At 60.8% G+C, this 115,343-nt stretch carries 93 protein-coding genes (2 of these 93 running past the window's edge); 56 read left to right on the plus strand and 37 right to left on the minus strand.

Annotated features, from left to right (window positions below; all coding sequences use genetic code 11):
* Window positions 1-684, minus strand: the beginning of a protein-coding gene (locus tag DQG19_RS07070; RefSeq protein ID WP_116125539.1) for a TonB-dependent receptor. The gene continues 2,052 nt to the left of window position 1, outside the view; 684 of the gene's 2,736 nt are visible here — the first part of the coding sequence; its start codon is at window positions 682-684; the stop codon falls past the left edge of the window.
* A 537-nt stretch (window positions 685-1,221) separates the two neighbouring features.
* Here DQG19_RS07070 and DQG19_RS07075 point away from each other — a divergent pair.
* Both DQG19_RS07075 and DQG19_RS07080 read left to right on the plus strand, forming a co-directional pair.
* Window positions 1,222-3,057, plus strand: a complete 1,836-nt coding sequence (locus tag DQG19_RS07075; RefSeq protein ID WP_157974374.1) for a sensor histidine kinase — start codon at window positions 1,222-1,224, stop codon at window positions 3,055-3,057.
* Between the two features lie 41 nt (window positions 3,058-3,098).
* On the plus strand, window positions 3,099-3,809 hold the full coding sequence (locus tag DQG19_RS07080; protein ID WP_116125541.1) for a LytR/AlgR family response regulator transcription factor: 711 nt from the start codon (window positions 3,099-3,101) through the stop codon (window positions 3,807-3,809).
* Between the two features lies 1 nt (window position 3,810).
* On the opposite strand, the gene DQG19_RS07085 is transcribed toward DQG19_RS07080, so the two are convergent.
* Window positions 3,811-5,979: an FUSC family protein gene (locus DQG19_RS07085; RefSeq protein ID WP_116125542.1), complete on the minus strand. Its 2,169-nt coding sequence runs from the start codon at window positions 5,977-5,979 to the stop codon at window positions 3,811-3,813.
* Between the two features lie 144 nt (window positions 5,980-6,123).
* On the opposite strand from DQG19_RS07085, the gene DQG19_RS07090 reads away from it, so the two are divergent.
* Genes DQG19_RS07090 through madM form a run of 4 tightly spaced genes read left to right on the plus strand, consistent with a single transcriptional unit; the run spans window position 6,124 to window position 9,325 of the window.
* Window positions 6,124-6,675 (plus strand): DsrE family protein, encoded by a 552-nt coding sequence (locus DQG19_RS07090; protein WP_116125543.1) that lies wholly within the window; start codon window positions 6,124-6,126, stop codon window positions 6,673-6,675.
* Between the two features lie 54 nt (window positions 6,676-6,729).
* Complete coding sequence (locus DQG19_RS07095; RefSeq protein WP_116125544.1) at window positions 6,730-8,208, plus strand: acyl-CoA synthetase; 1,479 nt, start codon at window positions 6,730-6,732, stop codon at window positions 8,206-8,208.
* On the plus strand, window positions 8,205-8,579 hold the full coding sequence (madL, locus tag DQG19_RS07100; protein ID WP_116125545.1) for a malonate transporter subunit MadL: 375 nt from the start codon (window positions 8,205-8,207) through the stop codon (window positions 8,577-8,579). Before DQG19_RS07095 ends, madL begins: the two co-directional genes overlap by 4 nt.
* Window positions 8,576-9,325, plus strand: coding sequence for a malonate transporter subunit MadM (gene madM, locus DQG19_RS07105; RefSeq protein WP_116125546.1), 750 nt, complete (start codon window positions 8,576-8,578; stop codon window positions 9,323-9,325). The genes madL and madM overlap by 4 nt, the downstream gene beginning before the upstream one ends.
* On the opposite strand, the gene DQG19_RS07110 is transcribed toward madM, so the two are convergent.
* From DQG19_RS07110 to DQG19_RS07120, 3 genes are all read right to left on the minus strand, one after another.
* On the minus strand, window positions 9,326-10,399 hold the full coding sequence (locus tag DQG19_RS07110; RefSeq protein WP_116125547.1) for a phosphotransferase enzyme family protein: 1,074 nt from the start codon (window positions 10,397-10,399) through the stop codon (window positions 9,326-9,328).
* Between the two features lie 9 nt (window positions 10,400-10,408).
* On the minus strand, window positions 10,409-11,572 hold the full coding sequence (bshA, locus tag DQG19_RS07115; protein ID WP_116125548.1) for an N-acetyl-alpha-D-glucosaminyl L-malate synthase BshA: 1,164 nt from the start codon (window positions 11,570-11,572) through the stop codon (window positions 10,409-10,411).
* A gap of 90 nt (window positions 11,573-11,662) precedes the next feature.
* Window positions 11,663-12,268 carry a hypothetical protein gene (locus DQG19_RS07120; protein ID WP_116125549.1) on the minus strand — a complete coding sequence of 202 codons (606 nt, stop codon included), beginning with the start codon at window positions 12,266-12,268 and terminating at the stop codon, window positions 11,663-11,665.
* 60 nt (window positions 12,269-12,328) lie between these two features.
* On the opposite strand from DQG19_RS07120, the gene DQG19_RS07125 reads away from it, so the two are divergent.
* Window positions 12,329-13,654, plus strand: a complete 1,326-nt coding sequence (locus DQG19_RS07125) for a leucyl aminopeptidase family protein (RefSeq protein ID WP_116125550.1) — start codon at window positions 12,329-12,331, stop codon at window positions 13,652-13,654.
* Between the two features lie 6 nt (window positions 13,655-13,660).
* Here DQG19_RS07125 and DQG19_RS07130 read toward each other — a convergent pair whose 3' ends face one another.
* Window positions 13,661-17,197 carry an alpha-L-rhamnosidase gene (locus DQG19_RS07130; protein WP_116125551.1) on the minus strand — a complete coding sequence of 1,179 codons (3,537 nt, stop codon included), beginning with the start codon at window positions 17,195-17,197 and terminating at the stop codon, window positions 13,661-13,663.
* Window positions 17,198-17,456: 259 nt separating this feature from the next.
* Here DQG19_RS07130 and DQG19_RS07135 point away from each other — a divergent pair, with 259 nt between their 5' ends.
* The 8 genes from DQG19_RS07135 (at window position 17,457) to DQG19_RS07170 (ending at window position 24,706) form a co-directional block, all read left to right on the plus strand.
* The gene (locus tag DQG19_RS07135) at window positions 17,457-17,843 is read left to right on the plus strand and encodes a hypothetical protein (protein ID WP_116125552.1); all 387 of its coding nucleotides are present in this window, start codon (window positions 17,457-17,459) and stop codon (window positions 17,841-17,843) included.
* A 90-nt stretch (window positions 17,844-17,933) separates the two neighbouring features.
* A complete protein-coding gene (locus DQG19_RS07140) occupies window positions 17,934-20,312 on the plus strand; it encodes a TonB-dependent receptor (protein ID WP_116125553.1) in 2,379 nt (792 codons plus the stop codon).
* Entirely contained in the window at window positions 20,309-21,196 is an 888-nt protein-coding gene (locus DQG19_RS07145; protein WP_116125554.1) for a DUF4249 family protein, read from the plus strand. The genes DQG19_RS07140 and DQG19_RS07145 overlap by 4 nt, the downstream gene beginning before the upstream one ends.
* An 89-nt stretch (window positions 21,197-21,285) precedes the next feature.
* On the plus strand, window positions 21,286-21,870 hold the full coding sequence (locus DQG19_RS07150; RefSeq protein ID WP_232826454.1) for an RNA polymerase sigma factor: 585 nt from the start codon (window positions 21,286-21,288) through the stop codon (window positions 21,868-21,870).
* Between the two features lie 5 nt (window positions 21,871-21,875).
* Window positions 21,876-22,163 carry a hypothetical protein gene (locus tag DQG19_RS07155; protein WP_116125556.1) on the plus strand — a complete coding sequence of 96 codons (288 nt, stop codon included), beginning with the start codon at window positions 21,876-21,878 and terminating at the stop codon, window positions 22,161-22,163.
* An 8-nt stretch (window positions 22,164-22,171) separates the two neighbouring features.
* Entirely contained in the window at window positions 22,172-23,020 is an 849-nt protein-coding gene (locus DQG19_RS07160) for a mechanosensitive ion channel family protein (RefSeq protein ID WP_116125557.1), read from the plus strand.
* 59 nt (window positions 23,021-23,079) lie between these two features.
* On the plus strand, window positions 23,080-24,096 hold the full coding sequence (locus DQG19_RS07165; RefSeq protein ID WP_116125558.1) for a DUF3078 domain-containing protein: 1,017 nt from the start codon (window positions 23,080-23,082) through the stop codon (window positions 24,094-24,096).
* Window positions 24,097-24,100: 4 nt separating this feature from the next.
* Window positions 24,101-24,706 carry a uracil-DNA glycosylase family protein gene (locus DQG19_RS07170; RefSeq protein ID WP_116125559.1) on the plus strand — a complete coding sequence of 202 codons (606 nt, stop codon included), beginning with the start codon at window positions 24,101-24,103 and terminating at the stop codon, window positions 24,704-24,706.
* Here DQG19_RS07170 and DQG19_RS07175 read toward each other — a convergent pair.
* Together DQG19_RS07175 and DQG19_RS07180 are read right to left on the minus strand one after the other, a co-directional pair.
* The gene (locus DQG19_RS07175; RefSeq protein WP_116125560.1) at window positions 24,703-25,395 is read right to left on the minus strand and encodes an SDR family NAD(P)-dependent oxidoreductase; all 693 of its coding nucleotides are present in this window, start codon (window positions 25,393-25,395) and stop codon (window positions 24,703-24,705) included. The genes DQG19_RS07170 and DQG19_RS07175 overlap by 4 nt on opposite strands.
* A gap of 81 nt (window positions 25,396-25,476) precedes the next feature.
* Window positions 25,477-25,749, minus strand: coding sequence for an HU family DNA-binding protein (locus DQG19_RS07180; RefSeq protein WP_116125561.1), 273 nt, complete (start codon window positions 25,747-25,749; stop codon window positions 25,477-25,479).
* A gap of 125 nt (window positions 25,750-25,874) precedes the next feature.
* Here DQG19_RS07180 and DQG19_RS20825 point away from each other — a divergent pair, with 125 nt between their 5' ends.
* Window positions 25,875-26,042 (plus strand): hypothetical protein, encoded by a 168-nt coding sequence (locus tag DQG19_RS20825; RefSeq protein ID WP_157974375.1) that lies wholly within the window; start codon window positions 25,875-25,877, stop codon window positions 26,040-26,042.
* On the opposite strand, the gene DQG19_RS07185 is transcribed toward DQG19_RS20825, so the two are convergent.
* From DQG19_RS07185 to DQG19_RS07200, 4 genes are read right to left on the minus strand one after another with little or no spacing between them, the layout of a single operon-like run.
* The gene (locus DQG19_RS07185) at window positions 26,039-27,028 is read right to left on the minus strand and encodes a glycosyltransferase family 2 protein (protein WP_116125562.1); all 990 of its coding nucleotides are present in this window, start codon (window positions 27,026-27,028) and stop codon (window positions 26,039-26,041) included. The genes DQG19_RS20825 and DQG19_RS07185 overlap by 4 nt on opposite strands.
* Window positions 27,029-27,086: 58 nt before the next feature.
* On the minus strand, window positions 27,087-28,616 hold the full coding sequence (locus DQG19_RS07190; protein WP_116125563.1) for a hypothetical protein: 1,530 nt from the start codon (window positions 28,614-28,616) through the stop codon (window positions 27,087-27,089).
* Between the two features lie 10 nt (window positions 28,617-28,626).
* The gene (locus DQG19_RS07195) at window positions 28,627-29,736 is read right to left on the minus strand and encodes a DUF4249 family protein (protein ID WP_116125564.1); all 1,110 of its coding nucleotides are present in this window, start codon (window positions 29,734-29,736) and stop codon (window positions 28,627-28,629) included.
* A complete protein-coding gene (locus DQG19_RS07200) occupies window positions 29,733-32,435 on the minus strand; it encodes a TonB-dependent receptor (RefSeq protein WP_157974376.1) in 2,703 nt (900 codons plus the stop codon). Before DQG19_RS07200 ends, DQG19_RS07195 begins: the two co-directional genes overlap by 4 nt.
* Before the next feature lie 181 nt (window positions 32,436-32,616).
* Here DQG19_RS07200 and DQG19_RS07205 point away from each other — a divergent pair, with 181 nt between their 5' ends.
* The gene (locus DQG19_RS07205; protein ID WP_116125566.1) at window positions 32,617-34,767 is read left to right on the plus strand and encodes a carboxy terminal-processing peptidase; all 2,151 of its coding nucleotides are present in this window, start codon (window positions 32,617-32,619) and stop codon (window positions 34,765-34,767) included.
* A gap of 69 nt (window positions 34,768-34,836) precedes the next feature.
* Here DQG19_RS07205 and hisS read toward each other — a convergent pair whose 3' ends face one another.
* Both hisS and DQG19_RS07215 read right to left on the minus strand, forming a co-directional pair.
* The gene (hisS, locus tag DQG19_RS07210) at window positions 34,837-36,186 is read right to left on the minus strand and encodes a histidine--tRNA ligase (protein WP_116125567.1); all 1,350 of its coding nucleotides are present in this window, start codon (window positions 36,184-36,186) and stop codon (window positions 34,837-34,839) included.
* 61 nt (window positions 36,187-36,247) lie between these two features.
* The gene (locus DQG19_RS07215) at window positions 36,248-37,399 is read right to left on the minus strand and encodes a tetratricopeptide repeat protein (RefSeq protein ID WP_116125568.1); all 1,152 of its coding nucleotides are present in this window, start codon (window positions 37,397-37,399) and stop codon (window positions 36,248-36,250) included.
* 75 nt (window positions 37,400-37,474) lie between these two features.
* Here DQG19_RS07215 and DQG19_RS07220 point away from each other — a divergent pair, with 75 nt between their 5' ends.
* The 4 genes from DQG19_RS07220 to DQG19_RS07235 all read left to right on the plus strand — a co-directional run bounded on the left by DQG19_RS07220 (window position 37,475) and on the right by DQG19_RS07235 (window position 40,496).
* The gene (locus DQG19_RS07220; protein ID WP_116125569.1) at window positions 37,475-37,666 is read left to right on the plus strand and encodes a CsbD family protein; all 192 of its coding nucleotides are present in this window, start codon (window positions 37,475-37,477) and stop codon (window positions 37,664-37,666) included.
* Between the two features lie 265 nt (window positions 37,667-37,931).
* A complete protein-coding gene (locus tag DQG19_RS07225) occupies window positions 37,932-38,795 on the plus strand; it encodes a transketolase (RefSeq protein WP_116125570.1) in 864 nt (287 codons plus the stop codon).
* A gap of 65 nt (window positions 38,796-38,860) precedes the next feature.
* Window positions 38,861-39,820: a transketolase family protein gene (locus DQG19_RS07230; protein WP_116125571.1), complete on the plus strand. Its 960-nt coding sequence runs from the start codon at window positions 38,861-38,863 to the stop codon at window positions 39,818-39,820.
* 88 nt (window positions 39,821-39,908) lie between these two features.
* The gene (locus DQG19_RS07235) at window positions 39,909-40,496 is read left to right on the plus strand and encodes a GNAT family N-acetyltransferase (RefSeq protein WP_116125572.1); all 588 of its coding nucleotides are present in this window, start codon (window positions 39,909-39,911) and stop codon (window positions 40,494-40,496) included.
* Here the strand turns inward: DQG19_RS07235 and DQG19_RS07240 are convergent.
* Complete coding sequence (locus DQG19_RS07240; RefSeq protein WP_116125573.1) at window positions 40,493-40,975, minus strand: hypothetical protein; 483 nt, start codon at window positions 40,973-40,975, stop codon at window positions 40,493-40,495. The two genes, DQG19_RS07235 and DQG19_RS07240, sit on opposite strands and share 4 nt — an antisense overlap.
* 133 nt (window positions 40,976-41,108) lie before the next feature.
* Here DQG19_RS07240 and DQG19_RS07245 point away from each other — a divergent pair, with 133 nt between their 5' ends.
* From DQG19_RS07245 to DQG19_RS07265, 4 genes are all read left to right on the plus strand, one after another.
* Window positions 41,109-41,981 (plus strand): pirin family protein, encoded by an 873-nt coding sequence (locus tag DQG19_RS07245; protein WP_116125574.1) that lies wholly within the window; start codon window positions 41,109-41,111, stop codon window positions 41,979-41,981.
* 477 nt (window positions 41,982-42,458) lie between these two features.
* The gene (locus DQG19_RS07250; RefSeq protein ID WP_116125575.1) at window positions 42,459-43,265 is read left to right on the plus strand and encodes a ParA family protein; all 807 of its coding nucleotides are present in this window, start codon (window positions 42,459-42,461) and stop codon (window positions 43,263-43,265) included.
* A 6-nt stretch (window positions 43,266-43,271) separates the two neighbouring features.
* Window positions 43,272-43,712 (plus strand): hypothetical protein, encoded by a 441-nt coding sequence (locus DQG19_RS07255; RefSeq protein WP_116125576.1) that lies wholly within the window; start codon window positions 43,272-43,274, stop codon window positions 43,710-43,712.
* 731 nt (window positions 43,713-44,443) lie between these two features.
* Window positions 44,444-48,043: a hypothetical protein gene (locus DQG19_RS07265; RefSeq protein ID WP_116125578.1), complete on the plus strand. Its 3,600-nt coding sequence runs from the start codon at window positions 44,444-44,446 to the stop codon at window positions 48,041-48,043.
* A gap of 228 nt (window positions 48,044-48,271) precedes the next feature.
* Here the strand turns inward: DQG19_RS07265 and queA are convergent, their stop codons facing one another.
* Window positions 48,272-49,336, minus strand: a complete 1,065-nt coding sequence (queA, locus tag DQG19_RS07270) for a tRNA preQ1(34) S-adenosylmethionine ribosyltransferase-isomerase QueA (RefSeq protein WP_116125579.1) — start codon at window positions 49,334-49,336, stop codon at window positions 48,272-48,274.
* Window positions 49,337-49,546: 210 nt separating this feature from the next.
* On the opposite strand from queA, the gene DQG19_RS07275 reads away from it, so the two are divergent.
* A complete protein-coding gene (locus DQG19_RS07275; RefSeq protein ID WP_116125580.1) occupies window positions 49,547-50,797 on the plus strand; it encodes an ABC transporter permease in 1,251 nt (416 codons plus the stop codon).
* Between the two features lie 4 nt (window positions 50,798-50,801).
* Here DQG19_RS07275 and DQG19_RS21465 read toward each other — a convergent pair whose 3' ends face one another.
* Entirely contained in the window at window positions 50,802-51,632 is an 831-nt protein-coding gene (locus DQG19_RS21465) for a septal ring lytic transglycosylase RlpA family protein (RefSeq protein ID WP_116125581.1), read from the minus strand.
* 189 nt (window positions 51,633-51,821) lie between these two features.
* Between DQG19_RS21465 and DQG19_RS07285 the strand changes: the two genes are divergently transcribed.
* From DQG19_RS07285 to DQG19_RS07305, 5 genes are all read left to right on the plus strand, one after another.
* On the plus strand, window positions 51,822-52,382 hold the full coding sequence (locus tag DQG19_RS07285; RefSeq protein WP_157974377.1) for an RNA polymerase sigma factor: 561 nt from the start codon (window positions 51,822-51,824) through the stop codon (window positions 52,380-52,382).
* Window positions 52,383-52,391: 9 nt separating this feature from the next.
* Window positions 52,392-53,171 carry a tetratricopeptide repeat protein gene (locus tag DQG19_RS07290; RefSeq protein ID WP_116125583.1) on the plus strand — a complete coding sequence of 260 codons (780 nt, stop codon included), beginning with the start codon at window positions 52,392-52,394 and terminating at the stop codon, window positions 53,169-53,171.
* Window positions 53,172-53,175: 4 nt separating this feature from the next.
* Complete coding sequence (gene folB / locus DQG19_RS07295; protein WP_116125584.1) at window positions 53,176-53,655, plus strand: dihydroneopterin aldolase; 480 nt, start codon at window positions 53,176-53,178, stop codon at window positions 53,653-53,655.
* Between the two features lie 76 nt (window positions 53,656-53,731).
* Window positions 53,732-54,451 (plus strand): DUF4197 domain-containing protein, encoded by a 720-nt coding sequence (locus tag DQG19_RS07300; RefSeq protein WP_116125585.1) that lies wholly within the window; start codon window positions 53,732-53,734, stop codon window positions 54,449-54,451.
* A 20-nt stretch (window positions 54,452-54,471) separates the two neighbouring features.
* Complete coding sequence (locus DQG19_RS07305) at window positions 54,472-55,365, plus strand: neutral zinc metallopeptidase (RefSeq protein WP_116125586.1); 894 nt, start codon at window positions 54,472-54,474, stop codon at window positions 55,363-55,365.
* A 3-nt stretch (window positions 55,366-55,368) separates the two neighbouring features.
* On the opposite strand, the gene dusB is transcribed toward DQG19_RS07305, so the two are convergent.
* Complete coding sequence (dusB, locus tag DQG19_RS07310) at window positions 55,369-56,358, minus strand: tRNA dihydrouridine synthase DusB (RefSeq protein ID WP_116125587.1); 990 nt, start codon at window positions 56,356-56,358, stop codon at window positions 55,369-55,371.
* Window positions 56,359-56,718: 360 nt separating this feature from the next.
* On the opposite strand from dusB, the gene DQG19_RS07315 reads away from it, so the two are divergent.
* The 4 genes from DQG19_RS07315 (at window position 56,719) to DQG19_RS07330 (ending at window position 61,974) form a co-directional block, all read left to right on the plus strand.
* Window positions 56,719-57,807, plus strand: a complete 1,089-nt coding sequence (locus tag DQG19_RS07315; RefSeq protein ID WP_116125588.1) for an L-dopachrome tautomerase-related protein — start codon at window positions 56,719-56,721, stop codon at window positions 57,805-57,807.
* An 82-nt stretch (window positions 57,808-57,889) separates the two neighbouring features.
* A complete protein-coding gene (locus DQG19_RS07320; RefSeq protein ID WP_116125589.1) occupies window positions 57,890-58,648 on the plus strand; it encodes an enoyl-CoA hydratase/isomerase family protein in 759 nt (252 codons plus the stop codon).
* The gene (locus DQG19_RS07325) at window positions 58,645-59,337 is read left to right on the plus strand and encodes a Sir2 family NAD-dependent protein deacetylase (protein ID WP_116125590.1); all 693 of its coding nucleotides are present in this window, start codon (window positions 58,645-58,647) and stop codon (window positions 59,335-59,337) included. The genes DQG19_RS07320 and DQG19_RS07325 overlap by 4 nt, the downstream gene beginning before the upstream one ends.
* A 93-nt stretch (window positions 59,338-59,430) precedes the next feature.
* Complete coding sequence (locus DQG19_RS07330) at window positions 59,431-61,974, plus strand: TonB-dependent receptor plug domain-containing protein (protein WP_116125591.1); 2,544 nt, start codon at window positions 59,431-59,433, stop codon at window positions 61,972-61,974.
* 430 nt (window positions 61,975-62,404) lie between these two features.
* Here DQG19_RS07330 and DQG19_RS07335 read toward each other — a convergent pair whose 3' ends face one another.
* Together DQG19_RS07335 and DQG19_RS07340 are read right to left on the minus strand one after the other, a co-directional pair.
* Window positions 62,405-63,634 carry an MFS transporter gene (locus DQG19_RS07335; RefSeq protein WP_116125592.1) on the minus strand — a complete coding sequence of 410 codons (1,230 nt, stop codon included), beginning with the start codon at window positions 63,632-63,634 and terminating at the stop codon, window positions 62,405-62,407.
* A gap of 99 nt (window positions 63,635-63,733) precedes the next feature.
* Entirely contained in the window at window positions 63,734-65,419 is a 1,686-nt protein-coding gene (locus DQG19_RS07340) for a M3 family oligoendopeptidase (RefSeq protein WP_116125593.1), read from the minus strand.
* Between the two features lie 387 nt (window positions 65,420-65,806).
* Between DQG19_RS07340 and rpoN the strand changes: the two genes are divergently transcribed.
* The 4 genes from rpoN to DQG19_RS07360 all read left to right on the plus strand — a co-directional run bounded on the left by rpoN (window position 65,807) and on the right by DQG19_RS07360 (window position 69,371).
* Window positions 65,807-67,306: an RNA polymerase factor sigma-54 gene (rpoN, locus tag DQG19_RS07345; protein WP_116125594.1), complete on the plus strand. Its 1,500-nt coding sequence runs from the start codon at window positions 65,807-65,809 to the stop codon at window positions 67,304-67,306.
* Between the two features lie 59 nt (window positions 67,307-67,365).
* The gene (locus DQG19_RS07350; RefSeq protein WP_116125645.1) at window positions 67,366-67,653 is read left to right on the plus strand and encodes a GNAT family N-acetyltransferase; all 288 of its coding nucleotides are present in this window, start codon (window positions 67,366-67,368) and stop codon (window positions 67,651-67,653) included.
* 3 nt (window positions 67,654-67,656) lie between these two features.
* Window positions 67,657-68,754: a glycosyltransferase gene (locus DQG19_RS07355; protein WP_116125595.1), complete on the plus strand. Its 1,098-nt coding sequence runs from the start codon at window positions 67,657-67,659 to the stop codon at window positions 68,752-68,754.
* A 74-nt stretch (window positions 68,755-68,828) separates the two neighbouring features.
* On the plus strand, window positions 68,829-69,371 hold the full coding sequence (locus DQG19_RS07360; protein ID WP_116125596.1) for a PepSY-associated TM helix domain-containing protein: 543 nt from the start codon (window positions 68,829-68,831) through the stop codon (window positions 69,369-69,371).
* Window positions 69,372-69,402: 31 nt separating this feature from the next.
* Here DQG19_RS07360 and DQG19_RS07365 read toward each other — a convergent pair whose 3' ends face one another.
* The 3 genes from DQG19_RS07365 to DQG19_RS07375 all read right to left on the minus strand — a co-directional run bounded on the left by DQG19_RS07365 (window position 69,403) and on the right by DQG19_RS07375 (window position 73,801).
* A complete protein-coding gene (locus DQG19_RS07365; RefSeq protein WP_116125597.1) occupies window positions 69,403-71,934 on the minus strand; it encodes a glycoside hydrolase family 9 protein in 2,532 nt (843 codons plus the stop codon).
* A gap of 159 nt (window positions 71,935-72,093) precedes the next feature.
* Window positions 72,094-72,858 (minus strand): hypothetical protein, encoded by a 765-nt coding sequence (locus DQG19_RS07370; protein WP_157974378.1) that lies wholly within the window; start codon window positions 72,856-72,858, stop codon window positions 72,094-72,096.
* Window positions 72,859-72,958: 100 nt separating this feature from the next.
* Complete coding sequence (locus DQG19_RS07375) at window positions 72,959-73,801, minus strand: phospholipase D family protein (protein ID WP_116125599.1); 843 nt, start codon at window positions 73,799-73,801, stop codon at window positions 72,959-72,961.
* Window positions 73,802-74,196: 395 nt separating this feature from the next.
* Here DQG19_RS07375 and DQG19_RS07380 point away from each other — a divergent pair, with 395 nt between their 5' ends.
* Window positions 74,197-75,279, plus strand: a complete 1,083-nt coding sequence (locus DQG19_RS07380) for a leishmanolysin-related zinc metalloendopeptidase (protein WP_116125600.1) — start codon at window positions 74,197-74,199, stop codon at window positions 75,277-75,279.
* 120 nt (window positions 75,280-75,399) lie between these two features.
* Here the strand turns inward: DQG19_RS07380 and DQG19_RS07385 are convergent, their stop codons facing one another.
* From DQG19_RS07385 to DQG19_RS07395, 3 genes are all read right to left on the minus strand, one after another.
* Window positions 75,400-76,881, minus strand: a complete 1,482-nt coding sequence (locus DQG19_RS07385; protein WP_116125601.1) for a M56 family metallopeptidase — start codon at window positions 76,879-76,881, stop codon at window positions 75,400-75,402.
* A complete protein-coding gene (locus DQG19_RS07390) occupies window positions 76,874-77,260 on the minus strand; it encodes a BlaI/MecI/CopY family transcriptional regulator (RefSeq protein ID WP_116125602.1) in 387 nt (128 codons plus the stop codon). Before DQG19_RS07390 ends, DQG19_RS07385 begins: the two co-directional genes overlap by 8 nt.
* A 181-nt stretch (window positions 77,261-77,441) precedes the next feature.
* Window positions 77,442-78,875, minus strand: a complete 1,434-nt coding sequence (locus DQG19_RS07395) for a sulfatase-like hydrolase/transferase (RefSeq protein WP_116125603.1) — start codon at window positions 78,873-78,875, stop codon at window positions 77,442-77,444.
* Between the two features lie 717 nt (window positions 78,876-79,592).
* On the opposite strand from DQG19_RS07395, the gene DQG19_RS07400 reads away from it, so the two are divergent.
* Window positions 79,593-81,677 (plus strand): hypothetical protein, encoded by a 2,085-nt coding sequence (locus DQG19_RS07400; protein WP_116125604.1) that lies wholly within the window; start codon window positions 79,593-79,595, stop codon window positions 81,675-81,677.
* Between the two features lie 933 nt (window positions 81,678-82,610).
* On the opposite strand, the gene DQG19_RS07405 is transcribed toward DQG19_RS07400, so the two are convergent.
* Together DQG19_RS07405 and DQG19_RS07410 are read right to left on the minus strand one after the other, a co-directional pair.
* On the minus strand, window positions 82,611-83,051 hold the full coding sequence (locus DQG19_RS07405) for an acyltransferase (protein WP_116125605.1): 441 nt from the start codon (window positions 83,049-83,051) through the stop codon (window positions 82,611-82,613).
* 609 nt (window positions 83,052-83,660) lie between these two features.
* Complete coding sequence (locus DQG19_RS07410) at window positions 83,661-84,068, minus strand: Rrf2 family transcriptional regulator (protein WP_116125606.1); 408 nt, start codon at window positions 84,066-84,068, stop codon at window positions 83,661-83,663.
* Window positions 84,069-84,326: 258 nt separating this feature from the next.
* On the opposite strand from DQG19_RS07410, the gene DQG19_RS07415 reads away from it, so the two are divergent.
* Window positions 84,327-84,749, plus strand: coding sequence for a DUF983 domain-containing protein (locus DQG19_RS07415; protein WP_116125607.1), 423 nt, complete (start codon window positions 84,327-84,329; stop codon window positions 84,747-84,749).
* 180 nt (window positions 84,750-84,929) lie between these two features.
* Here DQG19_RS07415 and DQG19_RS07420 read toward each other — a convergent pair whose 3' ends face one another.
* Window positions 84,930-85,844, minus strand: coding sequence for a helix-turn-helix domain-containing protein (locus tag DQG19_RS07420; protein WP_116125608.1), 915 nt, complete (start codon window positions 85,842-85,844; stop codon window positions 84,930-84,932).
* 240 nt (window positions 85,845-86,084) lie between these two features.
* On the minus strand, window positions 86,085-86,531 hold the full coding sequence (locus DQG19_RS07430) for a VOC family protein (protein ID WP_116125610.1): 447 nt from the start codon (window positions 86,529-86,531) through the stop codon (window positions 86,085-86,087).
* A gap of 747 nt (window positions 86,532-87,278) precedes the next feature.
* On the opposite strand from DQG19_RS07430, the gene DQG19_RS07435 reads away from it, so the two are divergent.
* Window positions 87,279-87,686, plus strand: a complete 408-nt coding sequence (locus DQG19_RS07435; RefSeq protein WP_116125611.1) for a tautomerase family protein — start codon at window positions 87,279-87,281, stop codon at window positions 87,684-87,686.
* 221 nt (window positions 87,687-87,907) lie between these two features.
* On the opposite strand, the gene DQG19_RS07440 is transcribed toward DQG19_RS07435, so the two are convergent.
* From DQG19_RS07440 to DQG19_RS07455, 4 genes are all read right to left on the minus strand, one after another.
* Window positions 87,908-88,333: an rRNA adenine methyltransferase gene (locus DQG19_RS07440; RefSeq protein WP_116125612.1), complete on the minus strand. Its 426-nt coding sequence runs from the start codon at window positions 88,331-88,333 to the stop codon at window positions 87,908-87,910.
* 144 nt (window positions 88,334-88,477) lie between these two features.
* On the minus strand, window positions 88,478-88,939 hold the full coding sequence (locus DQG19_RS21615; protein ID WP_116125613.1) for a hypothetical protein: 462 nt from the start codon (window positions 88,937-88,939) through the stop codon (window positions 88,478-88,480).
* A 242-nt stretch (window positions 88,940-89,181) separates the two neighbouring features.
* Window positions 89,182-90,165 (minus strand): RimK family alpha-L-glutamate ligase, encoded by a 984-nt coding sequence (locus tag DQG19_RS07450; RefSeq protein ID WP_116125614.1) that lies wholly within the window; start codon window positions 90,163-90,165, stop codon window positions 89,182-89,184.
* Between the two features lie 847 nt (window positions 90,166-91,012).
* Window positions 91,013-91,567 carry a thioredoxin family protein gene (locus tag DQG19_RS07455; protein WP_116125615.1) on the minus strand — a complete coding sequence of 185 codons (555 nt, stop codon included), beginning with the start codon at window positions 91,565-91,567 and terminating at the stop codon, window positions 91,013-91,015.
* A gap of 501 nt (window positions 91,568-92,068) precedes the next feature.
* Here DQG19_RS07455 and DQG19_RS07460 point away from each other — a divergent pair.
* Window positions 92,069-92,800: a hypothetical protein gene (locus DQG19_RS07460; RefSeq protein WP_116125616.1), complete on the plus strand. Its 732-nt coding sequence runs from the start codon at window positions 92,069-92,071 to the stop codon at window positions 92,798-92,800.
* A 44-nt stretch (window positions 92,801-92,844) separates the two neighbouring features.
* On the plus strand, window positions 92,845-96,501 hold the full coding sequence (locus DQG19_RS07465; RefSeq protein ID WP_157974379.1) for a T9SS type A sorting domain-containing protein: 3,657 nt from the start codon (window positions 92,845-92,847) through the stop codon (window positions 96,499-96,501).
* 715 nt (window positions 96,502-97,216) lie between these two features.
* Here DQG19_RS07465 and DQG19_RS07470 read toward each other — a convergent pair.
* A complete protein-coding gene (locus tag DQG19_RS07470) occupies window positions 97,217-97,660 on the minus strand; it encodes a hypothetical protein (RefSeq protein WP_157974380.1) in 444 nt (147 codons plus the stop codon).
* 392 nt (window positions 97,661-98,052) lie between these two features.
* Here DQG19_RS07470 and DQG19_RS07475 point away from each other — a divergent pair, with 392 nt between their 5' ends.
* From DQG19_RS07475 to DQG19_RS07500, 6 genes are read left to right on the plus strand one after another with little or no spacing between them, the layout of a single operon-like run.
* On the plus strand, window positions 98,053-98,793 hold the full coding sequence (locus DQG19_RS07475; RefSeq protein WP_116125619.1) for a restriction endonuclease subunit S: 741 nt from the start codon (window positions 98,053-98,055) through the stop codon (window positions 98,791-98,793).
* A gap of 12 nt (window positions 98,794-98,805) precedes the next feature.
* The gene (locus DQG19_RS07480) at window positions 98,806-100,299 is read left to right on the plus strand and encodes a type I restriction-modification system subunit M (RefSeq protein WP_116125620.1); all 1,494 of its coding nucleotides are present in this window, start codon (window positions 98,806-98,808) and stop codon (window positions 100,297-100,299) included.
* A 54-nt stretch (window positions 100,300-100,353) separates the two neighbouring features.
* Complete coding sequence (locus DQG19_RS07485; RefSeq protein WP_116125621.1) at window positions 100,354-101,520, plus strand: Shedu immune nuclease family protein; 1,167 nt, start codon at window positions 100,354-100,356, stop codon at window positions 101,518-101,520.
* Window positions 101,521-101,557: 37 nt separating this feature from the next.
* Window positions 101,558-102,862: a restriction endonuclease subunit S gene (locus DQG19_RS07490; RefSeq protein WP_116125622.1), complete on the plus strand. Its 1,305-nt coding sequence runs from the start codon at window positions 101,558-101,560 to the stop codon at window positions 102,860-102,862.
* The gene (locus tag DQG19_RS07495; protein ID WP_116125623.1) at window positions 102,859-106,065 is read left to right on the plus strand and encodes a type I restriction endonuclease subunit R; all 3,207 of its coding nucleotides are present in this window, start codon (window positions 102,859-102,861) and stop codon (window positions 106,063-106,065) included. The genes DQG19_RS07490 and DQG19_RS07495 overlap by 4 nt, the downstream gene beginning before the upstream one ends.
* Complete coding sequence (locus tag DQG19_RS07500; RefSeq protein WP_116125624.1) at window positions 106,058-106,771, plus strand: M48 family metallopeptidase; 714 nt, start codon at window positions 106,058-106,060, stop codon at window positions 106,769-106,771. Before DQG19_RS07495 ends, DQG19_RS07500 begins: the two co-directional genes overlap by 8 nt.
* Window positions 106,772-106,967: 196 nt before the next feature.
* Here DQG19_RS07500 and DQG19_RS07505 read toward each other — a convergent pair whose 3' ends face one another.
* A complete protein-coding gene (locus DQG19_RS07505; RefSeq protein ID WP_116125625.1) occupies window positions 106,968-107,966 on the minus strand; it encodes a hypothetical protein in 999 nt (332 codons plus the stop codon).
* Between the two features lie 8 nt (window positions 107,967-107,974).
* Window positions 107,975-110,668, minus strand: a complete 2,694-nt coding sequence (locus tag DQG19_RS07510) for a hypothetical protein (protein WP_157974381.1) — start codon at window positions 110,666-110,668, stop codon at window positions 107,975-107,977.
* A 1,091-nt stretch (window positions 110,669-111,759) separates the two neighbouring features.
* On the opposite strand from DQG19_RS07510, the gene DQG19_RS07520 reads away from it, so the two are divergent.
* From DQG19_RS07520 to DQG19_RS07540, 5 genes are all read left to right on the plus strand, one after another.
* A complete protein-coding gene (locus DQG19_RS07520; RefSeq protein WP_116125628.1) occupies window positions 111,760-112,743 on the plus strand; it encodes a TRAP transporter substrate-binding protein in 984 nt (327 codons plus the stop codon).
* Window positions 112,740-113,207 carry a TRAP transporter small permease gene (locus DQG19_RS07525; RefSeq protein WP_116125629.1) on the plus strand — a complete coding sequence of 156 codons (468 nt, stop codon included), beginning with the start codon at window positions 112,740-112,742 and terminating at the stop codon, window positions 113,205-113,207. The genes DQG19_RS07520 and DQG19_RS07525 overlap by 4 nt, the downstream gene beginning before the upstream one ends.
* Window positions 113,204-114,478, plus strand: coding sequence for a TRAP transporter large permease (locus tag DQG19_RS07530; RefSeq protein WP_116125630.1), 1,275 nt, complete (start codon window positions 113,204-113,206; stop codon window positions 114,476-114,478). Before DQG19_RS07525 ends, DQG19_RS07530 begins: the two co-directional genes overlap by 4 nt.
* A 107-nt stretch (window positions 114,479-114,585) precedes the next feature.
* A complete protein-coding gene (locus DQG19_RS07535; protein WP_116125646.1) occupies window positions 114,586-115,020 on the plus strand; it encodes a pyridoxamine 5'-phosphate oxidase family protein in 435 nt (144 codons plus the stop codon).
* A gap of 190 nt (window positions 115,021-115,210) precedes the next feature.
* On the plus strand, window positions 115,211-115,343 hold the 5' end (the start) of the coding sequence (locus DQG19_RS07540) for an acetyl-CoA carboxylase biotin carboxylase subunit family protein (RefSeq protein ID WP_116125631.1). 1,067 nt of this gene lie beyond the right edge of the window; only the first 133 of its 1,200 coding nucleotides appear in the window; it begins with the start codon at window positions 115,211-115,213; its stop codon lies beyond the right edge, outside the window.

Below are 115,343 nucleotides of genomic sequence, written 5' to 3' on the forward strand. Positions count from 1 at the left end.
TACCAGGTTGACGGAGCCGCCGATCGCGTCGGCGTCCATGTCCGGGGTGAGGGCCTTGGTCACCTCCACGGCCTGCACCATGTCGGAGGGGATCAGGTCCAGCTGCACAGAGCGGACCTCCGCCTCGGCCGAGGGCACCCGCTCCCCGTTGATGGTCACGGCGTTCAGTTGCGGGGCGGTACCGCGGATGTTGGCGAAGCGGGCCTCGCCCTGGTCGTACTGTACGTTGATGCCGCTGACCCGCTTGAGGGCGTCGCCAATGTTCTGGTCCGGAAAGCGACCGATCTGGTCGGCGGCGATCACGTTGGTGATGTTGACCGCCGCGCGTTGCTGGTTGATTGCGCGGGCCTGCCCCCGCAGCTGGCTGATGACGGCCACCTCGGCCAGCTGTACCCCCGGGCGGAGTACGATATCCAGGGTAGCGGTCCGGCCGCGCTCCAGCGTCACGGTACGAAATGCGGGCGTAAAACCTATATAGGTTACGCTCAGTTCGTGCTCGCCAACGGGCAGGTTGACCGGGCTGAAGTAGCCGTCCTGGTCGGTGACGCCGATGCCGTCGCCGTCCAGGTAAAGGGTAGCGCCGGGCAGCGGCAAATTGGAATCGTCAAGTACGCGGCCCGACAGCGTCTGGGCGCGGACGCAGGTGCAGAGCAACAGGAAAAAGAGAGTAAGCGTTGGCTTCATACGTGCGGGGTCAATGATTCCCGCAAAGGTTTCCCACAGCTATAAAGTGGGGGTTAGCCGCGTGCAAATTGAAGGTAAAGAATGGGGAACGCTAGGTTAACTTCTCCCCGCGGAGCCGCCGGGCCGCATTCAGAACAATTATGGCCAGACTCAGAACATTAGGGGTTGGGCGCTCCCGGGCACCCGGGGATTCCAGTATGTTTGTTTCATACAGGAAAGGACACTACAAAAGTCAAGTATTGCTCTTTTACCACATGATATTCCGTAGGTTTTAAGTTATCCGAGCTATTTTAACGTGCTTGCCGCCGCTGGCGGCCCTTCTCCCCCCGTTGGGGAGAAGGATTTCCCCTCCGCCCAGGCTGCTTCCGCGGTCCGGGCGGAATACTTTCGGGCCCAATCGCCCGATGTACGTGGACTTTATGCTGTAGCCGCAACGTCTCTCAGTAATCCCCAAACGGTACAGCAGCATCTGGGCTGCTGGATACACAGGTATCCAGCGCCCCTTTCTATTTTTACGCTTTCATACCTCCTCCGGTCGTGCGCTGCCCCTCTGTTATTCCATTGTTGCTTCTGGCTTTTCTGGCGCGCCCGCTGACCGGTCAGCCTGAATTTCGCGCCCGGCAGCTTGACCGGGCCCAGGCCCTCATTGCTTCGGACGATACCGACCAGGCACTGCACCTGCTGGATAGCCTCGACGCCGACATTCCGACCGGGGATGCTACCGTCGCTTCCTTTCAGCGGCGGCTGCGGCTCACCCGGGCCCGGGCCCTCATTCGCGCCCGCCTCGATCCGGCGGCTACCGAGATCCTCATCCACCTGATCGACGCCGCCCGCTCGGCCGACGACGGAGCGGTACTCGCCGAGGCCACCCTCCAGCTCGCCTTCCTCTACCAGCGGCAGAACATCGCCCCGCGTACTATGGAATTGCTGACCCGGGCCGACTCGGTCGTCCGCCGGTACGACCTCGGTTCCCTCCGTCCCGAGCTCTACAACCGCCTGGCGGGCTACTACCGGCAATTTGGTTCCCCCGCAGAGATCCTCCCCTGGGCCCACCGGGCCCAAACCGTCGCCGCGGAGCTTCACGATTCCCAGCAGGAGGCGCTTGCCCACGTGAACCTGAGCGTCGGCTACCGCGAAACCGATCCCCGGCGGAGCGAGTACCACGTGAGCGAAGCCGCCCGCTACTACCGCAACACCGGAAGCCTGCGCGACTACTTCGCCATGACGCTGGTGCTCGCCGGACAGAAGGTGGAGGCCGGAGAGTGGACGGAGGCGCTGGCGGCCAGCGACTCGTCGCTGCTGTACGTCGATCGCGTGATCGAGGAGGACAGCACCTACCTCCACCGTGTCTACGAGCTGCGGGCGCAGATCATGCATCACCTCGACCGGCCCGACTCCGCCTGGTACTACCTCAACCTGGCGCACCGGGCCGAGCTCGATCACCTGCTTCGCATGGACCGGCAGAACCTCCTGGCCATCCAGACCGCCTACGAGAGCGAGAAGCAGGCCCTCCGCATCGCCGAGCAGGCCAAGACCATTACCTACCAGCGCGGACGACAGCAGCGGCAGGCGGTCATCTTCGCCCTCGTCATCGCCGTGCTTATCCTTACCTACTTCTATACTTCCCGCGTACTGCGGTCGCGCAACGCCCGCGAAGACCGCCGGCGCATGGAGCGGCACAACGAGCAGCTCTCCGAATCGCTGGACCAGCAGAAAATGCTCCAGGGCGAAATTCACCACCGCGTCAAGAACAACCTGCAGATCATCGTCGGCCTCCTGCAGATGCAGTTGCGCAAGATCGACGACCCCTTCGCGCGGTCCAACCTGGAAGACATGGCCAACCGGATCTACAGCATGGCAGCCGTACACGAGATCCTCTACCAGCAGGGCCGCAGTAGCGAGATCGACTTTCGGGCCTACGCCGAGAAGATCTGCCGCCACTTCGAACTGCTTTCGGACCTGCCGCGGGCCTGTTCCTTCGACCTTTCGCTCGACGGGTACTGGTTCAACCTGGAAACGGCCATCCCCCTGGGCACCATGTTCAACGAGTTGCTGACCAACAGCTTCAAGTACGGAGTTGCCGGCGACCGACCGCTACGGATCAGCGTCAGCCTCCGGGAGCACGAGGGGATGCTGCTGCTCGAATACCAGGACAACGGTCCCGGCTGGTCCGAGGACGCGCTGGCCGGCCGGAGCAGCGGGCTCGGGAGTTACCTCCTTAAGGGTATGAGCCGGCAGCTGCGGGGCCGCGTAGAAACAGCGAACGCGAACGGGGCCGTCACCCGGATCTGGTTTCGTCGCAAGAACGAACATAAGACCGCCGAACCCAACATGGAGATTTCCCGTTTCGTGCCCACTACCTTATCGTCCTGACCGCCGGCCCCCGCCGCCGGCCACTGCCCCCCACCCTTTCCATGAATTATGCCGCCCCGGCCCCCGGCCCTCGTATCCTGATCGTTGAGGATGAATTTATCATTTCCGACACCATCGCCGAACTGCTCCGTGACAACGGGTATCGGGTCGCGGGAGAAGCTATCTCCTACGAAGAGGCCGTAAAACTGTACGAGGAGGAAACGCCCGACCTGGCCCTGCTCGATATCCGGCTGAGTGGCGCCCGAACCGGTATCGATGTCGCCCGCTACCTGGCCGCCCGGCCCGATCCCATTCCCTTCGTGTTTCTGACTTCCCAGGTTGACGATGCGCATATCGGCCTGGCCCGGGACACCTTTCCCGCCGGTTACCTCAGCAAGCCGATCCAGACCACCAGCCTGCTGGCTACCATTGCCGTTGCCCTGCACAATCACCAGGGCCAACGGCGGGAAGAAACCGTCAGCCTGCGCGCCGGCCAGGCTACGCACCTGCTCCCCGTGGCGACCATCCGGCACCTACAGGCCGACCACGTATACGTCCGCGTAACCTTGACCGATCAAAAGCCGCTGGTACTGCGTAGGTCCCTCGGCGAACTGGTCAAAGAAATAGACAACCCTAACATCGTACAGACGCACCGCAGCCACGCCGTCAACCTGCAGCACGTCACCCGCTACGACAACCGGTCCGTCTATGTGGACGGCGCCAGCATTCCCGTCAGCGACACGTACCGGGAGTCCGTCATGGCCCGCCTCTGAGCTAGTGTTTCGCGTAGGCGTCTACCGTGCCGGATAGTTCCGAGACCAGACCGCTGAGGTACGTATATTCCTCGAGGAAGAGCCGCTTCTGCTGGAGTTGCTCCACCGGCACCTCCACCACCGGGGCGCTGCGGAAGTAGGCCAGCGCGTCCGCCGTATCGATGGCTGCGCGCGATTCACCCGTACCGGTCAGCCGGTCGTGACCGTCCAGCAACCGGTCCGCGAGGTCACGGACAAGAATGGAAAAGGGTTCCCGCGCCAGACTCACGGCGTGGTATTGCAGGTACGTGCCGAGGTAGGCGATCGCGGATAGTACCTGGTGGTTCTGGACTACCACCCGCTTCAGGAGGTCGCGTACGGGCGGTGCCATTCCCGGTTCCTTGAGGGTACGCCCGTAGCTGGCGTCGAGTTCTCCCAGGCGCACGAAGGCGTCACGCCGCGCGATCCGGTACGCCAGGTCGTCCTCCCGCTGGTTGACGTAGTTGGACTCCTCGCGCAGGTAGGTGCTGCTTCCCTCCAGGGCCTTGGCTACCAACCCGCGGATCGACCGCCCCTCCCAGGCCGGCCACAGGAGGCGGCTGGCGGCAAAGGCCAGGCCGGCGCCGATCACCGTATCGATGACGCGGTACCCGATCACCGTGTAGGCATCGGGGTGCAGCAGCGCATAGGTGAATACCAGGTTGAGGGTAACGAAGAAGGCCGCGAGCCGGTAGTCGCGGTCGAGGAAGATAAACACGAAGGGCATGGCCGAGGCCCCGAGGATGGCGTACACCACGTGGTTGTCGGTCAGCGTTACGACGCCCGCAGCGACCAGGGCACCGGCTACGGTACCGACCGTCCGCTGTACCGACCGCTCCTTGCTCTGCACGTAGGTGGGCCTTAGGATCACGACGGCCGTCAGCAGGATCCAGTAGGCATTATGTACCCCCAGGGCCTGCCCGAGGAAGTACCCCAGCAGGACCACCACCGACAGGCGGACGCAGTGCCGGAAGACGGCCGAATCCGGGCTCAGGTTCTCACGCAGGGCCGCGACGTTGAGCGGCGCGGGCGGCCGCAGGCGCCGCTTCGCCTCCCGGGAAAACAGGGGATGCCCGACCGGCTCGCGGCTGTCCGCCAGGGCCTCAATGGACCTGATTTTGGTCAGCTGCTTCTCTACGTTATCGTACAGGATATACGCGCAGTGGATTTCCCCGGCCCGCAGCTCGGGGGCGGCGGCGCGCAGGTGCCGGTGGACGTTGGCCAGGCGCTCCTGCAGGGCCTCCGGCGTAGCGGAGCGGAAGTGGCGTGACTTACGGGCTACGTCGCGCAGCGCCCCGGCGGCATCGGTCAGGATCGCGGCAAGTGCATGCGTGGTATCCGCCACCCCGGCGGCCCGGGCTTCCGGACGGACGGGGACGGCGGCCCCGAGCTCGACCAGGTCGACCAGCTCCAGGTAGAGGACTCCCTCCCGGGACTGCCGGCCCATATTGTCCCGCCCCGGGTACTGCCCCAGGAAATAGTCGGTAAGGACCTTACGGATCTCGTTGATCTCGTTGTGCGTACGGATGAGTTCGGGCCAGAGGTCATCGGGTCGATCCGCGGTCACCTGCCGTGCCTTGAGCTGCAGGTAGTCGGCGGTCAGGCGCAGGCCCCGGTTGAGCAGGCCCAGCCGGTAGCGGCGGTAGCGGTAGGGATGCACCGCCACGTTGAGGAGAATGAACCAGGCCCCACCCAGAAAGACGAAGCCTCCGCTCTGAACGATGGCCCAGCCGGTTTTGGGAAAAGCATAGGCGAGCACCAGCGCGAGGAGTCCGCTAAAGGATACCAAGCTGGCGCGTTTCCCCAGTACCGACACGTAGGAGGTAAGGAATACGAGCACCGGCAGTACCACCAGATTGGCAGCCCCCAGCGTCAGCGAGTACTGGATAATTATCAGGTTAGACACCGCCAGCAGGAGGCCGATCACCATATTCTTCAGGTGATCCGCCTTGTTGCCCGGCAGGTCACAGATAGATACCAGGAAGATGCCTACCGCGCAACTGACGCCCGTGGGCAGGTCGGCGAGGTAGCCGCAGGCGACCAGAACGGAGATGATGGATACCACGATGAGCAGGCCCCGGGTAAAACCGTAGTCCTGCACGAAGCCCAGCCAGCGCCGCCGTGTCGGTATCCAGTTCCAGTCTCGGGCCATACTCCATCCTTGGGGTGAGGTAGTAATACCCGTCAGGCGCGGAAAGGCTCACCCGGCACCGTCATATCTCTACCGTTGCGTGGGTGCCGTACCTTTGGATCTTACGCCGGGAGCAGTACTCGGTGTGCAAACGACTATCCCGCCATGCGCCGACTCTTTTTCCTGCTGTACTTCGTCGCTGGGCCCCTACTCCACGCCTCGTGGGCACCCGCGCTCGCCGCCCAGGTCCGGGAGACCCCCGTGGTGCCCTATGGGGGCATCTACCGGATCCCCGAAGCCACGGTGACTCCCGATCCCGACCTGGAGTACCGGCTGGTCGTAGACGTGATGACCGGATCTTCCGCCCCCGATTCCCTGGGGATGGGCCTGTATAACGTGGCCCGCATGCTCAACCTCTTTTCCGTAGGGGGGATACCAGCCAAGCGTCTCGACGTGGTGCTGGCCATCCACGGCGAAGCCACGGTGGGCATCATGGACAATGCGCACTACCGCGAACGATTCGGCGTCGACAATCCCAACCTGCCGCTGATCCGATCGCTGAAGTCCGCCGGGGTAAAACTGACGGTATGCGGCCAGTCTCTGCTGGGCCGCGGCGTACCGATCGAAAGCATCACCCCGGAGGTGGAAATCGCCACCTCGATGCTCACGACGGTGGCGATGTACGAAATGCGGGGGTACGGACTGCTGCGTTTCTAGGCGGAACACCCTATTTTACGCCCCCCCACCCCACAGGCCTTCAATCAATTTACCTTGTCCGAACTCATTGCGCGCGCGTCCCGGTTCGCGGACCGCACCGCCATCGTTAGCGACGATCGCTCCTACACCTACGCCGAGCTGGACCGCCGTTCCCGGCAGGTAGCCACCGACCTGCTGGACGGGCGGGCCGATCTCGGTGAGGCACGCGTGGCCTTCCTGCTGCCGCCCGGCTTCGCCTACGTGGCCGTGCAGTGGGGCATCTGGCGGGCCGGCGGGGTGGCCGTACCCCTGTGCGAGAAACACCCGCCGCCCTCCCTGCAGTACGTGATCGAAGATACCGACGCAGTTGCGGTGATCTACGCCAGCACCTTCCGCAAACTCCTGGAACCGCTGTTTTACCTGCCCGATACCAGTTTCCGGCCGCTGCGTTCCCTGCGGACCATGGAGGGCGCGCTGCCGACGGTGGAGGCGGGCCGGCGGGCCATGATCCTGTACACCAGCGGCACGACGGGCCGCCCCAAGGGGGTGGTCACCACCCACGCCAACCTGTCCGCCCAGATCCGGACCCTGGTGGCCGCCTGGCAATGGTCCGCGGACGACCGCATCCTCAACATTCTGCCGCTGCACCACGTGCACGGCATCGTCAACGTTCTCTGCTGCGCGCTGTGGAGCGGAGCCTGCTGCGAATTCCTGGCACCGTTCGATGCGCAACGGGTATTCGCACGTTTCCGGTCGGGGGAGCTCACAGTATTCATGGCGGTACCCACGATCTATTACAAGCTGATCGGGTACTACCGCGAGCTGCCGGCCGCCGAGCAGGAAGCGACCTCAGCCGCACTGCGGGATTTCCGGCTCATGGTATCGGGGTCCGCCGCCCTGCCGGTATCGACCTTGGAAACCTGGCGCGAGATCAGCGGCCACACGCTCCTGGAGCGCTACGGCATGACGGAAATGGGAATGGCCGTGAGTAACCCCTACGCCGACGAGCGGCGCCCCGGCCACATCGGGCAGCCGCTTCCCGGCGTGGACCTGCGCCTCGTCGACGAGGAAGGGGAGACCGTAGCCGACGGACAGCCCGGAGAGATACAGGTACGGGGCGATAACGTGTTCCTGGAATACTGGGACCGGCCCGATGCTACCGCCGCGGCCTTCACCGAAGACGGGTGGTTCCGCACGGGCGATATCGCCGCCCTCGAAGAAGGCTACTACCGCATCCTGGGCCGCAATTCGGTGGACATCATCAAGTCGGGCGGCTACAAGATATCCGCCCTCGAGATCGAGGAGGTCCTCCGCACTCATCCCGCCATCCGCGAATGCGGTGTCGTCGGCCTGCCCGATCCGGAGTGGGGCGAGGTGATCGGGGCCTGCATGATCGTAGAGGGTACGCCGCCGGACCCGGACGCGCTGACGGACTGGCTGCGCGAGCGTCTGCCGGGGTACAAGCTGCCGCGCCGGTTCATCTTCCGTGACGAATTGCCCCGCAACGTGATGGGCAAGGTGACCAAGCAAGAGCTGAAGGAGCACTTCGCATGACGATCTACGGCGTAGCCCTCCTCGCCCTGTGCTTCCTCATCGGCAAGGTTTCCGGCACGCTGCTGGGGGCGGCGATCGGTATCGACGGCGACGTGGGCGGGGTGGGCTTTGCGATGCTCCTGCTCATCGTGGTCAACGCCTGGCTCCAGCGGCGGGGCTGGCTGGACGAACGTACGACCGGGGGCATCCTCTTCTGGAGCAGTATGTACATCCCCATCATCGTGGCCATGGCCAGCGTACAGAACGCCCGGGCCGCCCTTTCCGGTGGCTGGCTGGCCCTCGTGGCCGGGATCGCCGTAACGGTGGGCGGGCTGGCACTGGTCTCCCTCCTGGCGCGGATCGGCAAACCGGACCAACCGCCCGCCCCATGATCGAGCGCATCACGGACGTACTGATCGGCAACGGCCTGCTCTTCGCCTTCCTCTTTGTGGGCCTTATGATGCTGGTGTCCTTCTGGGTGGCCCGCCGCCTGCTGGGGGGCCTGATCCCCGGCGTGGCACTCGCTATCCTGCTGGGACTCGGCCTGGCCTTCACCGGGGGGCGGAAGGGGATCGCGGACTACCCCCTCTTCGCGGGCATGGCATTGCTGGGGGGCTCGATGCTGCGCGACTTCGCCGTCGTGGCTACGGCGATGGGGGCCGACCTCGACAAGATCCGGCACGCGGGACCGGCCGGCGCCCTGGCCCTGCTGCTGGGGGTGACGCTGAGTTTCTTCGCGGGGGCCGCCCTGGCCCTGGGCATGGGCTACTCCGACCCGGTCAGCCTGGCGACGATCGGAGCCGGGGCGTGCACCTACATCGTGGGCCCCGTCACCGGTACGGCCCTGGGGGCTTCCTCCGAGGTACTGGCGATCAGTATCGCCACGGGAGTAGTCAAGACCCTGGCTACGACCATTCTGACCCCTTTGCTGGCGCGGCGCATTGGGTTGAACGACCCGCACAGCGCCCTCGTATTCGGCGGGCTGATCGGTACCACGAGCGGCGTAGCGGCGGGCCTCGCCGCCACGGATCCCGAACTGGTCCCCTACGGCGCCCTGACGGCCACCTTCTACACCGGGCTGGGCTGCCTGCTGTGCCCCTCGTTGCTGTACCTCGCGGTGCTGGGCCTCACGGGGTGATCACTGCCGCACGATAGCGTCGAGTTCGGGCAGGCGGGTCAGGAATTCCTCCGCCAGCCGCAGCTGGTTGCGGGCGCGCAGGAGGTTGTGCTCCGGCGACCGCACCTTGTAGTAGACATCACCCGCCAAAAAGTCCGTGAGGAAGCGTACCCCCATAATGTAAGCCATATACGCCCCCGAGAGGCCGAGGAAATCCAGCTCGGCAGGCGAAAGGACGTCGCGGGTCACCTCCAGGTAGCCGGCGGCGAACGCCCGGAACTTTTCCAGATCGACGGTGACTCGATCCAGGTCAGGCTCGTCCTCCCGGGCCGTGGCCGCTCCGGACCGGACGCCGTCGCCGAAGTCGAAGTGGACCGCGCCGGGCATGACGGTGTCCAGATCGACCACGCATTTCCCCCATCCCGCGGGCGTGAGCAGGACGTTGCTGAACTTGGCGTCGTTGTGGGTGACCCGGCGGCGGATGCGTCCCGCCCGGTAGGCGGTATCCAGCGTCAGCAGGCGGTCGGCCATCCCCTCCGCCCGGCGCAGAGCGTCCGCCGCCGCGGCCACCCGTCCCCGCGCCGGCGCGGCGCGGGCTGCCGCCAACTGCCGGAGACGCAGGGCAAGATCGTGGAAGCCCGGGATCACCGGAGTGAGGAGGTCGGCCGGAAAGTCGTCCAGGAACCGCAGAAAGTAGCCGTAGGCCCGGGCACCCGCATAGGCCCGTTCCGGACTGTCTACCAGCTCGTAGGCGTGGAGGCCGTCCAGGAATTCAAATACCCGGAAGTACTCTCCGCCCACATGGCAATAGGGACGACCTTCGTGGGTCAGGTTGACCGTCAGGGTTGTCTGCGTACCGGCGGGCGGCGGGGCGGCGGCAATGCGCCGGCGCAGGTGGTCGGTGACCCGGCGGATATTCTCCATCAACCCGTCCACGTCGGGAAATACGTGGTGGTTGATGCACTGCAGCAGGTAATCGGGCGCGCCGGGGTCGCTGTTGCGCAGCCGGTAGGTATCGTTGATGTGGCCCGCCCCGTACGGTTCGGCCCGGACGATCGTTCCGCGCAGATCGAATTGCCGGATGATGTGCTCCACGGCAGTGGCCTAGCGGTCGAGAACCTGCTCCTCGGGTACCGCCTGGCTGTGTTCCAGCACTTTCTGGTAGAAGGCCTCGTACCGGGGGATGATGTTATTGATGTCGAAGCGCTCGGCCTGTTCCAGCGCAGCGGCGCGGAAGCGTTGGAGGGTTTCCTCGCTTTCGAAGATCTTCAGTACGTCCTCGGCCATCTTGTCGACCATGCCGACGCCGGAGGTGTAGCCGGTGACGCCGTCGATGTTGACCTCCGGGATTCCTCCCACGTCACTCGATACGACGGGTACCTGGCAGGCCATCGCCTCGAGGGCGGCAAGGCCAAAGCTCTCGCTGGCGGAGGGTAGCAGAAAGACGTCGGCAACCGCGAGCAATTCCTCCACCGCGTCCTGCTTACCCAGGAAGCGGATGTCCTTAGTGAGGCCGAGGCGGCGGCTCAGGTCCTCGCACTTGTTGCGCTCCGGGCCGTCGCCAATGAGCAGCAGCTTGCTCGGGGTCTGGTCGTTGATGATCTTGAAGATGTAAATCACGTCGTCGACCCGCTTGACGGGCCGGAAATTGGATACGTGGATCAGAATGCGCTCCCCGTGGGGCGCGATGGCCCGCTTGAAGTGCTCCTTGTTGTCGCGCTTAAAGCGGGCAAAGTCGATAAAATTGTAGATCACCTCGATGGGGCGGCTAACCTCGAAGTTGTCGAGGGTAGACTGCTTGAGGGCATCGGAAACGGCGGTGACGCCGTCCGACTTGTTGATCGCGAAGGTGATCGTCGGAGCGAAGGCCGGATTGGAGCCCACCAGCGTAATGTCCGTACCGTGCAGGGTGGTCACAAAGGGGACGTAGCGGCCGCGGCTCATCAGGATCTTACGCGCCATGTAGGCAACGGCCGCGTGGGGGACGGCGTAGTGGACGTGCAGCAGGTCGAGGGAGTAATTCTCAACCACATCGACGAGCTTGGAGGCCAGGGAGGTTTCGTAGGGGGCAAACTCGAAGAGGGGGTAGTCAGCTCCGCTGTCCACCTCGTGGTAGAAGACGTTCTCGTGGAAGAACCCCAGCCGCGCCGGCCGCCGGTACGTGATGAAGTGAATCTCGTGCCCCCGCCGTGCCAGTCCCAGGCCGAGCTCGGTGGCCAGCACGCCGCTGCCGCCGTAGGTGGGATAACAGACAACGCCGATCTTCATAGGGGTACGTTTACGGAGGGTGGTACGGAAGTCTATGTCAAATGCCCGCGGAGGATAAATAGTTTGCTTGCGCACCTGCGGCCGGCTACGCTAGTCGGCCTTCGCCCGGCGGCGGCGGTAGACCTCCCGCCAGGCCGGTCCGGCATATTCGGCTTTCGGATAGCAGTTGCCTTTCATGAATTGGAGAAGCAAGGCGGAAAAGTAGCGGACGTCGCCGTACCCCGAAGTAAGCAAAGCGATACCCCCGTTCCGCTCGGCCAGTTCGTAGGCGGACAGGTACCGCTCCCCGTCGAATTCGATGACGTTCGCGAAGGGGAAGCCATTCTCGTCCGTCCACCCGTCGGCCACCCGCCGCAAGCTGTCGGGAAAGACGACGCCGAAGGTCGCGGGGCCATTTTCGGTAAGCCGGAGGTAGGGTATGCCGGTACGCATGTCGTAGAGCACCGCCACCTGCTCCAACCGGATAAAGCGCCACAACTGCTCTCCCGTACCGTCCTCCTGCAGGGCGAAGTCCAGGTTGCCCCTGAGGTAGTCCGTCCCGGATATTCGGCGGGCCGCTATCTCCGCTACGATGCTGTCGGCCGGAGCGGGGGGTACCGGGTCGGCGGGTGGGCTGCCGGTCGCGGTATCAAGAGCTTCCTGCGGGCCACAGGCCAGCAGGCCGAGCAGGCCACAGCAGATGATGACTTGTTTCATCCCGCTAAAACATCGGTTAGGGCGATTTGTATTGGGTAGCAGTCCCGTTAACCAATCCGCATGACCGAGATCACCCTACTCTCCCCCAAAGACAACCGCTACGAAAAAACTATCGAGCCCGGCACCTACCTACGCACCCTCGAACCGGCCGGCTACCTGGTCCGCCTGCCCAAGGACGGCAAGCCCGCAACGGCACGCACCCTGGGACACAAACTCAGTCACGCCGAACGAAAGCAACTCACCGCCGATGTGAAGATCACGGCGGAGGGGGTAGACGAACCGTTAGCCGCCGCCTTCGTCGGCGGACTTAAGCTCGGTGCTTACTCGGCCGGACAGCGGAAGGGGGACTACGAAGTACACCCTCTGACGGACGGGCAGATCGAATGGGACGGCGACGCCGCCACCGAACTTACCCTCTCCGACGTGCAGAACCGCATCCGCGCACTCGTCGATGCCCCCGCCAACAAGAAGCGCGCCCAGGACCTGGCCACCTTCGCCCGGCAGAGTGGGGAAACCTACGGCTACGACGTAAAGGTGCTCGACAAGCAGGCCTGTCTGGACGAGGGACTGCACGCCCTGCTGGCCGTCAATCGCGGCAGCGAGGACCCCGCCGTACTGATCGTCATGGAGTACCGGGGCGCGCCCGACAACAAAGACGTCACCGCCATCATCGGCAAGGGCGTCACCTTCGATACCGGCGGCGTAAGCATCAAGGGCAGCCAGAACCTGCACCTGATGAAGAGCGACATGGGTGGCGCCGCCGCTACCATGGGCGCGGTCGAGGCCGCGGCCCGGCTTAATCTGCCCGTGAACCTGGTCGGTATCGTACCCGCCACCGACAACAGCGTCGACGCGCTGAGCATCAAGCCGAGCGACGTGATCGAGAGCCACGCCGGCAAGACGATCGAGATCATCGATACCGACGCCGAGGGTCGCCTGATCATGGCCGACGGACTCAGCTATGCCGTAAAGTATTTCTCCCCCACCACCCTCATCGACGTGGCTACCCTCACCGGCTCCGCGGTACGCACCTTCGGCTACGTGTGCGCGGCCACCCTTAGCAAGAATGAAGAACTGGTGGAGGCCTTCCGCGCCGCCGGGGAAGCCAGCGGCGAACGCGTCTGGCCGCTGCCGCCCTGGGACGATTTTGCCAAGGGACTCGAGAGCGACGTGGCCGACGTCAAGAACTTCAGCGGTACACCCCTCCACGGCGCCACCGATGCCTTCAAGTTCCTGGAAAACTTCACCCACGACCACAAGCGCTACATCCACTTCGATATTGCCGGGGTGGCCCTGAAGCAGGGTCCCTACGCCAAGGACCGTCAGGCCACCGGCTTCGGGGTGCGGCTGTTCGTCGAGTGGCTGGGCCGGCAGGCGAGCGCGTAGGTCCGTTTACTGGCCGGCCCGGAAGGTGTACGTGCCGGAGGAGAGATTCACGATGGCCCTCCCATCCCTGTATTCCGTTACCGGAGCATCCCCACTGACCGCCTTAGCGGACGACGCCGGCAGCTCCAGCCGGGCGGAAGTATTGGCGGGTACGGTGACGGTGTACGTAAGGTTTTTCCCTTCCACTTTCCAGGCGGCCCTGATCCGGCCATAGGGCGAATCGTAGTAGCCCGAGGCCTCCGTCAGCTGCCCGGAAGGGTCCGGCTCCGGGCGCAGTACGAAGGACTTAAAGCCCGGCGCGCCCCGCTGGATGCCCAGCGAGTGGGCGATCATCCACTGCCCCACCGCGCCGAAGCTGTAGTGGTTGAAGCTGTTCATGCTGTTATTATTGCCGAAGCCGTCCTCGATGGTGTAGGAGTTGAGCCGTTCCCAGATGCTGGTCGCTCCCTGGGTCACCGGGTAAAGCCAGCTTGGGTACTTCTCCTGCAACAGGAGGCGGTAGGCCACGTCGGAGTAGCCGTGGTCCGACAGCGCCTTACTGATCCAAGCCGTACCGATGAAGCCGGTCATGAGGGAATAGGGGGGCCGTACCACTCCACCGTCGTCCTCCTTTCCACTTTTCACCAGTTCCGCCAACCGGGCCGCCAGCGTATCGGCGGTCGCGCCGGTCACCGCGCCCAGCGCCACGGGCAGGGCGTAGGAAACCTGGGTGCCGATGTAGTCGGGTCCGGCGTCGGCCAGCTGGTCGTATCCCGACCGCATCGTCCGTCCGGTAGTGGGTTCGAGGTAGGTGGCCGCGAAGTGCCGGCGCCGGTCGGCGAGCTGGGCCGCGTAGGCTTCCGCCGCATCGGTGTGCCCCAGCACCCGCGCCACCGCCTCCATAATTTGCAGGTCGAAAATGTAGTAGGATTCCCACAGCAGGGTGTTGTCGTTCTGGTTGCCCTCGGGGCTGAGCCAGTCGCCCAGTACGCCGGCGGTCATCACACCCGTCTTCTCGTCGATACCCCCGCGCAGGAAATCCATATACGCCCGCATGGCTGGGTAGTGCTCGCGCAGCAGGCTCGTATCTCCGTACTGCTGCCAGCTTTCCCAGGCCACGGTGAGTCCGGCGCTGCCCCAGAGGATGCCCCCGAAGCCGTCGGCGGCCGGGGCCACGTCGGCGAAGTGGCCGTCGGCGTACTGGGTGTTGCGCATCGCCAGCAGGTGGCGGCGGAAGAACTGGTCGGCGTCGCTGAAGTACGTGGCCGTGCGCGCGAAGACCGACAGGTCGCCCGACCAGCCCATCCGCTCGTTGCGCTGCGGGCAGTCGGTCGGGATACTCAGAAAGTTGCCGTACTGCGAGCGGACGATGTTGTGGAAGAGCTGATTGACGTGATCGTTAGACGTCGTGTAGTCGGCCGCCACTTCGTGCACCGAACTGATCACCAACCCCTTCACGGCCTCCGGAGGCAGGGCCGCTTCAATGCCCGTGATCTCCAGGTAGCGGTAGCCGTGGAAGGTGAAGCGCGGCTGGTAGACGTTCTCCCCCGCCCGGGCTATGTAGTGGTCGTGCGCCAGGGCCGCCCGCAGGTTCTCGATCATGATCATGCCCACCTTGTCGCCGTATTCCGGCAGGTCGGGGTAGAGGACCTCGGCGTAGCGCAGCCAGATATTTTGCCCTGCTTCCAGTCCTCCGAAGTCGATGCGTGGTACGCCCACCATATTGGTGCCCATATCGTACACGAAGACGCCGGGACGCACCTCCTCCACCGACCGGGCGGTCAGTTCCTGCACGACGCGGGCGTTGTCGCCGATCTGCCCAATCAATTCCGTCCGGGAATAGTCGACCGGTCGGCCACTGTTCTCCCCGAGGTAGGCCGTCCCCTCCAGGGGAACCACCTCCGCGGGCGTCCAGCCGGCGGCGGCATAACCGGCGGTCAACCAGCCCGCCACGGTGGCTTCGCGTTCCGCATCGTAGACCTCCCCCTGAAAAAAGCTGCCGTAGCGGACGGGGCCTTCGTCGTAGTAGCTCCAGCTGTCGTCGGTGGTTACGATGGTCGTCGTTCCGTCGGCGTAAGTGATTTCGAGGAGGGCCAGCAGCGACTGCCGGTCGCCGAAGTAGTTCCAGTTGAGGCCCGAAAACGACGAGTTGCCGCTCCACCACCCCTCGCCGAGCCAGGCCCCCAGGGCGTTCTCGCCGCTCCGGATCCGGTCGGTCACGTCGTACGTTTGGTAGAGCTGGGTCCGGTCGTACTGCGTCAGGCCGGGATTGAAGTAGTCCTCCCCCACCCGTTCGCCGTTCAGGTACACTTCGTAGACGCCCCGGGCGGTCACGTACAGCCGCGCGCGGTCGATCCCTCCCGTGCCGGCGCTGAATTCCTTACGCAGCATCGGCATGGCCTTCCGGCTCGGATCGGCCAGTACAAAGGTGCCGGCGTTACCCCCGGAGACCCGGTAGCCCTCCCCCATCCAGTCCACGTCGTCGGTACCGGCGAAGAGCGCACCGTCCGCCCACCAGATGGCATTGGCGGGCGCGCGGAAGTGGCTCACGGTCAACCCGGAGAAGGTGGCCGACTGCCCCGCCGGCACGTGGAAACCGATGTCCGCCAGCATGGGATAGCCGATCACGTCACTGGTGCCGATTGGGTTCAGCGCATGACCGCCACGGCCCCAGCCCCCGTTGTAGTACCGCTCGTGGTCGGTACCGATCTCGACCCCGTCGATCCGTATGCGGGTGTTACCGAAGACGCTGGCGATTTCAACCTGGTGGGGGGCGTAAAGGCCACCGCCCGCGATCACCGAATCGGGGATCGGCAGGGTGAGCAGCGGCCGGTCGGCCCGGTCGTCGGGGGCGTAGCCTACCCGGTACACGTGCAACGCCGGCCGGGAGCCCGAAACGTCGTACTCCAGCCGCAGGTAACTGCTGTCGGGGGCGTTCTCCAGCCCATACAGGTTCATGTATCGGTCCAGCAGGCGCACGTCGTTGCCGCCCCACAGGAAGGAGGCGCGCTGGCTGCCCGTGGCCCGGTCCAGTTGCAGGGTGTACGCCACCCGGAAGACCGACAGGTAGTTGCTCTGCAGCGGTAGGTCGTCATCGCCCCCGCCAATCCATTCCGCCCCGCCCCAGGCACGCTCCGAGGGGTCGAGCAGGCCCGTTTCGAACCAGGAAGCGCCGCGCAGCTCCTCCCCCCCGTTGCCATAGGCCGTTACTTCCCAGCGGTAGCGGGTCTTGGGGGCCAGACGGGTGCCGGCGTAGGGAATGCCCAGCGCCGTACCGCCGGGTACGCGACCGGAGTTCCAGACGGTCTTGCCCCCGGGATCGGTCACGGTGATGCGGTAGGCCTCCTGTTGCAGTCCGCGCGCGCCCTCCGGCTGCACCAGCTGCCACGCGAAGCGGGGGGCATTCACGTCGATGCCAAGGGGAGTGGTGGTGTACTCCACTTCCAGCCCGGTCACCTCCTGGGCCACCAGCCGCGACCAGAAGCCGAACAGCAGCAACAGGAAGAGGATGAACAGCAACGAACTGGCGTGCGATCGCGGGCGGGGGGGCAAGTTGGTGGGCATGATCGGTAGTGTCTGAAAGCATTCTACTCCCGCATGATACGTCGGCAAGGCGGGACGGGCAAACCCGCAACCGACGATTCGTTTCCTGACCGCTTCCCCCCGCACCCGCGTCCGCGCCCCGGTATCGCTACCGGTCGGCGGGGCCGCAGGTGCCCCGTCGACCCCCTCACCCGAGCCCCCGGGAAGGCCCAAAAAAAGAAATTCCCGCAAAAAAGGAACAAATTGTTTAAAAATAGACTTTGATAGAAAAGCAAACGCCATGAAAGTCAACGTCCAGGAAAAACCCCGCCTCCAGAACGGTCGCCACGTAGTGACCATCACCGAAATTTCCGAGGGAAAGAGCGAATACAAGGGCATTCCCTTCTTCGCCGCCCGCATGGAAACCGACGAGGGCTTCGTCGAGCAGCGCTTCTACGACAGCGAGCCCAGCCAGCCCATCCTCGCCGAGCTGATGCGCGCCGTGGAAATGGAGGGCGAGACCCTCGACACCGAAAAGCTGGTCGGCAAGCAGCTGAGCGTGGAGGTCCACGAGCGCAGCTACCCCGACCCCGACACCGGCCAGGAAAAGACCATCACCGAGGCCGGCCACTTCCAGCAGGTCGGCGAGGCCGATACCAGTGAGCAGCCGAAGGGCAAGCAGAAATAGGTCCGCCCTCCGTCGAAAGACGGCGGACGCCGGTCGGAATAGTGCGAAGTGGGTTAACCCTTCGCACTATTCTTCGTTAATGCAGGAGCTATGAAGCACCCCCTACTCGCCTGCCTGTTATTCGTTTTTTCCTTACCGCTGCTGGCGCAGGAAAATGTCACTTTGAGCGGCTACGTCCGCGACGCCTCCGACGGAGAAACCCTCATCGGGGCCACCGTCTCCCTGCAGGGGACCGGCAAGGGTACCGTCACCAACGATTACGGCTTCTATTCCCTCACTGTCGCGCCGGGCGACTACACCGTGGTCGTCAGCTACCTGGGCTACAAGAACCAGCGAACGCAGGTGGAACTGTACGGCAACCTGACGCGTGACTTCGCCCTCGGCGAGGCGGGCAGCGTACTCGAGGAGGTGGTGGTGACGGCCATCCAGGAAGACGACAACGTGAGCGACGTACAGATGAGCGTGGAGCGGCTCGACATGGGCACCATCGAGAAGCTGCCCAGCCTGCTCGGGGAGGTCGACGTCATCCGCAGCATCCAGCTGTTGCCCGGCGTCACGACCGTGGGGGAGGGCGCGGCCGGCTTCAACGTACGGGGCGGCAGCATTGACCAAAACCTGGTGATCCTGGACGAAGCGCCCGTTTTCAACAGCAGCCACCTGTTCGGCTTCTTTTCGGTCTTCAACCCGGACGCCGTGAAGGGTGTCAAACTTTACAAGGGGGGCATCCCCGCCCGCTACGGTGGCCGCCTCTCCTCGATCCTCGACGTGCGCATGAAGGAGGGCAACAACCAGCAGTTCGAGATGCAGGGGGGCATCGGCACCATCTTCAGCCGGCTGAGCGTGGAGGCCCCGCTGGTGAAGGACAAATCCTCCTTTCTCCTGGCCGGCCGCCGCAGCTACATCGATGTGCTGGCCGCGCCCTTTCTCGACGACAACCTCTCCGGTACCCGCCTCAACTTCTACGACCTGACGCTGAAGACCAACTACCGCTTCAGCGACAAGGATCAGGTCTTTCTGTCGGGCTACCTCGGCCGCGACGTATTCAGTCCCGGCGACGCCGCCGGCTTCAGCTGGGGTAACGCTACGGGCACCCTGCGCTGGAACCACCTCTTCTCCGATAAGCTCTTCTCCAACCTGACCGTCTACTACAGCGACTACGACTACGCGATCGACTTCGGCGACGAGCCGGATCAGGACGCCTTCAACTGGGACGCCAGCATCGTAAATACCAGCATCAAGCCGGAATTCTCCTACTTCATCAACCCCGATAACGTACTCCGCTTCGGCGGACAGGCCATCTACTACCGCTTCGAGCCGGCCAACGCCATCGCCGTCAGCGGCGGGGAAGAGATCGACATCAGCCTCAGTCGGCAGTGGGCGCTGGAGTCCAGCGTATTCCTCGAGAACGAAGTGACGCTGTTCGACCGCCTGAAGCTCAACTACGGCCTGCGCCTCAGCCACTTCGCCTACCTGGGCGGGCGCAACCTCTACGAATTCGGCGCGGCACCCCGCCCGGGCCTGGCCCGCCCGCTCACCGGCATCGAGGCCACCGAGCGCAACGAGGTGATCGACGACTGGCTCTACCTTGAACCCCGTGCCGCGGCCCAGTACAGCCTGGGCGGCAGCCGCTCCCTCAAGCTCAGCTACCAGCGTACGGTGCAGTACATCCACCTGCTCAGCAATACGACGGCCTCCATCCCCCTCGATATCTGGACGCCCAGCACCAACAACATCGAGCCCCAGCTGGCCGACCAGGTGGCGCTCGGCTACTTCCAGAACCTGCGCGACAACACTTACGAGCTCAGCCTGGAGACTTACTACAAGGACTTCCGGAACCTCATCGACTACATCGACGGCGCCGACCTCATCCTCAACGAGTTCGTGGAGGGGCAGATCCTGGCCGGCGACGGCCGCGCCTACGGACTGGAGGTGCAACTCAAGAAAACGAAGGGACGCGCCTCCGGCTGGCTCAGCTACACCCTGGCGCGCTCGGAGCGGCTGGTGCCCGGCATCAACAACGATGCGTGGTATCCCACCCGCTTCGACCAGACGCACAACTTCAACCTGACGGCCTTCTACGAACTGTCGGACCGCGTGAGCCTGAGCGGCACCTTCGTCTACAATACCGGCACCCCCACCACTCTGCCCAACAGCGGCTACTACCAGCTGGGCTACTACGTGCCCTACAACGCCGGTGACGCACGTAACAATTTCCGCATCCCGGACTACCACCGGCTCGACGTCAGCCTGACCCTCGACCCTAAAAAGGAAAAGGCCGACCGCCGCTGGCGGGGGCAGTGGATCTTCGGGGTGTACAACCTGTACGCCCGCCGCAATCCGTTCACCATCTACGCCGATCAGGTGGAAGGGCGCACCCTGCCCGGGCAGGCCATCAATACGGAGGCCATCAAGCTCTCTGTGGTGGGCAGCATCATCCCCTCGGTTTCCTACAACTTCACCTTCAAATGATCCGCTCCCTCTGTTTGCTGCTGCTGGCCGTCTGCCTGTGGAACTGTGAGGACACCGTCCTCCTGGATACCGACTTCGACGAGCCGGAACTCGTCGTCGATGCCTGGCTCACTAACCGCTCCGAACCGCAAACCATCCGGCTCACGGAAACCCAGTCCTACTACGCCAACCGGCAGCCGACGACCGTCGACAATGCCGAAGTGACGGTCTGCCGCATTTCCCCCGACCAGCGGTGCTTCACCTTCGAGCGGCAGGACAGCGGCCGCTACGTCTGGACGCCCGCCCCCGGAGATTCGCTCGGTACGGTCGGTGACGCCTTCGTCCTCGGCATCGAGCACGCCGGCCTGCAGTACGGCAGCCAGACCGCCATCAGGCGGGTACCGGAGATCGACTCCATCGCCGTCCGCTTCGAGGAGGAGCAGCTCGGCCTCGACGCGGGACTGTACGCCCAGTTGTACGCCCGCGATTTCGTGGGTACCGGGGATGCCTACCTCATCCGCACCACCATCAACGACACCCTGCTCAACCGGCCGGGCGAGCTGTCGCTGGTCTACGACGCCACCTTCGACGTGGGCAGTGCGGCCGACGGCATCGTATTCATTTTTCCCATCCGGTTCAGCATCAACAAGACGGACGACGACGGCGGTGTGGTTGCCCTGCAGCCCGGCGACGATATCCAGGTTGACCTCTGGTCGCTGAGCCCCCAGGCCTTCTTCTTCCTCAGCGTAGCCCGCGACCAGATCCAGAACGGCTCGAACGGCATTTTCCAGATCCCGGTGGCTAATTCTCCGGGCAACGTGCTTCGGTTGGATACGGAGAAGCCGGTGCCCGGCGTCTTCAACGTAGCCGCCGTCAGCCGCCGGGCGCGCACGGTCACGGAGTAGCGCGGACGCCCCGTTTGTGACGGCGGCAGTACTTTACCGTCTCACCCTGGACCGACCGTCAAACCGGCCGCCCTGTAGCTCTTTTTGCCATGACCGCCCCGCCTTACGGATGCGACTCGACAATGGAGGATATGGACATCGTGCAAGCGTACCGCGCCCACCAGCACGCTACCTGCTTCCAGATCCTGTACGACCGGTACGCAGGAAAGGTATACAGCAAGGCCCTGACGATGCTCCACAAGCAAAGCGAGGCCGAAGACGCTACCCAGGAGATCTTCACCAAGGTATTCCTGAGTCTCGGCCGGTTTGAGGGGCAGTCGAAGTTTTCCACCTGGGTCTATTCCATAACGTACAACCTGTGCATCGACAAGATCCGCAAGAGCAAGCGCAACCGCGACCTCTTCGCCACCGAACTCGACGACCCGCCCGACAAGGCGGAAGAAGTGCCCGACGAGGCGCTGCTCACGATGCAGGTCCACGAACTGCGGTACGTCCTCAGCCAGCTGACGGAGGGCGAGCGTACCCTGCTACTGATGAAGTACAAGGACGGCGTGAAGGTCAAAGCCATCGCCGACCTGCTGGGCAAAAACGAGTCGGCCGTTAAAATGCAGCTCAAACGCATCAAGGAAAAGGCCAAACGCATTCACGATAAACGCTTCGCTTCCCTAACTTAAGCCCCATGAACAGCTTCCTCGCGCTACGGGACCAGGACCTGGACGCCTTCACCGGCGAGCGCCGGCGGGCCGTGCGTAGCCGCGTGGAGCGCAACCTGCGCACGGCGGAATTCATCGGCAGCCTCGTGGAACTTTTCGGCCCGGTGGTGGGCAACACCCTCTCCGTGCTCGGCGGCGGCCAGGCTGCCTACGACGGCGAGCCCGTCCTGCGCACCCTCACGCAGGTAGACGACGATGATCCCTTTGGCAGTCCGCCCGCCGGTCCGACCGGTCCCGGTGAAATCGTTCGTTAATTAGCGGTATGGATTCAGCCCTCGAAATGCTCCGCCTGCAGATTTACCAGATGCTCACGATCATCCCCTCCCTGATCGTCGCCATCGTACTGCTCCTCATCGGGTACATCGCCGCGAAGGTGCTCTACCAGGTAGTCCGGCGATTAGTCGCGGCCGCAGGCCTGGATCGCCTTTCCGAACGCCTGCGGAGGACAGAACCCTTTCGCGGTACCCAGTGGAGCATCGTGCCCAGCCGGCTGCTCGCCGGTTTCGTGTATTACTTCGTGCTGATCGTCTTCACCATGGCGGCCGTACATGCCCTCGGCATGGATATGCTCTCGGCCCTTATCGCGGAACTCGTCGCTTACCTGCCCCACGCGATCGCTGCCCTGCTCATCCTGCTCGGCGGGCTCTTCCTGGCGGACTTCGTTCGGCGTATCGTAGTAGCTACCTGCCGCTCGCTCGGCATCACCGCGGAAAACCTGATCGGCAACGCCGTCTTCTACTTCATCCTGCTTAATATCATCCTCATCGCCCTGCGGCAGGCGGAGTTGCAGACCGAGTTCATGGAGAACAACGTGAGCATTTTGCTGGCGGGGCTCGCGGGTGCCTTTGCCATCGGGTACGGGCTGGCCTCCCGGCACATCATGAGTAACATCCTGGCCAGTTTCTACAACCGCAACCAGATCCGCGTGGGCGACGAGATCAGCATCGCCGGCAAGCGCGGAGAAGTAGTACAGCTCAACAACCTCAGCATTACCCTGCGGTCCGAGGACTCCGAATTCACGGTGCCCTTCAGTAAGCTCAGCAGCGAAGGCTTTGAAATGCACAGTCGCCGCGCCAGCGGCCCCGCCCTCCCGCCCCACCTGGGTAGGTAGCCGGAGGGGAGTGCGTATTATTGCCCCGCCGCGCCCGCCGGCCCCCCAATCGCACGCGTATGAAGTCCGTACCCTACCTGTTATTCTTTTTTTTCCTGACCACCGCCCTGTCCGCCCAGCAGGAAAAGAAGGAGATCCCCGAAGGCTGGCGCTTTGGCGCGGGCATCGGATTCGACATCACCCAGCTCCTGCAGATCAACCCCAAGCAGGGGGCCGGACAGAACCGCCTGGGCTTCGGCAGTGCCATAAACAGCTTCGCCAAGTACCGGCGGGGGCGACGCGACTGGGATAATACCCTGCTCTGGCAGTTCGGCCTCCAGCGGCTCGGCGCGGGCGTCATCGCGAACAACTTCGACAGGCCGATCCCCTTCCAGAAAACGGTAGACGAGCTGCGCCTGGGTAGCAAATACGGCTACCGCATCCGCGAGGGCGGCGAGCTTTACTATTCGGTCAATGCCACCTTTTTGAGTCAGTTCTTTCCGACGTACCAGTTCCCCGACATCTATTCCGGCAACTTCATCGCCGACTTTCCCGATACCGGCCGCAGCCCCCTGTCCAAGTTTCTCGCTCCCGCCACCGCTACTCTCGCCGTAGGTTTCGACTACCAGCCAAACGATAACGTCAGCCTGTTCCTTTCCCCGGTGAGCTCGAAGTTCATCATCGTGGCGAGCGACAGCATTGCCAGTCGCGGCGTACACGGTAATCCGGTAAGCGGCCAGCCCAACGACCTGGGGATCTACCCGGAATTCAAGAACGTGGACGCCCAGATCGGTGCCTCCTTCCAGGCGGCGTACGCCAACTCCTTCCTTACCGACGACCGCATCACCCTCACCTCCAAGCTCGGGCTGTACTCCAACTACCTCCGTAACCCCCAGAATGTAGACGTCGACTGGCAGAACAGCATCGCCTTCACGATCACCGAGAACCTGCAGCTCACCCTGTTCGCCAACCTTTTCTACGACGACGATATCCTGGTAAGAATAACCGACTACAACGCCCCGAACGGTACCGCCGGACTGGGCAAGCGCGTGAGCTTCACCGAGCAGTTGCTGATTACCTACGCACGGACTTTCTGAGCGGATGGCCGAACGCTTCACTCCCGCCTACGACCACCCCCTGCTCGACCGGGCCCGGGCCTGTACCGTCTGCGCCGCCCACCTCCCCCTGGGTCCCAACCCGATCTTTCGCATTCATCCCGACTGCCGGATCGCCCTCATCAGCCAGGCACCGGGCAGGCTGGCTCACCAGTCCAGCGTGGCCTGGGACGATCCCAGCGGCCGGCGCCTGCGCGACTGGCTGGGAGTCACCGAATCCGAGTTCTACGATTCCACCACCTTTGCCGTACTCCCGATCGGCCTCTGCTATCCGGGCAAGGGCAAGGGGGGCGACCTGCCCCCACGCCCCGAGTGCGCTCCGCTCTGGCAGCAGCCCCTCCTGGAATTGATGCCCAATCTGGAACTGAAGATTTTGATCGGCGCCTATTCCCAGGCCCACTACCTCGGGGCCCGGCGGGGAAAGAACCTTACACAGACCGTGAGGCAGTACCAGGATTACCTGCCGGAGTACTTCCCCATCCCCCACCCGAGCCCCCGCAACGGGATCTACCTGCGGCGTAACCCCTGGTTCGAGGAAGACAACATTCCCCACCTGCAGGCGCTGGTGGCCGATATCCGGCAGGGCGACTAGATCGACCCGAGGCCGCCGTCCATCCCGATAACCTGCCCGGTCACGAAGGCCGCGCGGTCGCTCAGCAGGAAGGTGGCCATGGCAGCTACCTCCTCCGGGGTGCCCACCCGCTGCAGGGGGTGCCGCTTTGCGGATGCCTCACGCTTGTCGTCGCTGCTGAGCAGCTTCTCGGCGAGGGGCGTATCCGTGAGCGAGGGGGCAATAGCGTTGACCCGCACGGCTGGTGCGTACTCGGCCGCGAGGCTTCGCGTCAGGCCTTCCACCCCTCCCTTAGCCGCGGCTACGGCGGCGTGGAAGGGCATTCCGCGCTGTACGGCCACCGTCGAAAAGAGCACCACCGAGGCCGTCGCCGCGCTGCGCTTCAGCGCCCGCTCGGCCGCCTGCAGACAGCGTACCGCCCCCACCACGTTGAGCTCGAAGGCGGTGCGGAAGGCCTCCGGCTTGAGGCTGCGGAAGGAACGCAGATCGATGTTGCCGGGGCAGTAGACCAGTCCGTCCAGGGTATCCGGCACGGCAGCCCCGAGGTCGGCGGCATCGTCGGTGACGTCCAGGGCGGTGAAGGTGACGGAAGCCGGGAGATCACGGGAGGAACGCGCCCAAACGTGTACCTGGTGGTCTTCGGTCAGGAGTTGGGTGACGAGGGCGCGGCCGATGCCGGAGGAGCCGCCGATGATGAGGTAGGTTGCCATAGGTGGGGGATTAAAATACGTCGACCCGACTGGCGGGGCCGGTCGGGTCGACGAGTAAAGCCGTGTCTTCCGGGAAAAACCCTAGTTGACCGACTCGCTGAGTTTTTTGCCAGGCTTGAACTTGACGACGTTCTTAGCGGCGATCTGAATGGTCTCGTTGGTGCGGGGGTTGCGACCCTCACGTGCCGGCCGGTTGTTGACCGAAAACGTACCGAAACCTACCAGGCTGACGCTATCCTCGCTCTTGAGCGCGTCTTCAATGCTGGCGAGGGTGGCGCTCAGGGCGCTTTCGGCTTGATCTTTGGTGAGTCCGGATTTGTCGGCGATGGCCGATACGAGTTCTCCTTTATTCATTGGAATGGGAATTTGGAATGTTAAAAAACGGCAACCCGGAGTCGCCGCCTGAATTTGGGTTCGTTAGGTAAATTAGGGCACGCATCGAGCGTGGCACCTTCGTTCCTAGTTAGCGGTACAAACGTATGAAAAAGCTCAGTGTTTATCCTGTTTTCCTTATTTTACTAGGGTTTGCGCTGCTTTTTTCCAGCGCCTGCAGCCGAAAATCCGGCTGTGGCGTCCTCGACAAGACCACCCAGACCAAAAAGGCGAAGCGCCTGGCCGGCAAGCGCGACCTCTTTGGCAACCGCTAGCGGGCCTGCCGCTCGGCCCTGACGGCCCCCTCCAGGGGCGTGGCGGCTACCGGCTCCCCTGACCGCGTTATCTCCCGGATCCGGTACGGACGCTTGCCCTGGCTTTCGTAATAGGTACGCATCAGCACCTCCACCACGATGCCCACCGTGATCAGCTGCACGCCCGCCAGGATAAGCATGGCGCCGAGGATCAGCAGGGGCTTGCCCCAGATGTCCTGCCCCAGCAGCTTCAGCAGCAGCAAGTACAGGTTGATGAGTGCTCCCGCCGCGAATAGCGCGAGTCCCGCCTGGGCAAACAGGTGCATGGGTTTGCGCAGGTATTTCTTGAGAAAGACCATCAGCAGCAGGTCGCTGACCACCTTGAAGGTGCGCCCGATCCCGTACTTGCTCTCACCGAACCGCCGCGCGTGGTGCTTCACCGGTACCTGCGTGATCCGCGCCCCATCCAGGCTGGCCAGTACGGAGATGAAGCGGTGCAGCTCACCGTAAATCCCTAACTCCTTGGCGGTATCCGCCCGGAATACCTTGAGGGCGCATCCGTAGTCGCGCAGGTGTACCCCGCTCAGGTTCCGGATGATCCAGTTGGCGATGCGGCTGGGCAGCTTGCGGTTTACGCGACCGTCCTGCCGGTTCACCCGCTCGCCCACCACTACGTCCCAGCCGCGGTCGCGCACCAGCTCGAGCATGGCCGGCAGGTCGGAGGGGTCGTTCTGCAGGTCGCCGTCCATCGTGGCGATGTACCGGCCGCGCGCCACGTCGATGCCCGCCATCAGGGCCAGGCTTTGTCCATAGTTCTGGCGCAGCTCCACGACTACCAGGCGCGGGTCCGGCAGGGACTGCAGAAGCTGGACGGATCCATCGGTACTCCCGTCGTCCACGTATACGATCTCGTACTCCATCCCGCGCAGGGCAGCGTGGAGCTGACCGATGAGCGGCTCGATGTTCTCGCGTTCATTAAGGATGGTAACTACGACGGATAGCTGCACGACGGGGACGTTGGCCGCACAAGGTACGATACCGGCGGCGCAGCCACCCCACTGCGGGTTACCGGCTGGTGGCCAGGGTGACGCCGAGCAAACCGCGGCGTACGCGACCGGCCGCGTCCCGGTGGGTGACGACTACGCGGTAGTTCCCCGCGTCATCCGTCGGCGGAAGGTCGATGACCATCCGCCCGCCGCCCGTGGTGCCGGTCTGCCAGAGCAGCAGCGGAGACAGGCGCGGCCGACCGTCCGCCGGTGCCGGGAAGGGCTGGGCAGTTTGTAAGCCCTGCAGGGTCAGCAGGTTTGCCGCGTCGTCGGCCGGCAGGTCGGTCACCGGCCGGATACGGTCGATCTGCACCACGCCCTGGCTACCCAGGGCCGGGAACAGCTCGCGCAGGTTGCGGTTACCGTAGTAGAAGGCCACGCGCTCCACCGTGGCGGGCGATAGCTTGGCCACGTAGTTGGCATCGCGCGTCAGGCGACCGTCCACGATGAACAACGGCGTCTCGGTGAAGAACCGCTGGGAGGGGGCGTTGTACAGCCGAGCCTCGTAGCCATCGCGGCGGTCGCGGTACCGCAGTTCGCCCGCTACTTCCCGAAAGAAGGTATACAGGTCCGGGAACGCCTTGTAGTTCTGCACGTCGTAGGCCTTGCTCGCCGTCAGGTCGCGCCGTTCCACGGGGGGCGGCAGCGCTTCCAGCGGCGTCTCTACGGTCTGGTACAGCTGGTAGATCTTGCGGCGGCGGTTGCTGAGGTCCAGATAGGCAAGTACTTCTTCCGTGAGGGGGGGCGACTCGTCCAGCGCGGGCAGCTCCGCCGCGTTCATCCGGGGCCGTGGCTGCTGGTCGGTAATGCTGATCACCTGTACCTCCCGCTCTCCCCGAAAATCTGGTAATTCCAGCAGGTAGCGGCCCTCGGCGTCCGACTTGCTGAAGTACGTCGCGAAGGTCGTATTGTCGAATACCGGCAGCAGACCTACCCGGACCGGAGCACCGCCTTCCGCCTCCGTCAGCACCCCTCCGTAAAAGAGCGTATCGACGTAGCCCTGCGCGCCCGTCACCGCCTCGCTCGCCAGCGTCGGATCATCTCCGCACACCGAGGCGTTATAGACCGCCACGCTGTAGGCTCCCGCCGGTGCGTCGGCTACGACGATTTGTCCACCGGTCAGTTCCAGGCCCAGGTCCCCGGTTGCCTCGTCCGCCCCGCCCCTGCGCGCCGCCGCCGCCTCCGCGGAGCGATCGGCCACGCTGTATACGGCGTGGCGGTACTGGCCGAGATCGGCCACCCCACCGTCGGCGGTCAGTGTCGTAAAGCCCAGTCGGTAATAGCCCGTCGGCAGGTCGTAGCCCCAGCGGTAGTGTCCGCTCACCGTACCGGCTTCGGCGCGGAGGAAAAAGTAGTCCCGCTCCCGCCCGTCGGGCCCGAATACCCCTACGCGCACCGTCGCCGGAGCCGGGGCGGGCAGGTACAGGCTGAACCAGGCCACTTCACCGCTGGCGTGGTAGGGCCGGTCGAGGTGCAGGGTCGACGCGCCGGTCTGGGCGGCCAGGGACGAGAGGGTAAGCAGCACCAGCAGGGGCAGGAAGAAGCGCATGGTAACGGGATTAGTAGGCCCAGAAGGTCGGTTGGTCGAGGCTCGCACCGAAGTACCGAAGGCAGTCGTCGCAAACGGTGGGCGGCGGCGGCGGGTTCATGGACTGGGGTAGCGGGCAGTAGTAGTTGGGACTGTCTGCCTCGGCCCGGGAAATCCCGACCCGGGCCGGGCGGGTGTTCGCCGTGTAAAAGAAGCCGAAAACGTTGGAGGTATTACCGTTCACGTCGATGACGTTCCCCACCACCGGACCCGGCGGGCTACCGAAAATGCTCTCTTCCTGGTCGGCGATCTGCTCGATCTGCTCGAAGTAGGTGAAGGCCTCCCGGCTGATGGCCAGCTGATTGGCGGTCGTGTAGTTACCCTCCGCGTAGGCGAAGTTCTTCGGGACCGTCAGCAGGGGATAGCCCGCGACCGACCCGCCCGCCACGTCGCGACCGTCCAGCAGCAGTACCTGGTTGTTGGCCCGCAGCTGATTGACGTAGCAGGTCGTGGAGATAAAGGAGGGCTGTCCGCTTTCGCTGCGGCTGTCGGTCAGTGCGAAATCCACCTCGATCTCGTACCGCAGTTGTGCGGGGCTCCCGTCGGCGTTAGAAGTTGGGGTGCTCAGTTCATACTGTACCGAGGGTATGACGACGGGCGTACCGGCCGGCGTCAGCCCGTCGACGTCCACGAAGGAGTACGTAAGTTCGGTAGGGGTCAGCGCTTCCTGCAGCACGTCGAATTCGGAAGCGTAAGCCTCGTCCGCCCCCTCCTCGATCAGTACCCGGTAACCGAGCCCTGGCCGGATGGCCATGTCGGGATTATTTAGCCCGATGGGTGACCGGTAGGCGCCGTCGCGGTAGGGCAGCGCCAGCTTCTGCCCCTCCGAGTTCTCCAGCGTCACGCGGGCGGTGACCACCCGCTCGGGCAGGTTGGAGCTGAACTGGAACAACCGCTCCAGGTTGATCTCCACGTTGGCATCGTCCGCGGTCACGAGCAACCGCCCGCGCAGCACGATGCCCTCGGGCAGGTCGTCGGCCTGTTTCAGGTCGATCTCGTCCACGCAGCCGAACAGCAGGAACGCCAGCAGCAGCAGGGCGGGCACGCGGGTGCAGCGTAAGTCGAATAGGGCGGGGCTCATCGGGTTTCAATATTGAGGGTGATGGCGGGGAAGACCGTACCGAGTACGGCCAGCCGGTTGGCTACGTTGGTTTGGTCGGGCGTCTGGGTATAGTACACGGAGAAGGCATTCTTGCGGGCGTAGACGTTATAGATCGACACGGTCCAGCTGGTCTGCAGCGTCTGCTTCTCGTTGTAGCTTTTGCCGAGGGTATAGGCCAGGTCCAGGCGGTGGTAGTCCGGGATCCGTACGCTGTTGCGGTCCGAATACACCGGCACGAGCAGTCCGTTGTCCACCCGGTAGTTGCCCACGGGGGCGGTGATGGGCCGGCCGGTGCCGTAGGTGAAGTTGGCCGTCAGGGTGTTCCGCTGGTTTGGGTTCCAGTTGAGGGTCAAAACCAGGTTGTGGGGCTTGTCGAAGTTGGAGGGATAGTAATTCCCGGCGTTGATGCCCGGCACGCGGCGCTCGGTGCGCGAGAGGGTGTAGCTCACCAGGCCGTTGATCTGCCCCACTTTCTTCTTGCCGCTGAGTTCGAGTCCGTACGCCCGGCCCTCACCGACGCGGATCTCCGTCTCCAGCTGAGGGTTGACGGTCACGTCGGCGAAGTCGCGGTAGTCCCACAGTTGATCGATCTCGCGGGCGTAGAGTTCCGCCCCCAGCTCCACGTTGTTATTATCGAGGTTGAGGAAGTAGCCCAGCGAGACGTTGTGCGAGAGGAAGGGCGGGATGTAGCCCGTGCTGAGCTGAAACTGGGAGTTCGGCGTCGGCGAGGCGCTGAGGTAGATCTGGTTGAGGTACTGCACCGTCCGCGAGTAACCCGCCCGCAGCGACCCCGTACGGCCGACGCGGTAGCGGGCGCTTAGGCGGGGCTGCAGGTGGCTGTAGTCCGCAATCGTTTCGCCCTCCCCGTACTCCACCGTGCCGGTTTCGTTGCCGAGGCGGGGGATGCCGTCCGTGTATTCGGTGACCGTCTGCGCACCCAGGAAGCGGTAGTTGGTGTAGCGCAGCCCCGCCCGGAATCCGAACCGCTCGGACACCCGCACATCGGCCTCGGCGAAGGCGCTGCTCTCAACGCCGGTTTCGTCGGACAGGGAGCGGGTCTGCACCACCGACTCCTCCCCCTGCGGCGTGCGCTCGCCGGGATTGACCACGTAACGGTCGATCTCCAGGCCGCCGGACAGCTGCACGTCATCCGATACCGCGTAGGTCAGGTGGGGCTTCACGATCAGGTAATTGACGCCGGTAGCCAGCACTTCTCCCGTCAGGGCACCGAGGTCGGTCTGTTCGCTGTCGTACTGGCTGTACGCTACCCCGATCCGCCCGTAAAAGCGATCGCTGAAGATGTGGTTGTACTCCCCCTGCCCGAGCAGCGTCCGGTAGCGGAAGCCGAAGGTATTGTTGTAGGTGAAGCGGTCCTCGGAGCCGTAGCCGGACAGGGAAAGGGTCCCCGCCTCCCCGATGCGCTGCGTCAGGCGGAGGTTACCGTCCACGAAGAAGGCGGAACTGTTCTTCACGTTGTCCTGGTTCGACAGGCCGAGTACCCAGCCGGTATAGCTGCTCCGCACCCCGGCGATGAAGCTGCTCTTGTTCTTGGCCAGCGGGCCCTCCAGCATCACCCGCCCCGTCACGGGCCCGATACCCGCCTTTACGCGCAAGTGGTCGAAGTTGCCGTCCCGCTGTTGCACGTCCAGGACCGAGGCCAGCCGCCCCCCGAAGCGGGCCGGCATGTTGGCCTTGTACAGGTCGACGCTCTTGAGCAGGTCGGCATTATAGGTGGAGAAGAAGCCGAGCGCGTGGCTGGAATTGAGCAGTACGCCGTAGTCCTGCAGCAGCAAGTTCTGGTCGATCTCGCCGCCCCGGACGTTGAATCCGGTCGCCCCCTCCCCGATGGTACTGACACCGGGATTGAGCAGGAGCGCCTTGACCACGTCGGTCTCTCCCATAAAGGTGGGGAGCTTCTCCAGCTGCCCCAGGTCGAGGCGCTGCACGCCGGCCTGTACGCGCCCTACGTTGACGTCGGCCGCCTGCTCGGTGACCACGACCTGCTGCAGGTCGGTGGCGGCGGCGTCAAGATTGATGTCGTAGGTACCGCTGCCGTTGAGCCGTATGTCCCGTTCCTGCCGGCCGTACCCTACGTAGCCGATCAGGAGGCGGTAGGCGCCTGGGGGCAGGTCGAGGGCGTAGTGCCCTTCGGCGTCGGTGGTGGTCGCGGTGGGGTTGTCCTCTACCTGGATGGTCGCACCGATGATGGGGTCCGCGCCGTCGGTGACCGTCCCGGTAAGGCGGGCCGCGCCGTCGGCGCCGAGGGTTTCAAAGCTGCCCACCGTCGCCGGCCCGCGGTCGGCCTCCGCGGCCTGCTCGGCGTCGATCTGCTCGGCCACCGCTGCATAGTAAGCGGCGTCGAATTCCGTACCGATCACCGTCTTCGGCCCGACAACGTATACATCTCGGTAGGGGACGAACGACAGATCGGTCCCCTCCAGCACGGCTTCCAGCGCCTCGCGGGGCGTCGCGTCGCTGAGGGAAAGCGATACGGTGCCCTCCGGCAACTGCTCCGCCTGCCAGAAGATGCGCACCCCGGCGGCGGTTTCGATCCGGCGGAACGCCTCGGCCCGCGAGAGGGGTCCGCTTTCCAGGCGAATGCCGGCGTCGGGGCTTTGTGCCGACAGGGGTCCCCCCAGAAACGCGATCAAAGAGAACAAATACAGCGAATATTTCATTTCCATCGGACGTTGGGGTGTCGTAAGACTTTACCCAATAAACGGAGAATTAATGTGGTGTTAAACCACCTCCCCCCGGGCCGGACGTTCAACCAGCGGCTTCCGCCAAACATTACTATAACTACCGTGGGGTCCCTCCGACAATTGAGAGGCTTATCCGGCGGTTTTTAAAAGAAAACCTATGAAAACGAGAGGCCCACTTCTTTTTTCCGCCCTGCTGCTGGTCTTCGCGCTACTTGCCGCTACCCTGCCGACCGACCGCGTCGACGTGCCGCCCGGCGATGCGCCCTCCGTCATTCTCCGCACCATGCTGGCCAACCTGGAAAACTACCATTACCAGCCGGTGGACATCGACGATGACTTCTCCGAGCGGGTGTACGACGAGTACCTGAATGACGTGGACGGAGCCCGGCTCTTCTTCACGCAGGAAGATATCGATGCGTTCTCCCAGTACCGCCATGCCATCGACGACCAGAGCAAGGCCGGTGAATTCACCTTTTACGACCTCGTTCAGGATCGCTGGATGGCCTCCCTCGATAAGACCCAGAAATGGTACGAGGAGATCCTTGCCCAGCCCTTCGACCTGGAAGCCCCCGGCACCTTCACCGACCGCGACGAAACGAGCCCCTGGCCCGCCGACGATGCCGAGCTGAAGCAGTACTGGCACGACTACATGAAGCGCGACGTTGTGCGCCAGCTGGCCGACAAGCGCGAGGAGATCGCCCAGGACACGACCGGTGAGGAGTTTCCCAGCCTCGACTCCCTGGAAACCGAATTCCGCGCCGACATCCTCGAGCGCTACCAGGACTGGTTCAAGCGCATGCGCGACATGAAGCCCAGCATCAAGCGCGGGCAGTACCTCAATTCGATGACCGCCGTTTTCGATCCCCACACCAGCTACTTCCGCCCGAAGGACAAGGAATCCTTCGACATCCAGTTCAGCGGTCGTCTGGAAGGCATCGGTGCCACCCTGCAAACCGATGACGAGTACACCAAGGTTACCTCCATCGTGGTCGGCGGACCGGCCTGGAAGGGCAAGGAACTCAAGGAAGGCGACGTAATCATGGGCGTCAAGCAGACTAAGGAAGAAATGGTCGACATCAAAGGAATGCCCCTCGAGGACGTAGTAGACAAGATCCGCGGTAAAAAAGGCACCGTCGTTAACCTGAAGGTGCGCAAGCCCGACGGGACCATCCAGAACGTCGCCATCGAACGCGACGTGATCATCATCGACGAGACCTACGCCAAGTCACTCATCATCGACGACGAGGAAGGCCAGGAAAAGATCGGCTACATCAACCTGCCCAGTTTCTACGCCGACTTCGAGAACGCCGACGGCAATGGCCGCTTCAGCGCGAAGGACGTCGAGCAGGAAATTCAGAAACTCAAGGAGCAAAACGTCGACGGTATCATCCTCGACCTCCGCAACAACGGTGGTGGATCGCTCCGCGACGTAGTCGACATGACCGGCTTCTTCATTCCCGAAGGCCCCGTCGTTCAGGTTGCCGGCCGCGGCTCCAATAAGGAAGTACTGAAGGACAAGGACCGCCGCGTCCAGTACGACGGCCCGCTGGTAGTCCTTGTCAACCAGTACTCCGCCTCCGCCAGCGAAATTCTCGCCGCCGCCCTCCAGGATTACGGCCGCGCCGTGATCGTGGGCAGTAACTCTACCTTCGGTAAGGGAACGGTACAGCGCTTCATCGACATGGACCGCACCATTGCCGGCCACAACGACGTGAAGCCGCTCGGAACCGTCAAGCTGACCATGCAGAAGTTCTACCGCATCAACGGTGGTTCCACCCAGCTGCGTGGCGTAGTGCCCGACGTGATCCTGCCCGACAGCCGCTCGCTGCTCGAAACCGGCGAGAAAGAACAGCATTCACCCCTCGCCTGGACGGAAATTGACCCCGCCGACTACAGCCAGGACGTATACCGGATCCGCCACATGGACTCGCTGCAGGCGCGCAGTGCCCGCCGCGTAGCCGCCAGTCCGACCTTCACCCGCATCGAGCAGAACGCCCAGCGCGTCAAGCGGCAACGGGACCGTGACAGCTACCCGCTCGCCCTCACCGAGTTCGAGACGCTGCAGCAGGCCGCCCGCACCGAGGCCGAGATGTACGAGGACCTCTTTGACGACGTGGTCAACCCCGGCGTCCTTAATCTGGAGGTCGATCTCGAACCCATCCTGGCCGACGAAAGCAAGTCCGCCCGCAACGACGACTTCAAGCAGAGCGTCAGCAAGGACGTCTATATTCGCGAAGCCGTCAACATCGTGGAGGACATGATCCGCCTCGAAGGAACCGGCGCCGAGAAAGTGGGATACCAGGAGTAGGTTAGCTTGTAGCAAATAGCATTTAGCTAGAAGGGGGTAGTCGCCATCAGTGCGGCTACCCCCTTCTAGCTACAAGCTACCCGCTTCAAGCTCACGAAGCGAACGAGTCGTCTGCTCCCCCGTAGCCATCTCCTTCACCGAGTACTGCATGCTGGCGGCTTCCCGCGAACCGATGATCACGACCCGGGGCGCGTTGCGCTGGTCGGCGTACTTCATCATTTTGCCCAGCTTGGCGGCTTCGGGGTACAGATCGGCGTTGCGGCCGGCCCGCCGGAGCTTGCCGAGGAGCTCAAAGCCGTGGATGAGGCTTTCGTCGTCGAGGCACAGCAGCAGGTAGTCCAGGTCCTTGCTGGCATCCTCCGGGAAGAGTTCCAGTTCTTCCAGCACGTCGTAAATACGTTCCGCCCCGAAGCTGACCCCTACGCCCGACAGGTCGCGCCCGCCGAAGATGCCCGTGAGGTCGGCGTAGCGTCCCCCACCGGCGATGCTGCCCATGCGGATATCCGGGTGCGCGTCGGTATCGACCGCCACTTCGTAGATACAGCCGGTGTAGTAGTCCAGCCCGCGGGCCAGGGTGACGTCGAACTCAAGCCGGTTGGTGAGGCCCCCTACCCGGTCGAAGACCGCCTGCAGTTCGGCAATGCCCCGGCGGCCTACCTCGCTGTCGGCGAGGAGGGGGGCCACCTTTTCCAGGCTCGTGACGCCCAGGAACTGCTTGATCGTGTCTACGGCTGCGGGATCTACCCCCCGGTCCAGCAACTCCTTTTCCACACCGGCTTCCCCGATCTTGTCGAGTTTGTCGATGGCAATGGTAATGTCCATCATGCGGTCGGCGTGACCGGCGATCTCGGCCAGACCGGCCAGGATCTTGCGGTTGTTCAGGCGGATGACGGTCTTCAGTCCCAGCGTAGCGAACACCTCGTCGAGCAGCTGCGTAAGCTCGGCTTCGTACAACAGGGAGTCGGAGCCGACCACGTCCGCGTCGCACTGGTAGAACTCGTTGTAGCGCCCCTTCTGCGGCCGGTCGGCCCGCCAGACCGGCGCGATGGCGTACCGCTTGAAGGGGAAGGCCAGGTCGTTCTGGTGCATCACCACGTAGCGGGCAAAGGGTACGGTAAGGTCGTAGCGCAATCCCCGCTTCGAGATCTGCGGCAGCACGGCGTCGCTCTGCTGGTCGGCGAGTTGTTGCGGGTCGGCCTTGCGCAGGAAGTCGCCGTTGTTGAGCACCTTGAAGAGCAGCCGGTCGCCTTCCTCCCCGTACTTGCCGGTGAGGGTACTGAGGTTCTCCATCACCGGCGTCTCGATGGGCTGGAAGCCGTAGCGGCGAAAGTGCCGGCGGATGACGTCAAAAATGTAGTCGCGCCGCCGCACTTCGTGGGGCAGAAAATCGCGGGTGCCTTTGGGGATGGACGGTTTCATGACCGCGAAGGTAGGGAAGTACGCAGTCTACGGGGAGCAACGGAAGCACGCCGGTACCCGGCTACAGGGCCCCGAGCAGTTCCCGGGCCCGGTCGGCGTAGGGATGATCCGCCTCCCCGGCAATGCCGCGCAGCAGGCCCGTGGCCCGCGCCCGGTCGCCGGCGGCAAGGAGCGCCAGCGCCCGGTACCAGGCGGCCGGGGCGGCGTAGGGGCCCGGATCCTCTACCCGCGCCAGCCATTCCCGCGCCCGGGTCGGATCCCCGAGCTCTAGGGCGGTGACGCCCAGGTAGAGGGGCGCGGCGGGGTAGGCATCGGCGGTGGGCAGCAACTCGTCGTAGGCGGTGCGGTAGTCGCCGCGGTCGTAGTAGTACAGGATGCGCTCCAGATCACGCTCCTCGCTGGTGGCGGGTGGTGTGGTCTCAAAAACATTCGGGTACGGATCGAAGAAATCGGCGTACAGCCCCTCCGGCGCCGCGTTGGCGTAGAAGGTATCGTACAACAGGTACAGCAGGACGCCCGTGAGCAGGCCCGCCACCACGATCGCCGGCGTCGGCAGGCCCAGCGTCCGGCGGCGACGGCGCGGGGATAGGCGCACATCAGCCGTTTCCGGCGCGGGCGCGGGTGCGGGGTCCTCTTCTTGCTCTGGCTCTTCCCGGCCTAGTGTTTCCATCAGATCCTGGCGGCCGGCCACCCGCAGGGCCGGGCGGTAAAGCAGCGCGCCGCCCGGTACGCTGGCCTCGAGGTCGTAGCGGCAGGCGTCGATCTGGTCGCTCAGCTCGTCGATCTCCCCCTCCCGGTCGAGGGCCCGGGCGATTGCGCCGGCCTCCATCTGGTGGTAGTCGGCCAGCAGCAGCAGGTCGCGGCAGTCGGCGTCCGCCTTCAGAGCCGCCAGAAGCTGCTGGCCGCGCGCGTCGAGGTGTACCGGCTCCGGCAGGTAGGCCAGGGGCTCGTCGCCGAGAGGAAATTCCTCGGCCACCGCATCGGCGGTCCCGCCGAAGTACCGTTCCGCTACCGTGGTAAGGTAGGGGTAGACGTCGCCCGCATAGGGCCGCTCCTCGCGGAGCCGCGCCTCGTACCAGCCGATCAGGGCCCGCCGGTAATTGAGCAGGGTATTGGCTTCGGGGTACCCCCGCTCTTCGGCCCAGTCGAGGTAATCGGACAGGTAGGTGCCGTAATGTTGCCGCAGCTCAGCCAGCAGTCGACCGTCTTGCATAAGGGAGGAGATTGCACGGGTTCGAACACCGCCGGGGCTGCTCCCGTTTGCACTGATACACCAAATCCAAGTATCATGAGTGCACAGGGAGATAAAATTCGCGGCGACTGGAACCAAGTTAAGGGCAAGGCCAAGCAAGAATACGGCCAGCTCACCGACGACGACCTGAAATACCAGGAAGGCAAGCACGACGAGTTCGTGGGCAACCTTCAGAAGAAGCTGGGCAAGACCAAGGATGAAGTGAAGAGCTGGATCGACAGCCTGTAGGCCCCCGGCTCCAGTCAGCCCATCAAGAAAAGCCGTCCGAACCGCCCTTCGGACGTGCTGCGTAGGCGGACCCTAACCGGTCCGCCTATTTCATTTTCCAATCCCCCCCGCACCCGCGCTCCGCCGCCCCACCCCACCGGGAAATCGGAAAACCGGACCAATGCGCGCCACCCCCGGGAAACAAAACCCGGGTCGATGCCTTACAACTACTTAAATTCGCGGCTTCCCCGCCGGCCCCGGCACCGCACAAAATCACACCCACTTTATGGCAGACATTAAAGAACTGAAGAAAATCGCCCAGCAGGTACGCCGCGACATCATCCGCGAAGTATACGGTTGTCAGAGCGGCCACCCCGGTGGTGCCCTGGGTAACGCCGACCTCCTCGTCGCCCTCTACTTCGAGGTAATGAAGCACGACCCCTCCTTCAACATGGAGGCCGAGGGGGAAGACGCCTTCTTCCTCTCCAACGGGCACATCTCGCCCGTCTTCTACAGCGTACTCGCACGCTCCGGCTACTTCCCCGTGGAGGAGCTCAAGACCTTCCGCGCCATCGATAGCCGCCTGCAGGGTCACCCCACCACCCACGAGGGACTACCCGGCGTACGCGTGGCCTCCGGCTCCCTGGGACAGGGCGTCAGCGTAGCCTGCGGCATGGCCCTGGCCAAGAAAATGAGCGGCGACGACCGCACGGTCTTCGTACTCACCGGCGACGGCGAGCAGCAGGAAGGACAGATCTGGGAAGCCGCCCTCTTCGCCCCCGACAAGAAGCTCGACAACCTCGTGCTCATCGTGGACGATAACGGACAACAGATCGACGGATCCACCAAGGACGTGATGTACATGGGCTCCTTCGCCGACAAGTACAAGGCCTTCGGCTGGGACGTGATGAAGATGAACGGCAACGATATGGAGGAAGTGGTCACCACCCTCAAGAAGTGCCAGACCAAACGCAACGGACAGCCTACCTGCATCGTGATGCAGACCGAAATGGGTATGGGCGTAGACTTCATGATGGGCTCCCACCACTGGCACGGCAAAGCCCCCAGTAAGGAGCAGGCCATCGACGCCCTTGGCCAGCTGGAGGAAACCCTAGGCGACTTCCCCGCCGAAGAGGAACTCGTACCCTAGCCCGCCCCGGCACCCCGGCCCGTCAGCGGCCCATTTTCATCAATCAACCAAGAATATTCTAGCGTATGCTAACCCTCGATAAACTGAAATCCACCGGCAAGAAAGCCACCCGTGACGGCTTCGGCGCCGGCCTAAAGGCCGCCGGCGACGCCAACGATAAGGTGGTCATGCTTACCGCCGACCTGCGCGGCTCCATGAAATCGGAAGACTTCATCACCACCTACCCCGACCGCTTCATCCAGTGTGGCATCTCCGAAGCCAACATGATGGGCGTAGCCGCAGGCCTGGCCACCGCGGGCAAGATCCCGATGACGACCACCTTCGCCAACTTCAGCACCGGCCGCGTCTACGACCAGATCCGCCAGTCCATCGCCTACAGCGACAAGAACGTCAAGATCTGCGCCAGCCACGCCGGCCTGACCCTCGGAGAAGACGGTGCCACCCACCAGATCCTGGAAGACATCGGCATGATGCGCATGCTCCCCGGCATGACCGTCATCAACCCCTGCGACTACAACCAGACCAAGGCCGCCGTACAGGCCATCGCGGAGTACGAAGGCCCGGTTTACCTGCGCTTCGGCCGGCCGAGCTGGCCCATCTTCATCCCCGAGGATACCAAATTCGAGATCGGCAAGGCCCTGCAACTCAGCGAGGGAACCGACGTGACGATCTTCGCTACCGGACACCTGGTCTGGAAAGCCGTCGAGGCCGCCCGCCAGCTGGAGGAGGAAGGCATCAGCGTCGAACTGATCAACATTCACACGATCAAGCCCCTCGACGAGGAGGCCGTCATCGCCAGTGCCAAGAAGACCGGCGCGGTAGTGACCTGTGAGGAGCACAACATGTACGGCGGACTTGGCAGTGCCATCGCCGAATGCCTCAGCAAGCACCAGCCGACCCGGCAGGAGTTCGTGGCTACGAAGGACACCTTCGGTGAATCCGGCGAAGCCGAAGAGCTGCTCGAGAAGTACGGCCTCGGCACCAAGGACGTGGTCGCTGCCGCCAAGCGACTGCTCGGTAAGTAGACCTACCCGGTCGTGACCGACGAAAAGGATTGGAGGGGCCTCGCGCCGCTTCAATCCTTTTTTATTTTACACCACCAACTCAGAAATCATGCCCGACAAACCACTGAAGGTCACCCTGGCCAATAAAGATTACCAACTTAAGCAGATCCTCGAACTGCAACAGGCCAACGTACTCGAGCACGTCGACGCGGACACCGCAAGCTCCCAGGGTTTCGTAACGGCAACCCACGACCTGCCCCTGCTCAAGAAAATGACGGCCGCAGCCTCCTCCGTGGTTGCCCAGCGGGACCGTAAGGTGCTAGGCTACTGTCTGGCTATGACGCGCGATTTCTCCCGTGACGTGGCCGTCCTCACCGCCCTCATCGCCCGGCAGGACAACCTCAAGCACCGCGGCAAGCCCCTCGGAGAGAGCGGCTACCTGATCATGGGGCAACTCTGCGTGGCCAAGGAAGCCCGCGGACAAAAGCTGGCCGACCGGATGTACAAGTACCTGCGCGGCTGCTACCACCCCCGCTTCCCCTACTGCGTAACGGCCATCGACGAGCGAAATACCCGCTCGCTGCACGTCCACCGACGCATCGGTTTCGAGGAGCTGGACCGCTTCAGCAGCCCGGACGGCCGCAACTGGGTGCTCGTGATCTGGAACTGGCGCGACGGGTTGGAGGAGTACGCCTAGCGGACCGCATCGCCGGTCGGAGCCGCGGCGAGTTCCGCCCCCTCGACGTAGGGCACCCCGGGGAGCAGGTTGATCGCGTCGGCCTGGGGCACGTGGAGGTGTACGTAGAAGTCACTGTTCAGATCCACGACGATCATCTGGTGGCCCAAGTAAACGACCTTGGCCCGATCGATGGTCTGGGGAAACTCGATGTCGCCAACCGCGTCGAAGCTGAACGTACGCTCGTACTTGCGGTGGTCGAAGGTAAAGGTCAGGCTCTCCGTACCATCCGCCTCCTCGTGCACCTCTACATCCCGTACCTCACCCACGGCGGCAAAGCCCCGGTCGGCTACCGTAGCCGCGGCGGGGAGCCCCTCGTTGTATTCCTCAACCAGGGTTTCCGCGTCGACGCCGGTGACGGGCAAGTCGTCGTCTTCGCAGGAGGCCAGGAGGAGACAGGCGCCCAGCAGGGCGGGAAGGTACAGGGGGGGAAAGCGCATCGTTGGTTGTGTTGGTAGTGTTCGACGTGAAAGCTCCCGGAAACTACGGCTTTATCGCCGATTTGTCAAGGGCTGTCCCCAGGCAACCGCGGGCGGGTACGGGTGTTACTGATGTAGATACAATAATTCAGTCATGCGCCACCGCACCGTTGCCCGCGTTCTTCCCGCACACGCCCTGAATATGGGTGCCTTCGCGGTCCACCAGCCCCTCCCCACCCAGCGGGTGGACCAGATCGATCCCTTTCTCCTGTTGCACCACTTCGGTCCCTTCCCGGTGGAGGCCGGCGGGCGCGACCCCCTGGACCTTGGGCCCCACCCGCACCGCGGCTTCGAGCCGGTGACCTTCCTGTACCAGGGGGGAATGCGCCACCGCGACAGCCGGGGCAATACGGGGCACCTCCGGGCCGGCGACGTGCAGTGGATGACGGCCGGCATGGGCATCATCCACAGCGAACGGGCCAGTAGAGAATTTATGGAGACGGGGGGAACGATGGAGGGTATCCAGTTGTGGGTGAACCTGAGCCCCGCCAACAAGATGGTCCAGCCCCGCTACCAGGACCTGAAGGCGGCTTCCATCCCAACGGTCGAGCTGCCCGGGGGAGGCGTACTCCGCCTCGTGGCGGGAGCGTACGGCGGGGTCGCGGGTGCGGCGCAGACCCACGAATCCGTACTTGCCTGGCAACTGGAGCTGCCGGCCGGGGTTGCCACGGACCTTGCTATCCCCAAAACCTATAACGCTGCCGCCTACCTGCTGGACGGCGGGGTAGCCACCCAATCGGGGCTGCCGCAGGACGCCCGTACCCTGCTTGAGTTCCGCCACGACGGCGATACCATCCACCTGGAAAACACCGGGGGCGAAGCCGCCCGCGTGCTCGTCCTGGGCGGCCAGCCCATCGGCGCCCCGGTCGTGAGCCACGGCCCCTACGTCATGAACAACCAGACGGAGATCATGCAGGCGATGCGGGACTACGGGATGGGAAAGATGGGCTTCTACGTAGAGGAGTGAGCTTGGGGGAGCGGCCCAGGTATTCGTCGCTGCGCGATTTAGGAAGGTTAACCACTGAGGCTTCGCTTCACAGAGGTGACACAGCCTAGAGAAGGGGTGTACGGGTGGGCCGTTGGCCCGCCAATAATCTGCGCAATCCTATTGTTCTGCGGGAAGTTGCCGGAGGCAGCAGCGAAGCTACTCTGTGCACATCTGTGCCGGAGCGCAGCGAGAGCTGTGCTAGCCCACCAAAAGTTTTGGGTTAAATATCAGACACCCAATGCTGTCAAAGGATGATACCGCTCCGCCTGCTAGAACCCACGGACCAGCCTGTCCAGAGCAAGCGAAGCGAGTATGCCCAGAGCGTATCCACCTCCGGGTTCCCGCAAAACCCGGCACCCGCGCCCCGCCGCCCACCAACCCGAACTCCGACAACCCGTAACCCGACCATCAACCCAACAACTTTCCGTACCTTGCGGCCCACACCAAGCACCTTGCATGGCAACTGTATTAAGCTTACTGAACCACAAAGGCGGCGTCGGAAAAACCACCAGCGCCATCAACATCGGAGCCGGACTAGTCGAATTAGGAAAACGGGTACTGCTCGTGGACCTCGATCCGCAGGCTAACCTGAGCCTGAGCCTTGGTATCCCCCGCCAGCCGGTCACCATCTACGAGAGTATGATGGGCGAGTCGGACCTGGTCCCCTTCGAGATCAAGCCGAACTTCCACGTGATCACCTCCAGCCTCGACCTATCGAGCGCCGAGATGGAACTCGTGAACGAGGCCGGCCGGGAGTTCATCCTGCGCGAGCTCTTCGCCAACGTTGACGAGGACTACGACTTCATCATCATCGATTGCCCGCCGAGCCTTGGCCTGCTCACGCTTAACGCGCTGACCAGCAGCCAGCAGGTGATCATCCCGCTACAGACCGAGTTCCTCGCCATGCAGGGACTGGCCAAGATCAAGCAGGTCATTCAGAAGGTGAAGCTGCGCCTCAACAAGGAACTGCACATCAGCGGCGTACTTGCCACCATGTACGACCAGCGCAAAGTGCTGAACCGCGACGTAGTGGAAACGATAAAAAAGTACTTCGGCCCGCTGCTCTTCGAAACTTACATTCGGGATAACGTTTCTCTTGCGGAGGCCCCGGCCAACCGGCAGGACATTTTTACCTACAGCCGGTCGAGCCACGGCGCCAAGGATTACCTCAAAGTTTGTAAGGAAATCCTCGCACGGACGGAGAACCCCATCCAGAACCGCCCGCGCAAACAAGACCAACCCGCCACGACCCCCGTCAAGTAACCAGCAATGGCCAAGAAACGCTTCACCGACGACCTATCCGGACTCTTCGAGGACCCTTACCTCGCGGATACCGACACCGCCGACCACGAGGAAGCGGTAGAGGTCAGCGTGCCCGTGCGGACCAAGAAGGCCAAGAAGAAGATCTCCAGCAAGAACTTCACGCAGAACCTCGACGTCTTCCTGAGCGACGATCAGCGCGCCGCCGCCGGCCGCTCCACCCCCGCCGGCCAGCCCCGCCGCCGTACCGGTCTTGACTACCTGATCCGCAGCACCGTCGAGGACGAGGACCGCCAGGCCGCTACCGAGCCGCCTAAGCCGGATACCAAGCGCGTGACCCTGATCTTCAACAAGGACCACCTTCTTACCCTCAAGGAAGAAGCCAAGGAGCGCAAGATGTACCTCAAAGATGTCGTACAGGAAATGGTCGCGCAGTACTTGGAGAAGTAGATCATTGTTTGATCACACGCCCGGTGAAGGCGTGATCCTCCTCCGCCACCCGCAAGTGGTACACCCCCGCGGGCAAGCCGTCCAGATCGACTTCTGAGGCACTTCGTAGTTCCCGCAGCAACCTCCCACCGGCGTCGCAGCGTGCTACCCGGTCGCACGTCCGCCCCAGGAAACTTTCCCGGAGGTAGGGTTGGGATACAGTACCGCAGACCTTTCCTCCGGATCAGCCACCGCAACCAACGCATCGAGTGCGCGCCGCCCGATGTACACCTGGTCGACCGGACGGACGTGAGGGGCTGCTGTCGCGTACGGCGGTCACGCAGGGAAGGTAAACCACTGCGCCCCGTATTGCGGCCGCTCCCCGGCCGCTCCCCGGCCGGGGGGGGAAGCACCAGCGGCGTAGCCGATTTGGTCAGGTCGGAGGACAGGTATCCCACGGTAGCCGCAGTCCGGACGGGGAAGGTGATCCGCCAGCCGGGTGTGTTGGTTGTCGTAGGCGTACCGGGTTTCTATTCCACCAGACTGGGCGGGCAACCGGGCGGCAGCAAACAGAAACAGGCAAAGCAGCGGGGGCAAGGGATTAAGGTTGGACATCGTTGGGGGGCTTGGTGAAGGTTACTCTACCGAGGATGCGCCTTAATCAGATATTACATACCTGACCGACAAACAATTCTTAACATATTGGTAGGGCGGACCGTTAGTTTTGGGATCACATCAGGTAACTTCCGTTCATGCGTATAGGTCTGACCCTTCTTTTATCGTCGCTACTGTTGGCCGGCCTGTCGGCCCAGACTTCCCGCGTGGAGTTCGGCAAGAACCGTGTGCAATACCACAAGGACTTCGACGAGTGGGAGAAATACGAATCCGACAACTTCATCACCTACTGGTACGGTAACAACCAGGGGGTCGGTCAGGCCGTCGTGCAGCTGGCGGAGTACGATTTCGCCTACATCCAGAAGATGCTGGAAAGCCGGATGAATGAGAAGGTGCAGCTGATCACCTACCGCGACATCACGGACGTCAAGCAAAGCAATATCGGCAGCGAGGAAGTCTTTGAGCTGACGGGTAACCAGTCGCTCAACGCCAACACCAGCTACATCTCCGGTACCGAGGCCAAGTTCCTCGGCAACAAGGCCTTCGTCTACTTCAACGGCGACCACGCCGACCTGCGCCGCCAGGTACGCGAGGCTATGGCCAGCGTCTACATCGAGCAGTTGCTCTACGGATCCACCGTGCAGGAGGTGGTACAGAATGCGGTACTGCTCAACCTGCCGACCTGGTTCAAGCCGGGACTAGTCGCCTACCTGGGTCAGGACTGGAGCAGCGAGCTCGACGATCAGCTCCGCGACCTGCTGGCCACCGGCGAGTACGAGGACTTCAACGACCTGGCGGCGGATTACCCGCGGCTGGCCGGCCACTCGTTCTGGTACTACATCGCCGAGAACCTCGGCAAGCCCACCGTCTCCAACCTGCTCTACCTCACCCGGATCAACCGGTCCGTGGAGAACGGATTCCTCTACGTTCTCGGCAGCAACTACGAGACCGTATTGTTCAACTGGGAGGAGTTCTACCGCAACCGGTACAACGAAGACAGCCGGGGGCGCAGCCTGCCGACGGAGGGCCTGTTGCCGGTCAAGAACAAGAAACACTTGCCGATTACCCAGCTGAAGGTGAGCCCCGACGGGCAGAAGATCGCCTACGTGCTCAATGAGATCGGCAAGTACCGGGTCTACCTACAGGACGTGACCACCGGCGACCGCGAGCTCCTCCTGAAGGGCGGACAGCGCAATCTGCTGCAGGCCACGGACTACAACTATCCGATCATTGACTTTTCGCCCACCAACCAGGAGGTGGCCATCCTGTATGAGTTCCGCGACCAGCCCAAGTTGCTGCTGTACGACCTCAACACCGGAAAGTCGACCACCGATATTCTCGGCATCCGCCTCGACCGGGTACTCAGCATGAAGTACTACGATCCGGCCAACTTCCTCATCTCGGCGATGGCCGACGGCTTCAGCGACATCTACACCTACTACCCCGCTTCCCGGCAGGCGGTGAAGATCACGAACGACTTCTGGGATGACCTGGATGCCGTACCGGTAAACGTCCGCGGGCGGCGCGGCGTCGTCTTCGCCAGCAACCGGCCGGACACCTCCCTCCTGCCCCAGACCCTCGATACCCTGTTGCCGATCGGTCACTACGACCTTTTCTATTACGACCTGGAAAATAAGCCGGGAGAGCTGGTCCGCGTCACCGATACCCCACTTGCCGACGAGCGTTCTCCCGCCCCTATCGACGATGAGCACTTTGCCTTCCTTAGCGACGCCAATGGTATCTACAACCGGTACCAGGCCCACCTGGAGGAGTACCTCGACCACTATGAGCAGACGATCTACCTGAACGACGGTACGGAGATCGTCCTGCACGGGGACTCCACCCTCGAATCGCTCGATACCATGTTGATCGATTCGATCTCGCTTTATCCGGTGTTTAAGGAGCGGGCAGTGACCGAAGCCACTACCAACTTCAACACCAACATTATGATGCTCGACGGCAGCAGCAAGTTGCCCGTAGGTGTGGAAAGCTATCTGGTGGAGGGAGAGACCTTCGTTCGCCGCTTTACCTTCGACACCACCCGCACGGTCAACCTGACGCCTACGGCCTACCGCCGGCGCAGCTACCAGGCCGCCGGACAGGTAGTACCGCGGTTCACGAATACCGCCACGCTCTCGCCCGACCGCGTGATGCGGCCGAACCGGATCAACCCCTCCATCGAGAACGACGATTCGGGGCTACTCTTCCAGACGCGTTTTCAGGATACCATACCGCCGCCGCCCGTTGAGGAGGCCCCGGCCGGAGACATCCTCTCCGACCCACCTTCCGACGTGACCACTATAGCTCCCCCGCCCGCGTCCGACTCCACCGGTAGCCGCCCCCCCCTGACCGTGGTCGGAGGCGATCGCCCGCCGCGGCGTCCGGACCGTACCGCCGCAGGACCCAGCATTTTCCGTGGCGAGCGGCCGGTGCCCCAACTCAACCGCATTTACCGCTTCCGCCCGGGGCGGGTGACCTCGTACCGGACCACCTTCCGGGTCAACTACGTGAAGACCACGGTCGATAACGAGCCGCTGTTCAACGGAATGAACGTCTTTGCTGCCAACCCGGACGGCTACACCCAGCAGCCGGTCGGTATCCTGGTGAAGGGCAACGTCCTCGACCTGCTCGAAAATTACAGCATCACGGGGGGTATCCGCGTTCCCACGAGTTTCAACGGGACGGAGTACTTCCTGACCGGCTCGGACCTGAAGCACCGTCTCGACCGCATCTACACCATCTACCGCCGGAACCGGCGCACCCAAGAGGGCAACTACCCGAACTCCGCCTTCATCAACGGGGCACGGCTCGTGGAGGAGAATACCCTTATGGCCCAGTACGGCGTGCGCTACCCCCTGGATATCTTCCGCAGCCTGCGCGCCACCGCCACGATCCGGCGTGACCGGGTACAAACCCTATCCACGGAACTCGCGGCCCTGCGCACCGAACCGCTCAGCACGGAACGGGTAGGTCTCCGCCTGGAGTACGTGTTTGACAACACCATCAACCTGGGCACTAACCTGCGCATGGGTACCCGCTACAAGGTTTACGGCGACGTGTTCAAGAGTTTCAACATCAGCTTCGACGACGGCGTCGACGGTCAGTTCGAGCCCGGTTTCCTGGGAATCATCGGTGTCGATGCCCGCCACTACGAGCGTATACTCAAGCGCAGCGTCCTGGCCTTCCGGCTGGCCGCGGCCACCAACTTCGGGCAGCAGAAGATCCTCTATTACCTCGGCGGGGCCGACAATAGTGTGATCAACAACTTCAACAATGGCATCCCCACGCCGCAGACCGGGGAGTTCGTGTTCCAGGACCTGGCCAATCCCCTCCGCGGTTTCGACATCAACATCCGCAACGGTGGCACCTACACCCTGGCCAATGCCGAGTTACGGGTCCCCGTATTCAACTACCTGTTCGGCAACCTGCGCTCGGCCTTCCTCCGCGATTTCCAGTTGGTCGGCTTCTTCGACGCCGGTACGGCCTGGGCCGGCAAGGACCCCTTCGACGAGGACAACCCCGTCAACATCACCGAATATCCCGACCGCAACGCCTCCGGCTACAGTCCCGTCCGCGTCCGCGTTCGCCGCTTCCGCGAACCTATCGTCTACGGCTACGGCGGCGGGGTGCGCACTACCCTCTTTGGCTACTTCATCCGCGCCGATTACGGCTGGGGTGTGGAAACCGGAAATCGGCAGTCGGGTAAGCTGCACGTTTCGCTGGGAATGGATTTTTAGAGGGCTACGCCGGTAGAGGCGCTCCGCGCGGTAGAGGCTTCGCCGGAAGAGGCGCTCCGCGCGGTAGAGGGTTTCGCCGATTGTGGGTAAATTTCTCTACCGCGAGCAAAGCGAGCCGCTACCGCGAGCAGAGCGAGTCTCTAATGCGAATAAAGCGAGTCTTTACCGCAAGCGCAGCAAGTCTCTATCGCGAGCAAAGCGAGCTTCTACCACGAACGCAGCGATCTTCTAGATAATCAGCATGGCATCCCCGTAAGCGAAGAACTTGTACTTCTCCTTCTGCGCCTGCGCGTACGCCTCCAGGATGAGGTCGATGCCGCCAAAGGCACAGGTGGTGATGAAGAGACTGCTCTTGGGCAGGTGGAAGTTGGTGAGCAGGTGGTCGGGGATGTGGAAGTCGTAGGGGGGGAAGATGAACTTGTTGGTCCAGCCTTCATTGGTGGCCAGCAGCCGCTCGGCGCTGACGCTGTTCTCCACGGCCCGGAGGGTGGTGGTCCCCACGGCACAGACTAGGCCGCCGTCCTTCTTGGTGGCGTTGACGGTATCCACGGCGGGCTGCTCGATCCGGAAGTACTCGGCGTCCATCTTGTGCTTGGAGAGGTCCTCGACCTCGATGTCGCGGAAGGTACCCAAGCCCAGGTGCAGGGTGACTTCGGCCTTCTTGATGCCGGCCAGCTCCATGCGCATGAGCGTCTCGCGGCTGAAGTGCAGGCCGGCGGTGGGGGCGGCTACGGCACCTACTTCCTTGGCGAAGACGGTCTGGTACCGCTCGGCGTCGCGGCTGTCGGCTTCCCGCTCGAGCAGCTTGGGTAGTGGGGTGTTGCCCAGTCCGTGCAGCTCCTTGGTGAACTCATCGTTGGGACCGTCGTAGAGGAAACGGATCGTGCGGCCCCGGCTGGTGGTATTGTCTACCACCTCGGCTACGAGGCGGTTATTGCCGCGCTTGTCGTTGAAGTACAGCTTATTGCCGACGCGAATTTTGCGGGCGGGGTCCACCAGCACGTCCCAGAGGCGGGCCTGGGTGTTGAGTTCGCGCAGCAGGAAAACCTCGATGCGTGCCTGGGTCTTCTCCTTGAGGCCGTACAGCCGCGCCGGAAAGACCTTGGTATTGTTAAAGACCAGGCTGTCGCCCTCGTTGTAGTAATCGAGGAGGTCGGTGAACTGCTTGTGCTCGATTTCGCCGGTGGCCCGGTTTACCACCATCAGGCGGCTATCGTCGCGCCGCTTGCTTGGGGTACGGGCGATAAGTTTGTCGTTCAGTTCAAATTTGAATTGCGAAAGCTTGGTCCTCATCCCTTTATCGTGTATTTTTTGGTTGTCTACCTGCGTATCAAACAGCGCGCGAAGGTAAGTGTTTCCTGCCAAGTGGTGCGGCGGTTACTCCTGGCTGCCGGCAATCCCAACCGGAACGGGTGCGTCCATCCGATATTCTGCGCTTTTCGTCTATCCCCCGGCACCCGCGGCCCCGCCCCGCCCTACTTTAGCGGTTCAACGCAAATCTCTATGGTCCTCTCCAAGGTTCTGGCGGAAAGCCTGCGGCAGGCATGGCAGCAACTGACCGGCAATAAGCTGCGCACCTTCCTCTCCCTGCTCGGTATCTCCATCGGCATCTTCTGTATCATCGGGGTACTGTCGGCCGTGCAGTCGCTGCAGGACAACGTATCCGGCAGCCTCTCCAAGCTGGGCGACGACGTGGTGTACGTCGATAAGTGGCCCTGGCGCGACAACAGCGACGACTGGTGGGAGTACGTGCAGCGCCCCTACCCCGACCACGATGACTACGAGTCCCTGACCGAAAACCTCGCCACCGCCCGCACCATTGCCTACTGGACCGTACCCGGGCAGCGCACCCTGAAGTGGAACGGCAAGGCCGTTGAAGGCGGCTACGAGATCGCCTCCACCTTCGAGATCAACCAGATCTTCAACATGGAGATCGCCGCGGGGCGCTATTGGTCCATCGCGGAGTACCGCACCGGTTCCGACAAGATCATCATCGGCAATACCCTCGTAGAGGAGCTGTTCGGCGGCGTTAACCCCGTCGGCAAAACCGTGAAGATGCAGGGCCGGAAGTACGAGGTGATCGGTACGCTGGCCCCTTCTGCCAAGGACCTGATCAACTTCATGAATTTTGACGACGCCATCTTCGTCGGCTACCCCAACGCCGCCCGCTACATGAATATGGGCAACCGGAGTGAGTACGGCGGCACGGTAGCCGTGAAGGCCCGCCCGGGCATCGAGATCGCGCAGCTGCAGGACGACGTCCGGGGCATCATGCGCTCCGCCCGCCGGCTGCGGCCGCGGGAGGTGGACAACTTCGCCCTCAACGAACTCAGCATGACCACCGAGGCCCTCGGCAACATCTTCGGGGTGCTCAACATCATCGGGTTGGTCATCGGCGGGTTCTCCATTATCGTGGGAGCCATCAGCGTAGCCAATATCATGTTCGTCAGCGTCAAGGAGCGCACCAGCCTCATCGGCGTAAAGAAGGCCCTGGGCGCCCGGCAGTACATCATCCTGCTCGAGTTCCTGACCGAATCCGTCATCCTGTGCGTCTTCGGGGGGCTGATCGGACTGGTGATGGTACTGGGTATCACCACCATCCTCAACCAATTTTTGCCGGCCTTTCAGATCACCCTAAGCCTGGTGTACGCACTAGCGGGCGTAGTGATCTCCGCCGTCGTTGGCATCCTGGCGGGGCTCATCCCGGCCCTGCTGGCGGCGCGGATGGATCCGGTGGAAGCCATGCGCAGCTGATCGTTTACTGCACGCGGCGCACGGCGGCATCGGCGTATCCGGCGCGGCGCACGCGGTCGCGGAGGTTGCGGGCCTCGTCCTGGAAGTAATAGTGACCGGTGTAGACGCGAAATACCTTGCCCGCGGGTTCGGACCAGGCGTCTGGGAAGCCCTTGTCCTTGAGTGCCTGCACGAGGGTGGCGGCATTGTTTTCCTTACCGAAGGCACCTACCTGCACGCCGTACAGCAGCGCGTCGTCGGCAAAGATGCGGCGGCCCGGAGCGACCCCTTTCGCGGTCAGGGCGGGGGCGGCCGGCGCGGGTGCCACGGTCGCGGGGGGAGCGGGGGCGGCGGGTTGGGCGGCCGGCGGCGGGGTCACGGCCACGGTGGTCACGGTGGGGGGCACGGGGCCGTTCTTGGCGTCCGCTTTCCGCTTGCGTTCGGCGCGGGACCAGGCGCCGCGGTTGCAGGTGGGTCCGTCGTCGCCGATCTCGATGACGCGCAGTTTCACCTTTGCGGTGCCGGTGCGGAGCAGGCCGATCTTGCGGCCGGCGGCCCCGCTGAGGTCGATGATGCGGTCGGGATGGTGGGGCCCGCAATCATTGACCCGCACCCGTACGGTCTTCCCGCTAGCCACGTTGGTGACCTGCAGGAGGGTATTGTAGGGATATTCCTTACTGGCGGCCGTCAGGGCATTTTTGTTGTAGGTTTCTCCGGTACTGGTGGGCTTATCGTGGAAGCGGTCGGCGTAGTAGCTGGCCAGTCCCTCGGAAGACTGGGCGGACAGCCCCGCCGCAAAAAAGAGAAAAAGTCCGGCGACCAAAAGGGGCCGGAATCGCGTGTCGATGTAGTGCATGTATGTACAGTTGTGGCTATGAATGTAAGCAATTTTGCCCTCCCGGCCGGCAACCGCGCAAATAACTGGTCGTTGCCGTAACAGAACACCCCCGCGGAGAATAGAGGGTAAAGACCCACGCCGTGGGAAAACGCTAACAAAACCACTACATTTGACAACGACGACCTATTGACCACGCAACGGTACCGAATGCAGACCCAGACGGAGGATAATGCGCTCTTCGAAGCGATTAAGGGGGGCAGGCACGAGCTGATCGACCAGCTGTACCTGCACCACCGCGACGCCTTCGTGACCTACGCGCAGCGCCAGCTGTACGCGACCGGGGAAGATGCGGCCGATTGCTTTCAGGACGCGGTGATCGCCTTTTACAAAAACATCGTGAGCGGCCGGCTTACGGAGCTTACCTGCTCCATACGCACCTACCTGTTCAGCATCGGCAAGCGCCTCGTGTACCGCCGCAACCAGAAGCGGCAGCGCGAGCGCCCCACCGACCACGAGGAGGGCGTGCAGCCCGCCGACGAGCTGGACTGGAGCCTGATCGACCGCTTCGACCGGGAGCACGACCACCGCCGCCTGCAGACCGCGATGGAACAGCTGGGCTCACCCTGCCGGGAGATCCTCACGCTGTACTATTACCACCACTATCCGATCGAAAGCATCGCCGACGCCGTCGGACTGCCGTCGGCCGGAGCCACGCGGGTCAAGAAAATGCGTTGTTTGAACGCGCTGAAGCAGCTAGTCAAACCCTGAACCCCAACCATGCCCAACGAAGAACAGCAAGACCGGATCGACGCCTACCTGAGCGGCCGGCTCGCCGATCCCTCCGCCTTTGAGCGCGAGCTGGAGGCCGATCCACAACTACGATCCGAAATGGAAGCTACCCGCCTGGCCCTGCAGGCCGTCGAAGTGACCGAGCATTTTAACCTGAAGGACCGCCTGCGCAAGCTGGAGGCCGGCCTGGCCCCTCCGCAAGCCACCCCGGAACCGGCCGCGGCCCCGGAGGCACCGAGCGCCCGGGTCGTGCCCCTTAATCCCCGCAGCCGGTCGCGCCGCTGGCTTCCCTACGCCGCCGCCGCGCTGCTGCTCTTCCTGGCCGGCTACTTTTTCCTGCGGCCGGTGCCCGACGTACCGGCAGCCTACGCCTTCAGCGACGTGGCCCCCATGGACAACATCGCGTACAGCGTCACGAAGAGCGGAACCGGCGACCCCCGCGCCGCCGCCTACGCCGCCTACGAGTCCGGCGATTACGCCGCCGCGGCCCGCGCCTTCGAGGCCCTGCCGGAGGAGCAGGAAACGGATCGGTTCTACCTCGCCCAGAGCCTCTACGGCCAGGGCCGCTACGCGGAAGCCGCCGAACGGTTCGCCGAGTTGTCGATGATCGCCGGCTTCAAGCTGGCCGACGAGGCCGAATACTACCAGGCCGTGTCCGAACTGAACGCCGGCCGCCCCGCCGACGGGACCGCCATGCTACGCCGCATCGCCAACCTGCCCGACCACGCGATGCAGGCCGACGCGGCCCGCCTCCTCGAAAACCGCTGACCGCATGACCGCCAGGATCGGCCTCGAAGACGTGCGCTTCCACGCCCCGCACGGGTTCTTCGAAGAGGAGCACCTCATGGGCAACGAATTCAGCATCGACGTGGAAGTCGACGCCCAGGTAGCCGACGCCGCTACCGAAGACGACCTCGGAGGCACCGTCAATTACGCGACCATCTACTACCTGCTGCAGGCCGAGATGAAAAAGCCTACCCAGTTGCTGGAGGCCCTGGCGTACCGCATGGGCAGCCGCATCCTCAACCAGTTCGATACGGTGACGGCGGTGCGCCTCAAGCTGCGCAAGCTGAGCCCGCCCCTCGGCGGGCGCGTGGGAGCCGCCTACGTGGAGGTGAGCCTCGGCGGGCCGGGCGGCGCTCCGGGGCTACCCGGAGCGGGCGGCCAACAAACCTTCGAGGATCCGGAGGAGGATTTCGACGACGAGGATTTCGGGCCGGGCAACTTCGACCTCAGCGGTTTTAACTTCTGAGCGAACCCTTAACTCGGCGGCGGCAAACCAATGGTCACTCATTCGGCTTATAGAGAGGCCTCACCAACGTATACTTATGCAGCGCCTCCTGTTTTTACTCTTTCCCCTGCTTTTTGCGGGGTGTACCAGCCAGCAAATCAACCAGACCCTTAATACCGTCCTCAACGGCGGCCTGACCAGCGCCGACATCGGCAACGGCCTGAAGGAAGCCCTACGCATCGGTGCCCGCGAGGGGGCCGAGGAACTGGCGCGGCCGGGCGGTTACTTCGACGACCTGACCTACCGCATCCTGCTGCCCGAGGAGGTACGTAAGGTGACGGACCGGCTGCAGAACGTGCCCGGCTTCAGTAACATCGAAGAGGTAATTTTGAAAAAGATCAACCAGGGCGCAGAGGATGCGGCCACGAAGGCTGCCCCCATCTTTGTCGATGCCATCCGGCAGATGACCATCCAGGATGCCGTCGGCATTCTCCGGGGATCGGACGACGCGGCGACCCAGTACCTTGTCACCAATACCTCCCAGGCGCTCACCGCCGAGTTCGCTCCGGTAATCAACGCCAGCCTCGACAAGTACGATGCCAACAAGCTCTGGAACGACGCGGCCACGGCCTACAACAACTTCCCCCTGACCCGCCAGAAAGTGAACACCGACCTGGGCGCCTACGTCACCGAACGCGCCCTGGAGGGACTATTCCTGAAGGTGGCCCTGAAGGAAAAAGACATCCGGGAGAACGTTTCGGCGCGGACCACCGATCTGCTGCGCCGGGTATTCGCGCAACAGGACAATCTCAACTAGCACTACACAAGCCAACAACTATGAAAATTCAGGGTAGAAGAAAAAGCAGCAACGTCGAGGACCGTCGCGGACAGGGTGGCGGCGGCATGATGGGCGGCGTCGGCAAGGCCGGCGGCTTCGGCATCGGCACCGTCGTCATCATGATCATCGTATTCCTCCTCGGCGGCAACCCCCTCGAGTACGTCGGCATCGGCGGCGGGGGCGGCGGTGCACCGGTGCAGACCGACACGCCCCGCTCCGAAGGCGGCGTCGCTACGAGCGAAACCAATGCCGATATCGTGCAGGTGACCCTGGCCGAAACCGAAACCACCTGGAACAACCTGTTCCCCGAACTCTATAATGCACAGTACCGAGAGCCCGTGCTGGTGCTGTTCGACAACCAGGTGCGCTCCGCCTGCGGCTCCGCCGGTTCGGCCACCGGTCCGTTCTACTGTCCCGCCGACCAGAAGGTGTACATCGACCTGTCGTTCGCCGATCAGCTGCGCCAGCGCTTCGGGGCGCCCGGCGACTTCGCCCTCGCGTACGTCATCGCCCACGAAGTAGGCCACCACGTGCAGAACCAACTCGGCTACAGCCAGCAGGTGAGTCAGGCCCGTAACCGCATGAGTGAGGAGGACGCCAACGCCATGTCGGTGCGCCTCGAGCTGCAGGCTGACTACCTGGCCGGCGTCTGGGCCCACTACGCCGACCGCAACGCCGGCATCCTCGAATCGGGCGATATCGAGGAGGCCATCGGGGCCGCGACGGCCATCGGCGACGACCGGCTGCAGCGGGAAAGTCAGGGGTACGTAGTACCGGAAAGCTTCACCCACGGCACCTCCGAGCAACGGGTACGGGCCTTCACGAACGGATACGAAACGGGCGACGCCAGCAAGGGAGCGCTGGATAAGTACTTCTCGGCGCGTAGCCTGTAGCCATCAGGCATTCACCTCGCCGTACACTTCACGGATCTCGTCCAGCGTGGCATGGAGTACCGCGGGATCGAACTCGCTGACCAGCGTTTTGCGGTACTGCTTGATGTGCGGCAGCCCGCGGAAGTAGTTCGTGTAGTGCCGGCGCATCTCCAATACGCCCAGGGTGTCCCCCTTCCAGTCCAGGCTCCGCTCCAGATGCTCCCGGGCCGCGGCTACGCGCTCCTCCACTGTAGGCGGGGCCAGTAGCTGGCCGGTGGCGAAGTAGTGCTTGATCTCCCGGAAGATCCAAGGGTAACCGATGGCGGCGCGGCCGATCATGATACCGTCCACGCCGTAGCGGTCGCGGTAGGCGGCGGCCTTTTCCGGGCTGTCGATGTCGCCGTTGCCGAAAATAGGAATGTTGATGCGGGGGTTATCCTTGATCTTGCCGATGAGCGACCAGTCGGCCTCGCCCTTGTACATCTGCTTGCGGGTGCGGCCGTGGATGCTGAGGGCCTTAATGCCCACGTCCTGCAGCCGTTCGGCGACTTCCTCGATGTACTTACTGTTGTCGTCCCAGCCGAGGCGGGTCTTCACGGTCACGGGCAGGTCGGTCCGGTCGACGATCGCCTTGGTCAGTTCCACCATTTTGGGAATATCCTGCAGGATACCGGCACCGGCCCCCTTACAAACCACCTTCTTCACGGGGCAGCCGAAGTTGATGTCGAGCACCTCGGGCCGGGCCTCCTGTACGATATCCGCGGCCTGCACCATGCTCTCCAGGTTAGCACCGAATATCTGGATGCCGACGGGTCGCTCGTAGTCGTAAATGTCAAGCTTCTCCACGCTCTTGGTGGCGTCGCGGATCAGGCCCTCCACACTGATGAACTCCGTATACATCATGTCACAGCCCTGCGCCTTGCAGAGCGCGCGGAAGGGTGGATCGCTCACGTCTTCCATGGGGGCGAGTAACAGGGGAAATTCCCCGAGTTGGATGTCGGCGATCTTGACCAAGTGGTTCTTGCGGTTGGGGCAGGTAAAATTACAACTTGCGGAGGCTAAAGGTTGCTCGGCGGTCGTCGCGCTCCGCACATCGGATGTGTCGCACATCCGATGTGCGGAGCGCGACCTGCCTGCGGGACCCGCCGGTGACAGGCTGTCAGCAGGCCTCACCCGGACCACTACCCCATTCGCAGATTCATAATTCGCTGAATCCCAAATCATAGCTCCCGAAATTCGTGCCCGACCCTCAGTTTATGCGACCATCGTATCCCCCTAATCTGACAAACGGACAGCCGACCACATCCGATGTGCGGGCAGGTACGGGCCGGAACCCGCAGGGCTCCTTATCCGTTGGATAAATAAATTGCCTCCTTGAATACCCGCCCAGCTCCTGCGTACGCCTGCCTGATCGCCCTGCTCACTCTGCTCCTGTCTTCCTGCGGACCCGCCCCTACCGATACCGGCGACGTCACGCAACCCGACGCTCCCCAGGCCGATGCCCGGCCGGAACTCGTGGCGGAAATCGAAGGAGTACAGGTCACCGGCGTCACTGTGACGGACCAGGGGCGCATCTTTGCCACCTTCCCCCGGTGGCGGAAAGGCGTACCCTACACCCTCGCCGAGATCGTGAACGGGGAACCTCGCCCCTACCCCAGTGCCGAGATCAACGCCTGGGACGTAGGCCAGGACCCCGGCGGGCAATTCGTCAACGTCCAGAGCGCCGTCGCCGTCGGCAACATCCTCTACGTAGCTGATACCCGCAACCCCCTGATGGAGGGCCTCGTTACCCCGCCCCGGCTGCACCTGTACGACCTGAACACCAACCAACTGATGCGCACCTACGAGATCGCGGCGGAGGCGACGGTACCGGCCACCTACGTGAATGACCTGCGCGTCGACCGCACCCGGGACCTGGTATACTTCACCGATTCCGGCGAGGGCGCCATCCTGGTCCTCGACCTCGACACCGGCGAGAGCTGGCGGATGCTCGACGGTCACCCCTCGGTACAGGCCACCCTCGACAGCCTCGTCATCGACGGCGAAGCCTGGAAGCGCAAGATCCCCTCCGACGGTATCGCCATCGACCCGGCCAACGAACGACTGCTCTACCACGCACTTTCCGGCTACACCCTCTACGCGATCCCCCTCGACGTACTGGCCGACCGCGAGTCCCCCAACGCGGGCGATGCCGTCGAGACCGTCGCCACCACCCCAGCCTGCGATGGCATGTGGCGCAGCGGCGGCCGCACCCTGATGGCCGACCTGGAGGAGCAATCCGTCGTCAGCGTTACCGACGATGGAGCGATTACGACCCTCGCCCAAGGTGAGGAGGTCGGCTGGGCCGACACTTTCACGGAGTACGACGGCTATCTCTACTTCACCAATTCCAAACTGCCCCAGGCGGGCGACGACGTGAGCGGCATGACCTTCCCTATCTGGCGGCTGCCGCTCGGCGAATGAGCCGCCCCCGCCCCCTACATCGGATGTTCGGGACATCCGATGTGGGGAGTTGACGACACCCGAAAAAGATTAATTTCACCCCATGAACCAGACCGGCAGCATCACCACCGACCTGCGCGCGGGCTTCGCGCGCATCATCTTCAGCCACCCCGCCCACAACAGCCTGCCGTCACACCTGCTGGCCGAGCTCGTCCGCCATATCGACGCCGCGGGAGAGAACGACGCCATCCGCGCCATCCTGCTGCGCAGCGAGGGGGAGGGCAGCTTCTGCGCCGGGGCCAACCTGGACGAACTGCTGGCCCTCCAGGAGGAGGACGCCGCCCGCGATTTCTTTATGGGCTTTGCCAACGTGATCCTGGCCATGCGGCGCTGCCCCAAGCCCGTCGTGGTTGCCGTACAGGGCAAGGCCATCGGCGGGGGCGTGGGCCTGGCCGCGGCGGCCGACTATACCCTGGGCTGCCGCGCGGCGGAAGTAAGGCTCAGCGAGCTGGCCATCGCCATCGGCCCCTTTGTCATCCTGCCGGCCCTGACCCGCAAGATGGGCGTGGCCGCCGCCAGCGAGCTCTGCCTGGACACCGAGTGGCACGACGCCAAGTGGGCCCGCGAGAAAAGCCTGTACCAGCGGATATTTGCCGGACCGGAAGAACTCTTCCGGGAGGCGCGCCTCGTCATGCGCCGGCTGGCGACCTACAGCCCCGCCGCCGCCCGCGAACTGAAGCAGAGCCTCTGGGCCGGCACCGACCACTGGCCCGAACTGCTCGCCGAACGGGCCAGCGTAACCGGACGGCTCGTGCTGCAACCCGATGCCAAAGCGGCGCTGGCGAAATTCAAGAGTAAGTGAAGCACGTCGTCGTACTCTCCGGCGCGGGCATCAGCGCCGAGTCCGGCCTGAAAACCTTCCGCGACGCCAACGGCCTCTGGGAGGAGCACCGCGTAGAGGACGTCGCCACCCCCGAGGCCTTCGCCCGTGACCCCGAGCTGGTCATGCGCTTCTACAACCTGCGCCGTGCCCAGTTGCTCAGTGCCACGCCCAACGATGGCCACCGGCTGATCGGCGAGCTGGAACGAACGTACCGCGTCACCGTCATCACCCAGAACGTCGACGACCTGCACGAGCGGGGCGGCTCCACCAACGTCATCCACCTCCACGGGGAACTCACCAAGGTGCGGCCGGTCAGCGGCGGCAGCCCGCGCGCCTGGAATGGTGACCTGGCAATCGGCGACCTCGACAAGCGGGGCGTTCAGCTGCGGCCCCACATCGTGTGGTTCGGCGAACAGGTACCCATGATCGAGCACGCGGCCCGCGAGACGGCCACCGCCGACGCCGTGATCGTAGTGGGCAGCTCCCTGCAGGTATACCCGGCCGCAGGCCTGATCGAGCTGGCGCCCGCCGATGCGCCGGTCATCTATATCGACCCCGCCCCCGACGGCAACTACGAGTTACGCAGCCGCAAGCACCTCCATATCCTCGAGATGGGCGGTAGCGCCGGTATGCGCGAGGCTACGCGGCTCCTCCGCGAGCTCCTGTAAGCGAGCCGCCGGCACCGGCGCGGACGCGGGTGCCGGGCCCGTGGGTACCAAGGCCTGTACTTTTGGCGTTCGCTTTTCTTTACCCCGGTTACTATGCGTCTGACACCCACGCTCGTTGTTCTTCTGGTATTGCTCTGCACCTGCGTTCGCGCCCAGGTCGAAACGGCCACGGTGACGGGAAAAGTGACCGACCTGGTCACCGATATGCCCGTGGACTTTACTACGGTCTACGTCCGTGGCGCCACCAGCGCCGCCGAGACCAGCGAGACGGGGCGGTACGTCGCCACGGTGCCCGCCGGGGAAGCCTTCATTCTGGTCTTCAGCCGCATCGGCTACCGGGAGACCGAGGTACCCGTCGCCGAGCTGCCGGCCGGTACCCGCAAGCAGATCGACGTGGCCCTGGCCCCCGTGGAGAGCGACCTGGAGGTCATCGTGCGCGAAAGCAAGATCGAGGAGGGTGGTATGGTGCGCGAGGACCCGGCCCAGCTGCGGCTGCTGCCCTCCGTGACCGGCAACCTGGAGAACCTACTCCCCAGCATCGCCCTGGGCGTCAGTAGCGGCGCCGGCGGCGAGCTCACCAGCCAGTACAACGTGCGCGGCGGCAACTACGACGAAAACCTGGTGTACGTCAACGACTTCGAGATCTACCGCCCGCAGCTTATCCGGCAAGGACAGCAGGAGGGCCTCACCTTCGCCAACCCCAAGCTGATGCGCAGCCTGAGCTTCAGCTCGGGGGGCTTCGAGGCACGCTACGGCGACAAGCTCTCCTCGGTACTCGACATTAAGTACAAGCGGCCCGACAGCACCCGCGCCTCGCTGGAGGCCAGCCTCCTCGGCGGCGGGGCCCACCTGGAGGGCAGCAAGCGGCTGGGCCGCAGCTCCTACCAGCGCCTGCGCTACCTCGTGGGTGCCCGCTACAAGACGACCCGCTACCTGCTCGGCTCCCTGGAAACGACCGGCGAGTACCTGCCCAACTTCTTCGATATCCAGGCCTACGTGACCTACGACTTCAGCCGCACCCTGCAACTGGGCCTGCTGGGCAACTACAACCAGAGCGTCTACAACTTCAGTCCGGTACGCCGGGAAACCGCCTTCGGGGGCTTCTTCGAGACCCTGCAGCTGGTGAGCGTATTCGACGGGGCGGAGCAGGACGACTTCCTGACCCAGATGGGCGGCCTGTCGCTCACCTACATCCCCGAGCGGACGGCGAACCCGCTTTTCCTCAAGTTCCTGACCTCGGCCTTCCGCAGCGATGAGAACGAGGGCATCAGTATCGGCGGCCGCTACGTACTGGGCGAGCTCGACACCGACCTGGGCTCTGACAACTTCGGGGAGATCACCCGCACCGTAGGCACCGGTACCCAGCAGGAGTACGTGCGCAACTTCCTGGATATCCAGGTCTACAACGCCGAACTGCGCGGCGGCCTGGAGATCAACGGCGGCGACGCGACCACCACCCGCGCCCACTTCCTGCAGTGGAGCGTGAAGGCCCAGCACGAGCGGGTCAACGACTACATTCACGAGTGGGAGCGGCTTGACTCGGCCGGCTACAGCCTACCCTTCGACGAGGACGGCGTGCGGCTCTTCAGCACCCTGGATACCGAGAACGAGCTCATCAGCAACCGCTTCAGCGCCTTCTTCCAAGATACCTACACCTGGCGGGAGGAGGACCGCGCCGACATCCGACTCAGCGCCGGGGTGCGGGCGGTGGCCTGGGACCTGAACAACAACGTCGACGTGAGCCCGCGCGCCCAGCTGCTCTACAAGCCCCTGGGCGGCTCGGCCGACATCACCTACAAGCTGGCCGGCGGGCTCTACGTACAGCAGCCGTTCTACCGTGAGATGCGTGCCCCCGACGGCACCGTCAACACCGACCTGCGCAGCCAGAAATCGCTGCACTTCGTGGGCGGCATCACGAGCGACTTTTACTACGGAAAGCGGAACCCCAAGAAATTCCGCCTCATCACCGAGGCCTACTACAAGTCGCTGTGGGACCTGGTGAGCTACGAGATCGAGAACGTGCGTATCCAGTACTCGGGCCTCAACGACGCCAGCGGCTACGTGGCGGGCCTCGACTTCCGCCTCAACGGCGAGTTCGTGCCGGGGGCCGACAGCTGGCTGAACCTGAGCCTGCTGCGGGCCCGCGAACGGCTGCTCGGCGTCGAGCACCGCGAGGTGATCGGCCGCGGTGAGGACGGCGAGGTGATCGACGAGGTGAAGGAGTACGTGCCACGCCCCACCGATCAGCTGTTTCAGCTGTCGCTCTTCTTCCAAGATTACCTCCGCAATAACCCCAACTTCCGCACCCACGTCAACCTGACGGTCGGCGGCGGCCTCCCCTTCGGCATCCAGGGCAACAACACGGTCTACCGCAATACCCTGCGCTTCGACACCTACCACCGCATCGACATCGGCTTCAGCCTGCGCCTCTTTGACGAGGCTACCTCCCGCAACCGGGCGACCTCACCGCTGCGCTTCACCCGCTCCACCTACCTCAGCCTGGAGGTCTACAATATGATGAACGTCAGCAATCAGGCCGGAAACACCTGGATCAAGACCATCTTCCAGCAGCAATATGCCGTGCCCAACCGACTGACGGGGCGGCGGGTAAATCTGCGGTTGTTGGTGGAGATTTAGGAGGTTGTTGCTTTGTTGGGTTGGTGAGTTGTTGCGTTTCTCGCGGGTCTTCAGCCCCTTGCTTTGCTCGGTCAATTCGGGTGGAGCCCCCGGCTTGATCTGTCGATTCGGGTTGAGGGCCTCCGGCCCGATTCCCCGCCGGTAACCGCACGAAACCGCGTAGCCACAGGAAACTCGTACCTCTTCGCGCCACCTGTATTCCTCGTTACCGTATTGCCTCCCCGGGTTGAGGGCCTCCGGCCCGATTCTTTTCCCGACAACCATACGAGCTTGCGTCATACACATCCTTGCATTGCCCCTAGCTTCGCTCGGGTGTGCATCGGGCCGGAGGCCCTCTACCCGGCCCACCCGAGCGAAGCGAGGGGTAGGCGAAGCGCGGGCAACGCAGTAATTGAGTAACGCAGCAATTCAGCAATCCCCCCCTCCCCCACTACAACCGACCCTCCCGCGGAAAAGCCACCAGAAAAAACACCGCAGCCGCCACCCCCACGCAGCCCGGCACCAGCCAGATGGACCACCAGTCGTGGGTACCGTCGGGGAGCAGGTGAGCGCTGACGGTCGCCCCGGCGATCCAGCTGCCGAGGAAGGCACCGATGCCAAGATTGGCGAAGGAGATCAGGCCCTGAGCGGTATTGCGGAGGTACTTGGGTACGCGGTTGTTGACGTATATCTGGGCGGCGATGATGATCCAGGCAAAGGCTACTCCCTGCACCACGATACCCGCGTAGAGGAGCCACTCGTTGTCCCCGGGACGCCCGAGGCCGAAAGCGAAGTAGCGCAGTCCCCAGGCCATCAGTCCCCAGAAAATGATGCTCCGGAAGCGGAAGCGGCGAAAGATGAAGGGCATGGCCAGCACCACCCCGATCTCGAACAGCTGTCCCAGGGCCATCTTGGCGGCCGCGGCCGGCCAGCCGACCTCGTTGAGGAAGGGGTTCAGGAAGCTGTAGTAGAAGGACGAAGGAATACAACTCGCCAGCAGGGCGATGAGCAGCACGATCATGCCCCGTTCCCGGACGATGCCGCGCACCTCCTCCCCCCGCAGCGTAGTCCAGTTGAAACCGGGCTCGGGCGGTGTATGCGGCAGCAGCAGGGAGTAGGCGGCCAGCAGCAGGCCGGTAAGGCCGCCGGCGAGGATCGGCAGTGGGGAGTTTTCCACGTTAAAGACGCTCAGCGCGACCCCCACCAGCATGAAGGACACCGTGCCCCACACCCGGATCAGCGGGTACTGCTGCGCCGGTCGCTCCAGGTGGTAGAAGCACATCGCCGCCGCCAGGCTGAAGGTGGGTATAAAGCACAGGTTAAACAGCAGCATCCACCCGTAAAACCACGGAAAGCTGACCGTGAAGTAGCAGGCAATGAGCGCGCTCCCCCCCACCGTATTGAGTACCCCCATGAGGCGCTCGGAGGGGTAGCTGCGGTCGGCGAGATAACCCATCAGGGGCGGGGCCACCGTAGCCGCGATGGCGTTGGTGGCGTAGATCATTCCTACCTGCAGCCCCGTAAAGTGCAGGCTCTCGAGCAGGTAGGTACCCAGGTTGATCAACCAGCTGGCCCAGACCGCAAACTGCAGGAAGAGCAGCCCGGAAAGGCGAGTGCGCAGAAACGAAGTGGGTGGGGCGGCGGGGGTGATGGTCGGAGGGGATTTATCTGGGTGGTGCATTGCTGCGTTGCTGCGTTGCGTGCAGGACCTGCGGGCCAACGCAGCAATTCACCAATTCAGCAATCCACCAATTCACAATTCACCAAAACAACTCAGTCCTCAGCCAAAAAGGCGCTCCCCTACCCGATCGGCGATCTTCTTCACGACGCCGTCCTCGAAGGGATTTTCCAGGCCGGCCAGCTTGACGAGCTCCAGGAAGGACTGCGAGCCGCCGGCTTTGCACAGCTTGACGTAGTCGGCCCAGGCGGAGGCGTGGTCCTTCTCGTCCTTGAGCAGGAACTGGAAGGCACAGATCTGCGCCAGGCAGTAGTCGATGTAGTAGAACGGGACGCTGAAGATGTGGCCCTGGCTCTGCCAGAAGGTGCCCGCCTGCAGGTGATCGTTGTCGGAGTAGTCGAGGTGCGGCAGGTAGGCGGCCTCCATCCGCTTCCAGATGGCGTTGCGGCCGGCGTTATCGAGGTCGGGGTTCTCGTAGACGTGGTGCTGGAACTCGTCGACCGCGCAGCCGTACGGCAGGAAGCGGAAGGCCCCCGCCAGGTGACTGTAGTAGTACTTCTCGGTATCGGCCCCGAAGAAGCCCTCCATCCAGGGGTAGGTGAAGAACTCCATGCTCATCGAGTGGATCTCGGCGGCGTCGAAGGTGGGCCAGTTATACTCCATCGGCCGTTGGTCACGGCTGCTGTAGACCTGGAAGGCGTGGCCAAACTCGTGGGTGAGCACGTCGATGTCGTGGCTGGTGCCGTTGAAGTTGCTGAAGATGTATGGTGCCTGGTGCTCGTTGACGAAGGTGCAGTAGCCGCCGGGTGCCTTGCCATCCTTGGCTTCGAGGTCCATGAGCTTGCGGTCCTGGAGGACGCGGAAGAAATCGCCGGTCTCCTGGCTGAGCTCCTGGTACATGCGGTCGGCGTGGGCCACGATCTCCGCCGGACTGCCCGTGGGCTTGGGGTTGCCGTCGGGAAAGCGGAAGGACAGGTCGTAGTAGTGGAGACGCTCCACACCGATGCGTTCGCGCTGCCGCTCGTACAGGCGCTGGGCCACGGGTACGATGTACTCCCGGACCTGCCGGCGGAAGTTGGCCACCTCCTCGGGTCCGTAGTCGGTCCGGTTCATGTTGGCATAGCCGAGGCCGACGTAGTTATCGTAGTCGAGCTTGTGCGCCATGGTAGTTCGCAGTTTCACCATTTCGGCGTAGATGTCCTCCAGTCGCTGGCGGTTGTCGGCGAACCAGTTCCACTTGGCGGTGCTGGCCTCCTTGCGCTTCTCGCGGTCGGCCACCTGCTCCAGCGGCGTGATGCTGGAGAGGTTGTACGTCTTGCCGTCCACCTCGATCTCGGCACCGCCGCGCAGCTGGGTGAATTCGCTGCTGAGCTTGTTGACTTCCTGCAGTTCGGCCAGGATCTCCGGGCGGAAAGTATTGATACTGAGAGTGGCCGAGTCGAACAGCTGCTGCCCGAAGTGGGCCTCCAACGCCGCGCGGTGCGGATTGTCCAGCAGGACCCGGTAGTAGTCTACCCGCCACTGCTCGGTGCGCGGCAGGTGGTTGTCGAACCAGTCCTTCTCCTCCCGGTAGAATTCGTCCTTGGTATTGATGCTGTAGCGGATATAGCCAATGTTGTAGGCGGTAGCTACACTGGCGCGGATGGCGTCAATCTGCTCTACGGCAGCCACGGCGTCGTTGACGGTCTCGGCGGTCTTGAGTTCCTCGAGGACCTGGTTAAAGGCGGTTTCGAGGCGGTCCAGATCGGGGCGCTGGTATTCGAATTCGGGGAAGGTTAGTTGCGACATGCCATGTAGACAACTGGTAGGGCTAGTAGGTTTGGGGGTAGGTTACTGCATAAACGGGGCAGGGGGCTACGGATCCAACGTATTGGCCCGGCGGCCATATGGCAAGGGCGGAAACGCAGGTGCGGGGTTCGGACCGAACCGAAACCGGCCCCTGGTTGCTGTCCGGACGGGGACAGTCCCGCGCAGGCTAATTCATATCGGTGACGTAGCGGCTCTGATTCCTGGGTGGTGTTCCTATATTGCCCGGCCGCCACTCCCGTTTCCCCGGGTCCGTACGGTTCCGGAAGCGGCACCGCACCCGCGCGCCGCCGCCCGAACGTCGCCGGGGAAGGAAATCCCGTCCGCCCTGAACTGAACACTTACCTTCCCGCGTTTCGTTTTTCTACTATGCTAGGCCAGTCGCTCAAACAGTCGCAGCTCCAGAAGCTCAGCCCCCGGCAGATTCAGCTCATGCAGCTGATGCAGCTCCCGCTGTACGAGCTCGAGCAGCGGGTCAAGGAGGAGCTGGAGCGCAACCCCACCCTGGAAGAGGCCGTGCCCGAGCCCGACGGGCTGCCCGACCGCGACGCCCAGGAGCTGGACCAGGCCGAGGGCGGCGACGACCCCTTCGAAATGGAGGAACTCTTCCAGCAGTATGTCGACGACGACCCCACCAACTACCAGCAGAACGGCAACAGCGACGATACCTACGACGCCCCGGGCAGCTACACCGCCGACGAGAATTCCTTCTTCGAGTACCTGGAGGGCCAGCTCGCCAATCTCGAATTCGATACCGCCCTGGACCGCACCATCGCCCTGCAGATCATCGGCAACCTCGACGACGACGGCTACCTGCAGCGGCTGCCCAGCGCCATCGCCGACGACCTGCTGATCAACTACGACCTGGAGGTGGACACCCGCCGCATCAAGCAGGTGCTGCGCACGGTACAGTCGCTCGAGCCCCCCGGCCTGGCCGCCCGCAACCTCCGCGAGTGCCTGCTGCTGCAACTAAACCACAAGGTCGACACCGGCGACGAGCTCGACGACCACCAGTTCGCCGACCTCATCCTGGCGCAGACTATCATCCGCGACCACTTCGAGCTGTTCAGCAAGAAGCACTACGACAAGCTGCGCGACAAGCTCGAGGTCGACGAGGACGAGCTCCGCGATGCCCTCGGCGAGATCCTCAAGCTCAACCCCAAGCCCGCCAGCGGCCTGAGCGGGCGGGCCGGCGGGCGCGCGGCCCGGGTGGTGGTGCCCGACTTCCTGGTTACCGTCGACGACGGCGAGCTCAAGCTGAGCCTGACCGCCCGCAACGCCCCCGACCTGAAGATCAACGACTATTACCAGGAACAGCTGGCCGAGTACCGCCGCAAGCAGAAGGAATCCGGAAAGCTCACCACCGCCCAGAAGCAGGCCGCCGGCTTTATCCGGCAGAATATCGACTCCGCCCACTGGTTCATCGAGGCCATCCAGCAGCGGCAGCAGACGCTCTACAGCGTGATGCACGCCATCGTGCGCTACCAGGAAGCCTTCTTCCGCACCGGAGACCTGAAAATGCTGCGGCCGATGATCCTGAAGGACATCGCCGGTCCCACCGAGCTCGATATCAGTACCGTGAGCCGGGTGGTGAACTCGAAATTCGTACAGACCGACTTCGGCACCTACTCCCTGCGCGACTTCTTCAGCGAAGGCATGACCAACGAGGAGGGCGAGGAAGTGAGCACCACCCAGGTCAAGAAAGTACTCGGCGAGATCATCGCCGGAGAGAACAAGCGTAAGCCCCTCAACGACAGCAAACTGCAACGCGCCCTGAAAGATGCCGGCTACGAGATCGCCCGCCGCACCGTAGCCAAGTACCGCGAGCAGCTCGGCCTGCCGGTGGCCCGCCTGCGCAAGGAATTATGAGGGAACATCTGTGCGTGCGCGACGTACTATTGCACTCCGCAAAACGCAAGCCTATGTCCATGTCCAGCGACACCGTAGTCAATAATGAGGCCAAGAACCAGTTCGAGATCGAATCCGGCAGCCAGAAATCCAAACTGCAGTACCGCCTGACCGGCGACGGCCGGATCGACCTCGTCCACACCGAAGTCCCCGAAGACCTTACCGGACAGGGCCTCGGCAGCTCGCTCGTCGTGGCGGCCCTCAAGTACGCCCGCGACAATGACCTCCAGGCCATCCCCTCCTGCCCCTTCGTGGCCAGCTATGTGGAGCGTCACCCGGAGTGGAACGACGTGGTCACCGAGCCCTAGCCCATGCTGCTACTCCTGCTGGTTGCCACGGCCGTCCAGCTCCTCGTCTGGGGGTTCATTTTTCTCCCCGCCCTCAGCGGCTCCGTGTCCGGCGCCCCCCATGAGCGGCCGGTATCGATCGTCGTCTGCTTTCGCAACGAGGCCGCGCGCATCGTCGACTGCCTCACGGCCCTCCTAGCACAGGAGCACGCGGAACTCGAGATCATCGCCGTCGACGACCACTCTGATGACGAAACGGCCGACTTGATCCAGCAACTGGCGGCGGACCACCCGCAGCTGCGTATGGTGCGCCCCGACTTTTCCCGCCCGGGTAAGAAGGACGCCCTGAGCACCGGCATCGCCGCGGCCCGTCATCCCCTGTTGCTACTCACCGACGCCGACTGCCGGCCCGTGGGCACCGACTGGGTCACCCGCATGACCGCCCCCCTGGCGGCGGAGACGGCCGATACGGTCCTCGGCTGCTCCCCCTACCGCCGCACGCCGGGGGTGCTCAACTTCTGGCAGCGCTTCGAGGCCACGCAGACGGTACTGCAGTACCAGGGCCTGGCTCGGCTGGGCCTACCGTACATGGGGGTGGGCCGCAACTTGGCGTACACCAGGGAGTTCTTCACCGCCGCCGACGGCTTCACGGAGCACCTCAGCCTGCCGGGCGGCGACGACGACCTGCTGATCAACCGCCACGCCACCCCTACCCGCACCGCCCGCGCGACGCAACCCGGCAGCTGGACCGTCTCAGAGCCGTCCGTGAGCTGGGAAAATTACATCTATCGCAAGGTGCGTCACCAGTCGGTAGGCTTCCACTACCGGCGGCGGCACCAGCTGCTGCTGAGTGCGATCGCTCTCAGCCACGGCCTGTTCTACCTGGGGGGCCTAGTACTGTTGCTCACCCCGGTCTGGTCGTGGGCCCTGGCGCTGTACGGCCTGCGGGCCGTGCTGGTGGTGGCTACCTACGTGCGGGCCCCCGTCGCCGACTTCCTGGGCGGGGCCGCGGGTGCGGGGAAGGTGGGACGGATTCCGGCGCTGCTGGTTGCCGATGCCCTGTATTCCTTCTACTATTTGTTCCTGCTCTTCGCCACCTTTTCCGACCGGCGCAGCTGGTAGGCCGCCACACCGACACCGATGGCCCGGTGGGCTGCCCTATCTTCCGCCCCCGTTACCCAGCAAGTACATTCTCTATGGCAGCGAAGTCCCGCCGCAAGCGGCAGGCTAAGGTTCTACGGCAGACCCGGAGCATCCACCGGTGGACGGGCCTGGCCCTGTTCCTCTTCTTCTTCGTGATCGGCGTGACCAGCGTGCTGCTGGGCTGGAAAAAGGACAGCGAGTGGATCATGCCCTCCACCGCCCGCGGCAGCAGTACCGAGCTGGCCGAGTGGCTGCCCACCCCCGAGCTGGTCACGCGCGCGCAGACCGCCCTGGTCGATTCCCTGGGGCCCGCATACGACCCAGCCATCGATCGCCTGGATTTCCGCCCCGACAAGGGCGCCATCAAGTTTCTCTTCAAGGACCACTACGGCGAGGTACAACTCGACGGCGCTACGGGAGAGGTGCTCAGCGTCGGTATCCGCCGCTCGGACTTCATCGAGCAGATCCACGACGGCAGTATTGTCAGCGACGGGGCGAAGCTGGTCTACTCCACGGTCATGGGCCTGGCCACGATCGTGTTTACGGTGAGCGGGTTCTGGCTCTGGTACGGCCCCAAGCGGATGCGGCGGGGGTGAGCGATCCGCCGCATCCGGCGGGCGATCGGTACTACTTGACCGTATTCTTGAAGGCCGTACCGAAGATCAGGTAGTTGGTATTGCCACCGATGGTGCCCTCGTTCTGCCCCCAGAGGAAGGGCCAGTCGTCGTAGTTCTCGAAGTGGTCGGGCTGGCGGAAGAGCAGGCCGGGGGCCACGTTACCGGGAATGAAGCTGAAGTCGGCGCGGTTGTTACCGTAGAAGACGTTCTTGGGCCGCGTGGCGCCCAGGGTCGCTACCAGCGAGTAGTTGTGGTAGGGGTGGTTACCGAAAAGCCAGTCGGTGACTTTGAAGGCGTGATCCTTAGCGATGATCTCGGGGAAGTACTTGTTGGCGAAGCAGAGCGTAGTACCGAAGCTTACGATTTGTCCGCTTCCGGCCCAGTTGCCCAGGCCGATAGGTACGCCGTAGGGGTTATCCTCCTCCAGGCCCATCACGTACTCCCGGTATTCCTCGACGTAGGGGCGCAGTTTTTCCTTATAGGCCGCATCCATGTGGGGGATAGCATCCAGAGCGGTCAGGAGGTTCCAGCTGACGTTGCGGTCGAGCGCCGGCCAGAGCAGTTCCGCGAACTTGTCGGCGTACTGCTGCTCGCCGGTGGTGATGTACAATTGCAGGTTCGAGGAAACGTCCGCGGATCCCCAGCGCCGTTCGTTACTGTCCTCGGGCATCTCGGCAAGCAGCTCGGTGGCTTCGGAAAGCAGCCGTTTCGACTGCTTCAGCGCGCGCGCCGAGAGGTCGTCGTTGTAGCCCTTCAGTGCGCGGCTAGCCGCGGCCAGGGTGGTTGCCGCACGCATGTCGCGTCCGGGGCTCCGGCTGGTGAAGGCCCACATATCATCCTTCACGCCGCTGGATTTACCGTCCGCGGCGACTTCGTAGGGGCCCAGCTCCGGGTTGTAGGGCAGGCCGTCGGTGATCGAGGCCGCGTCGCCGAGGTGGTGATAGTTGTCGAGAACGGAGTTGGTGAGCGTCAGCGCCATATGGCCGAGGATCTCGGCCTGGGCCACCAGGTTCAGGGTACCGTGCTCGAGGTACTGCAGTACGTCGGGCTTGCCGTCCGGGCGGTGCAGGTCGACGTAGCGCTGCTCCTCGTCTACGAAGGTCTGGTCGCGGGTGGGCTCGAAGTATTCCCAGGCCTGTACGAAGTTCTGCACTACGCCCAGGTTGGAGCCGGTCTCGATGTCGAAGTCGCCGGCGTCGAAGAAGCCGCCGACGTTCAGACCGGGAATGGTTTCCAGCGGCTCGTAATCCGTATCCGTGGTGGGGCCCTGCGCGTGGATATCGAAGTGGTCCGTATTGGGGGGCGCTTGCTTGTACCCTTCCTTGAACGGCTCGCCGTGCCAGACGCGGTAGGCCTCGTTCACGAACATGTGGTTCATGTGGATGGGTATCCAGACGTCGCTGGTGGCATCGGTGATCTGGTCGTAGACGTCTTCCCCGATGAGGAAGTTATTCGTAGCGACGTCGCCGTACTTGATGTAGTAAATGCCGGGAGTGGTAACCGCGCTGAAGTCGAACTTCACGTAATTGTACTTGAAGTAATCGCCCCACGCTTCCACGTCACCGCTGAAGGCTTCGGTCTCGGTACCGTCCTCGCCGATGCGGTAGAGAGAGGCCTGGGCGAGCGGTTCGCTGGCCTTATCCAGCTCGATGACCGACACCTTGGGCTGGCCGGGGAGGTAGCCCACCTGCGACAGTCCGATGTTGGGTTCGCGCACCCAGCCGTCGATGGCGTTGGGCTCGACCGTCCAGGTCAGTACCTTGCCGGTCTTGCCCGCCGGGAGGAGGCTGCGCACGACGAACCAGCCGTTCTGGGCCAGGATCCGGCCGTCAAAGAGCATGAGGTCGGCGTCTTCGGAGGTGATCTTCACCAGGCGTTCGGGGTCGTCGGGAGCCATCAGGAGGCTGCGGCCCGTTTCGAGCGGCAGCGGGTCGATGAAGGAATCGGTGCCGCGGTCATCCGAGGTGACGTACCCCTTGAATTGCTTGGGCTTCTCGCTGTTGGGCCGCGTGCGGGTGTTACCGACGACGTAGCGGGGGAAGCGGTTCAGGCGACCGTCCATGAGGTATACCTTGTTCCAGTACTTCGAGGGTAGGAATTCCAGGTTGAATCCGGCGTCGCCCTCGAGTTCGGCGGGAAGGGGCTCGTCGAGGTAGACGGCAATCTCGACTCCCCGACCCTTCGGGGTGACCACCACGCGCGAATCGAAGTCGTAGTCCGCGTAGCGCAGGGTAGCCTCAATAGTGCCGGCCACCGAATCTACCGTGCGGGTCGGGATATCGGGGACCAGGTCCCACTGCTCCGGCGTATTGGAAAGCCGTACCGCCCCGCCCTGGGCGGTGCGTACGCCGTGGTGGATGATCTCGATCCCGGCGTTCTTCTCGTCATTGAAGCCCCCGGTGAAGAGATTGCTGTAGACGAGGACGTTGACGCCTTGGGTCTCGAAGTACTCCAGCTCGTTCAGCTCAAGTTCCTGCCCGAAGAGTTGCATCGGAGAAGCGAGCAGCAGCAGGGCAACGGGTAGTAGGGAAAAGGATTTCATGGATTCGACTTATGTGGTAGAAGCAGCTTGTGCGTTCAGAAAGGGCCGGTAAGTTACGCAATGGATTGCGTAAGTTTTTATATATGTCCCCTTTTCCTTCGTGCCGGGAAAGCGGGGATGGATTTCGAGGACGCCGGTAAAGAAAAGAGGAAGGACCTATTACAGATCGAAGCAGCTAACGAAACTAGGGGCATCGCCTTCCTTCCCGTAGTAGAATACGGCGAGATAAACCTCCGTGGCGGTAGGTATGGAATCCCACTTCCACCGGTACGCCTTGCCTGAAGCCCGGATTCCACGCCGGATGGCCCGGTCGAGTTTGCGGTTGGCAAAGCGCTTCAGTCCCGTAACCTTTCGGATGTTGAGGTCTTCGTCCACGCGGATCCTGAAAAGCGCAAAATCCTGCTCCGGATTGGCGTAGCCCCTTAGTTGGTCCGCGTCGTCGGTATAACCGATGCCGAGGCCGTAAGTATTCGTCGGTTCGATGTCGTTGGCCCTGAGGTAGCGAAGGAAGCCGATAACGCGGCTGACGCCCGCGTAGTGATTTCTGTTGGCCCGGGTGGCACCCGCCCACTTTGTCCGGGTGATTTCCTCATTGCCCGAGCAGTAGGAAAAGGACAGCTTCCCCTGGAAAGTCTGGGCGAACAGCAGCCACTGGCTGCCCGTGCGGGGCAGGAAGGCGCAGGAACTGTTCAGCTGGCTGTGCAGCAGTATCTCCGTCCGGGGTGTCCCCTTGTACAGCTCCTCGATCCGGATCTTGACACGGTGATAGCCGTCGAGCGTGTCCACCGGCCGGGTATCCAGAATGGTGACCGCCGCGATGAACCCACTGCTCTCCACCCGGTCTACTATCAGGTCCGTAACACATGAGCACCCCCGGGCAAACGACACGTAGCTGAGCGCCAGCAAGATGAGTAGTGTCCGCACGGTGGCAGGGTTTACTAAGTGAAGCGTACGGTGTTCCCCGGGATTCGCTCATATTACCGGGCGAAGCCTTGAGCAATCCGGTCAATATACGTCCCGCCCCTCAGTCGAGTATCGGATGGCGGTAGGAGGTTCTGCCGTGCGATTCCCGACCGGTCCGGTGGCAGTACCGTTCGGGGTAGTCCTCGTTCTGAAACTGTAACCAGGTGTAGTAGGCATCGGAAGACAGCGGCCGGCGGGGATTAAAGGTGATGACGGCTCCGGTGCGGATACAGTAGCCTTCATCGCCGTTCCCGCCCCGCGTATGGTTGCTGTAGGTCCGGTTCCTTCCTCCGGAAGAACTGTAGTTGGATGCAGCGGGTGCCGCCTGGTAGGGCCAGTCGTCCTTTTGGTAGTACTTGTCCAGCTCATCGTGGGTCACCAGCGGCTCGGAATATTTCTTCCTGAGTCCGCCGAAGGAGGTGACCACCTGCGGTTCCCGCTTGTAAATCAGGTCGGCGTCGGTATACACCTGCTCGAAGTACCCGTACGCATGCTGGTCGGTGGTGCTGTTGCCCAGCAACAACTTGGGCTTAAAGAGTACTCCGGCCTCGATGTTATGGTTCATGGAATACTCATAGAGATTCATCGATGTCAGTATCGAAGCATTCTCGCTGGCGTAAAACTTGGCGTGCAGCCGGGACTCGTGGCGAATTTCTACGTCCGGGAATCCCTGCAAGAACCGGACGGTCTCGTAGGACAGGCTCTTGCTGATCTGATCGTCGTTCTTACCGCAGAGGATGCGGAGCTTGAGGTCGTTGCGGGTAGCGTGGGTCTTTAGGGCGTCCACGACCCGGGGGTGGAACTTAATAAATGGAGACACCAGCAGAATGATCTTTCTGGCATCGCGGATCAGGCTGATCACCTCCATATTCAACTCTTCGCCCTGGATAAATTTGCTGGACACCTTACTCGGTTTTGGTTTGGCAGGTCAAATTACCGTAAGGAGCAACGCCCGTTTGTATTTCCGAAGTGCTTATTAACCGGGACTTAACCCGTGGCGATACGCGCTATCTCCGGCCGGGTCATTGGCCGCGACCGGCCCGCCATGAGGCTCCTTGGTGACTGGTGGGCGTGTAGTGCAGGCGCGCACGTAAATACGGCATGAAAAGAGACTAACGGAAGAATTTGGGGTAAACATCGCGCAAAAGACACAACCCTCATTAGCTATATTGAGCCGACCCGGCATTAGGTTGTCGCAACAACCGTAGTTACATTGTCTGCCGTCCGGTCGCCCCCCGGGGCCCCGATCGCGGCAAGCTTTCTAAAACCAACCCATCTACCTAAACTCAACACAACACCATGCCAACCAAAAGCTTACCCTTTTTCACCCCCCGCCTCCGGGCACGTGCCTTCCGGGCACTGGGCGCCGCCCTTCTCTTCCCCCTGTTGTTCACGGCCTGTACGGAAGATACCGAGGATATCGCTCTCCCCCAGGAGGCAGCCCTCCCCCAAATGATCCAGCTTGCTCCCGCCCCCAGCGAGTGGGTGACCCTGCAGGGAACGGAAGGGACCGACTTTGACGACCTCGAAAAGGCCAAGCGCGCCACCACCGCGCCGGGTGTCGACCGGGGCCGCTTCAACATCACCCTCAAGTACATCGTACCCACTACGGATGAGCAAAAAGCCGTCTTCGAGGGTGCCGCGGCCCGCTGGGAGCGCATCATCATCAAGGACGTGCCTTCCTTCACGGGTACCATTCCCTCGGCCTTCACCGGCTTCCCCCCCGCCATTAACGGCACCATCGACGACATCGTCATCGAGGTAGCCCTGGCGCCCATCGACGGCCCCGGCGGCACCCTGGGTCAGGCGGGTCCCCGCTTCGTGCGCACCAGCGACAACCTGACCCTCTCGGGCGTGATGTTCTTTGACGTAGCCGACCTCGACTTCCTCGACGAGATCGGTCTCTTCGAAGAAGTCATCGTACACGAAATGGGCCACGTCCTGGGCGTCGGTACCCTTTGGGACTTCGGCGGCCGCAACCTGCGCCGTGCCGAAGACACCAATCCCTACTTCGCCGGCAAGCAGGCCAACGTATTCTGGAACGCCGAAGGCGGCACCTACGAGCTACCCGTAGAAAACTCGGGCGGTCCCGGTACGGCCCTGAGCCACTGGCGCGAATCCGTCCTCCGCAACGAGCTGATGACCGGCTTCCTTAACCTGGGCGAAAACCCGCTGAGCCGCATTACCGCCGGTTCCATGCGTGACCTGGGCTACGGCGCCGCCATGGTTGGCGAACAGTACGACCTGCCCGACGGCGCCATGGGCGTCAACATCGACGGCGACGACGACGGCATGGACGACGAAGCCAACGGCAACGCCGGAATCGATATCGCCGCCCGCGAGATCACCCTGCTGCCCATCGGTTCGGTAACGACCAAGTAACCGACGCACCGGATACGGGGCCTCACGGCCCCGCCGTTGCTACCTGAAAAACCCCCGCACGGACTTGCTCCGTGTGGGGGTTTTCCTTTCGGTCGGGGAGACTGCGCCGCCTTATCCGGTTTACTGCTGCTTGGTGGTGATTAGGATCACGCCCTCCTTTGCGGTGTCGTAGCCCAGTTCGGCTATTTTGGACTTGTCCTTTACCACGTTCACCGCCTCGATCTGACTGGGTTTCAGCGTCAGGCCCTCCGGATCGACGACCTTGCCGTCGACGACCAGGATCACGTCGCCGGATAGGTTGGGAAAGAGCAGGTCTTCGCTACCTGCCCCGGAGCCGCCGCCGCGGGCCTCCTTCTGCTGCTTCGTCAACTCAACGGTGAAGTCCCGGTCCTTCACGTTGTCGAAGACGATCTCTTTGGACACGTAGCCCACGTAGTTGACGGACAGCGTCATTTCCCCCTCCCCGCTCCAGTCGAGCCGGAACGCTCCGTCGATGTCGGTGATGGTGCCGGTGTTGGTGCCCTTGACCATGATGGCCGTACCGATGAGCGGCTCCCCGGTGGCCGCGTCGACGACCTTGCCCGTAATGATGGCGTCGGGGCCCAGGTCAATCGGGGGGGCCAGCGTACCGAAGACTAGCAGGGCAAATAGCGGCAGCGAAAGCAGGGGGGCAAAGAGGTAGCCGTCGCGGCGGGAAGTCGCAGCGGCCGGGGCAAAGAGGCGATGCACCCGGTGCGAGAAAGAGGAACGTTCGGTGGCGGACACGGTAAAGGGAATTTTAGGGTGAAGGGAATAGGTCGCCACGCGCAGTAGCGCACGGGCGTAGGTCTTGCGGCCGGAGGGACCGGCGGCGAGGTCATCGCAGGCAAACTCCCGTTCGCGGTCCAGGCTCCGGCAGAGCCAGTGGACCCCGGGGTGGTAGAAGAAGAGCGTAGCTACGTACTGCTGCAGGGCCTGCCAGAGCGGGTCCCGGCGGCGCAGGTGGGCCAGTTCGTGCCGCAGAATGGCGTCGACCTCGGCCGGGGACAGCTCGTTGACCAACGCCAGCGGAAAGAGGATCATGGGACGCCATATGCCCACGGTCAGGACCTCCCCCACCCGGGCCGACAGCCGCCACTCGGCCCAGGAACCGGGAGCCAGGGTCTGGCGCAGGGAAAAGTAATCTGTCCGCCGCCCGGGTTCGGGCAGTAGGGAGCCCCGCCGCAGGGCGGCCATGCGGTGGTAGGCCCATCCGGTACGGCCACCGGCCAGTAACAGCCCGCAGAGGTAGGCAACGGCCAGCATGGGTAACCCCTGGGTCCACCCCTCCCTCACGGATCTGCCTTCCGCGCTCGGCCCCGCCGAGAGGGTAAACGGCTCCATCCCGACCGAGGTATCCGGCAGGGCCGCGGAGGCAGCTGGCATACCTAGCCAAACGAGCAGCAAGAATACCAGCGGCAGCGCAGCCAGTACGACCAGCAGCACCGTATGTCGCCGGGCGGGGTCTGTGAAGGCCCGGGCGGTGAGTTGGGCGATAGCGGCGAGCAATCCGAATATCCAGACGGAGTGCAGTAAGGCGTACCCCAGGGCCGTCAGCAGGGGGTGCCCGATCAGGTCACTCATCTTCTTCTTTTTGTGCGTCCAGCCAGCGCTGGAGCTCGTTCAGTTCGTCCGGGGAGGGCCGGTCGGTACCCAACGCCTTCAGGGCGAGCCGCACGGCCGATCCGTCGGACACCTTATCGGACAGCCGCCGAATCAGTTCGGCCTCGACCTCGGCCCGCGTACCCACGGCCCGGTAGTGGTGCTGCAGGCCCTCGCGCTGTCGTTTTACCAGTCCCTTCTTGTGCATGCGCTGCAGCTGCGTCAGTACGGTGGTGTAGCTGACCTCCCGCTCGTGGGTGCACATCCACTGGCGTACGTCGTGGACGGAGGCACCGGGCTCCTCCCACAGGGCCTGCAGGATGCGTAGTTCGGCGTCAGAGGGAAGCGGAAGCGTGGACATACGCTAAATATATACTACATGTGTAGTATTTGCAACTTTCCACGTGCTTTTCTGCTCGTCACGCGATAAAAACAGACCCTGTATTGCCCGCTCCCGAAGACCGGTAGTGCGTATTTCAGGCGCGGACGCAGGTGCGAAGCCAATCAGCAAAATCCGGTCCGTCCCGGCTCGCGGCCGACCCTCAATCCTCGGACAGCACCGGCATGGAAGCGTACCACTCCACGACCTCCTGCACCATATCCTCCACTACTTCCGGCCGTTCGGAGGCCAGGTCGTGTTCCTCTCCGACATCGGTTTCCAGATTGTACAGTTCCGGGCGGCCGCCGTCGTAATCGCAGAGCAGTTTCCACTGGTCCTGCCGCATGGCGAGGTCGGGCAGGTTATCGATGCCGTAGTAGTTCTTGCGATCGGGCGGACGGCTCCAGAAGATCGGGGCGGACCGGGATGCGGTCCGCTTCCCCAGCAGGGTCGCGAGCAGGTCCTCGCCGTCGGTTATGTCCCCGCGAGCGGATACGCCGGTGAAGTCGAGCAGGGAGGGTTTCAGGTCGATGGCCGAGAAGACGGACTCCCGGTTGCGGGTGCCGACCGCAGCGGGGTCAAGGAAGCCCGGGCCCCAGACGATCAGCGGTGAGCGGATGCCCCCTTCGTAGAGGTGGGTTTTATACCCCCTTAGCGGCCCCGCCTGTCCGGCACCGAGTTCCGGGCCGTTGTCGGAGCAGAAAACGATGAGGGTGTTATCGCGCAGTTGCTCGTTGGACCGTACGTAATCAAACAGTTGCCCGAATTGCTGGTCCATGGCCTCCAGTACCGCCAGGTAGAGCCCGCGCTTGCCGGCCTCCTTCGCCAGTCCGTAATCCTCGTAGGGCGGCCAGAAGGGACTGTGTACGTCGTCGGGCCAGACGTTGACGTAGAAGGGCTGCTCCGCCTCTGTGGCCGTCTCGATGAAGGCCAATGCACTATCGATAAATCCGGAGGTGATGGTGGACCGCTGCATCCAGGTGACCGGCCCGCCGAGGATCTCGGCGTCTTCCCAGATGCGGCCCACTTCGCCCGTTTCGTCCTTCGTCAGGGGCAGGAGCTTGGGGCCCATCCCTTCGAAGTTGGTCAGCGAGGCATCGAATCCGTACGCCGCGATGGGCGGAGCATCGTTCACGTCGCGCTGTCCACCCATGTGCCACTTTCCGAAGTGGCCGGTCGCGTAGCCCGCGGTCTGCAGGTCCCGCGCCAGCATGGGGGCTTCCAGGTTCAGCCAGTTGGCCATGCCCCGATTTGCGTTCGATTCCCGGCGCTCGAGGAAGGAAGTGATGTTCCACCGTTGGGGGTAGGTACCCGTCGAGAGGGCTACCCGCGACGGCGAGCAGATCGGCGAGTTGACGTAAAACTGCTCGAACAGCAGCCCCTCGGACGCCAGCCGGTCGATGTTCGGCGTCTCGGCATCTACGTTGCCGAAGGAGGAAAGATCGGCCCACCCCATATCGTCGATGAATACCATGATGACGTTGGGTCGTCTGGCCGTTGCGCCGGAGTCGCGCGGCGGAGAAGCGCAGGCTACCAGGAGGGTAAGCAACAGGACTAATGTGCCGGCCTTTGGAAGCGGGAAATGGAGTGGGTGCATCAGGTCAGTGAATTGACTCGTCAATATACCCTATCCCGATTATAGCCTTAATTGCCGCAACTACCCTGCCCTCCCCGCCGCCTGCCGGGTAGAAATGCCACGCGTAGGACCTGGAGGCTTCTAACACCTGGTATTCGTGCGTGACCCTCAGCAGTACTATGACCGCTAGCTAATTAGACGATATACCCTTTGGAAGCCCACATAGGCTACAATAGAGATGCAGGCGATCACAATTAGTCCCAGGGTGAATTCAGGAAACGCTGCCCACAGATAAAATTCACCCGCCCACTGGCCTTTAAGGAGTGCAGAAGCGAAGCAGGCGGCGATAATATTTATTTTTACTATTACGGCTATAGTCTGGGAGGTTGTTTTCGTCATACTTGCGGATTTGCGATATCCAGCTAACTACTTTGCTATTGAATGGTAATGGCTTTGTGCTGGCTTATACTTTGAATATAGGTCATTATCCGGATGTATTTCACTGTAGTTGTTACCTACCAAGTGCTCTATTGCTCTCTTTGATCCGGACCATATATCCGGGCGGCGGAGCGCAGGTGCCGGGTAAACCCGGTGGGCAGGAGCGCTTTGGTACGCCCCCCTGCACCTGCGTCCCCGCCAATTAAAGGTCCATATTCCCGCAAATGACTTAATTTGCTACGCTATCGATTGCGTCATTCCTATCATTTCCCGGCCTCCTCCGGCCCTTAGTTTCCGATCATGTACCAGACCACCTTCCTCGTCCGCCGGTTGCCGGCCCTGTTGCTTTGTTTGCTCATTCTGCCGTCGCTCGCTGCCCAAAAGGTGGCCGACGAAACGGCCATGGTAACGACCGACTTCAACAACCCCGGCTACGGCAATCCCTACCTGCCGCTGTGGGAGCACCTCCCCGACGGTGAGCCGCGGGTGTTTGAGGATCCGGACAATCCGGGGAAGTACCGCATCTACATCATCGGCTCCCACGACGTGCGGGTGAACGGATACTGCGGTCCGGACATCCGGGCGTGGTCGGCACCGGTGGAGGACCTGTCCCACTGGCGCGACGAGGGCTCCATCTTCACCTACTTGGTGGAGGGCGACTGGGACGTGATGTTCGCCCCCGACCTGGTGGCGGTGGAGGAAGCCGACGGCAAGAAGGCGTACTACCTCTACCCCCACAGCCGCGGGCGCGGACGGGAGGCGATGGTGGCGAAGGGCGACCGTCCGGACGGCCCCTTTACGATCCTCAACCTGAACGAGGACGGCACCCGGGCCGTGGCGGGCAGCACGATGGGCTTCGACCCGGCGGTCTACATCGACTACGATGCGGACGGCGAAAGCACCGCGGCGGGCTACCGGGCCTTCGGCTACTGGGGCTTCCAGCGATCGCAGGCGGGGGAGCTGGACCCGGAGACCATGTACTCGCTGAAGCCCGGGACGGAGGTCATCGACCGCTTCATCCCCTCGAGCCGTCGCTACGGGGAGGTACGGGACCCGGACGCGGATTACCCCCACGTCTACCCCGGCGAGGACCTGGGGGCCTTCAACTTCTTCGAGGCGGCCTCCATCCGGAAGATCGGCAATAAATACGTGTGGGTGTACAGCGGCTACTCGGGACCGGACTACGGCCTGAGCAGCACCAACTCCGCCCTGCGCTACGCCTACGGCGACTCGCCGCTCGGCCCCTGGAAAAGCGGCGGCGTGCTCGTCGACTCGCGGGCGGTGGTACCCGACGCGGACGGCAGCAGTCTGCGGACGACCTATGCCGGCCACAACACCCACGGCAGCATCGAGAAGATCAACGACCAGTGGTACGCCTTCTACCACCGCGCGCCACGGGGCTTCGGCAACGCCCGGCAACCTATGGTCGCTCCCGTGACCGTGAGCTGGGACGAGGTTCCCGTCTCCGAAGGTGGCAAGGTCATCATCCGCGCCTACGATCCCTACGCGGCCGACAGTACCTGGACGGCCGCCGACAGTCAGGGCAATACCTACACCGGTGCCGAGGTGACCTCGGAGGGCTTCCAGATCTACGGCCTGGACCCCTACCGCTACTACTCGGCGGGCTACGCCTGCTACCTTTCCGACCTCGGCATCCAGCAAGATTCCTGGGACATTTGGGACAACAGCATGCCGATCACGGGCGTGACGGACAGCACGGTCATCGGCTATAAGTACTTTGGTTTCGGTGGGCTCGATGAGGCGAAGAAGGGCCTCACCCCCTTCGCCGGAACCGCCCCCGGCAACGAAACCTACCTGGATCTTTTCCTTACCCCCACCACTGACGCGGCCTTCGAGGTACAGGTCTGGCTGGACGGCCCCACCACCGGTGCCCCCTGGAATGGCCAGCAGATCGGCACGATCAGCGTCCCCGCCGGAGTCGATTCAGAAGCGGCCCGCTTCTCGGTCGACGTATCCGATGCCGTGGATACCCTCGACGGCAAGCACGCCCTCTTCCTGATCGCTGACGGTGGCGGTAGCGATACTACTAAGTTGTTTGACCTGCTAGGGCTGGGCTTTAGTTCCGCCGAAAAACAGATTGAGCGTCCGGTTCCGCCGACGATCAGCATCACCGTGAACGGGCAGGCGATCGACCTGCCGCCCTACCCCGTCCGCTCTACGGATGAGAATGGGTTGGTGAATCTGGACCTTTATGAGGCTACTTATACCCCTGAATCCGGTAAGGCCACCTTGGACGCGTCCTCGGGCGACCCTGCGGTGCAGGTGGAGGTCACGCAGCCGGATGGGACTACTGGTGTGGGGATGGTGCGCTTTGATTATGGGGGCGTGGTGAAGCGGTATCGGGTGGTGCCGGTGGTGGAGTAGGTTTTCCCAGGACTCAGCGCGGTGGGTTCATCCTTTAGCACCCGCATGATAGGTTTCTCACAGATCGCCTACGGCGACACAGATCTCGCTGCGCTCCCACGCAGATTAGCTTCGCTGCTGCCTTCGGCGGTTCTCCCGCAGGATATTTGGATTCCTCTAATTATTGGCGGGCCGGTGGCCCACCCGCGCACCACTGCCCGCCTCTGTGGCACCTCTGTGAAACCCTCCGTGTAGCGAAGCCTCTGTGGTTAACCCTTTACTGCCCGCTTGACAGGTTTCTCACAGATCGCCTGCGGCGACACAGATCTCGCTGCACTCCCGCACAGATTAGCACAGATTTTCCAGCAGGACATTTAGATTCCTCTGATTATCGGCAGGCCGCCGGCCCACCCCCGCATCGCACCGCCCAGCTCTGTGGTACCTCTGTGAAGCTCTCCGTGTAGCGAAGCCTTTGTGGTCAACCCATTACCGCCCCCGTGACAGGTTTCTCACAGATCGCCTGCGGCGACACAGATCTCGCTGCACTCCCGCACAGATTAGCACAGATTTCCCGCAGGACATTTAGATTCCTCTGATTATCGGCAGGCCGCCGGCCCACCCCCGCATCGCACCGCCCAGCTCTGTGGTACCTCTGTGAAGCTCTCCGTGTAGCGAAGCCTTTGTGGTCAACCCATTACCGCCCCCGTGACAGGTTTCTCACAGATCGCCTGCGGCGACACAGATCTCGCTGCGCTCCCGCACAGATTAGCACAGATTTCCCAGCAGGACATCTGGATTCCTCTGATTATCGGCGGGCCGCTGGCCCACCCGCGCATCGCACCGCCCGCCTCTGTGGCACCTCTGTGAAGCGAAGCCTCTGTGATTAACCCTAAGTCGCGCAACGACGACATTGACCATAGAACTGCGCTCTGCTGATCGCGGGGCAGGTTTTATCTACCCTAGCAGCCAGCGGGTCATATAAAGGGTGATCAGGAAGCAAATGCCGATCACGCTGAGGTTGGCGAGTGCACGGATGAGCCAGCGCTGGTTGGCGTGATTTTGTCTGAATAGCTTGCTGGCCAGGGTCGCGAGTCCCATTAGCAGGAACCAGCCCGTGAAGAAGAAGGAGGTGAAGCCGCGGAAGAGGACCGTGACCGCGTCGTGGATCAGCCCGCAGCACACGAAGGTCAGTACCAGGGCTACGGCCACCGGCAGGAATCGCTTGAGCGGCTTGAAGACAAAGCGGCCGAGGGAGTAGCCGAAGATGGGGTTCCAGTAGGTCCAGAAGTGCGCGAAACTGGGGGCGCCCAGGGAGCGGTGGAGGTTGTTTCGAAGCGATCCCGCTTGCCCCATGGCTACGCCGTTCTTTCGTTGGATGTAGTCTCGGAGGGTCATCGTACTCGGGGAAGTTTTGGGGGTAAGGTAGCTGGTAGTGGGGTCACCATCAGAAAACGACATTTTGCGCGGACGCCTTGCACGCTGGTTCGCATTCGCATAGATCAGCTTGCCTACCTGTCGCCGTTGACGCCTCCCCGATATAGGTAAGGCAGAGAGGCGCGTGTGGAAAGGATAGTCCAGGAAGCACTACTCCCTCCTGAACACACAAGGCACCGAGCTGTAAATCAAGGGCGTACCCCGTTTTCCACACCCCCTAACAGGCTGTGGAAAACCTGCGGGTGGCGGACTATGCAGGTGGCGCGCCGGTCCCTGTCCGAAGGCTGTTTCCCTCAGGGGGCACCCATCACTGACCTTGCAGCTTCCCTCCGCCGTATTCCATGGTCGGTCTGATCCTGCAGGATTTCTTCCTCCTGATCGTAGTAGTTGATCGACGGCAGTTCCCGCATCGGGATGTCGTGCAATTTATCTGTAATACTACCAGGTTAGCTCTCCCACTCCCGCGGGCATGCAGATCGGATGACAGCAGGAATGCAATCCGTTACGGAATGGACGCGCTACCGACGTCGACTCACAGAGATAGGTTTGGCACCCGGGTCGGGCAAGAGATCAGTCGAACTTCCGGCCGAAAACCTCGAGGGTAAGTTGTCCGAGTTCGGCCAGCAGGACCTCGTCCGCCCGGTGGTAGAGGTCACCGAGGTGGTCATTGATTTGTTTGCCGACGGGACAGTCCGGATTCGGATCGTTAGTCCGACCGAGCACCGGACGTTCACTGACGATCCGATATACGTCCGACAAGTAGATCTGCACCGCGGGCTTCCCCAGGGCGTAGCCTCCTCCCCTACCCTCCTTGCTGCTTACCAGACCATGGTCACCCAGATTCTTGAGTTCCTTACGTACCACCGCCGGGTTGACGTTCACGCTGCCAGCCATGTAGTCGGACGACAGCAACTCCCCCTCCTTCACGTGCAGTAGGGTCAGCAGATGTAGCGCTGTGGCGAAGCGTCCATTGGGCATGCTGGATGAGAATTCTTGGTTGGAGAGGACATGAGGGAACGGGGCGGTGGACCGGGGCAGCTAAACTCGGCGTAATACGCAAACCGGATCAACTAATTACTGTAACAAAGGTTATTACAGAATAGTTCCCGGACGTCCGTGCCCCTTGGCCCGGGCCGATGGCGGTGGACAGTTACTGCCCTCCGACGAAAGTCTTTCAACGCCCATTACTGGACCCTGCCGCCCCCGCGGCGGGATACGTCCACAAAATCCTAAAGCATGGCTTCCACCATCGCCAACATCTTTGCCCTGCGGTGTCCTACCTGCCACCACGGGGAGCTATTTCCCACCGGCTCGCTCTCCTTTGATCGTCCGTTCGAGCAATACAAGCACTGTCCGGCCTGTGGCCAGAATTACTTCCCCGAACCGGGCTTCTACTACGGGTCGATGTTCATCTCCTACATCGGCTCGGGATTTGCCTGTCTGGGGATCGTGATGTTCCTGCGGTGGGTACTGGGTTGGTCGATGGTCGCCTCGTTTGCCACCCTCCTCGCGATTGTTGCGATCTGCTTTGTCTGGTGGTTCCGGTTCGCCCGTTCGATCTGGATTCATATGGTTTGCCGGTACAAGCCCGAAGTGGCTGCTGCCGTCGAAGCGGGTACGCTGCAGGTAGCTCCTCCCGGGACGTCCAATCGGAGCTAGCGGCTGCGGCTTGAGCGGGAGGCTACCCAGCCCACACTGTTTACGTTGGTAGTTTGGGCCCAACCAATTTATGCGCGGCAGAAGCATCACTTTCCGGGCTGGTGGTTTGTTGCGAGTATCTGCCGGCTATAGCTAATATTCAGCCGGCGCTATACCTGCACGGTGCCAGTGGTAGCGTTGTCAGTTAAAGGACTTTCTAAAGTCCAGAGGAGTAGTGTTGGTCACTTTCTTGAATAACTTACTGAAGGACTGCGGATGCTCGAAACCCAAATCGTAAGCAATCTCACTGATGGATTGATTGGAGATCGATAGCTTCCGCTTGGCCTCGCTGATCAACTTATCGTGAATGTGTTGCTGTGTGCTTTTACCCGTTAGCGATTTCAGCACGGTACTCAGGTAATTCGGGGAGATATTCAGCGATTCGGAGATGACTTGCACGGAAGGAAGACCTTTGTTGACCGTCCCTTCGCCCTTAAAGTAGTTGTTCAGCGTATTCTCCAGCGCCTCCAAGATTCTATGGTTGACAATTTTACGGGTGACGAATTGCCGCTGGTAAAACCGTTCGGCGTAGTTCAGCAAGGTCTCAATCTGGGAGACGATGATGCTTTGGCTGAATCTGTCAATATTATTATGGCATTCCTGTCGAATGTTTTCAATGAGGCCGTTGATCACCCTTTCCTCTTTATCCGAGAGGAATAGCGCTTCGTTTACGGCGTAGTTGAAAAATTCGTACCGCTGTATCGCCTTGGATAAGGCAGTCTTCCAGAAGAAATCCGGATGGACGAGCAGCAACCAGCCCTGCTGCTTGATAAGCTCGTCCCTGGAATGCTCGATTCTGAAGACCTGATTGGGCGCGATGAAGTACATCAGGCCTTCATCGAAGTCGTATTCGCTCTGCCCGTAACCGAACTTGCCGTTGAAGTCCCGTTTCAGGGATATAGAGTAGTAGTCCAGCACCATATTGATCGGTTCGCTGTAGTGCTTGATATCCTGAACGTCGACCACACTGATCAAAGGATGTTCCGGTGGCGGCAGACTTCTGGAGCGGTGGAATTCGCTGATCTTCCTGTAATGATTGATAGTTTGCTTTGCCATTATTCGCCGGTTTAACTTATGAGCCAGTTGCGAAATTTCCCCTGTAGCACACCTAACAGAAGTACCATTAGAGGAACCAAAATAATCGTTGAGATCAGCGTCCTAAGCAGCTGATCGAGCCCCGAGAGATAAGGACCTAGCAGGAAGGAGATGATATTCAGCAAAGGATAAATACAGGTCCAGCTCAACACCATCATCTTCCACTTCTTTGGAGTCTTTTCCTGCATAACTTTCTTGGTTTTACGGCCGGAGTGCTTCCGCGAATTCAATCGTATTACCGAAGGGATCGCTGATGAACGCTACCCGCTTTCCGATGACGGGCACCTCAAAGCTTCTGTCGATTTTGATGTTCCGAAGCTTCAAGGCAGCCATGGTTTCCTCCAGGTTGGCCACGCTGAAACAGACGTGATCGTAGCCCTCGTTCACTTTTGAAGATGATACCTCACTGCCTGTGACCCCCAGCACTTCCAGGAGGAAGTCATTATCACCGGGGGGCGCAATCAATGCTAATTGCATTTCTCCGGCGGTAAATGCTTTGACCATCCTGAAGTCCAGCTTATCCTGGTACCAGGCGATAAGGCCTTCAAAATGGGTTGTCCGTATGGCCACGTGCCACCCCTTGACATCTTGGAACACGCTGCTTTCATCGCGTTCGGGATAGTCTAGGGTTGAAATTAAATTGTTCATGGTTTAGGTTTTTGGGGTTTGTGGCAAGCTTTGGCAGAGTCCGTCGTGTAATATTTCAGTCTTGCCCTTCTTAGATCACGCCCGTTCTTATCGCAGTCTTTGCCAGGGGTGTTCTTGGGCTGATTGAGGCGCTGGTCGCTGCCACATCGACGCTGCCATAAAATCACAGGAGCAAAATTAGGATCGCCAGCAAAGGCGGGGGTAGCCGTATCTACGCATGACGTATCCGATTCTATTTAGCGGCCGCCCTTTGCAGTTAATTCCACTCCTCTCCCAGCCCGATAAAGAGGTTACGGGCAGTAGCTGGGTCAGTCCTACCAAAAGGCTTGCAGACGTTCTTCTATCGCCTTTTTCTCTCAGGGCCGTGATTTCACCTTTTCAGCATCGGTGTCCAAGAGCCAGTTAGATCACGGGAACGCTACTTCACCCACAAAGCCTAGATGTGAGTAGGTAGGTCACCTATCGTACCTCACCAACCTTGCCTGGCACAGCCACGGGTTGACCAGTGAAACTTCCAGGGAGTCAGCTGCATATCCAACCCGAACCTGACCCTGCCCGGCCAGCGCAACGGATTGTCACTCACGTTTACGGCTGGCCGGCAATCGGCAAGGCTTCAACTAGATATTACGTTTCCTCAACTATTTAATGAAGGGTAAAGAACATCCTTACTGATTCGATAATTATTCGGGGCACAGGCTTTTCCAGCAACCCGAAATCTCTACTCTACCAACTAAAACCGAGCCGATCATGCCCCTTATCAGAATTGACCTCAACGAAGGCAGAACCGATGAAGAACTCAAAGCCATCATGGACACCGTCCAGGACTGTTCCGTGGAAACCTTAGGCGTACCCGAGCGGGACCGCTACCAAATCGTCACCGAGCACAAACCGGGACGAATGATTCTCCTCGATACGGGGTTGGGCTTCGAGCGCAGCGACAAAGCCATCGTGATCCAGGTATTCACGAGTCCCCGGGCGACCATCAACAAGACGAAATTCTACGAAATGCTGTCCCAAAAACTGGAGGCAAACTGTGGTCTGGCCCGAAAGGATCTGCTGGTGTCGGTAATGACCAATACCGATGTGGACTGGAGCTTTGGCTTTGGTGAGACGCAGTACCTTTCTGGGCAACTGCCTAAGGATGAGGAATCTTGATAAATAATCAATATGCATTTTGATGCTCTTGGAAACCTGCGGTTTCCAAGAGCATCAGTCTTTATAGCCATCACAGGACTGATCAAGTTACCCCTTAGACTTTCAGGAGAAAGAAAGGTCCATTCTCGTTTCTATAGCGCCTAAAACTCTCCTTTTACTGAACTATGGTATAGGGGAGAGTCCAACCTCTACGGGTGGTATCCGCTATGGACGATCCGAAATTACCTCTCTACCCGTTTAAGCCCACTCACTACTCCGTTCCGGACCAAGGTACCGTATTCGTCATCCGGCAGCGAATCGAAATGCTCCATTGCCCGGGTGTAATTCAGACGGGCCCGTTCCCGATCGCCCAGGTCTTCGTAACCTTTGCCCACGTTCAGGTACAGCGAGGGCAGTACGCTGCGCGTAGCATCCCCTTTTATCCTTAGGGCATGGTTCAGGGCCGTGGTGTCCCAGTGGAGTTTATCTTCGATCGTCGCCTGATTCCGGGCCACGTAATGGGCGGCCGTGAATTTTTCGAGATCGGTCCGGGCCATAGCCCATGCTTCCCGCAACAGCGCCGCTGCCTGTTGCTTCTCCCCCACTCCTTCCAGCTCCATGCCCTGGGCGCAGCGCTTTACGACTTCGTTTTCCGGGTCAAATTGCATGAGTTTCCTGGTTCTACGTATCGGTCACTAATTAGGCCAGCCACCCTACCGAGTCACGTAAGTGCTTTCCTTAACTGTACAATCTCAAAGAGTCACCCAGCATAAGCGTATATCCCCAATTCCGCCCGGTTATGCCTGGTGGCGTTAGGGACAATATTTGCCTAAGATTTTATCGATCCGTGCTTTGTTATACTGCTGCAACAAGACCGGATAACCGTTCAGTAGTACGTTCAGCACTATTCCCAGGAGGAGGAATACCCCGTTTGTGTACTTGACATACACAAGTGTCAATATAAGTTGCGCACTTACTAACCCGATCAAATGGCCTAGTTCCGCGTCCGTCATCTTTTTCCTTAGTTCCCGTACTTCCCGACAGTTTCCCCCATTAACTGCTAGCGACGTATTGATTTTTCCATACACCGTCTTGGTAACAATTTCCTTGAACAGATGCACCCCCAAGTAGGTATTCAGTTCATCACTCTTGATCAGTCGCAAGTTGGAAAGTGAAGCGGCGGAAAGGTTCGTTATATGTAGATAGCGGGTGACTATAGCTCCTATCGCCCAGGAACTGAAGATGATCGAGGCTAGGTGGATTAGAGAATTCATTTTTTGTTACTGACTACGGCCGTCACGGTACTTTTGACCAATCGCCCAGGTCTCCCATGTTGGCTTGACCAAAACTACTTCCGATAGAGAATGCCGTGGCATACTTTATGCAATACTCCCTCTGGATCCGCGAGGGCGGCCGTAACTGTATTTTTTTGCCCACGGCTCCCGGCCTTCTACAAGGGCTTGACCTAAACCTGCTCCCGCTATAAAATATCTTGACACATTTTCTTCAATACTCCCTAGACAACCCCACACCCCGCTTTTTGAGTAACCCTATGTTCTTCTATTGACTGAATGAGGAATTGAGAGAAAGAATTAGTAAGATCATATCCAGTCAGTGCTTCTCCAAAAAGAAATTGACCCTGAGTATTGATTTCAAGCCATACCAGGTCGCCATCACTATTGTATTTTAAATCCATGATACCCATTCTTAAGTCTAATTTGCACAATATTTGATAAAGCTTTCGCTCCCATTCATCTTCTAATCTATATTCCTTGAATGGAACCGACAAATCCCTACGCCAATCCAACCTATTCGCTTCTATAAGTATCGGGTGAATGTTTCTACCAAAGCAATTTACTCTTAAGTGGGTATTGCCATCAATGACCTCTTGATACATAGCCGGACAAAGTAAAATTGCTTCTTCTGCCGCCCTTAGATCAGTCGACGATAGCTTTAGTGTAACAAGTGGGCGTAGGCTTGTCCCAAGTAGCTTTTTAACTATGACCTCCCCGCCCAACTTATCACAAAATTCAATTACAGCATTGAAATCCTGAGAGATAAGGGTTTTCGGTACGCGAAATCCCACATCCTTAGCAACGTTGAGGTGATAAAGTTTATTACCGCCGTACAAATCAGTATGCGGCTTATTGACCCATACGCCTTTAAACTTGTCTAATATTATACCTAGTAGAGATGACTTCCACTCATTTGTAACTATCTCCTTGCTTATATCGTCGTTCACCCGATCAGTTTCCAACTGAGGTTGATTAACCCTTCTCCACCATATCAAATCTAACTCTTCGACATTAAACCATTCACCTTCGTATGACCTTAATAAGGCCTTATTGTCGCAATCATTCCTCCAAATAATACCTCCGTGAGTCACCGTAGCATTAGTAGCAACAAAATGACACTTCACTCCGTGGACCTTCCGGAGATTATCCATAATGGCATAAGCATGGATATCCAGCTCTAACGAAAAAATCGCTATCGTAAACATGGCATAAGCGAATGCAGTGCAGTACCCGACTGTTTGAGTATACAGCTAGAAATAACACCGTGTGAAAACTTGAATCTTAATCGATGAGATCCTAATTACAAAGAAGTCCAGACAGTATAACTGCCTGGACTTCTGATTAACATTAGTCCTGATCGCAGTCGTTCGAAGGAGATCCGGATTCGCAGCAGGTTCCAGAATTCGCAAGAATGTCATTTGCGATCTCTTTGCCTACAATGCCTTTCATTCCTACTCTTTCAATGAGCATTGACTCCCACTTTCTTAGGTCCTCCGGGTCTTCCAGAACGGTAAACATTTGTGGTTGAAAGTGAAATACTACTGGAGTAGTGTACTTAGAATGAAATTTGCTCGACGCAACAGCCTCCGCATTGAATTGCATTTCGCGTTCTCTCTTTTTTGAATACTCGCTCATAGCTGAATGGGTTGAAGTGAACGCTCTGGTGCTTGCACACCTGACGGCCACCTAGGTGATGAATTAAATTTTCCTACGAACAGAATCATATTATACTTAAAGCGCGTAAATGATTATCTATTCGTAAACTGTCTTACCTAATTTACAGCATAGCGGATTTAAAGTCAAGTAAAAGAATGCGAAAGTTAAAATTTCACTATATATAGGTATGCTTCCGCTTTAAATGTAATATTGAACAAAAAAACATATAACAAGTTAAAAGCGCGTATACCTGCAATGTACAGTTGGATTTGCCTAAATTGAGATAACCATCCCACACAGCCGCCGCCGTTCACCCTAGCACCTTTCGGTTTAGGGTCACAGCGGTCAGAAATGCCAACCTGGCCGGTACGCGTTTTGGGGGTGGGCTCACCCCCCCTACCTCCACTTAATCCCACACCCAGCACTAGGGTACTGCTTCTCCGGACTGGGCTCCCCCTTCAGCATGGCGTCGATGGCGTGGCGCAGGTCTTCGCCGGTGACGGGCTTACCGGAGCGCGGACGGCTCTCGTCCAGGCGGCCGCGGTAGTACAGCTTGCCCTGCCCGTCGAAGAGGTAGAGGTCGGGGGTGCAGGCGGCGTCGTAGGCCTTGGCGGCGGACTGCTCCTCGTCGTAGAGGTAGGGGAAGGTGAAGAAGTTGTTGAGGGCGAAAGCCTCCATGTTGTCGGGACTGTCGACGGGGTACTTCTCTACGTCGTTGCTGCTGATGGCCACGGCACCGACGCCCCTGGGCTCGTAGTCGTTGGCTACGTCCACCAGCTCCTCGATGGTGTGGAGCACGTAAGGACAGTGGTTGCAGATGAAGTACACCAAGGTTCCCTTCTCCCCCTTGACGTCGTCGTAGGTGAGCTTGGCACCGGACATGGTGTCGACGAGCTTGAAGTCGGGGGCCGGGGTGCCGATAACGACCATGGTGGATTCTGTGAGGGCCATGCGGGTTGCGGGTTGCGGGTTGCGGGTTGCGGGTTGCGGGTTGCGGGTTGCACATTATAAGGCACTTTGCGCTGCCGGGGTTGACTTAATCCCCTCCTTTCGACTACCACGGGGGAGCGGGTACATTCTTTCCACCAGCATTGTGCCCGATGCAGGTGCTCCCCCACCCGCGGTCGAACGGGCTTTCCCGTATCCGGCTCAGCTGTTTACCGTAGCTGCTTGATGATTTGAGCAATTTCCCTGCGCGAGCCGAAGCACTTCCTTCACCCGACAATCGGGTCCCCGCAGCTGACCAGGAGGTAGGCGTGCTGTCCCCGCCGGCAGATCCGGAGGAGAAAGTGCGTGCGCGAGAGAATTACGCGATGGGCAGAAACGTTAATGGAGGGCTATCCTACTGGCTCCTGGTCCGCTGAGATTTCGGGAACGCATACAGGGGCAGGGGGCTTGACGCCCCGGGATGGTGGACTTAACTAAGTTGGAATATTCCTCTTCTCGACTCTCATGAAAACACCTGTACCCACCCAACTGGCCCGGGCTACGTTTGCGCTGCTCTGTCTGCTCGCCATTCACGCCACCAGCTTTGCCCAGACGCCCGGTCTGATTTACCGACCCGCCAGCAGCGGCGGCAACCTGGTCCTCGACCCGAATGGCGACGGCTACGTGTCCGCCCCGCGGGTACCGGCGGGTTTTGCTACCACCCGCGACGAAGGTGCCGGCTTCAGTGAGATTCCGTACCGCCAATTCCCCGCCCTGGAAACCGAAGTGCTCGGCGACCTCAATACCGGTCGGTCGGGCGGACATACGGACCTGGCCTTCCCGGTCAGCTACGATGGTTCCACCGGTTCACCGATTGCCGCCTACTTCAACGGTACCCATCTCCTGTTCCGCGTAAGGCTGGGGGGTGCCTCCACGGCCTCCAAAGGCTACAGCGTGGTCATCGATACGGACGGGGCGTTTGCTTCTACCAGCACGGCACAGCCCGACGGGACGACCAACCCCGGCTTCGAATTTGAAGTGACGTTCGCCTCCAATTTCGACGTGAGTATCTACGATCACCGGAATTCCCCCACCACCAAGATCTTTACCGGCTCGGTCGATCAGTTCTCGCAGCGATCCATTGCCGCCTCCACGGACGGCGGGGATGCCGACTACTTCTACGACTTTTACGTGCCCCTGTCCGGCTTCGGCGGGGCGATCACCGCCGCTACCCCCCCCTGCGTTTATCCGGCCTGACCGTCACCAGTGGGCAGTCCGGATTGGATGGCACGGTTTCCGATGTGGGGGGCGTAAATTTTGCCGCTTACGGCTTTGATCCCTGGAAGGCCTGGACCACGGTGATCAACACCTTTCCGCCCACCAGCCTGAACCAGCTTCAGGCCGGAAACTTCGCGCCGATCCAGGCTACCGCACCGGTCATCAGCGGCCCGGTGTACGCCGGCAGTACCACGGTCTCCGGCACCTCGGTGGAGGCGGCCGGATCTGCGGTCACGGTGTTCAGAAACGGGATACAGATCGGTACGGCTACCGTACAGGCCAACGGAACCTGGTCGCTGACGGGCATCGCCGCCAGCCTGCTTAAAGCCGCCGATAAACTTACCGCCACCGTTGCGGCTACCAGCAAGTCAGCCTCCGGCCTGTCGAACGAGGTCACGGTTACCGCGCCTGCCGTCTGTAGAGCGACGCCTACCGCTACCCTGACCGGCAGTACTACTACCTCGGGCAACCGGTATATGACGGGTACGACCGGCTACATCGGCAAGCAAAAAATCACCATCTATACGGGTACCGTCGTAAGTGGTGTGCACACGTATACTTTCGAAGGGTCATACATTTTCACGTCCACTACCGGGGCAACTGGGTTGCCGACTACTCCGGGAGGGATGACCAATGTAACGGGAACCGTTACCCTGAATAAGGCCACCAACTACGTAGTAACGGTAACTCCACTGGATGCTGCTAACAATCCCAGCGGTTGCGAATCCGTACGGTCGAATCAACTCTGCTACAGCAATGGAAACTCCGCGCCCATCAATTCGAATACCCCAACGATCACCAGAGCTACCGGAACCAGCGGCCTGGTATATACCACGCTTTCCGATTTGCCGGCTCAATTGGCATCCGTTTCCGGTACGATTCCGTCGGCCGGTACGGGGGTGAGCGTTATTTTATTCGTAAACGGTAATCAGACCACTTATAGATCGAGCACCTTTACTCAGACCGGCACGGCTCCCGTCGTAAACAACTGGACAATAGACATTTCCGGCTTGACGCTGTCACCCAACGACAACCTAAACGTAAGGGCGGAGGCTGCATCGTGTAACACGGGTGGATTGTTCCTGTCTGCCCCGTCAAACATCGCCACCGTTAAGGAAACCACCGCCACACCGGTCATCAACGAAGGTCCTTACTGCGGCAACATCAAAACGCTGTCCGGAACGGCCGAGCCAGGAAGCGTGGTAACGATCTTTACCAACAATGTGACCACCAACCTTTCCGCTACCGCTTCCTCCGCGGGGGTATGGACGGTAGACGTGTCTTCGCTGAACGGCGGTACCGGTATCGCTCCCGGAACCCCGGTGACTGCCCGGGCTAAATCCGTCAATAAAGCGACCAGCCTGACGTCCACGTCGGTAAGTGCGACCGCTGCAGCTCCGGTTCCCGGCGGAGCGACCTTTACCATCGATCCGGTCACGGAGCCGGAAAACAACGATCAGCTGGTCACCCTAACCGGTACGGCCCCGGCCAGTGACGGCACTACGACGTACCGGGTGACCGTAGACATAAACGGAACGGTGTTCCCGCCTGTCACCACCACGGCATCCGGTACCTGGGAGCTGAGTGGCATCAGCCCGCTGGAGGTCTATGCGGGTGCCGTGGTAACGGCCACCTTCAGTACCGGTAGCGGCTGTCCGAGCGCCCCCATCACTTCCGTGGTGCAGTGCCGGACGCCCTCCGGAGCGTTCACCACTACCCTGAGCAGCGCTTCCGTTTGCTACAACAGCAGCGTGACCATCACCCTTTCCGGCTCCGAACGCGGGGTATCCTACCGCATTACGGACAACGGCGTTCCTACGGGGGCTTCCGTGATCGGAACGGGCGCATCGATTACCCTGACCAGCGGTTTGTTGACGGCTTCGACCACTACCCTGTCCGTCCGGGCCACCAACGTAGGCAGCAGCGGGTGTGTTACGCCGGGCATTGGCGGCAACAAGAGCGTCACGGTGTCCGCGGCGCCTAACCAACCTACGTCCCTGGTGGCCAGTACCGCCTCCGGCTGCTCCCAGGTGACCACCAACCTGACCCTCAACGGCCCCACGGTCGGTTACACCTACCAGCTGATCAATAAGAATACCAAGGTGTTGATCGGAACCGAGGTGACCGCCAACAGTACCGCAGCGCTCACCCTGGCTACCGGACTGAAAGTGACCGCTACCACTACCTACGGGGTGCTGATCAAAACGAGCGGTGGCAGCTGCTCGTCCGAGAGTACGGTTTCCGCTACCGTTACGGTCACCGAAGGCCCGTCGTTGAATCGGGCGGTCACCATTGACAAACCGGCTCCCTGCTCCGGCGAGACGGTGACGATCAGCGTGGCCACCCAGGCCAACGGCGGCTACACCTACACCATCCGCAACGAAAACGGCGTGGCTATCGGATCGAGCTTTACGGGAACGGGAGGAATAGTATCCAGGACCACCCCTTACGGCATAACCGCTGCGACGGCCCCCAACGACCGCACCTTCTACGTGGAAGTAAGCGGTGGGTGCTTTGCCAGCCCGACCCGGCTCGAAAATACGGTGTCCGCCGCCGCCGCTACGGCTGCACCGGCCGCCAATGCCGGAGCCGCGCAATCGGTTTGCGGGCCGGTCAGGCTCGATGCCAACTACGCGTCTCCGGGCGTGGGCACCTGGTCCGTCGTGGGCGGCACCCCGGGCGGCGCTTCCTTTTCGGACACCAACGACCCCAAAGCCACGCTGACCGGTCTGCCATCGGGAACCTACACGCTTACCTGGACCATCACCAATTCCTGCGGCGGCGCCAATACGACCTCATCGAGCGATGTGCAGATCACGGTCAACTGCGCCGCGGAGTACCTCGTGGCGGCTCCCAAGTACGCGAATCAGTACCAGGGCGGCGACGTCCTGGCTTCCGCATCGGACGTGGATGGCGGCATCCAATCGGCAAGCCTGCTGTCCGGCACCCTGCCTGCGTGGGCCGAAATCCTTCCGGGCGGCAACGTTGCGGTCAGGTCGGGCATGACGCCCGTACCGGGTACGTACAGCTTTACGATGCGGACAACGGATAACTTCAGTATCACTACGGATTCGCCCCTGTCCTTCACCGTCTACGGCGAAACGCCGGCAGCCCTGGTAGTGCTCCCGGTAGAACTGCTGTACTTCACGGCAGTACCGGAACGGACCAGCGTAACCCTGCGGTGGCGGACGGCTTCCGAAGCCAACAACGACCGCTTCATCGTGGAGCGCAGCGCCGACGGCCACCCATTCACGGCCATTGGCACCGTGAGGGGGCAGGGCAACAGCCAGGTAGCCGTTGACTACAGCTTCGTTGATGCGTCGCCCATCACGGGCACCACCTACTACCGCCTGCGCCAGATCGACCTTGACGGGACGGAATCGTTCAGCCAGGTCGTTGCCGTCGCCGCAGCGGGTGCCGCAACTACCCTGCAACTACAAACCTACCCTAACCCGTTCACCACGACGATCGCCGTGGCGGTAACGGCGCCGGGCGCCAAGAGCGCCCGCTTGCAGCTCGTGGACCTGCAGGGCCGGGTTGTGCTGGCTAGATCGGTAGTGCTGAATAAAGGCCTTAACCAGGTGGAGGTGGACGTGCAGCAGCTGGCTAGTGGGATGTATATGCTGCAATTGACCGGTGAGGGTGTCTCTGCGAAGGCCAAGGTTATTAAGTCGAATTGATTGATACAACCTATTCCATGAGCGGCACGCTATGGTTTTGTCGGAATAGGTAGCGTGCTGATGCGGTGGAGGCGGGGCGCGGGTGCCGGGGAAAACACGCACAGCAAATCTTGCCCCCGGTGGCAGCAGGGGAAGACAAAACGGTGCAACTTGTCCCCTGTCGCCAATCAAGGGGACATTTTTTGAATTTTTGGTACACGTTTTTGCGTCGTGGGATTAGCTCGTTCGTATCTCATGCAACCGACAAGTCCTATTTGCGCTGGCAGATCAGCCAAGGAATGGACCACCTCGCCACCGACTGGCTTAAGCGGCCTGAGCGCTAACGGGAAGCAACCGTCAGTCGGCCCATCGCGACGATGAACCTTCAGCATAGCCAGTTTAATGCGGGCATCGTGAGCGCAGCCAGCTATAATCCACACACATTGGATAGAACGTGTTGAAAATTCACCGATTCTTCAACACGAAAGCATGCCTATCGGCCGGCTGGAGTAGCGCAGGTTACCCATCCACTATCTGAAGCGGCTACCGGAACAACTGGCCGTGCGGGCAATGGTCCCGGTGTTTTGCGGCGATACGAGAACAGGGACAACATCCCGTGTGAGCGTAAGACGAATTTTGGTAGAGAATGGATGGCAAACTAATCAGGGGGCGGCGGGGCGCAGGTACGGTGAAGTTATTACCAGTAATGCTCACCATTACGGGCACACTTCAAGGTCTACACCATTCCTACCAGCATCATATCAACAATTCTCTGAGAGATTGCAGGTGGATAAACAGTAACCTGATTATAGGTGTCTATATCAAATCCGAGCGTCTCTGCTTTTCTTTCTACTTCGTTGCGCAGAACTCCTGTGTTACTGAAGGTTCGCTCCGCTATTTCTCCTCGCTTGAGACTTTTTCCGGCAAGGGGGCTACCTAAGTGGCGAAAGATCATAAGCACCTCCCTGCCCCGAAGCTTTTTGCGCCGAGCCCAATCTGGAAATTTCTCCGCGGGGGTGAACAGGTCAATCCACTTGCTTAGCGTAGGCCGCCTGACACCGTACCATCGTGCAATTTGCTCTTTGGTCGATGCGAAGAGGATATCTATGCACTGGCCAAGTTTATTCGGACAGCAACACACGGCGAGGACAAGAAGGGCGAAGACAAGGAGTAAGAACATGGCATTGATTTTGAAATGGTGTGTCGCCACCAGGAGGCAGCGACACACCAAAGATTCACTTTTTAGGTTGAGGAGGTTTGTTGTCCCGGCCACCGCCGGATTTTTTTCCATCGTTTTTACTGGGCCAGTTTGGTGGGTTGCTGACCTTGGGTTGCTTGGGCTTAGCCATAACAAAGGGGGTTGGTTAAACAATGTCCGCAAGGTAGAGGCGACCGAAAATTGGCAAAAAATGCGTTTGCGATAGCACACGCCTTTTGCTCACAAAAGCTAAACATGGCGGCCTAACACTAGGCTTATAGGCCTGAAAATCAGGCAATAAAAAAATTTTGCGATTTTTTTATTCCGCGCCTCGTCAGGTGAATAGACTCACAAAGTAATGCTGTAAGGCCAGCGTGAAAATAGCGTTCACGCTTAACGAATTGAGGCTTGGTTGCTTCTCCTCTTTTCTTCAGTGGAGCAATTTCACAAGTAGAATTCCCAAAATTAGAAACGTCCTACTTAAAAATAAATTTGCTGAAGTCCCGGCTCAACTCTATGTTTGCTTTAGAAAGGAACTACTAGCTGAAAAATTGGAACACTTATTAGGCGACATCGCGGAGAAAATTAAGTACGGACCGCACTTCCCCACGTTGGAGAAAGGCGACGTCCACTACCTGAAAGGACAGCACTTCACCAACGACTACCTGCTGGGCTTGGTGGAGGATAGCTTTGTCGACAAAAGTGACGCTAAGGTCAAGAGGTCATTACTCCGTACGGGAGACGTCATTCTGGCAGCAAAGGGAACCCGCCACTTTGTGTGGGCCTATCGGCCCGATGCCGGTCCGTGCGTGGCCTCCAGTCTTTTCTACGTGATTCGGGTAGATGAGCAGCTCGTAGTGCCTAATTACTTTGCCCTATATATGAATCTTCCACCCCGCGTTCGCGCCATGCATGGCATCAGCAGAGGCGCTTCGGTACCAGTCATTCCAAAAGAGGAACTCATGAACCTTTCCATACAGCTACCGCCGTTGGCGGAGCAACATCAACTCGTCCGAATCTACGAACTGCAGCAACAGCGCCGGAACCTCCTGCGCCAACTCATCAATCTCCAGCAAAGCGTCGACGATGCCGTGCTCCAAGAACTCACCCAGTAACTCCAAGCCCCTATGAAACTGACCCAAGCCACCATCAACCAGCAGGTCTGGAAGGCGTGCGACACCTTCCGCGGCACCATTGATGCCACCCAGTATAAGGACTACATCCTCACGATGCTGTTCGTCAAGTACCTCAGCGACGTACTGAAGGACAAGGAAGCCGCCTACCATGAAAAGTACAACGGCGACGCCGCCCGCATCGCCCGGGCCATGAGCCTGGAGCGCTTCAAGATACCGGCTACGGCCACCTTTGACAACCTCAATGCGCGGCGCACCGAGTCGAACTTGGGAGAGCTGATCAATATTGCCCTGGAAGAAATCGAGGAGGCGAACCGCGACAAGCTCTCCGGAGTATTTCGCAACATCGACTTCGCCAGCGAGGCGAATCTAGGCCAAACCAAGGAGCGTAACCGCCGCTTGAAGAACCTGCTGAGTGACTTCGCCGGACTAGATCTGCGGCCCAGCAATCTCGCGGGCAACGACGTGATCGGCGATGCCTACGAATACCTGATCGCCAACTTCGCGAGCGACGCCGGCAAGAAGGCGGGGGAGTTCTATACGCCGAGTGAGGTATCTACTTTACTGGCCAAACTGGTGGAACCAGCAGAGGGTAACCGTATCTGCGACCCCACCTGCGGTTCCGGATCCCTACTCCTCAAGACGGCCCGGGAAGTGGGCAGCCGTAACGTGAGTCTCTACGGACAGGAAGCCAACGGCAGCACCTGGGCACTGGCCCGCATGAACATGTTCCTGCACGAGATGGACAATGCTACCATTGAATGGGGCGACACCATCAACAACCCCAAGCTCCTGGAGAGCGATGCGTTGATGCGCTTCGACGTAGTGGTGGCCAATCCACCCTTCAGCCTGGACAAGTGGGGGGCGGAGGAAGCCCCCAGTGACCGCCACAACCGCTTCCACCGGGGCATCCCCCCCAAGAGTAAGGGCGACTACGCCTTCATCACCCACATGATCGAAACCCTCAACGCCCACGGCCGGGCCGGGGTCGTGGTGCCCCACGGGGTACTCTTCCGCGGGGGATCGGAGGGTAAACTGCGCAAACAGCTGATCGAGGAGAACCTCCTGAGCGCCGTGATCGGGCTACCCGCCAACCTCTTCTACGGTACCGGCATCCCGGCCGCCATCCTGATCTTTGACAAGGCAAAGGGGGATGACACCAGCGTCATCTTTATCGACGCCAGTGCGGAGTTCGACAGCGGTAAGAATCAGAATAAGCTTGGAGCGGCGCACATCCAGGTGATCTATGACACTTACCGAGAGCGCATCACGCAGGATAAGTACAGCTACCTGGCCACCCGCGCGGAGATCAAGGAGAACGACTACAACCTTAACATCCCCCGCTACGTCGACACCTTCGAGGAAGAAGAGCGCATCGATATTGCGGGGACGCAGGTGCAGATTGACAAACTGAAAGCTGAGCTGGCAGACGTAGAAGCGGAAATGGCTGGCTACCTAGCAAAGCTTGGCTATGCGCAATATTCGTAGCTCTAACTTTAATCAAAAATAGAATACAAGCGAGCTTGCTCAAAATGCATCAATATGTATGGTAACCATCCCAAACCCTCAAAAGAGGAGATCATAGGGAACTCTTTCCCTGATCGCCTTTACACTGCTCAGCACGAAAAAGTCAAGTTTTATCGAGTTGTATTCAAGGACGGCGACACAACCACTTATCAAGCAAGTGCAAGAACGCAAGTTCAATTAACTCGCAAGGTTTCCGATGGAGAGTTTGAGGCTATTGAAATTGTTAAGCTGGTTGATGGAGAAATCCGGCAGCGGATTAAGTTGCCAAAGTTTACTTTGGAAAGGATTTGCGGTTTTTTAGAATTAATGCGCGGTGAGGGAATTGACACTCACCGCCATCGACGATCCATTCTTACGCAGGATGAAGCAGCGCTCGGCAAGGCCACAAGAGAGTCAGTAATTGAGACACTATCCGGCGAGGACGGAACATCAATTGTTGCGGAGTTGCTTGACAGAGGAGCACTACTCGAAAAAGACTTGATAAACACTGGGTACCGAAGACAACAGTTGGGTTGGTTTTCCCAAATGCTTTATGAGGGCCGCCTTGAAGAATATAAGGCGCTGGAAATGAATCGTCCTAAAACAAAAGATGAAATTGCTTGGCAACATTTCTTTTCAAATAACGAGTGGATCTTTGGTTACGGCTTAACATATCGTTTCAACACAATTCTTCAAAAGGAATTTGCTGCATCCGGAACGACTGCAGCCGGTAAAGATCAGGTAAATGCTGACTTTCTGACCGGAGACACCCGATTTACGTCGTTCGTAGAGCTAAAAAGACCGGATACACCTCTTTTTGGAACTGGTCTTAATCGGGCGCGCACATGGGCACTTTCCAAAGAACTTCAGGATGCAAAGAGTCAAATTTTGGAGCAAAAGGCATCGGGAATGATAAAAGCCGAGACTGAAAAAGAGCTTCTCGATTCAGAAGGAAATCTGATTCTTCAGAGAACCTTTGATCCCCGTATAATACTTGTTATCGGCTGCTGGGATCAAATTGAAGGTGACAACCTTTCCGTGAGGACTGCAAAGCAGAAAACCTTCGAACTCTATCGCCGTGATTCCCGAAACGTGGAGTTCATAACATTTGATGAGCTCTACGAGAGAGCATGCCATATTGTAGGGGATCCTACAACTGGAGCTAAAGTCTCACCGCCCCAAGTCCGACGAGCAAGTAAATGATTCGTAGTAGCGGTACCCATTAAATCCTACCCACTTTATGTTGACCAAGCAGACCATTGATTCATCAACTGACAAGAATGATGAATCACCACACCCTTACGAAGAAAGCAAAGGAAAGAAGACGGTTCGCCCCGGCTATAAGCATACTAAATCGGGATGGATACCCGAGGAATGGGAACTGCTACAGTTGAAAACTCTTGCACATTTCTACTCTGGAACAACCCCTTCAAGGAGTGAGCAGGCAAAATATTTTGATGGAGGCAAGTTCAATTGGGTCAAGACTACCGACCTCAACAACGGGATCCTTAATGATACCGAAGAAAAAGTGACTGACGTTGCATTGAAAGAAACGTCTCTGAAACTACTTCCAAAAGGCACCATTGTGGTAGCAATGTATGGAGGGTATCGGCAAATTGGCAGAACGGGAATGTTTGCATTTAAAGGATGCATCAATCAAGCTCTGACTGCGATAACGTGTGGTCCAAATCTTATTCCAAATTACTTGTTGCTCTATCTAAATGGAAATGTCCACATTTGGAAGCGATTTGCAGCCAGTAGTAGAAAGGACCCAAATATCACCAAGTCTGATATTTTTCAATTCCCTGTAGTCCTCCCTCCCCTCCAAGAGCAGCAGCGCATCGCCACCCTCCTCACCACCTGGGACCGCGCCATCACCACCACCCAGGCCCTCATCAAGCAACTGGAAGCCCGCAAGCGCGGACTGATGCAGCGGCTGCTTACGGGGGAGGTGCGGTTGCCTGGGTTTGAGAGAGAATGGAAGGAATACAGATTAGGTGATGTCACCAAGTCGTTTTCTAAAAGAAATAAAAATTTAATTGAAGCCAGAATTTATTCTGTGACCAATGATCGTGGATTTGTCTACCAAGCTGATCAGTTCAGTCATGAAGTAGCGGGAAGTGACCTCAAGGGGTACAAAATCATTCAAAGAGGTGAATTTGCATATAACCCAGCTAGAGTGAACGTCGGATCACTAGCTTATTTTACAGATGAAATAGGTGTAATCAGTTCACTTTACGTTTGCTTTAAAGCAAACAAAAGAGTGCTTGATGAATATCTCAGATATTTTTTAAAGTCAAATAAAGCTAGGCACGATTTGTCAGTCTACGGAGAAGGTGGGGTGAGAGTGTACTTATGGTATCCCCTGTTTGCAGGGATCAAGATTAACCTTCCCCCAAAGAATGAGCAAGAGGCAATTGCCAAGGTGCTATGTGTAGCTGATCGAGAAATCACAAATCAGCAATCAAAACTGAACCACTTGAAACGCCAGAAACGCGGTCTAATGCAGCAACTACTAACCGGCCAAAAACGCCTGCTCGCATGAACACACCCAGCTACCGGGAGGACCGCATCTCCCAAGAACCCGCGCTCAAACTCCTAACCCGACTGAGGTACACCTACCTCTCTCCGGAGCAGGCCGAGGAGATGCGCGGCGGCCGCAAGTCCGCCGTGCTACTAGAGGGCGTGCTGCGCGAGCGCCTGCGCGCCATCAACGACATTACCCGGCGGGGGGAGACGTACGACTTTTCCGAAGCCAACATCGAAAATGCGGTACTGGAGCTGCGGCATCCGCCGCTGCAGGATGGCTTCATCGCGGCAAACGCTCACCTCTACGACTTGCTCACCTTGGGAAAGAGCTTTGAGCAGCGTATCGAGGGGGACAAGAAGAGCCATACGCTCTACTACATCGACTGGGAGAACATTGAGAATAATGCCTTCCACGTCACCGAGGAGTACCCTGTCACCCGGACGGCCCGTACAGATACCTACCGGCCGGATATTGTCCTCTTCGTCAACGGTATTCCGCTGGTGGTAATCGAATGCAAGAGTTCGGGGCTTTCGGGTACTACACCCCCGGTCGACCTGGGCGTGGAACAGCATCTGCGTAACTGCAAGAAGGACGGCATCCGTGACCTCTACGTGTACAGCTCCCTACTTCTTTCCGTTGCTACCAGTGCCGCTAAGTACGGTACTACGGGAACCAGTAAGGAGTACTGGTCAGTGTGGAAGGAACGCTTTTCCTCCCGAGAGGCGGAGCTGGCTTACCGAGCGGAGCTGCGCAGCCTAGTCACTGCCAGCCGGCCCATCACGGCGCAGGACGAACTTCTGCACGCCCTCTGCCGTCCCAATCGCCTCCTCGATATCACCCGTAACTACACGCTGTATGACGACGGCACAAAGAAGATCGCCCGCTACCAGCAGTACTTCGCCGTGGCGGACGCCATGGAACGGGTACGCACCATTGGCGCGGATGGGAAGCGGCGCGGCGGAGTCATCTGGCACACCCAGGGCAGCGGTAAATCGCTGACGATGGTGATGCTGGCCCAGTTGTTGGCGAATGCGCGTTGGAGTGACGGCACCGCACCCGCGTACCCGCCCACCACCGGAGGTAACAGCGCAGCTAAAATCATCCTCGTCACCGACCGGATTGATCTGGACGACCAGATCGCCGGCACCTTCAAAAAGTGCAAGCAAGAAGTGGTGCAGGCCAGGACGGGTTCCCACCTGACGGAACTCCTGGAGGGCACCGGTGACGAGATCATCACCACCATCATCAACAAATTTGAGGCGGCGGTCCGGCAAATCAAGGAGCCCTTCGACAACCCTAACATCTTCGTGCTCATCGACGAGGGTCACCGTACCCAGTACGGCAGCTTTAACGTAAGTATGGAGCGGGTCTTTCCGCGGGCGTGCTTCATTGCCTTTACGGGTACCCCGCTCATGAAGAGCGAGAAGCACACCGCCACTAAATTCGGCGGCTACATCGGCCTTCCGTATACGGTAAACGATGCCGTAGAGGACGGGGCGGTCGTGCCGCTGCTCTACGAGGGACGGCACAACCACATCACGCTGAACGAAGACCCAATCAACCGCTACTTCGACCGGGTTTCCGAGCCGCTGAGCGATTATGGCAAGGCCGAGCTCAAGCGAAAATTCAGTACCGTTGAGCACCTGAACCGGGCGGACCAGGTCGTGTACGCCCGGGCGTGGGACATCAGCCAGCATTACCGCGACTTCTTTCAGACTAACAACGACACCTATAAGCCCAAGGCACAGCTGGTGGCCCCGCGGGTGAAGACGGCACTTCTTTATCATAAGTACCTGAAGGAAATCGGGTTCGTTAGCAGCGCGGTAGTTGTCAGTCCCAGTGATACCCGGGAGGGCACGGAGGATAGCTTTTACAACGAAGACGAGGAGCGAGAGTACGAGGAAAAGTACTTCGCCGCCATGTACGACAAGTATGGCGACCAGCGGAAGTACGAGGAATCGATCATTAGTCAGTTCAAGAAGCGGGACCATCCGGAGATCCTGATCGTAGTGGCCAAGCTGCTCACCGGATTTGATGCACCAGCGAATACCATCCTGTACCTGTGCCGCTCCCTCAAGGAGCACACGCTGCTGCAGGCGGTGGCCCGGGTCAACCGGGTGTATCCGGGCAAGGACTACGGATACATCATTGACTATTACGGTAACCTCGAGAACCTGGACAACGCGCTGGAAACCTACTCTGCCCTCGGCGAATACGACGCCGAAGATATTGCCGGGGCCCTCACCAACATCCAGGAGGAGATCGCTAAACTACCGCAGGCCCACGCCGAACTCTGGGACCTATTCAAGACCCTGCCCAAGGGGGCGGATGCTACCGTCTACGGGGAATTCCTGGAGCCGAAGGATCGCCGCGACAAGTTTTATGAGAAGCTTAGTGCCTTCGCTAAACTGCTGAAACTGGCGCTTTCCTCGGTCGACTTTGCGGAGCATACGCCGTCCGACCGGATAGACCGTTACAAGCGCGACCTCCGCTTTTTCTTACAGCTGCGGGTGGACGTAAAACGGCGCTACAACGACGAGTTGAGCTACCAGGAGTTTGAGCCGCAGATCCAGAAACTGATCGATAAGCACATCACTACCGTCGGGGAAACCCTGAAGGTGACCGAGCTGGTCAATGTCTTCGACCGGGAGGAGCGGGAAGCGGCCGTTGCCGAAATTGGAAGCGACGCGGCCAAAGCTGATCACATCGCCAGTCGTACGGCCAAGGCCATTAACGTCAAGATGGCCGAGGATCCGATCTACTACAAGAAGCTCTCCGACCTTATCAAGGAAACCATCGCCGCCTACCACCAAAAGCGGATCGACGAAGCGGAATTTCTCAAGCGGGCCAGAGACCTCGAAGACAAATTCTTCAACGGTCGTTCGGACGATGCACCCGAGGCACTGCGCGGCAACGAGGCAGCCCTTGCCTTCTATGACTTTAGCCGGGAAGTTTTTGACGATACTAATCTGCTTAAAACCCTGTTTCACATCGAGGTCGCCCAGGCTATAGATCGGGTAGTCAGCGATACGATCTATCTCAACGGCAAGAAGATGGTGGATTGGCACAAAAACAGCGACATCACCAGCAAAATCCGACTCCAGCTGGGCGACGAGGTATACGACCTGCTGAACAAGTACGATGCAGAAGTGGACTGGGATAGCCTGAAGGTGCTGGAGGACGAAAGCCTTAAAGTAGCCCTCGTCAAGTATGCGTGATCGCATCCATTACGGTACGTCGACGATCGACTTTGACCTAACTTTCGCAGAGCGCAAGACTATGGGTGTACGCGTAGAGCCGGACGGTGAGGTATTTGTCGTGGCTCCGCTGGGCACCCAAACCGATAAGGTGAGGGATAAGGTCCTGAGCAAGGCCGCCTGGATCCGCCGGCAGCGGGATTACTTCCTGGCCTTTTATCCGCGACGGTCGGAGCGGCGGTACGTTAGCGGGGAAACCCACTACTATTTGGGCAAACAGTACCGGTTGAAGGTCCACGGTGACTTACCTGACGTACCCGAAGGGGTGAAACTTTCGGCTGGGTACCTACACCTCACTACCGGTTCTCCCCAGGACGCGAATCACTCCCGCGAGCTCCTCAATGCCTGGTACCTCCGGCAGGCAGAACGTCACTTCCCTACCCTACTGGCCGCCCGATTGCCCCGGGCGCGCACTTACTATACCGGTCCGGTAGAGCTCCGCTGGCGTTGGCTGAAGAATCGCTGGGGTACCTGCAGTAGGAGTGGGGTGATTACGCTGAATCTGGAGTTAATTAAGGCGCCCACGGTTTGCATTGAGTACGTGATCGTCCATGAGCTCTGTCACCTAAAGCACTTTCACCACGGGAAGGAATTTTATGCCTTGCTGGAGCGTGAGTGGCCTGGGTGGGAGGTGGTTAAGGAGCGGTTAGAAAGGTTACTTGCATAGTATTATCATAGTGTTTTTTGATTCACTACATCAAGTAAGTGCGTTCAGTTTGAAACGGGTTTTTGGCACTTGACGACAGAGTTAATGGTTTTGGTTCTCTAGTGATTTCGATTGGAGCAATTTGAAGTCCTTGATTACATTGAAAGATTAGCCGACGGTCAACCAACCATTGCCGTGGGTGGTAGAATGTTAAGGTTCACTCCAACTTAAGCGAAATAGTAATATCCTCACCAGCAGCAAAATTGACTGCACTCTTAACCGTCCAGCGTTGATTACCGACTATCTTTTCCCCGTGTAAATAATAGAAGTTAGCCGGCAAATCTGTCGTATCCGCTGTTCCGGAGCCATCGGTCAGGAACTGAAAATTGCTACCGGCGCAGGAGTCGCGCTCGAACAGCAACTGACTGGTAAAGAGACACAGCTGAACTCCAGGTAACCGGTCGCCTCGCACATCATATGTCTGGAAGCGAACGGAGTTTTTGACGGCGGCGGTCTGGAGAGATAGGTACACCGGCTGTGTAATTACTTTCTGGTCTTCAAACGTCAGTTGCGTGGAGTCGGCCAGTACGTTGTTTCCTATCTTCAGACTGCTGCGAAGTAGGTAAGTTTCGGGGCTTCCCAGCAACATGGCGTAACCGCGATCGTCGGAGATGGTTTCAAGGTTGCTGCCGGAGCAGTCCGTGGGGTCCGATGGCAAGTTATCCTCAGTGCGATACAGGCAGTGTTTTACTCCTTTCAGTGGTGCGCCCGCTTCGTCGAAAGACAAAATTTGGATACCGGTCTGACCAGTCAGAGCCAAGGTAGCGGTTACGGCGGCCGCGTAAATTTCGGGTTTGGAGGTATCCCGTCCGACGTAGCGCCTGCCGTTGATCAATTCCTCATAGGTAATTACGTACTCATGATCCTCTCGCAGCAGGTCAAAACTGAAGTATCCCTCCCCGTCTGTCTTGGTGCTGAATAGGTAATCTTCGACCTCGTTGTCACCTGCGTCAGTGGTGGGCCAACCCGCTGGCGGGTTCAGGTAGGTAATGGTCACCATCTTGCCGGCGGCGGGTGCTGGCTGAGCCTCTCGGAAATAGTCAGTTTGCAGAAATGCCCTTCCCCGGATCGTATTATCACCAATATCGTAAGTGAGATCTTTTTCACAGGTAAACAGGGTGCATAAGCAGCCGGTTAGGATCACGTATTTCAGCATGGCGCAGGCTAATTGAAAAGATTAGCAAATCGAAGTAGCGGCAGCGGGTCAACTTGCAAACTCAGGAAGGGGCCCGCCCCGCGTAAGAGGTTTTCCTTGTCTTGGAGGCCGTTGTTGAGGATGCGATACTCCGTATGTCGGTAGGCGTGGTAACCCGCAATCATTTTAACACCCGGCCATATATCCATAGCCACACCGAGGTGGTAATTGGAAGCTAAGTTCGGAAAACTAGTTCCTAGGTAGATAGAAGTCCGACTGAGCCATTCTCGTTTTTCCAACTTACTGGAGAAAAGCCAGGCGCTGTTAGTATTCACCAGCGGACGCAAGTGGATATGCACTCCCGCCCCAACCCGGACGGCGCTATCATCTACTTTTGTGGAGAGCCCTCCGTCGCCCTCGGTTAATTCCACGCGGTTGATGTTACCAAAGGAGTAGCCGAGTCCGGTACTCACCGTGATACGGTGCCCCGGGGAGGTGCGGTAGGTAATACGTTTGGTAGCCGAGGCTTTGCCCTCCTTGTTGAGGAGCTGTATGGCGTGGCTGTGCCGTTGTGCTTTGCCGTCGTTCTCCAGTTGGTCGGTCACCGTACGCCACCGGGCCAATTTGTTAACGGTCGGCTCTAGCATTGCGGGTGGAAGTATCCGGGAGGGAAGTTCAGAGAATACGGAAATTAGTGCTTCAAATGACCGCCTTTTCGTATCGAATTTGCCCACGACACCGTCGACGTGGGCTACCGTCTCCCTCAGTTGAATATTACTCGAGGTATCAATATAACGGGTGATGACCGTCTGCACCGCCTCGCTCTCCTGGACTTCATGTAGACAGGACAGTACAGTGTGATCGATCTGTGGTTCCTTACAAACATCAAAGTAAGGCCGCAAAGTCTGATAGGGCAAGTCGGTGATCATGTCGCATTGTTGCAAATCCAATCTATACTTTTTGGCAATGGTAGCGTAAATCACTTCCGAGATAGCCTCCTGGATGTCAGCATCAGATAGAAAAACTGGGTTTGATGGCTCTAAATCTAAATCCAATGTCTTACCCACTAAATTATTTAGGTTCCTCTCCACTAAATTTCCATCAAGAATCTTACCCACAAAATCATCCAGGCTCCTCACTTCTAAATTAATGACGTCACGAGTTTCCTCGCCACCATTATAACCAATCCTAGAATGGTCGGAAGGTTCCGGCCCCTGCGTAGAAGTCAACAATCGTGCCATTCCTGTAGCCAAAAATCCTCCGTTAGTGAATACGGATGCCGCTAGGCCGGCGACTTCACCGATGGTTGTTTGGGCAGATGATTGATCCTCGATAGTGGTCGCGGCGGGGATGTTCTTTACCTTCTCATCAGTCGCCACGTTCGTCACGATGGTGTACAGGCTATCCTGCGTAGCTATAGCGATTGGAATGTTGTCGAGCGAAAGTCGTTGCATTCCGCGGCTACCGTCGAAGGCGGCAACGTGCACCAACTGCGTCCGGTACTGCGGTACGCAGAACTCGAACTGCTGCCGCCACTCCCTTGCTTTCAGGTTGGCCGAGCGCAGCTTTGTATTTTCAGCGCGCAGCGAATCATTGTAACCCTTGAAAGAAAAGCGCTCGCTCCCCCGCCTGGATTCGCGCAGCAGGGAGTCCATGGTCCGGTAATCGATCCGGCCCGCGTTAATGTCCACCGAATCGATCATCTGCCGGATTACGGTCTCGACGTATCGATTGTACCTATCCGCAAGCCCTCTATCGTAACCTTGCTTCACTGGAAGTTTCAGGCTATCGGTGAACCCCAGGGGATTAAGCGCGATTCGGCCTTCGGTGAGCCATAGGGCAGTCAATATCCACCGATTTAAACTATCGTTAGTCTGACATAGAACGTTTGCTGCTAATCGCCTGTCCGTAGCGGCCAACAATTCCTCCAGCTCGGTAAACCAGGAACTGCAGGGTGAGATAGCTCCAAATGAATTCCTAGGGTTATTTGGGTAGTCATCATATAATTTTTTTTCCTCCCTAAGCGCTCGGTAAGCGTCCGTAATTTTGTCTGGCGTTTGTGCACTTAAAAAGCCGGCAAGGCCTACGATGCTGTCGTAATACGCTACCGTAAATTCCTTCTCCACCACTGGACTAATCAGGCGAAAGACGACCTCGTTGTCCGGGCAATCACCGGTTTGGAACGCGGGAGATTCAAAATCATAGCGTCCGGAAGCATTTGGCGTACCAAAAGTGACCGAATCATCTGCCCTTTCGCAGCCTATTGACAAGGCTGCCGTGAGCAGGTTATAGTAGCTATCTCTAGAAAATTGGTGGAAAACTTCCGGCTTAAGGTAGGTATAGGAATTGTTCCCGAAGTCGAGTCTATTTCCGGCAGCGGGGGCCTTCAGTATCTTTTCCGCGCGACGCAATTCTTGTTTGAGGACCTCTGCTTCACCCGCAAGGCCAATGTTTGCGAGCTCCTGCTTCAATTTTTCACCTTCCATCGCCTCAACCGTCCGACGCATCTTGGCCGCAATGTCCGCAAAGAGCTGCTTGATGCGATTGTCTGGATACTCCACTTGCCCGGTAAGTTTATACCAGCGGCCCGGTTCCAAGGCAAATGTGTAATCGGTATTTGCGGTCCTGCCGGTGCTGTCGATGAGCAGCCAAAGCTTGTAGGCATTTTTTTTCGTTTTCCCTCCCGTGGCGACCTGAGCGTAACCCAAGGAAGTGCTGAACAAATAGCTGATTAGGACCAGTAGGGATAGTCCCCATCGAAATGATCGATATTTCCTCATAGCACATCCTCTGTAGCGTTCGAGAGATAAATCCAATACTGTACCGATAAAAATTGCAAATAAAAGTGGTTCCCCTTGCGGTACTAGGAGATCATAGCATACTGGGTCAGCGCCTTGTAGACAATGGTCTGTCAATAGGATAGTGACTATGTCATATATCCACGCACTGGGGGTAAAGTAACCTACTGCGATCAACTATATTTATCGACTGCTCGCACGGGAAAATTCATGTCCGATCCTTTAGCTTTGGAAATTGAACTCTCCAACCCTGTCTCCCAATATTTACGTTTGTTAGCCGGTCAGGCTTCGTTGATTCTGCAACGCTTTATATACGTGATATCTCACACTGCCGTCTTAATGTAGCGCTACCCTAACAGTCCTTTTTATTCGGGGATCCGCTGCCGCTTTAACGGTCGCGTTTCTGCTCCTGTACAACAAATCCGGAAATCAGCTCAACCTTTATATCTGATTTCTGGCCAGTTTCGCTACGAAAGTGTCCTTCCCGTATTAGTTGATTTACTCTTCTGTATCTGAAAGAGGAAACGTGCTCCTATCGGCCGAGCTCAGGCCCCCTTAAACCGAGAGCAATACCCTTCAACCGCTTGCGGCGCGTATTTGCGGATCCGGACAATATCCCTATCGCCACTTAATCCCACACCCAGCACTAGGATACTGCGTCTCCGGACTGCCCCCCCTTCAACATCGCCTTGATGGCGCTGCGGAAGTCCTCGCCGGTGAACGACCCGCCCGACCGCGGCCGACTCGCATCCAACCGCCCGCGGTAGTACAGCTTGCCCTGGCCGTCGAAGAGACAGAAGGCGAGGGTGCAGATGGCGTCGTAGCCTTTGGCGGCAGACTGGTAAGCGACAGTGCGGGTTGCGGGTAAGCAAGAAATCTCCGAACAAACAGTCCCCTGTCTCCCGTCCCTAAATCCCTGTGTCCCTAAGTCTTTAACAAAATACTTTCCCCGCCCCCACCATGAACCACCCCCCTGCATCTTTCCTTACCTTCCCAAAAAACCCGGCACCTGCGCCATGCGCCCCACCCTCCCCCTCCTTTGCTGTGTACTAGTCCTGCTATTCAGCGGGGGCTGCCGTAAGGCCGAGCGCGAGCCCGAATTCCTCCTCCGCGCCAGCCTGCTAGTAGCCGAAGACCACACCTGGTACCGCGCCTTCGAATACTTCGGGCGGATCCTGGAGGAGCGCAGCGACGGCCGCATCGTGCTGCAGACCTACCCCTCCGAGCAGCTGGCCAAGGAGATCGAGGCCATCCGCATGATCCAGACGGGGGTGATCGACATGACCAGCACCAGCAGCCTGCTGAGCAACTGGACCGAGATCATGGCCTTCTGCGAAATGCCCTTCTATATGGAATCCATGGAGGAGGTGGACAGCCTCATGGCCGGCACCCTGGGCGAGCGCATCGAGGAGGCCATGATCCGCGATACCGGGCTGCGGCCCGTCGGCTACTTCCAGGCGGGGCCGCGCCACCTGACCTCCAACCGGCCGATCCGCACGCCGGAGGACCTGACCGGGCTCGTCATCCGCATCCCCAACATCCCGGCCTTCGTGACGGCCTGGGACGCCCTCGGCGCCAAAGCCACCCCCATGGCCTTCTCCGAAGCCTTCACCTCCCTGCAGCAGGGCGTCATCAACGCCCAGGAGAACCCGCTGCCCCTCACCAAGATGGCCGGCTTCTACGAGGTGCAGCAGTACGTGAACCTTACCTACCACGTCTTCGGCTGGACCCACCCCGTGATCGGTGAGGCGCAGTTCCAGCGCTTCCCCGACGACCTGAAGGCCATCTTTCTGGAGTGCGCCCGTGACATGCAGATCCGCGAACGCGAACTCTTCTACGCCAACGCCGAAGAAACCCGCCGCTTCCTGGAGGACGCCGGCATGGAATTCCTGGAGGTCGACCGGCCGGCCTTCGTGGCGGGCTGCGGCGACGCGGTGTACAACACCCTCTCGCCCGACATGCAGCAACTGTACCGGGAACTCAAAGCGGGTAAGGAATGAGGTCCTTCGTCCGCCTCGCCGATACCACCCTCAAGTGGGGCACCCTCGCCATGACCGGCGCCTTCATCGGCTGCGTGCTCGTGCAGATCTACGCGCGGCTCTTCCTGGCCACCGCCCCCTCCTGGACCGAGGAGGCCGCCCGCCTCTGCTTCGTGCTGGCCATCGCCTTCGCCGCCGGCCCGGCCCTGAAGCGCGACGCCTACGTCTATTTCGACTTCCTCTACGACCGCCTGCCGCCCGGCGCGCGGCGGTGGCTCACCCTCACGATCGACCTGCTTACGGTGGCGCTCTTCCTGCTCTTTCTCTACCACGCGGTAGCCTTCACGGCGATGGGTACGGTGGAGCGGTCGCCGACCCTGCAGTTTCCCATGGCGATCGCCTTCGGTTCCATGGTGGTGCTGGCGCTGTCCGTGCTGCTGTACGCGGTGGACCGCCTGCGGACCTACAAGTCCCCGCGCCCATGATCTGGATCCTCCTCGGCAGCTTCGCGGTCTTCCTGCTCCTGCGCTTCCCGATCGCCTTCGCGCTGGGGCTGTCGTGCCTCATCTACCTGCTCGCGGCGGGCATCCCCCTCATCATCGTGCCCATGAAGATGTACTCGGGCATCGATGTCTTCGTGCTGCTCAGCATCCCCGGCTTCATCATGGCGGGCAACCTCATGAACCAGGGCGGCCTCACCGAGAAGATCATCGACTTCTGCAACCGGCTCGTGGGCCACATCCGCGGCGGACTCGCCCTCGCCAACATCGCCGCCTCCATGCTCTTCGCGGGTATCTCCGGCACGGCCATCTCGGATACGGCCAGCATCGGCTCCGTCATGATCCCGGCCATGAAGAAGGAGGGCTACGACGCCCCCTTCGCCTGCGCGGTCACGGCGGCCTCCTCCACCGTGGGCCCCATCATCCCGCCCAGTGTGTCGATGATCATCGCGGCCACCCTGACGGGACTCTCCGTCGGCAAGCTCTTCCTGGCCGGTGCCCTGCCCGGTCTGCTCCTCGGCCTCAGCCTCATGGGCCTCACCTACTACATCTCCCGCCGGCGCCAGTACCCCACCCACGAACGCAGCAGCTGGCGGCAGGTGGGCCGCAGCTTCTTCAATACCTTCTGGGCGCTGCTGATGACGGTGGTCATCCTCTTCGGCATCATCGGGGGCTTCTTCACGCCCACGGAGGCCTCCATCGTGGCGGTGGTGTACGCCCTGCTGGTGGGCAAGTTCGTCTACCGCCGCCTCACGCTGCGTAAGGCCCTGGTGGTGCTCCTCGACTCCATGCGCACCTCGGCCTCCCTCATGGTGCTCATCGGCTTCGCCAACCTCTTCGGCTGGATCCTCATCATCGAGCGGCTGCCGCAGACCGTCTCCGAGGGCATCCTGGGCTTCACCGACAACCCCTACGTCGTGCTGCTGCTCGTCAACCTGCTGCTGATCTTCGTCGGCACCTTCATGGAGACCATCGCGGCCCTGCTCATCCTCTTCCCCATCCTGCTCAACGTGGCCGTGGCGGTGGACATCGACCCGATCCACTTCGCCGTCGTGGCCCTCCTCAACCTCATGATCGGCCTTACCACCCCACCCCTGGGCGTCTGCCTCTTCGTGGCCGCGGGCATCGGCAAGACGTCCATCGGCAGCGTCACCCGCGCCGGCTTCCCCTTCCTGCTCGTAAGCCTGCTCGTGCTGGCGCTGGTCACCCTCATCCCGGGCCTTTCCCTCTGGCTGCCCGAGCTCTTCACCGACTGACGTAAAAGACTTTTGCGCCTGGGCGCAGGTGCCGGGGGAACACCGGGAATTTGCAAGCGTTGGTACGTAGCGAGACTATCCTCATCATCCTATTCAAGCTTCGTACCATGGCTGACATGACGTTACAAGACATTTCGGAAAAGATCAAGGACATCGACTTCGGTATGCTATCGACCCGGACCACCGGCGACGCCGTCGCCAGCCGCCCGATGAGCAACAACGGCGAGGTCGACTACGACGGCGACTCCTACTTTTTCTGCCACGAATCCACTCGCATGGTGAGCGACATCCAGGGCGACCCGCACGTCGGCCTCACCTTTACCGGCAAGAAAGGACTGCTGGGCAAGCCGCCGGTCTTCATCGCCATCGTGGGTATGGCCGAGCTCATCCAGGATAAGGCCCGCTTCGCCGAGCACTGGGTCAAGGACCTCGAGCGCTGGTTCGAGCAGGGCATCGATACCCCGGGGTTGGTACTGATCAAGGTACGCGCCGAGCGCATCCACTACTGGGACGGCGAGGACGAAGGCGAATTGATCCCGTAGCGGAGCTGTAGTCGCTCTGCTCAACAGGATTAGGTTCGCGACCCACGGGTGGGCGGCTTCCCCTTTCTAGCCGTAAGCCTGCTGGTTCCGGCGCTGGAGCCCCCGATCCCGGGCCCGTCGCTACGGTTGTCGGAGCGTTTTACCGAGGGATGGTTACCTTCCTACCCTACTTTCTACACTCCCCCACCCTATGACCTTCCTCTGCATCACCTGTTACTACAAGGGCGCGCCCTTCCTGCGCGCCTGCAAGGCCGCCGGCAACACCGTTTACCTCCTCACCGTCAAGAAGCTGGAGCACGCGGACTGGCCCCGGGAGTCCATCG

This window comes from Lewinella sp. IMCC34183 (genome assembly GCF_003390915.1).
Classification (GTDB): Bacteria; Bacteroidota; Bacteroidia; order Chitinophagales; family Saprospiraceae; genus Neolewinella.

What these genes read in the sequence shown, in the direction of transcription:
- DQG19_RS07080 (WP_116125541.1), top strand. Translation starts at nt 3,099, where the DNA reads ATGAATTATGCCGCCCCGGCCCCCGGCCCTCGTATCCTGATCGTTGAG.
- DQG19_RS07085 (WP_116125542.1), bottom strand. Translation starts at nt 5,979, where the DNA reads ATGGCCCGAGACTGGAACTGGATACCGACACGGCGGCGCTGGCTGGGC.
- DQG19_RS07090 (WP_116125543.1), top strand. Translation starts at nt 6,124, where the DNA reads ATGCGCCGACTCTTTTTCCTGCTGTACTTCGTCGCTGGGCCCCTACTC.
- madL (WP_116125545.1), top strand. Translation starts at nt 8,205, where the DNA reads ATGACGATCTACGGCGTAGCCCTCCTCGCCCTGTGCTTCCTCATCGGC.
- madM (WP_116125546.1), top strand. Translation starts at nt 8,576, where the DNA reads ATGATCGAGCGCATCACGGACGTACTGATCGGCAACGGCCTGCTCTTC.
- bshA (WP_116125548.1), bottom strand. Translation starts at nt 11,572, where the DNA reads ATGAAGATCGGCGTTGTCTGTTATCCCACCTACGGCGGCAGCGGCGTG.
- DQG19_RS07120 (WP_116125549.1), bottom strand. Translation starts at nt 12,268, where the DNA reads ATGAAACAAGTCATCATCTGCTGTGGCCTGCTCGGCCTGCTGGCCTGT.
- DQG19_RS07125 (WP_116125550.1), top strand. Translation starts at nt 12,329, where the DNA reads ATGACCGAGATCACCCTACTCTCCCCCAAAGACAACCGCTACGAAAAA.
- DQG19_RS07130 (WP_116125551.1), bottom strand. Translation starts at nt 17,197, where the DNA reads ATGCCCACCAACTTGCCCCCCCGCCCGCGATCGCACGCCAGTTCGTTG.
- DQG19_RS07135 (WP_116125552.1), top strand. Translation starts at nt 17,457, where the DNA reads ATGAAAGTCAACGTCCAGGAAAAACCCCGCCTCCAGAACGGTCGCCAC.
- DQG19_RS07140 (WP_116125553.1), top strand. Translation starts at nt 17,934, where the DNA reads ATGAAGCACCCCCTACTCGCCTGCCTGTTATTCGTTTTTTCCTTACCG.
- DQG19_RS07145 (WP_116125554.1), top strand. Translation starts at nt 20,309, where the DNA reads ATGATCCGCTCCCTCTGTTTGCTGCTGCTGGCCGTCTGCCTGTGGAAC.
- DQG19_RS07150 (WP_232826454.1), top strand. Translation starts at nt 21,286, where the DNA reads ATGACCGCCCCGCCTTACGGATGCGACTCGACAATGGAGGATATGGAC.
- DQG19_RS07155 (WP_116125556.1), top strand. Translation starts at nt 21,876, where the DNA reads ATGAACAGCTTCCTCGCGCTACGGGACCAGGACCTGGACGCCTTCACC.
- DQG19_RS07160 (WP_116125557.1), top strand. Translation starts at nt 22,172, where the DNA reads ATGGATTCAGCCCTCGAAATGCTCCGCCTGCAGATTTACCAGATGCTC.
- DQG19_RS07165 (WP_116125558.1), top strand. Translation starts at nt 23,080, where the DNA reads ATGAAGTCCGTACCCTACCTGTTATTCTTTTTTTTCCTGACCACCGCC.
- DQG19_RS07170 (WP_116125559.1), top strand. Translation starts at nt 24,101, where the DNA reads ATGGCCGAACGCTTCACTCCCGCCTACGACCACCCCCTGCTCGACCGG.
- DQG19_RS07175 (WP_116125560.1), bottom strand. Translation starts at nt 25,395, where the DNA reads ATGGCAACCTACCTCATCATCGGCGGCTCCTCCGGCATCGGCCGCGCC.
- DQG19_RS07180 (WP_116125561.1), bottom strand. Translation starts at nt 25,749, where the DNA reads ATGAATAAAGGAGAACTCGTATCGGCCATCGCCGACAAATCCGGACTC.
- DQG19_RS20825 (WP_157974375.1), top strand. Translation starts at nt 25,875, where the DNA reads ATGAAAAAGCTCAGTGTTTATCCTGTTTTCCTTATTTTACTAGGGTTT.
- DQG19_RS07190 (WP_116125563.1), bottom strand. Translation starts at nt 28,616, where the DNA reads ATGCGCTTCTTCCTGCCCCTGCTGGTGCTGCTTACCCTCTCGTCCCTG.
- DQG19_RS07195 (WP_116125564.1), bottom strand. Translation starts at nt 29,736, where the DNA reads ATGAGCCCCGCCCTATTCGACTTACGCTGCACCCGCGTGCCCGCCCTG.
- DQG19_RS07200 (WP_157974376.1), bottom strand. Translation starts at nt 32,435, where the DNA reads ATGAAATATTCGCTGTATTTGTTCTCTTTGATCGCGTTTCTGGGGGGA.
- DQG19_RS07205 (WP_116125566.1), top strand. Translation starts at nt 32,617, where the DNA reads ATGAAAACGAGAGGCCCACTTCTTTTTTCCGCCCTGCTGCTGGTCTTC.
- hisS (WP_116125567.1), bottom strand. Translation starts at nt 36,186, where the DNA reads ATGAAACCGTCCATCCCCAAAGGCACCCGCGATTTTCTGCCCCACGAA.
- DQG19_RS07215 (WP_116125568.1), bottom strand. Translation starts at nt 37,399, where the DNA reads ATGCAAGACGGTCGACTGCTGGCTGAGCTGCGGCAACATTACGGCACC.
- DQG19_RS07220 (WP_116125569.1), top strand. Translation starts at nt 37,475, where the DNA reads ATGAGTGCACAGGGAGATAAAATTCGCGGCGACTGGAACCAAGTTAAG.
- DQG19_RS07225 (WP_116125570.1), top strand. Translation starts at nt 37,932, where the DNA reads ATGGCAGACATTAAAGAACTGAAGAAAATCGCCCAGCAGGTACGCCGC.
- DQG19_RS07230 (WP_116125571.1), top strand. Translation starts at nt 38,861, where the DNA reads ATGCTAACCCTCGATAAACTGAAATCCACCGGCAAGAAAGCCACCCGT.
- DQG19_RS07235 (WP_116125572.1), top strand. Translation starts at nt 39,909, where the DNA reads ATGCCCGACAAACCACTGAAGGTCACCCTGGCCAATAAAGATTACCAA.
- DQG19_RS07240 (WP_116125573.1), bottom strand. Translation starts at nt 40,975, where the DNA reads ATGCGCTTTCCCCCCCTGTACCTTCCCGCCCTGCTGGGCGCCTGTCTC.
- DQG19_RS07245 (WP_116125574.1), top strand. Translation starts at nt 41,109, where the DNA reads ATGCGCCACCGCACCGTTGCCCGCGTTCTTCCCGCACACGCCCTGAAT.
- DQG19_RS07250 (WP_116125575.1), top strand. Translation starts at nt 42,459, where the DNA reads ATGGCAACTGTATTAAGCTTACTGAACCACAAAGGCGGCGTCGGAAAA.
- DQG19_RS07255 (WP_116125576.1), top strand. Translation starts at nt 43,272, where the DNA reads ATGGCCAAGAAACGCTTCACCGACGACCTATCCGGACTCTTCGAGGAC.
- DQG19_RS07265 (WP_116125578.1), top strand. Translation starts at nt 44,444, where the DNA reads ATGCGTATAGGTCTGACCCTTCTTTTATCGTCGCTACTGTTGGCCGGC.
- queA (WP_116125579.1), bottom strand. Translation starts at nt 49,336, where the DNA reads ATGAGGACCAAGCTTTCGCAATTCAAATTTGAACTGAACGACAAACTT.
- DQG19_RS07275 (WP_116125580.1), top strand. Translation starts at nt 49,547, where the DNA reads ATGGTCCTCTCCAAGGTTCTGGCGGAAAGCCTGCGGCAGGCATGGCAG.
- DQG19_RS21465 (WP_116125581.1), bottom strand. Translation starts at nt 51,632, where the DNA reads ATGCACTACATCGACACGCGATTCCGGCCCCTTTTGGTCGCCGGACTT.
- DQG19_RS07285 (WP_157974377.1), top strand. Translation starts at nt 51,822, where the DNA reads ATGCAGACCCAGACGGAGGATAATGCGCTCTTCGAAGCGATTAAGGGG.
- DQG19_RS07290 (WP_116125583.1), top strand. Translation starts at nt 52,392, where the DNA reads ATGCCCAACGAAGAACAGCAAGACCGGATCGACGCCTACCTGAGCGGC.
- folB (WP_116125584.1), top strand. Translation starts at nt 53,176, where the DNA reads ATGACCGCCAGGATCGGCCTCGAAGACGTGCGCTTCCACGCCCCGCAC.
- DQG19_RS07300 (WP_116125585.1), top strand. Translation starts at nt 53,732, where the DNA reads ATGCAGCGCCTCCTGTTTTTACTCTTTCCCCTGCTTTTTGCGGGGTGT.
- DQG19_RS07305 (WP_116125586.1), top strand. Translation starts at nt 54,472, where the DNA reads ATGAAAATTCAGGGTAGAAGAAAAAGCAGCAACGTCGAGGACCGTCGC.
- DQG19_RS07320 (WP_116125589.1), top strand. Translation starts at nt 57,890, where the DNA reads ATGAACCAGACCGGCAGCATCACCACCGACCTGCGCGCGGGCTTCGCG.
- DQG19_RS07330 (WP_116125591.1), top strand. Translation starts at nt 59,431, where the DNA reads ATGCGTCTGACACCCACGCTCGTTGTTCTTCTGGTATTGCTCTGCACC.
- DQG19_RS07335 (WP_116125592.1), bottom strand. Translation starts at nt 63,634, where the DNA reads ATGCACCACCCAGATAAATCCCCTCCGACCATCACCCCCGCCGCCCCA.
- DQG19_RS07340 (WP_116125593.1), bottom strand. Translation starts at nt 65,419, where the DNA reads ATGTCGCAACTAACCTTCCCCGAATTCGAATACCAGCGCCCCGATCTG.
- rpoN (WP_116125594.1), top strand. Translation starts at nt 65,807, where the DNA reads ATGCTAGGCCAGTCGCTCAAACAGTCGCAGCTCCAGAAGCTCAGCCCC.
- DQG19_RS07350 (WP_116125645.1), top strand. Translation starts at nt 67,366, where the DNA reads ATGTCCAGCGACACCGTAGTCAATAATGAGGCCAAGAACCAGTTCGAG.
- DQG19_RS07355 (WP_116125595.1), top strand. Translation starts at nt 67,657, where the DNA reads ATGCTGCTACTCCTGCTGGTTGCCACGGCCGTCCAGCTCCTCGTCTGG.
- DQG19_RS07360 (WP_116125596.1), top strand. Translation starts at nt 68,829, where the DNA reads ATGGCAGCGAAGTCCCGCCGCAAGCGGCAGGCTAAGGTTCTACGGCAG.
- DQG19_RS07365 (WP_116125597.1), bottom strand. Translation starts at nt 71,934, where the DNA reads ATGAAATCCTTTTCCCTACTACCCGTTGCCCTGCTGCTGCTCGCTTCT.
- DQG19_RS07380 (WP_116125600.1), top strand. Translation starts at nt 74,197, where the DNA reads ATGCCAACCAAAAGCTTACCCTTTTTCACCCCCCGCCTCCGGGCACGT.
- DQG19_RS07385 (WP_116125601.1), bottom strand. Translation starts at nt 76,881, where the DNA reads ATGAGTGACCTGATCGGGCACCCCCTGCTGACGGCCCTGGGGTACGCC.
- DQG19_RS07390 (WP_116125602.1), bottom strand. Translation starts at nt 77,260, where the DNA reads ATGTCCACGCTTCCGCTTCCCTCTGACGCCGAACTACGCATCCTGCAG.
- DQG19_RS07395 (WP_116125603.1), bottom strand. Translation starts at nt 78,875, where the DNA reads ATGCACCCACTCCATTTCCCGCTTCCAAAGGCCGGCACATTAGTCCTG.
- DQG19_RS07400 (WP_116125604.1), top strand. Translation starts at nt 79,593, where the DNA reads ATGTACCAGACCACCTTCCTCGTCCGCCGGTTGCCGGCCCTGTTGCTT.
- DQG19_RS07405 (WP_116125605.1), bottom strand. Translation starts at nt 83,051, where the DNA reads ATGACCCTCCGAGACTACATCCAACGAAAGAACGGCGTAGCCATGGGG.
- DQG19_RS07410 (WP_116125606.1), bottom strand. Translation starts at nt 84,068, where the DNA reads ATGCCCAATGGACGCTTCGCCACAGCGCTACATCTGCTGACCCTACTG.
- DQG19_RS07415 (WP_116125607.1), top strand. Translation starts at nt 84,327, where the DNA reads ATGGCTTCCACCATCGCCAACATCTTTGCCCTGCGGTGTCCTACCTGC.
- DQG19_RS07420 (WP_116125608.1), bottom strand. Translation starts at nt 85,844, where the DNA reads ATGGCAAAGCAAACTATCAATCATTACAGGAAGATCAGCGAATTCCAC.
- DQG19_RS07430 (WP_116125610.1), bottom strand. Translation starts at nt 86,531, where the DNA reads ATGAACAATTTAATTTCAACCCTAGACTATCCCGAACGCGATGAAAGC.
- DQG19_RS07435 (WP_116125611.1), top strand. Translation starts at nt 87,279, where the DNA reads ATGCCCCTTATCAGAATTGACCTCAACGAAGGCAGAACCGATGAAGAA.
- DQG19_RS07440 (WP_116125612.1), bottom strand. Translation starts at nt 88,333, where the DNA reads ATGCAATTTGACCCGGAAAACGAAGTCGTAAAGCGCTGCGCCCAGGGC.
- DQG19_RS21615 (WP_116125613.1), bottom strand. Translation starts at nt 88,939, where the DNA reads ATGAATTCTCTAATCCACCTAGCCTCGATCATCTTCAGTTCCTGGGCG.
- DQG19_RS07450 (WP_116125614.1), bottom strand. Translation starts at nt 90,165, where the DNA reads ATGTTTACGATAGCGATTTTTTCGTTAGAGCTGGATATCCATGCTTAT.
- DQG19_RS07455 (WP_116125615.1), bottom strand. Translation starts at nt 91,567, where the DNA reads ATGGCCCTCACAGAATCCACCATGGTCGTTATCGGCACCCCGGCCCCC.
- DQG19_RS07460 (WP_116125616.1), top strand. Translation starts at nt 92,069, where the DNA reads ATGAAAACACCTGTACCCACCCAACTGGCCCGGGCTACGTTTGCGCTG.
- DQG19_RS07470 (WP_157974380.1), bottom strand. Translation starts at nt 97,660, where the DNA reads ATGTTCTTACTCCTTGTCTTCGCCCTTCTTGTCCTCGCCGTGTGTTGC.
- DQG19_RS07480 (WP_116125620.1), top strand. Translation starts at nt 98,806, where the DNA reads ATGAAACTGACCCAAGCCACCATCAACCAGCAGGTCTGGAAGGCGTGC.
- DQG19_RS07485 (WP_116125621.1), top strand. Translation starts at nt 100,354, where the DNA reads ATGTATGGTAACCATCCCAAACCCTCAAAAGAGGAGATCATAGGGAAC.
- DQG19_RS07490 (WP_116125622.1), top strand. Translation starts at nt 101,558, where the DNA reads ATGTTGACCAAGCAGACCATTGATTCATCAACTGACAAGAATGATGAA.
- DQG19_RS07495 (WP_116125623.1), top strand. Translation starts at nt 102,859, where the DNA reads ATGAACACACCCAGCTACCGGGAGGACCGCATCTCCCAAGAACCCGCG.
- DQG19_RS07500 (WP_116125624.1), top strand. Translation starts at nt 106,058, where the DNA reads ATGCGTGATCGCATCCATTACGGTACGTCGACGATCGACTTTGACCTA.
- DQG19_RS07505 (WP_116125625.1), bottom strand. Translation starts at nt 107,966, where the DNA reads ATGCTGAAATACGTGATCCTAACCGGCTGCTTATGCACCCTGTTTACC.
- DQG19_RS07520 (WP_116125628.1), top strand. Translation starts at nt 111,760, where the DNA reads ATGCGCCCCACCCTCCCCCTCCTTTGCTGTGTACTAGTCCTGCTATTC.
- DQG19_RS07525 (WP_116125629.1), top strand. Translation starts at nt 112,740, where the DNA reads ATGAGGTCCTTCGTCCGCCTCGCCGATACCACCCTCAAGTGGGGCACC.
- DQG19_RS07530 (WP_116125630.1), top strand. Translation starts at nt 113,204, where the DNA reads ATGATCTGGATCCTCCTCGGCAGCTTCGCGGTCTTCCTGCTCCTGCGC.
- DQG19_RS07535 (WP_116125646.1), top strand. Translation starts at nt 114,586, where the DNA reads ATGGCTGACATGACGTTACAAGACATTTCGGAAAAGATCAAGGACATC.